This is a genomic window from Amycolatopsis sp. WAC 01375 (assembly GCF_003947325.1).
Taxonomy (GTDB): Bacteria; Actinomycetota; Actinomycetes; order Mycobacteriales; family Pseudonocardiaceae; genus Amycolatopsis.
In genome coordinates this window covers 57672-173014 of the sequence record NZ_QHHW01000022.1, presented here as the reverse complement: position 1 = coordinate 173014, position 115343 = coordinate 57672, and the positions used below count along the sequence as shown (strand labels likewise).

The 115343-nt window shown below is 69.0% G+C and carries 96 protein-coding genes, 1 pseudogene and 1 riboswitch (2 of these 98 cut by a window edge); of the genes and pseudogenes, 40 read left to right on the top strand and 57 right to left on the bottom strand.

Annotated elements, in window-relative coordinates:
• The 8 genes from DL991_RS11655 to DL991_RS11620 all read right to left on the bottom strand — a co-directional run.
• Nucleotides 1-230, bottom strand: partial view of an NAD(P)-dependent oxidoreductase gene (locus DL991_RS11655; RefSeq protein ID WP_125783842.1) — the 5' end (the start) only. Its footprint begins 610 nt before the window's first position; the window shows 230 of its 840 coding nt (coding positions 1-230); it begins with the start codon at nt 228-230; its stop codon lies beyond the left edge, outside the window.
• Between the two features lie 12 nt (nt 231-242).
• Complete coding sequence (locus DL991_RS11650; protein ID WP_125783840.1) at nt 243-1409, bottom strand: acyl-CoA dehydrogenase family protein; 1167 nt, start codon at nt 1407-1409, stop codon at nt 243-245.
• Entirely contained in the window at nt 1406-3358 is a 1953-nt protein-coding gene (locus tag DL991_RS11645) for a biotin carboxylase N-terminal domain-containing protein (protein ID WP_125783838.1), read from the bottom strand. The genes DL991_RS11650 and DL991_RS11645 overlap by 4 nt, the downstream gene beginning before the upstream one ends.
• A gap of 5 nt (nt 3359-3363) precedes the next feature.
• A complete protein-coding gene (locus DL991_RS11640; RefSeq protein WP_199753921.1) occupies nt 3364-4962 on the bottom strand; it encodes an acyl-CoA carboxylase subunit beta in 1599 nt (532 codons plus the stop codon).
• Entirely contained in the window at nt 4959-6107 is a 1149-nt protein-coding gene (locus DL991_RS11635) for an acyl-CoA dehydrogenase family protein (protein WP_125783836.1), read from the bottom strand. Before DL991_RS11635 ends, DL991_RS11640 begins: the two co-directional genes overlap by 4 nt.
• A complete protein-coding gene (locus DL991_RS11630) occupies nt 6104-7795 on the bottom strand; it encodes an acyclic terpene utilization AtuA family protein (protein WP_125783834.1) in 1692 nt (563 codons plus the stop codon). Before DL991_RS11630 ends, DL991_RS11635 begins: the two co-directional genes overlap by 4 nt.
• On the bottom strand, nt 7792-8586 hold the full coding sequence (locus tag DL991_RS11625) for a TIGR03084 family metal-binding protein (protein ID WP_125783833.1): 795 nt from the start codon (nt 8584-8586) through the stop codon (nt 7792-7794). The genes DL991_RS11630 and DL991_RS11625 overlap by 4 nt, the downstream gene beginning before the upstream one ends.
• A 1135-nt stretch (nt 8587-9721) precedes the next feature.
• A complete protein-coding gene (locus DL991_RS11620) occupies nt 9722-10582 on the bottom strand; it encodes an NAD(P)-dependent oxidoreductase (protein ID WP_125783831.1) in 861 nt (286 codons plus the stop codon).
• A 50-nt stretch (nt 10583-10632) separates the two neighbouring features.
• On the opposite strand from DL991_RS11620, the gene DL991_RS11615 reads away from it, so the two are divergent.
• The 6 genes from DL991_RS11615 (at nt 10633) to DL991_RS11590 (ending at nt 17367) form a co-directional block, all read left to right on the top strand.
• Nucleotides 10633-11025, top strand: coding sequence for a MerR family transcriptional regulator (locus tag DL991_RS11615; protein ID WP_125783829.1), 393 nt, complete (start codon nt 10633-10635; stop codon nt 11023-11025).
• The gene (locus tag DL991_RS11610) at nt 11022-11501 is read left to right on the top strand and encodes a tetratricopeptide repeat protein (RefSeq protein ID WP_233598794.1); all 480 of its coding nucleotides are present in this window, start codon (nt 11022-11024) and stop codon (nt 11499-11501) included. Before DL991_RS11615 ends, DL991_RS11610 begins: the two co-directional genes overlap by 4 nt.
• Nucleotides 11502-11542: 41 nt before the next feature.
• Nucleotides 11543-12382 (top strand): enoyl-CoA hydratase-related protein, encoded by an 840-nt coding sequence (locus DL991_RS11605; protein WP_125783827.1) that lies wholly within the window; start codon nt 11543-11545, stop codon nt 12380-12382.
• Nucleotides 12379-12987, top strand: a complete 609-nt coding sequence (locus DL991_RS11600; RefSeq protein ID WP_125783825.1) for an acetoacetate decarboxylase family protein — start codon at nt 12379-12381, stop codon at nt 12985-12987. The genes DL991_RS11605 and DL991_RS11600 overlap by 4 nt, the downstream gene beginning before the upstream one ends.
• A gap of 222 nt (nt 12988-13209) precedes the next feature.
• Nucleotides 13210-16212, top strand: coding sequence for a ribonucleoside-diphosphate reductase subunit alpha (locus tag DL991_RS11595; RefSeq protein ID WP_125783823.1), 3003 nt, complete (start codon nt 13210-13212; stop codon nt 16210-16212).
• A gap of 78 nt (nt 16213-16290) precedes the next feature.
• On the top strand, nt 16291-17367 hold the full coding sequence (locus tag DL991_RS11590; protein ID WP_125783821.1) for a ribonucleotide-diphosphate reductase subunit beta: 1077 nt from the start codon (nt 16291-16293) through the stop codon (nt 17365-17367).
• A 60-nt stretch (nt 17368-17427) separates the two neighbouring features.
• Here DL991_RS11590 and DL991_RS11585 read toward each other — a convergent pair whose 3' ends face one another.
• Nucleotides 17428-18378 (bottom strand): ketopantoate reductase family protein, encoded by a 951-nt coding sequence (locus DL991_RS11585; protein WP_125783819.1) that lies wholly within the window; start codon nt 18376-18378, stop codon nt 17428-17430.
• A gap of 90 nt (nt 18379-18468) precedes the next feature.
• Here DL991_RS11585 and DL991_RS11580 point away from each other — a divergent pair, with 90 nt between their 5' ends.
• From DL991_RS11580 to DL991_RS11560, 5 genes are all read left to right on the top strand, one after another.
• The gene (locus DL991_RS11580) at nt 18469-19041 is read left to right on the top strand and encodes a TetR/AcrR family transcriptional regulator (protein ID WP_125783817.1); all 573 of its coding nucleotides are present in this window, start codon (nt 18469-18471) and stop codon (nt 19039-19041) included.
• Between the two features lie 11 nt (nt 19042-19052).
• Nucleotides 19053-19276: riboswitch (cobalamin riboswitch) on the top strand.
• A gap of 98 nt (nt 19277-19374) precedes the next feature.
• On the top strand, nt 19375-21648 hold the full coding sequence (gene metE, locus DL991_RS11575; protein WP_125783815.1) for a 5-methyltetrahydropteroyltriglutamate--homocysteine S-methyltransferase: 2274 nt from the start codon (nt 19375-19377) through the stop codon (nt 21646-21648).
• A 261-nt stretch (nt 21649-21909) separates the two neighbouring features.
• Nucleotides 21910-23355 carry a cytochrome P450 gene (locus tag DL991_RS11570; protein WP_199746310.1) on the top strand — a complete coding sequence of 482 codons (1446 nt, stop codon included), beginning with the start codon at nt 21910-21912 and terminating at the stop codon, nt 23353-23355.
• A gap of 209 nt (nt 23356-23564) precedes the next feature.
• Nucleotides 23565-25439: a bifunctional diguanylate cyclase/phosphodiesterase gene (locus tag DL991_RS11565; protein WP_233598793.1), complete on the top strand. Its 1875-nt coding sequence runs from the start codon at nt 23565-23567 to the stop codon at nt 25437-25439.
• Entirely contained in the window at nt 25426-25890 is a 465-nt protein-coding gene (locus DL991_RS11560) for a peroxiredoxin (protein ID WP_125783811.1), read from the top strand. Before DL991_RS11565 ends, DL991_RS11560 begins: the two co-directional genes overlap by 14 nt.
• On the opposite strand, the gene DL991_RS11555 is transcribed toward DL991_RS11560, so the two are convergent.
• The 4 genes from DL991_RS11555 to DL991_RS11540 all read right to left on the bottom strand — a co-directional run bounded on the left by DL991_RS11555 (nt 25877) and on the right by DL991_RS11540 (nt 29836).
• Nucleotides 25877-26407, bottom strand: coding sequence for a GNAT family N-acetyltransferase (locus DL991_RS11555; protein ID WP_125783809.1), 531 nt, complete (start codon nt 26405-26407; stop codon nt 25877-25879). The two genes, DL991_RS11560 and DL991_RS11555, sit on opposite strands and share 14 nt — an antisense overlap.
• 155 nt (nt 26408-26562) lie before the next feature.
• The gene (locus tag DL991_RS11550; RefSeq protein ID WP_125783803.1) at nt 26563-27762 is read right to left on the bottom strand and encodes an LCP family protein; all 1200 of its coding nucleotides are present in this window, start codon (nt 27760-27762) and stop codon (nt 26563-26565) included.
• Nucleotides 27763-27856: 94 nt separating this feature from the next.
• Nucleotides 27857-29119 (bottom strand): cyclopropane-fatty-acyl-phospholipid synthase family protein, encoded by a 1263-nt coding sequence (locus DL991_RS11545; protein WP_125783801.1) that lies wholly within the window; start codon nt 29117-29119, stop codon nt 27857-27859.
• 21 nt (nt 29120-29140) lie between these two features.
• On the bottom strand, nt 29141-29836 hold the full coding sequence (locus DL991_RS11540) for an alpha/beta hydrolase (RefSeq protein WP_125783799.1): 696 nt from the start codon (nt 29834-29836) through the stop codon (nt 29141-29143).
• A gap of 131 nt (nt 29837-29967) precedes the next feature.
• On the opposite strand from DL991_RS11540, the gene DL991_RS11535 reads away from it, so the two are divergent.
• Both DL991_RS11535 and DL991_RS11530 read left to right on the top strand, forming a co-directional pair.
• Complete coding sequence (locus DL991_RS11535; RefSeq protein WP_125783797.1) at nt 29968-30696, top strand: SIS domain-containing protein; 729 nt, start codon at nt 29968-29970, stop codon at nt 30694-30696.
• A gap of 94 nt (nt 30697-30790) precedes the next feature.
• Nucleotides 30791-31939 (top strand): serine hydrolase domain-containing protein, encoded by a 1149-nt coding sequence (locus DL991_RS11530; protein ID WP_125783796.1) that lies wholly within the window; start codon nt 30791-30793, stop codon nt 31937-31939.
• A gap of 80 nt (nt 31940-32019) precedes the next feature.
• Here DL991_RS11530 and DL991_RS11525 read toward each other — a convergent pair whose 3' ends face one another.
• Nucleotides 32020-33888 carry an ABC transporter ATP-binding protein gene (locus DL991_RS11525; RefSeq protein ID WP_125783794.1) on the bottom strand — a complete coding sequence of 623 codons (1869 nt, stop codon included), beginning with the start codon at nt 33886-33888 and terminating at the stop codon, nt 32020-32022.
• Nucleotides 33889-34033: 145 nt separating this feature from the next.
• On the opposite strand from DL991_RS11525, the gene DL991_RS11520 reads away from it, so the two are divergent.
• Nucleotides 34034-35335, top strand: coding sequence for a glycosyltransferase 87 family protein (locus DL991_RS11520; protein WP_125783792.1), 1302 nt, complete (start codon nt 34034-34036; stop codon nt 35333-35335).
• On the opposite strand, the gene DL991_RS11515 is transcribed toward DL991_RS11520, so the two are convergent.
• The 5 genes from DL991_RS11515 to DL991_RS11495 form a co-directional block, all read right to left on the bottom strand.
• Nucleotides 35336-35545, bottom strand: a complete 210-nt coding sequence (locus DL991_RS11515; protein WP_003071237.1) for a helix-turn-helix domain-containing protein — start codon at nt 35543-35545, stop codon at nt 35336-35338.
• Nucleotides 35546-35723: 178 nt separating this feature from the next.
• Nucleotides 35724-37352, bottom strand: a complete 1629-nt coding sequence (locus DL991_RS11510; protein ID WP_125783790.1) for an ABC-F family ATP-binding cassette domain-containing protein — start codon at nt 37350-37352, stop codon at nt 35724-35726.
• A 144-nt stretch (nt 37353-37496) separates the two neighbouring features.
• Nucleotides 37497-38165, bottom strand: a complete 669-nt coding sequence (locus DL991_RS11505; RefSeq protein ID WP_199746309.1) for an acVLRF1 family peptidyl-tRNA hydrolase — start codon at nt 38163-38165, stop codon at nt 37497-37499.
• Nucleotides 38166-38370: 205 nt separating this feature from the next.
• Entirely contained in the window at nt 38371-41241 is a 2871-nt protein-coding gene (locus DL991_RS11500) for a S8 family serine peptidase (RefSeq protein WP_125784026.1), read from the bottom strand.
• A gap of 213 nt (nt 41242-41454) precedes the next feature.
• Nucleotides 41455-43017, bottom strand: coding sequence for a deoxyguanosinetriphosphate triphosphohydrolase family protein (locus DL991_RS11495; protein WP_125783788.1), 1563 nt, complete (start codon nt 43015-43017; stop codon nt 41455-41457).
• A 41-nt stretch (nt 43018-43058) separates the two neighbouring features.
• Between DL991_RS11495 and DL991_RS11490 the strand changes: the two genes are divergently transcribed.
• Both DL991_RS11490 and DL991_RS11485 read left to right on the top strand, forming a co-directional pair.
• Nucleotides 43059-44186, top strand: a complete 1128-nt coding sequence (locus DL991_RS11490; RefSeq protein ID WP_125783785.1) for a lycopene cyclase family protein — start codon at nt 43059-43061, stop codon at nt 44184-44186.
• A 72-nt stretch (nt 44187-44258) separates the two neighbouring features.
• The gene (locus tag DL991_RS11485) at nt 44259-45941 is read left to right on the top strand and encodes a GGDEF domain-containing protein (RefSeq protein ID WP_125783783.1); all 1683 of its coding nucleotides are present in this window, start codon (nt 44259-44261) and stop codon (nt 45939-45941) included.
• A 252-nt stretch (nt 45942-46193) separates the two neighbouring features.
• Here the strand turns inward: DL991_RS11485 and DL991_RS11480 are convergent, their stop codons facing one another.
• From DL991_RS11480 to DL991_RS11470, 3 genes are read right to left on the bottom strand one after another with little or no spacing between them, the layout of a single operon-like run.
• Nucleotides 46194-47354, bottom strand: coding sequence for a sulfotransferase (locus tag DL991_RS11480; protein WP_125783781.1), 1161 nt, complete (start codon nt 47352-47354; stop codon nt 46194-46196).
• 10 nt (nt 47355-47364) lie between these two features.
• Nucleotides 47365-48147 carry an SDR family oxidoreductase gene (locus DL991_RS11475; RefSeq protein WP_125783779.1) on the bottom strand — a complete coding sequence of 261 codons (783 nt, stop codon included), beginning with the start codon at nt 48145-48147 and terminating at the stop codon, nt 47365-47367.
• The gene (locus tag DL991_RS11470) at nt 48144-49313 is read right to left on the bottom strand and encodes a DUF1214 domain-containing protein (RefSeq protein ID WP_199753919.1); all 1170 of its coding nucleotides are present in this window, start codon (nt 49311-49313) and stop codon (nt 48144-48146) included. Before DL991_RS11470 ends, DL991_RS11475 begins: the two co-directional genes overlap by 4 nt.
• 87 nt (nt 49314-49400) lie before the next feature.
• On the opposite strand from DL991_RS11470, the gene DL991_RS11465 reads away from it, so the two are divergent.
• Complete coding sequence (locus DL991_RS11465; RefSeq protein ID WP_125783775.1) at nt 49401-50276, top strand: helix-turn-helix domain-containing protein; 876 nt, start codon at nt 49401-49403, stop codon at nt 50274-50276.
• 38 nt (nt 50277-50314) lie between these two features.
• On the opposite strand, the gene DL991_RS11460 is transcribed toward DL991_RS11465, so the two are convergent.
• Nucleotides 50315-50791, bottom strand: coding sequence for a nuclear transport factor 2 family protein (locus DL991_RS11460; RefSeq protein ID WP_125783773.1), 477 nt, complete (start codon nt 50789-50791; stop codon nt 50315-50317).
• 77 nt (nt 50792-50868) lie between these two features.
• Between DL991_RS11460 and cysD the strand changes: the two genes are divergently transcribed.
• Nucleotides 50869-51777, top strand: a complete 909-nt coding sequence (gene cysD / locus DL991_RS11455; RefSeq protein WP_125783771.1) for a sulfate adenylyltransferase subunit CysD — start codon at nt 50869-50871, stop codon at nt 51775-51777.
• Entirely contained in the window at nt 51777-53603 is a 1827-nt protein-coding gene (gene cysC / locus DL991_RS11450; RefSeq protein WP_125783769.1) for an adenylyl-sulfate kinase, read from the top strand. Before cysD ends, cysC begins: the two co-directional genes overlap by 1 nt.
• A gap of 71 nt (nt 53604-53674) precedes the next feature.
• On the opposite strand, the gene DL991_RS11445 is transcribed toward cysC, so the two are convergent.
• Nucleotides 53675-54652 carry an SDR family NAD(P)-dependent oxidoreductase gene (locus DL991_RS11445; RefSeq protein ID WP_199746307.1) on the bottom strand — a complete coding sequence of 326 codons (978 nt, stop codon included), beginning with the start codon at nt 54650-54652 and terminating at the stop codon, nt 53675-53677.
• A gap of 82 nt (nt 54653-54734) precedes the next feature.
• Here DL991_RS11445 and DL991_RS11440 point away from each other — a divergent pair, with 82 nt between their 5' ends.
• On the top strand, nt 54735-55406 hold the full coding sequence (locus DL991_RS11440) for a TetR/AcrR family transcriptional regulator (RefSeq protein ID WP_125783765.1): 672 nt from the start codon (nt 54735-54737) through the stop codon (nt 55404-55406).
• Between the two features lie 144 nt (nt 55407-55550).
• Here DL991_RS11440 and DL991_RS11435 read toward each other — a convergent pair whose 3' ends face one another.
• Complete coding sequence (locus tag DL991_RS11435) at nt 55551-56798, bottom strand: WD40 repeat domain-containing protein (RefSeq protein ID WP_125783763.1); 1248 nt, start codon at nt 56796-56798, stop codon at nt 55551-55553.
• Nucleotides 56799-57898: 1100 nt separating this feature from the next.
• On the opposite strand from DL991_RS11435, the gene DL991_RS11430 reads away from it, so the two are divergent.
• Nucleotides 57899-58636 carry a hypothetical protein gene (locus DL991_RS11430; protein WP_125783761.1) on the top strand — a complete coding sequence of 246 codons (738 nt, stop codon included), beginning with the start codon at nt 57899-57901 and terminating at the stop codon, nt 58634-58636.
• Nucleotides 58637-58683: 47 nt separating this feature from the next.
• On the opposite strand, the gene DL991_RS11425 is transcribed toward DL991_RS11430, so the two are convergent.
• The 5 genes from DL991_RS11425 to DL991_RS11405 form a co-directional block, all read right to left on the bottom strand.
• Complete coding sequence (locus DL991_RS11425; protein ID WP_148106361.1) at nt 58684-59160, bottom strand: hypothetical protein; 477 nt, start codon at nt 59158-59160, stop codon at nt 58684-58686.
• Between the two features lie 101 nt (nt 59161-59261).
• Nucleotides 59262-60299 (bottom strand): serine hydrolase, encoded by a 1038-nt coding sequence (locus tag DL991_RS11420; RefSeq protein ID WP_125783757.1) that lies wholly within the window; start codon nt 60297-60299, stop codon nt 59262-59264.
• An 18-nt stretch (nt 60300-60317) separates the two neighbouring features.
• Nucleotides 60318-60971: a response regulator transcription factor gene (locus tag DL991_RS11415; protein WP_125784024.1), complete on the bottom strand. Its 654-nt coding sequence runs from the start codon at nt 60969-60971 to the stop codon at nt 60318-60320.
• The gene (locus tag DL991_RS11410) at nt 60968-62197 is read right to left on the bottom strand and encodes a sensor histidine kinase (RefSeq protein WP_125783755.1); all 1230 of its coding nucleotides are present in this window, start codon (nt 62195-62197) and stop codon (nt 60968-60970) included. Before DL991_RS11410 ends, DL991_RS11415 begins: the two co-directional genes overlap by 4 nt.
• 9 nt (nt 62198-62206) lie before the next feature.
• Nucleotides 62207-62776, bottom strand: a complete 570-nt coding sequence (locus DL991_RS11405) for a TetR/AcrR family transcriptional regulator (RefSeq protein ID WP_125783753.1) — start codon at nt 62774-62776, stop codon at nt 62207-62209.
• An 89-nt stretch (nt 62777-62865) separates the two neighbouring features.
• Between DL991_RS11405 and DL991_RS11400 the strand changes: the two genes are divergently transcribed.
• Together DL991_RS11400 and DL991_RS11395 are read left to right on the top strand one after the other, a co-directional pair.
• Nucleotides 62866-64131 carry an MFS transporter gene (locus DL991_RS11400; RefSeq protein WP_233598791.1) on the top strand — a complete coding sequence of 422 codons (1266 nt, stop codon included), beginning with the start codon at nt 62866-62868 and terminating at the stop codon, nt 64129-64131.
• Between the two features lie 136 nt (nt 64132-64267).
• Entirely contained in the window at nt 64268-66232 is a 1965-nt protein-coding gene (locus tag DL991_RS11395) for an AarF/ABC1/UbiB kinase family protein (protein ID WP_125783752.1), read from the top strand.
• Here the strand turns inward: DL991_RS11395 and lepB are convergent.
• The 9 genes and pseudogenes from lepB to DL991_RS11350 all read right to left on the bottom strand — a co-directional run bounded on the left by lepB (nt 66156) and on the right by DL991_RS11350 (nt 73987).
• Nucleotides 66156-66878: pseudogene (gene lepB / locus DL991_RS43295) on the bottom strand (signal peptidase I). The gene DL991_RS11395 and the pseudogene lepB sit on opposite strands and share 77 nt — an antisense overlap.
• A gap of 106 nt (nt 66879-66984) precedes the next feature.
• On the bottom strand, nt 66985-67314 hold the full coding sequence (locus tag DL991_RS11385; protein WP_125783748.1) for a YnfA family protein: 330 nt from the start codon (nt 67312-67314) through the stop codon (nt 66985-66987).
• Nucleotides 67315-67518: 204 nt separating this feature from the next.
• Nucleotides 67519-67926, bottom strand: coding sequence for a metal-sulfur cluster assembly factor (locus tag DL991_RS11380; protein ID WP_125783747.1), 408 nt, complete (start codon nt 67924-67926; stop codon nt 67519-67521).
• Nucleotides 67923-68372, bottom strand: coding sequence for a Fe-S cluster assembly sulfur transfer protein SufU (gene sufU / locus DL991_RS11375; protein ID WP_125783745.1), 450 nt, complete (start codon nt 68370-68372; stop codon nt 67923-67925). Before sufU ends, DL991_RS11380 begins: the two co-directional genes overlap by 4 nt.
• 1 nt (nt 68373) lies before the next feature.
• The gene (locus DL991_RS11370) at nt 68374-69663 is read right to left on the bottom strand and encodes a cysteine desulfurase (protein WP_125783743.1); all 1290 of its coding nucleotides are present in this window, start codon (nt 69661-69663) and stop codon (nt 68374-68376) included.
• Nucleotides 69664-69702: 39 nt separating this feature from the next.
• Nucleotides 69703-70473, bottom strand: a complete 771-nt coding sequence (gene sufC, locus DL991_RS11365; protein WP_125783741.1) for a Fe-S cluster assembly ATPase SufC — start codon at nt 70471-70473, stop codon at nt 69703-69705.
• A gap of 132 nt (nt 70474-70605) precedes the next feature.
• Nucleotides 70606-71778 carry a Fe-S cluster assembly protein SufD gene (sufD, locus tag DL991_RS11360; RefSeq protein WP_125783739.1) on the bottom strand — a complete coding sequence of 391 codons (1173 nt, stop codon included), beginning with the start codon at nt 71776-71778 and terminating at the stop codon, nt 70606-70608.
• 2 nt (nt 71779-71780) lie between these two features.
• On the bottom strand, nt 71781-73229 hold the full coding sequence (gene sufB, locus DL991_RS11355) for a Fe-S cluster assembly protein SufB (RefSeq protein ID WP_125783736.1): 1449 nt from the start codon (nt 73227-73229) through the stop codon (nt 71781-71783).
• Nucleotides 73226-73987 (bottom strand): metalloregulator ArsR/SmtB family transcription factor, encoded by a 762-nt coding sequence (locus DL991_RS11350; RefSeq protein ID WP_199746356.1) that lies wholly within the window; start codon nt 73985-73987, stop codon nt 73226-73228. The genes sufB and DL991_RS11350 overlap by 4 nt, the downstream gene beginning before the upstream one ends.
• A gap of 286 nt (nt 73988-74273) precedes the next feature.
• Between DL991_RS11350 and mptB the strand changes: the two genes are divergently transcribed.
• The 5 genes from mptB to DL991_RS11325 all read left to right on the top strand — a co-directional run bounded on the left by mptB (nt 74274) and on the right by DL991_RS11325 (nt 79700).
• Nucleotides 74274-75860, top strand: a complete 1587-nt coding sequence (gene mptB / locus DL991_RS11345) for a polyprenol phosphomannose-dependent alpha 1,6 mannosyltransferase MptB (RefSeq protein ID WP_125784020.1) — start codon at nt 74274-74276, stop codon at nt 75858-75860.
• A gap of 19 nt (nt 75861-75879) precedes the next feature.
• Nucleotides 75880-76806 carry an ABC transporter ATP-binding protein gene (locus DL991_RS11340; RefSeq protein WP_125783734.1) on the top strand — a complete coding sequence of 309 codons (927 nt, stop codon included), beginning with the start codon at nt 75880-75882 and terminating at the stop codon, nt 76804-76806.
• A complete protein-coding gene (locus DL991_RS11335) occupies nt 76803-77603 on the top strand; it encodes an ABC transporter permease (protein WP_125783732.1) in 801 nt (266 codons plus the stop codon). Before DL991_RS11340 ends, DL991_RS11335 begins: the two co-directional genes overlap by 4 nt.
• A gap of 64 nt (nt 77604-77667) precedes the next feature.
• Nucleotides 77668-78636, top strand: a complete 969-nt coding sequence (locus DL991_RS11330; protein ID WP_125783730.1) for a heme A synthase — start codon at nt 77668-77670, stop codon at nt 78634-78636.
• Nucleotides 78637-78752: 116 nt separating this feature from the next.
• Entirely contained in the window at nt 78753-79700 is a 948-nt protein-coding gene (locus DL991_RS11325) for an acyl-CoA desaturase (RefSeq protein WP_125783728.1), read from the top strand.
• 121 nt (nt 79701-79821) lie between these two features.
• On the opposite strand, the gene DL991_RS11320 is transcribed toward DL991_RS11325, so the two are convergent.
• Together DL991_RS11320 and DL991_RS11315 are read right to left on the bottom strand one after the other, a co-directional pair.
• Complete coding sequence (locus tag DL991_RS11320; RefSeq protein WP_125783726.1) at nt 79822-80688, bottom strand: RimK family alpha-L-glutamate ligase; 867 nt, start codon at nt 80686-80688, stop codon at nt 79822-79824.
• On the bottom strand, nt 80685-80993 hold the full coding sequence (locus tag DL991_RS11315; RefSeq protein ID WP_125783724.1) for a hypothetical protein: 309 nt from the start codon (nt 80991-80993) through the stop codon (nt 80685-80687). Before DL991_RS11315 ends, DL991_RS11320 begins: the two co-directional genes overlap by 4 nt.
• A gap of 95 nt (nt 80994-81088) precedes the next feature.
• Between DL991_RS11315 and DL991_RS11310 the strand changes: the two genes are divergently transcribed.
• Together DL991_RS11310 and DL991_RS11305 are read left to right on the top strand one after the other, a co-directional pair.
• On the top strand, nt 81089-82060 hold the full coding sequence (locus DL991_RS11310; protein ID WP_125783722.1) for a quinone oxidoreductase: 972 nt from the start codon (nt 81089-81091) through the stop codon (nt 82058-82060).
• Nucleotides 82057-82593: a GNAT family N-acetyltransferase gene (locus tag DL991_RS11305; protein WP_125783720.1), complete on the top strand. Its 537-nt coding sequence runs from the start codon at nt 82057-82059 to the stop codon at nt 82591-82593. The genes DL991_RS11310 and DL991_RS11305 overlap by 4 nt, the downstream gene beginning before the upstream one ends.
• 111 nt (nt 82594-82704) lie before the next feature.
• Here DL991_RS11305 and DL991_RS11300 read toward each other — a convergent pair whose 3' ends face one another.
• The 4 genes from DL991_RS11300 to DL991_RS11285 form a co-directional block, all read right to left on the bottom strand.
• The gene (locus DL991_RS11300) at nt 82705-83283 is read right to left on the bottom strand and encodes an FKBP-type peptidyl-prolyl cis-trans isomerase (RefSeq protein WP_125783718.1); all 579 of its coding nucleotides are present in this window, start codon (nt 83281-83283) and stop codon (nt 82705-82707) included.
• Nucleotides 83284-83293: 10 nt separating this feature from the next.
• A complete protein-coding gene (locus tag DL991_RS11295; protein ID WP_125784018.1) occupies nt 83294-85549 on the bottom strand; it encodes a UvrD-helicase domain-containing protein in 2256 nt (751 codons plus the stop codon).
• 69 nt (nt 85550-85618) lie between these two features.
• Nucleotides 85619-86800: an MFS transporter gene (locus DL991_RS11290; RefSeq protein ID WP_233598789.1), complete on the bottom strand. Its 1182-nt coding sequence runs from the start codon at nt 86798-86800 to the stop codon at nt 85619-85621.
• Between the two features lie 274 nt (nt 86801-87074).
• Entirely contained in the window at nt 87075-88055 is a 981-nt protein-coding gene (locus DL991_RS11285; RefSeq protein WP_125783717.1) for a heme o synthase, read from the bottom strand.
• 298 nt (nt 88056-88353) lie between these two features.
• On the opposite strand from DL991_RS11285, the gene tkt reads away from it, so the two are divergent.
• The 7 genes from tkt to DL991_RS11250 all read left to right on the top strand — a co-directional run bounded on the left by tkt (nt 88354) and on the right by DL991_RS11250 (nt 98170).
• On the top strand, nt 88354-90456 hold the full coding sequence (gene tkt, locus DL991_RS11280) for a transketolase (protein ID WP_125783715.1): 2103 nt from the start codon (nt 88354-88356) through the stop codon (nt 90454-90456).
• 18 nt (nt 90457-90474) lie between these two features.
• A complete protein-coding gene (gene tal, locus DL991_RS11275; protein WP_125783713.1) occupies nt 90475-91587 on the top strand; it encodes a transaldolase in 1113 nt (370 codons plus the stop codon).
• 8 nt (nt 91588-91595) lie between these two features.
• Complete coding sequence (locus tag DL991_RS11270) at nt 91596-93215, top strand: glucose-6-phosphate isomerase (RefSeq protein WP_125783711.1); 1620 nt, start codon at nt 91596-91598, stop codon at nt 93213-93215.
• Complete coding sequence (zwf, locus tag DL991_RS11265; protein ID WP_125674953.1) at nt 93212-94741, top strand: glucose-6-phosphate dehydrogenase; 1530 nt, start codon at nt 93212-93214, stop codon at nt 94739-94741. Before DL991_RS11270 ends, zwf begins: the two co-directional genes overlap by 4 nt.
• The gene (opcA, locus tag DL991_RS11260) at nt 94738-95739 is read left to right on the top strand and encodes a glucose-6-phosphate dehydrogenase assembly protein OpcA (RefSeq protein WP_125783709.1); all 1002 of its coding nucleotides are present in this window, start codon (nt 94738-94740) and stop codon (nt 95737-95739) included. Before zwf ends, opcA begins: the two co-directional genes overlap by 4 nt.
• Nucleotides 95736-96491 carry a 6-phosphogluconolactonase gene (pgl, locus tag DL991_RS11255; protein ID WP_125783707.1) on the top strand — a complete coding sequence of 252 codons (756 nt, stop codon included), beginning with the start codon at nt 95736-95738 and terminating at the stop codon, nt 96489-96491. Before opcA ends, pgl begins: the two co-directional genes overlap by 4 nt.
• Before the next feature lie 476 nt (nt 96492-96967).
• A complete protein-coding gene (locus tag DL991_RS11250; protein WP_199746306.1) occupies nt 96968-98170 on the top strand; it encodes a sensor histidine kinase in 1203 nt (400 codons plus the stop codon).
• 13 nt (nt 98171-98183) lie between these two features.
• Here the strand turns inward: DL991_RS11250 and DL991_RS11245 are convergent, their stop codons facing one another.
• From DL991_RS11245 to DL991_RS11215, 7 genes are all read right to left on the bottom strand, one after another.
• Entirely contained in the window at nt 98184-98525 is a 342-nt protein-coding gene (locus DL991_RS11245; protein WP_034311760.1) for an RNA polymerase-binding protein RbpA, read from the bottom strand.
• Nucleotides 98526-98590: 65 nt separating this feature from the next.
• Nucleotides 98591-98821 carry a preprotein translocase subunit SecG gene (gene secG, locus DL991_RS11240; RefSeq protein ID WP_125783705.1) on the bottom strand — a complete coding sequence of 77 codons (231 nt, stop codon included), beginning with the start codon at nt 98819-98821 and terminating at the stop codon, nt 98591-98593.
• A 140-nt stretch (nt 98822-98961) separates the two neighbouring features.
• Nucleotides 98962-99747 (bottom strand): triose-phosphate isomerase, encoded by a 786-nt coding sequence (gene tpiA, locus DL991_RS11235; RefSeq protein ID WP_125783703.1) that lies wholly within the window; start codon nt 99745-99747, stop codon nt 98962-98964.
• Complete coding sequence (gene pgk, locus DL991_RS11230; RefSeq protein WP_305015713.1) at nt 99747-100955, bottom strand: phosphoglycerate kinase; 1209 nt, start codon at nt 100953-100955, stop codon at nt 99747-99749. The genes tpiA and pgk overlap by 1 nt, the downstream gene beginning before the upstream one ends.
• 9 nt (nt 100956-100964) lie before the next feature.
• Complete coding sequence (gene gap, locus DL991_RS11225; RefSeq protein ID WP_093934256.1) at nt 100965-101969, bottom strand: type I glyceraldehyde-3-phosphate dehydrogenase; 1005 nt, start codon at nt 101967-101969, stop codon at nt 100965-100967.
• Nucleotides 101970-102147: 178 nt separating this feature from the next.
• Nucleotides 102148-103335 (bottom strand): winged helix DNA-binding domain-containing protein, encoded by a 1188-nt coding sequence (locus tag DL991_RS11220; RefSeq protein WP_125783699.1) that lies wholly within the window; start codon nt 103333-103335, stop codon nt 102148-102150.
• A gap of 494 nt (nt 103336-103829) precedes the next feature.
• Nucleotides 103830-104258: a nitroreductase family deazaflavin-dependent oxidoreductase gene (locus DL991_RS11215; RefSeq protein WP_125783697.1), complete on the bottom strand. Its 429-nt coding sequence runs from the start codon at nt 104256-104258 to the stop codon at nt 103830-103832.
• Between the two features lie 87 nt (nt 104259-104345).
• Here DL991_RS11215 and DL991_RS11210 point away from each other — a divergent pair, with 87 nt between their 5' ends.
• Nucleotides 104346-105284 (top strand): AraC family transcriptional regulator, encoded by a 939-nt coding sequence (locus DL991_RS11210; protein WP_125783695.1) that lies wholly within the window; start codon nt 104346-104348, stop codon nt 105282-105284.
• A gap of 133 nt (nt 105285-105417) precedes the next feature.
• Here DL991_RS11210 and DL991_RS11205 read toward each other — a convergent pair whose 3' ends face one another.
• Genes DL991_RS11205 through DL991_RS11185 form a run of 5 tightly spaced genes read right to left on the bottom strand, consistent with a single transcriptional unit; the run spans nt 105418 to nt 112862 of the window.
• Complete coding sequence (locus tag DL991_RS11205; protein ID WP_125783693.1) at nt 105418-105834, bottom strand: type II toxin-antitoxin system VapC family toxin; 417 nt, start codon at nt 105832-105834, stop codon at nt 105418-105420.
• Nucleotides 105824-106090 carry a type II toxin-antitoxin system Phd/YefM family antitoxin gene (locus DL991_RS11200; RefSeq protein ID WP_125783691.1) on the bottom strand — a complete coding sequence of 89 codons (267 nt, stop codon included), beginning with the start codon at nt 106088-106090 and terminating at the stop codon, nt 105824-105826. Before DL991_RS11200 ends, DL991_RS11205 begins: the two co-directional genes overlap by 11 nt.
• A 47-nt stretch (nt 106091-106137) precedes the next feature.
• Complete coding sequence (locus DL991_RS11195) at nt 106138-110607, bottom strand: hypothetical protein (RefSeq protein WP_125783689.1); 4470 nt, start codon at nt 110605-110607, stop codon at nt 106138-106140.
• 15 nt (nt 110608-110622) lie between these two features.
• On the bottom strand, nt 110623-111363 hold the full coding sequence (locus DL991_RS11190; RefSeq protein ID WP_125784010.1) for a hypothetical protein: 741 nt from the start codon (nt 111361-111363) through the stop codon (nt 110623-110625).
• A 47-nt stretch (nt 111364-111410) separates the two neighbouring features.
• On the bottom strand, nt 111411-112862 hold the full coding sequence (locus DL991_RS11185) for a hypothetical protein (RefSeq protein WP_125784012.1): 1452 nt from the start codon (nt 112860-112862) through the stop codon (nt 111411-111413).
• Nucleotides 112863-113152: 290 nt separating this feature from the next.
• Here DL991_RS11185 and DL991_RS11180 point away from each other — a divergent pair, with 290 nt between their 5' ends.
• Together DL991_RS11180 and DL991_RS11175 are read left to right on the top strand one after the other, a co-directional pair.
• Nucleotides 113153-113590 (top strand): PPOX class F420-dependent oxidoreductase, encoded by a 438-nt coding sequence (locus DL991_RS11180; protein ID WP_125783687.1) that lies wholly within the window; start codon nt 113153-113155, stop codon nt 113588-113590.
• 395 nt (nt 113591-113985) lie between these two features.
• A protein-coding gene (locus DL991_RS11175) for a PQQ-dependent sugar dehydrogenase (RefSeq protein WP_125784008.1) crosses the window boundary here: on the top strand, nt 113986-115343 show its 5' portion. Its footprint extends 1156 nt past the window's final position; 1358 of the gene's 2514 nt are visible here — the first part of the coding sequence; the start codon lies at nt 113986-113988; the stop codon falls past the right edge of the window.

The following is a 115343-nucleotide window of genomic DNA, read 5'->3' as shown; positions in this document are numbered from 1 at the left end:
ACCGACGTGTCGTCCCGGACGTCGCCGACGACCGGCAGCGCCTGCCCGCCGGCGTCCTCGATCGCCTTGGCGGCGGTGTAGAGCGTTCCCGGCAGTTTCGGATGGGGCTCGGCGGTTTTGGCCAGCAAGGCGATGTTCGCCCCGTCGCGAGCGGCGCGGACCGCGATGGCCTCGCCGATCCCGCGGCTGCCACCGGAGATGATGATCGTCTTGCCGTGGAGGGTGGGCATGGGGCTGGCCTCTCAGTAGGACCGGGGCAGGCCGAGGCTGTGCTGGCCGACGAAGTTGAGCACCATCTCGCGGCTCACCGGCGCGATCCGGCCCAGCCGGACGGCTGTGACCAGCGTGCCCAGCCCGTATTCGCTGGCGAGGCCGTTGCCGCCATGGGTCTGCACGGCCTGGTCGACCGCGCGGATGGCGACCTCGGCGGCGGCGTACTTGGCCATGTTCGCCGATTCGCCCGCGCCGAAGTCGTCACCGGAGTCGTAGAGCGACGCTGCCTTCTGCGTCATGAGCTTCGCCAGTTCCAGTTCGATCTTGATCTCGGCCAGCGGATGCGCGAGACCCTGGTGGGTGCCGATCGGCGCGCCCCACACCTTGCGCTCGTTGGCGTAGGAGACGGCCTTGCCCAGCGCGTAGCGGGCGATGCCGAGCGAGAACGACGCGCCCATGATGCGTTCGGGGTTGAGCCCGGCGAACAGTTGCGCGATCGCCGCGTCCTCCTCGCCGACCAGCGCGTCGGCCGGCAGATGGACGTCGTCGAGGAACAGGCCGAACTGCTTCTCCGGCGAGATGATGTCCATCTCGATCTGCTTGTACTCGAAGCCGGGCGCGTCGGTCGGGACGGTGAACAGCGCGGGCTTGAGCTTGCCGGTCTTCGCGTCCTCGGTGCGGCCGACGACCAGGACGGCGTCCGCCTCGTCGACACCGGAGATGAAAACCTTCCGTCCACTGAGGACCCAGCCGTCGCCGTCGCGTTTCGCGGTGGTGGTGATCTTGTGCGAGTTCGACCCGGCGTCCGGTTCGGTGATCGCGAAGACCATCCGCCCGCTGCCGTCGGCGATCCCGGGCAGCCAGCGCTTCTTCTGCTCCTCGGTGCCGAACCGCGAGATGACCGTGCCGCAGATCGCCGGCGAGACGACCATGAGCAGCAGCGGGCAGCCCGCCGCGGCGAGTTCTTCGAGAACCGCGGCGAGATCCGCGATGCCCGCTCCCCCGCCGCCGTACTCCTCGGGCAGGTTCACGCCGAGGTAGCCGAGCCGTCCGGCCTCGGCCCACAGCTCGTCGGTCTTGAGCCCGGCACGGGCCTGTTTCGCGTAGTACTCGTGCCCGTACTTCTTGCCGAGTTCGGCGACGGCGGCCCGCAGCGCGACGCGCTCCTCGGGCTCGGTGAAGTTCATCGTGTTCATTCGTTGTCTCCTACCACCGCGAGGATCGTGCCCACTTCGACCTGTTGTCCGACCACCACCGGGAGTTCCGTCACGACGCCGTCGGCGGGCGCCGCGATCCGGTGTTCCATCTTCATCGCTTCGAGCCACAGCAAGGGATCGCCGGTCTTGACGGGGTCGCCCGCTTCGACCGCGAGCCGGACGACCGTACCCGGCATCGGCGCCACCAGCGATCCGGCGGCGAGCGCCGCGTCGGGATCGGTGTACCTCGGCACCACACCCAGCTCGACCGCGCCTTCCGGCGAATCGACGTACACCGTGCCGCCGTACCGGGCGACGGCGAACTTCCGCCGCACCCCGGAGACTTCCAGGACCACGCCGTCGCTCTCGGCGGAAACCAGGTCGACGCCTTCGAAACCGTCGGCGCGCAGACCGTCACGGCCGAGGGTGTAGGCGACCTCGATCTCGTCGTCGCCTTGACGGAAACGTTTGCGCTGCCCTTGGGAGTGGACGTTGCGCCAGCCGCTCGGCAGCCGCCCCTGCACCCGCGCGTCCGAGCGGTTCGCCGCCGCCCCCGCCAAAGCCGCGGCCAGCGCCGAAATCCGTACTGTGTCCACAGTGGCCAGTGGACGGGCCAGGGTTTCGAGTCCGTGCCGGTCGAAGAACGCCGTGTCGGTCTCGCCGGCGAGGAAGGCCTCGTGGCGCAGGACGTTCACCAGCAGGTCGCGGTTGGTCACCACGCCGTGGATCTCCGCTCCGGCCAAGGCGCCGGCCAGTGCCCGCGCCGCGCTCCGGCGATCCGGGGCGTAGGCGATGACCTTGGCGAGCATCGGGTCGTAGTGCACGCCGACGGTCTGCCCGCTGACGAAACCGGAATCCAGCCGGACACCCGGACCGACTTCGAATTCCCGTTGCGCGGCGGGCAGTGCGAAGCGGTGCAACGTGCCGCTCTGCGGCTGCCAGCCCGCAGCCGGATCTTCGGCGTAAAGCCGGACCTCGATCGCGTGGCCCCGCGTCTCCGGCTCCTCGATCGGGAGGTGCTCGCCCTCGGCGATCCGCAGTTGCAGCGAAACGAGGTCGAGTCCGGTCGTGGCCTCGGTGACCGGATGCTCCACCTGGAGCCGGGTGTTCATCTCCAGGAAGTAGAACCGCCCGTCCGGTCCGGCGAGGAACTCGACCGTCCCGGCGCCGACGTAGTCGATGGCCTGAGCAGCCTTGCGGGCGGCGTCGAACAGCGCCTCTCGCATGGTTTCGTCGACGAACGGCGACGGCGCCTCTTCGACGACCTTCTGGTGGCGGCGCTGGATCGAGCACTCCCGCTCCCCCACCGCCCACACCGTGCCGTGCGTGTCGGCGAGCACCTGCACCTCGATGTGACGACCGGTCTCCAGATACCGCTCACAGAACACGGTCGGGTCACCGAACGCCGAGGCTGCCTCCGCACTCGCGCCTTCGACGGCCTCGGCGAGTTCGCCGAGCGAGCGCACGACGCGCATCCCGCGTCCGCCACCCCCGGCGGAAGCCTTGACCAGCAACGGAAGGTCGGCCTCGGTGACCTCGGCCGGGTCCAATTCGGACAGGATCGGGACACCGGCGTCGGCCATCATCCGCTTGGACTCGACCTTGGAGCCCATGCTCTCGATGGCTTCCGGTGGCGGCCCCACCCAGGTGAGCCCCGCGTCGATCACGGCGCGGGCGAACGCGGCGTTCTCGGACAGGAAGCCGTAGCCGGGGTGGATCGCGTCGGCGCCGGTCTCGACGGCCGCCTTGATCAGGAGTTCGGCCCGCAGGTAGGTGTCGGAGGGCGCGTTGCCCGGCAGCCGGACGGCGACGTCCGCCTCAGCGGTGTGCGGCGCGTCCGCGTCCGCGTCGGAGAACACCGCGACCGTGCCGATTCCGGCGTCGCGACAGGTGCGGAACACGCGGCGGGCGATCTCGCCGCGGTTGGCGACCAGAAGTTTCTCGATCATGCCGCTCACATCCTGAAGACGCCGAAGCCTTCGGCGCCCTTCACTGGTCCATTGTGGATCACGGACAGGCTGAGCCCGAGCACCGTGCGGGTGTCGCGGGGATCGATGATCCCGTCGTCGTAGAGCATCCCGGAGAGGAACATCGGCATCGACTCCGCTTCGATCTGCCCCTCCACCATGGCGCGCATGGCGGCGTCGTGTTCCTCGTTGTAGTCCTGGCCTCGCGACGCGGCGGCGGCGCGGGCAACGATGGACAGCACCCCCGCCAGCTGCTGCGGCCCCATGACCGCGGATTTCGCACTGGGCCAGGCGAAAAGGAACCGGGGATCGTAGGCCCGGCCGCACATGCCGTAATGCCCGGCGCCGTACGAGGCGCCCATGAGCACCGACAGATGCGGCACCTTGGAGTTCGACACGGCGTTGATCATCATCGCGCCGTGTTTGATGATGCCGCTCTGCTCGTATTCCTTGCCGACCATGTAGCCGGTGGTGTTGTGCAGGAACACCAGCGGCGTGTCGATCTGGTTGGCCAGCTGGATGAACTGCGCGGCCTTCTGCGACTCTTCGCCGAAGAGCACGCCTTGGGCGTTGGCGAGGACACCGACCGGGTAGCCGTGGATGCTCGCCCAGCCGGTGGCGAGGCTGCTGCCGTACAAGGGTTTGAACTCGTCGAAGTCCGAACCGTCGGCGACCCTGGCGATCACCTCGCGCGGGTCGAACGGCACCTTGAGGTCGGTGGGCACGATGCCGAGCAGGTCTTCCGCGGAGTACAACGGCTCGGCGTAGTCCGGTTTCGGTGTCGGCCCCTGTTTGGTCCAGTTGAGCCGTTTGACGATACTGCGGCCGAGCCGGATCGCGTCCTCTTCGTCCGCCGCGAGGTAGTCGGCCAGACCGGAGGTGCGGGCGTGCATCTCGGCGCCGCCGAGCGATTCGTCGTCGGACTCCTCACCGGTGGCCATCTTGACCAGCGGCGGCCCGCCGAGGAACACCTTCGCCCGTTCCTTGACCATCACGACGTAGTCCGACATGCCGGGCAGGTACGCGCCACCGGCGGTCGAGTTGCCGAACACCAGGGCGATCGTGGGCACCTTCGCCGCAGACGAACGCGTGATGTCGCGGAAGATCCGGCCGCCGGGGATGAAGATCTCTTTCTGCGTCGGCAGATCCGCGCCGCCGGACTCGACGAGGTTGATCACCGGCAGACGGTTCTGCGCGGCGATGTCCGCGGCACGGTAGCTCTTCTTGGCCGTCCACGGGTTGCTCGCCCCGCCTTTGACCGTCGGGTCGCTCGCCGAGATCATGCACTCGACGCCTTCGACGACGCCGATCCCGGTGATCACGCTGGCGCCGACCTGGTAGTCCGAACCCCAGGCCGCCAGCGGCGACAGCTCGAGGAACGGTGAGTCCTCGTCCAGGAGGAGTTCGATCCGTTCGCGGGCCAGCAGTTTGCCGCGTTTGCGGTGGCGGGCGACGTACTTCTCGCCGCCGCCCGCGATCGCCTTGGCCCGCTCGCCGTCGATCTCGGCCAGTTTGCCGAGCATGGACTCGCGGTTGGTGGCGAACTCCTCGCCTCGTGTGTCCACACTGGACCTGATCGTGCTCATGCGGTGTATCCCAATCGCTTCGCGGCCAAGCCGGTGAGGATCTCGTTGGTCCCGCCGCCGATACCGAGGATGCGCACGTCACGGTAGTGACGCTCCACTTCGGACTCCCGCATGTAGCCGAGTCCGCCGTGCAGCTGCACGGCCTCGTTGACCACCCATTCGGCGGTTTCGACGGCGGTGTTCTTCGCGAAACAGGCTTCGGCGATGACCTCTTCGCCCGCGACGTGCCGCTGGGCGACCTGCCGGGTGTAGGTCCGGGCGACGTCGATCTTGCGCGCCATCTCGGTGAGCTTGTGCTGCACCAGCTGACGGGAGATCAGCGGACGGCCGAAGGTCTCGCGCAGGCGGCACCAGTCCAGCGTCAGGTCGAGCGCTCGCTGCGCGTGCGCGTAACCCTGCACCGCCAGCGAGACCCGTTCGGTGACGAACTGGGTGGCGACCTGCGCGAACCCGCTGTTCTCGGCGCCGATCAGGTTCTCCGCGGGCACCCGGACGTCCACATAGGACAACTCGGCGGTGTCCGAACAGAGCCAGCCCATCTTCTCCAGCTTGCGGGAGACGGTGAACCCCGGCGTGCCGCGCTCGACCACGATGAGCGAGATCCCGTGGGCGCCTGCCTCGCCGGTGCGGACCACGGTGGTCACGAAGTCGGCGCGGCAGCCCGAGGTGATGAAGGTCTTGGCCCCGTTGATGACGTACTCGTCGCCCTCGCGTACCGCGGTGGTGCGGATCCCGGCGACGTCGGAGCCGCCGTCGGGTTCGGTGACCGCGAGCGAGCCGATCTTGTTGCCTTCCAGTGCCGGCCGGACCCAGCGTTCGATCTGCACCGGATCCCCGGCCGCCGCGATATGCGGGACGGCGATGCCACAGGTGAACAGGGAGGCGAACAGGCCGCCGGAACCGCCCGCGTAGTGCAGTTCCTCGGCGATGACCACCGCGTCGAGGTAGTCACCGCCACCACCGCCGACCTCTTCGGGGAAGCCGACGCCGAGCAGCCCGAGTTCCCCGGCCTTGTGGTGCAGGTCGCGGGGCAGCTCGCCCTCGCGCTCCCAGCCTTCGAGGTGGGGCAGGATCTCGGTTTCGGCGAACCGCCGCACGGTCTTGCGCAGTTCGGCGCGTTCCGGCGTGGAGAAGGGGTCGGTCACAGGAGGGCCTCCGGGATGTCGATCTCGCGGGAGCGCAGCCATTCCCCGAGCGCCTTCGCCTGCGGGTCGAACCGCGCCTGCGACGCGACGCCCTCGCCGAGGATGCCTTCGACGACGAAGTTGATCGCCCGCAGGTTCGGGAACAGATGCCGCCGGACCTCGAGGTCCGTGGTCTCCGGGAGCAGCAGTTTGAACTCGGTGACGGTGAGCCGGTGCGCGAGCCAGCGCCACGCCTCGTCGGAGCGCGCCCAGACACCGACGTTCGCGTTGCCGCCCTTGTCGCCGCTGCGGGCGCCGACCACCCTGCCCAGCGGTGCCCGGCGGACCTGGGCCTGGGTGAACGGTGCGGGCAGCCGGTCATCGTCCACTTCGGACAGAGGCAGGGTTTCGGCGGCGGGCGCGATGTCGCGGCGCGTTCCGTCCGGCAGGACGGCGACGTGCGGCACCTCGTGCGCGTCGACGAACGCGGGCCGGTACACGCCGTAGGGCGAGGCGGCCGCGGGCGGTGCGGTGACGTGGAAGCCGGGGTAGCTCGCCAGCGCGAGTTCGATCGCCGCACCGCTGAACGCGCGCCCGGCGACCTCCGGATCGGCGTCCTTCACCGCGACGTGCAGCAGAGCGCTCGCCTGCTGCTCGGTTTCGGCGTCGGGGCGATCGGTGCGAGCGAGGGTCCACTGGACGTCCGCCGGCGGCCTGGCCTTGAGCGCGCCTTCGAGTTGTTCTTTGGCCAGCGCGGCTTTCGCCTCGATGTCGAGTCCGGTGAGGACGAACGTCGTCTCGTTGCGGAAGCCGCCGAGCCCGTTCAGGCAGACCTTCAGGGTCGGAGGCGGCGGCTCCCCGGTGACGCCGCTGATCCGGACGCGGTCCGGGCCGTCCTCGGCGAGCGTCAGCGTGTCGAACCGCGCCGTGACGTCCGGCCCGGCGTAGCGGGCGCCGGTGATCTCGTAGAGCAGTTGCGCGGTAACGGTTCCGGCGTTCACCACGCCGCCGGTGCCGGGATGTTTGGTGATCACGCTGGAGCCGTCGGCGGAGATCTCGGCGATCGGGAAACCCGGGACGCCGATCTCGTGCTCGGTGAAGAAGGCGTAGTTGCCGCCGGTGGCCTGCGTACCGCATTCGATCACATGCCCGGCCGCGACCGCGCCCGCCAGCGCGTCGTAGTCGCCGCGCGCCCAGCCGAAGTGCGCGGCTGCCGGGCCGACGATCACCGACGCGTCGGTGACCCGGCCGGTCACCACGATGTCGGCGCCCGCGTTCAGGCATTCCGCGATCCCCCAGGCGCCGAGGTACGCGTTGGCGGTCAGGGTCTTGCCGAAGCCGAGTTCTTCCGCCCGCTGGACGAGGTCGTCGCCCTCGACGTGCGCGATGGCGACGTCGACGCCGAGTTTCGCGGCCAGTTCGCGAAGCGCGTCCGCGAGGCCGGCGGGGTTGAGCCCACCGGCGTTCGCCACGATCTTGACGCCCTTTTCCTTGGCCAGCGCGAGATTCTGTTCCATCTGGCGCAGGAAGGTCTTGGCGTATCCGCGGTTCGGGTCCTTCATCCGGTCCCGGCCGAGGATGAGCATGGTCAACTCGGCCAGGTAGTCGCCGGTCAGCACGTCGAGCGGGCCGCCGGTGAGCATCTCGTGGACGGCGGAGAACCTGTCGCCGTAGAATCCGGACGCGTTGCCGATCCTGATCGGGGTCATGCGAACTGCCCCGGTTTCCGTCCGGCGCCGGGAGGCCCGGCAAAGGCCTGCGCGATCCCGAGCCATTCCTCGACGTCCTTGCCCGCGGCGACCAGGCCGGTGTCGGCGGGATGACGCCGCTGGGGGATGACGAGGCAGAAGTCGACCGCGCTTCCGGTGAGCCGCTGCTCGGCGTCCTCGGGCCCGAACGCCCAGGTGGTGCCGTCGGGCGCGGTCAGCTCGACGCGGAATTCCACGGCGGGCGGGGAGAGCGAGTTGAGTTTGTAGGCGAAGTCGCGGGTGCGGGTCCCGAACCGGGCGATATGCCAGATCCTGGCCGTGTTCTCGCGCTCCAGGCCGAGCGCGTCGAAGATGTCCTGGCCGTGCGCCCAGGTCTCCATGAGCCGCGCGGTCACCATGGACGCGGCACTCATCGGCGGGCCGTACCAGGGGATCTTCTGCCCGTCGGGCACCGCGGCGAGCGCTTCGGCGAGTTCCGCGCGGCCGGCGCGCCACTCGGCCAGCAGCTCACGAGGCGGCGTCTTCGCGCCCTCGGCGGCACCGTCGTCGACGTAGGACTCGCCCGTCGCGAGCAGCCCTTCGATCTCGGCCTGCCACTCGGCCTCGGAGCCGCGCGCCGCGATCAGCGCCTTCTTGTCCGTCCAGGCCAGATGAGCGATCTGATGGGCGATCGTCCAGCCTTCGGCCGGGGTCCGCCTCGCCCAGTCCGACGCGGGCAGATCCGCCACCACGTCGTCGATGGCCTGCGATTCCGCCGCGAGATCCCCAAGGATCACGCCCAGGTCAGCCATGCCCGCCTCCTCGCGTCTTCTTCAGGCTGGCACCCGCCGCCGGAAAAATCAAGCACGCCTGATTGTTTTGTCGGCGCTCGAAGCACATGAGGACCCTTCCTTGCACCTAGGTACAGGGCCCGGCAAAGTCGCATAACCACTGGTCAAATGGGTGGCGGGCTTGTCGCGGCAGCCTGGCACCTCCTCGACTGTCCGCAGCGGACAGTTCCGGGGCGGCGGTGCCCGATTCGAGCGTTTTGCGGTGGGGTCGTGAGTGGCGATTCGGGTTCTGACCAAGGGTGGTTCAGGTACCCACTGCGTGACCTGTGGCGCTTCGTGCGCGTGATGCCTGGTTGTGAAGTGCATGTCGCTGTAGCGCCGAGGCTCACGATGGCGTTCCTGCCCGTCCGCGGCAGCAGGTCTGCCTCACGCAGGGCTTGAGCTCAGCTCGACATGTAGTGAAGGGCTCCTTCCCTACCCTGAGGGTAAGGAAGGAGGCCTTCACGGACCTGCGATCCCGGCCCGCCGCCCGCCGTAGCTGCTTCAGCGCTCCCCGACGGCCCGGCGTCGAACTCGCATGTCGTGAAGGGTCCCTTTGAGACCTTCAACGTCTCAAAGGGACCCTTCACGACATCCCCACGGACCGGGGCCTGGCATCAACCGCAGCCGGATCCCACGTAGGTACCTTTCTTGTCCCGCTTGAGGTACATGAAGGACCCCTTCCTTGCGCCTGGCGCAGTGAAGGGGTCCTTCATGTACTGGGGAAGGAGGCCTTCACGGACTCGGGTCTGGCATCAACCGCAGCCGGAACCACGTAGGTACCTAAGACACCCTCGGCTCTGACCCGAATCGCCACTCACGACCCCTCCGCAAAACCGTACATATAAGCATCAAGGGGACATCGACCAACGGCTAAGCGCCTTTGCCGGGACTCTGCTCCAGGCGCAAGGACGGGGGCCTTCATGTATTTCGGCGGCCGTTGTGAAGGCGGTGCTACTGGGGCGAACGTGGTGCTTGCCAGGTCGAGCGCCGGCGTCACAGTTGTCCCAACATCACCAGGGACCTCATCGGTGGGTTGTGAAGGGCCCCTTCCCTACCTTCAAGGTAGGGAAGGAGGCCCTCACGGACCGGTGAGCGACCCCTTGCCGAGTCCGCCTTACTTACCCGCCCGCTCGAATTCCCGGATCAGCACCGGGTACTGCTCTCCCCCGTGCCCGGCGGCGATCGCACGGTCGGCCATCGCCTTGAGCAGGTTCGGCAGTTCGGCGTTCACCCCCAGCGCTTCGCATTCCTCGACCAGGTGCGCCATTGCCCGCGCGTCGGTCTCCAAGGCGGAGACCTCGGCCGGGAAGGCCCCCTTGTCGACCTGTTCGGCGTATCCGGGCAGCCAATCGGCCACCCCGGCGGCGATCTGCCGCGCGAACGGCGCGTACGTCGCGGCGTCGACACCGGCGGTCTTGAGCATCGCCGTGCCCTGAAGCCACGCGTTCAGGACGCTCCACATCATGGTCAACCCGGCGACGTCGTACAGGGACGCCAGCCCGGGATCCTCGCCGAGATGGCTGACCGTGCCGAGCGCGCCGAGGTCGAAGTCCGGCCGCGGTCCGCTGAGCAGGATCACCGCCTCGGCGGTCCCGATCGCCGAAGGGATCGCCATGATCGCGCCGTCGGTGTAGCAGGCGCCTCGTTTTTCGGCCCAGGCGGCGGTTTCCCGTGCTTGGGCGGAACTGCCCGAGGACAGGTTGACCAGGGTCGTGCCCTCCAGTCCGGCGTCGCCGAGCAGGTCACGCACAGCGGAGTAGTCGGTAAGGCACAGGATCGTCACGCCGCCCGAGGCGAGCGCTTCGCCGATCGAAGGCGCGAGCCGCGCCCCTTCGGCGACCAGGGAATCGGCTTTGGCGGCCGTCCGGTTCCACACGGTCGTGGGATGCCCGGACTTCAGGAACGCGCGGGCGAGCGCGGTGCCCATCAGGCCGAGGCCGACGACCGATACCGGGGTGTTCGCGTTGTCAGTCATGGCACCATCGTCGACATTGATACCGGTATGAAGGTCAAGTGGGGAAAGCGATGAGAATCGGTGAACTGAGTCACCGGACGGGCGTCAACACGCATCAGTTGCGCTACTACGAAGCCCAAGGCCTCCTGGAGGCGAGCCGCGGCACGAACGGCTACCGCGAGTACGACGAGACGGCCTTGCTGCGGGTGAAGCAGATCCGGCATCTGCTCGCCGCCGGACTGTCGTCCGAGGACATCGCGTATCTGCTGCCCTGCGCGATCGGCGAGGAGCCCGAGCTGATCGGCTGCCCCGAACTGCTGGCCGCGATGCGCGAGCGGCTCGGGCGCCTGGACGAGCAGCTGGCCAAGCTGGCACGTTCGCGTGACGCGCTCGCCGAGTACATCGTCGTGGCCGAGCGCGTCGGCGGCGAGACCTATCCGCCCTTCGACGGCGCCGCCGCGTGAACGAGACACAGGAAGCGGTCCGGCTGCGGGAGCAGGGCACCGACGAGGCCCGCCTGCGGCTGATCGAGCTGGCCGCGCGGAATCCTCGGGACGCCGTGATCGCCTACCAAACCGCGTGGGCACACGATTCGGCAGGACTGGAGGCGGCAGCGGCCCCGTTCTACGAGCGGGCGCTCGCGGGCGAAGGTCTGTCCACAGAGGACAGGCACGGCGTGTTCGTCGGGCTCGGCAGCACGTATCGCGTCCTCGGCCGGTACGACGAGTCGCTCAAGACGTTGCGCCGCGGCCTCGGCGAGTTCCCGGACGACGCGGCGCTGAGGACCTTCCTCGCGATGGCGCTCTACAACGTCGGCGAAGCACGCGAAGCGGCGGGAACGCTGCTGAAGGTGCTCGCGGCGACGAGCGCGGACGACGGCGTGCAGCGGTACCGGCGCGCGGTCGAGTACTACTCGGACCATCTGGACGACGTCGAATGAGCCTTATTGACACCTTGTCAACATAGCCTTACTTTCACGTCATGAGCGCGTACGCCGAAATCACCTACGAGGTCGCCGACCGCATCGCGACGGTCACGCTCAACCGGCCCGAGGCCCGCAACGGCTACACCATCCGCATGGCCGACGAACTCGGCGACGCGATGGACCGGGCCGACCGCGACGAAGACGTCCGGGTGGTGATCCTGACCGGCAACGGCAAGGACTTCTCGGTGGGCGCCGATCTCTCCCAGGGCGGCTTCGACTTCGACCCGGAGACCGGCCCGGACGCGGCATGGCAGGAGCCGGCGGGACGTTGCTCGAAGCGGATCTTCACGATGAACAAGCCGGTGATCGCGGCCCTGCGGGGCGCGGCCGTCGGCGGCGGCATCACGATCACGCTGTCGTGCGATTACCGGCTGGCGTCCACGGACTCCCGGTTCGGTTTCGTGTTCGTCCGCCGCGGGATCTACCCCGAAGGCGCGTCCGCGTGGTTCCTCCCGCGGCTCGTCGGGATGGGCACGGCACTCGACTGGATGATCAGCGGCCGCGTGTTCGACGCCGAGGAAGCGAAAACCGCCGGGCTGGTCCACAGTGTTCACGAGCCCGAGGAAGTGCTCGGCAAGGCACGCGAACTGGCCCTTGAGATCGCCAGGACCACCTCACCCGTCTCGGTCGCGGTGACCCGGCAGCTGTTGTACCGGATGGCCAGCGCGGAGTCGCCGTTCCCCGTGCACGAACTGGACTCCCGGCTGATCGGCGGCCTTGGCTCCAGCCCGGACGCCGTCGAAGGCGTCGTGTCCTTCCTGCAGAAACGAGCACCGGAGTTCTCCATGCGCGTCGACACCGACCAGCCCGCCTACCTGCCGTGGCGGAACGCGTGACCGCCTATCCCCCGGAGCCCTGGAATCTGGCGGGTCAGGCGTACCTGTCGGTCTGGCGCGTCCCGGTGAGCGAACTGCCCGCGCTGCCCAACGGCGCCGAACCCGTCGTACTGGGCGGCCGCGCGCAGGTGTTCACCGCCTGGATCGACTACCAGGAGCCCGGACAGCTTCAGTATCACGAGCTGCTGGCGACCGTCGCGGTCCGCGGCAAGCGGCTCTCCAGCTCGATCACCGACATCTGGGTCGACAGCGAAGTCTCCCTCGCCGGTGGACGCGCGTTGTGGGGTATTCCCAAGGACCTCGCCGCGCTCGACTTCGCCCACGGGCGGACCTTCACCGCCTCGGCGGCCACCCACGAGGACTGGATCGCGACGGCGGCCTTCACCGCCCGCCCGAGTCTCCCGGTGCGGATGCCCGCGGCCTTCGACGTCGTCCAAATGCTGGACGGTCGTCTCAAAAGAAGCCCCGTCCGGGCGACGGCGAACCCGCGCCCCGCGACCGCGGATTGGCGGATCAACGAGTCCGGCCCGTTCGGCTTCCTCGCCGGTCAGCGGCCCGTGCTGAGCGCCTGCCTGCGCGACTTCAAGATCGTTTTCGGCGGCTGACCGGCCGCTCAGCGTGATCGTCTAACCCGCCAGGGTGAGACGACGACACGCCACCCATTGGGGCACGTGCAGCCTCCGACCCCTACATGTAGTCTCTGGGAACCGGCACCGCCCAGCGACGGGGAGACCGCTCGGGAGCGGTGGTCGGACAGCTTTGTGAACGTGCAGCGCACGGCCTTGTGAGGCCTTGTGGTGCTTCAACGCGCCCTTTTGGAGTGACGCATGTCAGTCGATACCGGTCAGCGGCCGCCCTCGTCCTCGGACACGACGCCCGCGACCGTGCGAGTCATCCGGCGGGACGGCAGCGTGTCCCCCTTCGACGCGAACAAGATCTCGGTCGCCGTGACCAAGGCCTTCCTCGCCGTCGAGGGCGGTGACGCGGCCGCCTCGTCGCGGATCCACCACCTGGTCAACGAACTGACCGAACAGATCGAAGCCACCCTGCTCCGCCACGCCGGTCCCGAGACCGCTCTGCACATCGAGCAGATCCAGGACATCGTCGAGCTCGCGCTGATGCGCGGCGAGCACCACAAGGTCGCCCGCGCGTACGTCCTGTACCGCGATGAGCGCGCGAAGGCCCGTGATGCCGAGAAGCCCGCTTCGTCCGATGTCGCCATCAGCGTCAAGACGGCCGACGGCTCGCTCCGTCCGCTCGACTGGGCCCGCGTCTCGCACGTCGTCGGCGAGGCCGTCGCCGGCCTGGACGACGTCTCGGCCGAGCCGGTGCTCGCCGAGGCCAAGCGCAACCTCTACGACGGCATCAGCGCCGACGAACTCGCCCTCGCCCAGATCATGGCCGCGCGCGTGCTCGTCGAGCAGGAGCCGAACTACTCCTACGTCAGCGCCCGGCTGCTGGCGGACAAGCTCCGCGGCGAGGCGCTCAGCTACCTCGCGGGCGTGCCGCAGCAGGCCAGCCAGAACGAGATGACCGCCCGGTACCCGCAGTACTTCCGGGACTACCTCAAGCGCGCCATCGAACTGGAGCTGGTCAACCCCGAGCTCCAGACCTTCGACCTGGACAAGATCACCGCGGCCATCCACGCCGAGCGCGACCTCGACTTCGGCTTCCTCGGCCTGCAGACCCTGTACGACCGATACTTCCAGCACCACAACGGCATCCGCTTCGAACTGCCGCAGGCGTTCTTCATGCGGGTCGCGATGGGCCTGGCGATCCGCGAGGACAACCGGGAAGCCCGCGCGATCGAGTTTTACGAGCTGCTCTCGACGTTCCACTTCATGGCGTCCACCCCGACGCTGTTCAACTCGGGCACCACTCGCCCGCAGCTGTCGTCCTGCTTCCTGACCACTGTGGACGATGACCTGGACTCGATCTTCCAGGCGTACAAGAACAACGCGCTGCTGGCGAAGTACTCGGGCGGTCTCGGCAACGACTGGACCCCGGTCCGCGGCCTCGGCGCGCACATCAAGGGCACCAACGGCCAGTCGCAGGGTGTCGTGCCGTTCCTCAAGATCGCCAACGACACCGCGGTCGCGGTGAACCAGGGCGGCAAGCGCAAGGGCGCGGCCTGCGCATACCTCGAGACCTGGCACGTGGACATCGAGGAATTCCTCGACCTGCGCAAGAACACCGGTGACGACCGTCGTCGTACGCACGACATGAACACCGCGAACTGGGTGCCCGACGAGTTCCTGCGCCGCGTCGAGGCCGACGCGCAGTGGACGCTGTTCTCGCCGAACGAGACCCCGGACCTGCACGACCTCTACGGCACCGCGTTCGCCGAGCGCTACCGCGAGTACGAGGCCGCCGCCGAACGCGGTGAGCTGAAGGTGTTCCGCAAGATCCGCGCGGTCGACCTGTGGCGCCGCATGCTGACCATGCTGTTCGAGACCGGCCACCCGTGGATCACCTTCAAGGACCCGTGCAACCTGCGTTCGCCGCAGCAGCACGTGGGTGTCGTGCACTCGTCCAACCTGTGCACCGAGATCACCCTGAACACCACCACCGACGAGGTCGCGGTCTGCAACCTCGGCTCGGTGAACCTGCTCAAGCACGTCACGCCCGAGGGCTTGGACACCGCGCGGCTCGAGAAGACCGTGCGCACCGCGGTCCGCATGCTCGACAACGTGATCGACATCAACTTCTACACGATCCCGGAGGCGCGCCGCTCCAACCTGCGCCACCGCCCGATCGGCCTCGGCCTGATGGGCTTCCAGGACGCGCTGTTCGAGATCGGTGTGCCGCTGTCCTCGGACGAGGCCGTGCAGTTCGCGGACACCAGCATGGAGCACATCAGCTACTACGCGATCTCGGCGTCGACCGACCTCGCCGAGGAGCGCGGCCAGTACCAGACGTTCGAGGGTTCCTTGTGGAGCAAGGGAATCCTGCCGATCGACTCGATGCAGCTGCTGATCGACGCGCGGCAGGGCGACGCGCTCGACGTCGACACCTCGTCCACTTTGGACTGGGCGCCGCTGCGCGAGCGGGTCAAGACCGTCGGTATGCGCAACTCCAACGTGATGGCGATCGCGCCGACCGCGACGATCTCCAACATCTGCGGGGTCGGCCAGTCGATCGAACCGCTGTTCCAGAACCTGTTCGTCAAGTCGAACATGTCCGGTGACTTCACCGTGGTGAACCCGCACCTGGTCCGCTCGCTCAAGGAGCGCGGGCTGTGGGACGAGGTCATGGTCTCGGACCTGAAGTACTTCGACGGCAGCCTCGGCCAGATCGACCGCGTGCCGGACGACCTGAAGGCGTTGTACGCCACCGCGTTCGAGATCGAGTCCAAGTGGCTGGTGGACGCCGGTTCGCGTCGTCAGAAGTGGATCGACCAGGCGCAGTCGCTGAACCTGTACATCGCGGCGCCCAGCGGCCGCAAGCTCGACGAGCTGTACCGCTACGCCTGGCACAAGGGCCTCAAGACCACGTACTACCTGCGGGCGCGGTCCGCGACGCACGTGGAGAAGAGCACCCTGCGCGGCACCGACGGCAAGCTGAACGCGGTCTCGGCCACCCCGGCCCCGGCCACACCATCGGCACCCAAGCCCGCTGCCCCGGCTCCCGCCGCTTCGTCCGCCCCGTCGGCTTCCGCCGCGGTCTCGCCGTCGCCCGCCGCCGCGGTCCCGGCCGTCCCGGTGACCGCCCCTGCCCCGGCCGCCAAGCCGGAGCCGAAGGAGCTGCCGCAGGTCTCGGACGTCGACTTCGTCGCCACCGACGGTGCCGCCTGCCGGATCGACGACCCCGACTGCGAAGCCTGCCAGTGACCGCCCGGTCGTGAGTGGCGATTCGTGTTCTGACCCGAATCGCCACTCACGACCCCCCAACTCTCAAAGTGAGCCTCCATGACCACCTTTGACCCCGCCACCGACGCCACCGGGCTCGGTGAGATCGAAGTCGGCGCCGCCCGGATCAACGTCGACGACAAGCGGATGATCAACGCCCGCGCCGACGTCAACCAGCTGCTGCCGATGAAGTACACCTGGGCGTGGGAGAAGTACCTCGCCGGCTGCAACAACCACTGGATGCCGACCGAGGTCGCCATGCAGGCCGACATCGCGCTGTGGAAGTCGCCCGACGGCCTCACCGAGGACGAGCGCACCATGCTCAAGCGCAACCTCGGCTTCTTCGCCACCGCGGAATCGCTGGTGGCCAACAACATCGTGCTCGCGGTGTACCGGCAGATCACCAACCCCGAATGCCGCCAGTACCTGCTGCGCCAGGCGTTCGAGGAGGCCGTGCACACGCACACCTTCCAGTACATCTGCGAGAGCCTCGGCCTGGTCGAGGGCGAGCTGTTCAACATGTACCGCGAGGTCCCGTCCATCTCGGAGAAGGACGCGTGGGCGCTGAAGTACACGCAGAACCTCGAGAACCCGGACTTCGAGACCGGCACCCCCGAGGCCGACCAGAACTTCCTTCGTGACCTGGTCGCGTTCTACGTGATCTTCGAGGGCATGTGGTTCTACACCGGCTTCGCGCAGATCCTCTCGCTCGGCCGCCGGAACAAGATGATCGGCATCGCCGAGCAGTACCAGTACATCCTGCGCGACGAGTCGATCCACCTGAACTTCGGCATCGACTGCATCAACCAGATCAAGATCGAGAACCCGCACCTGTGGACCGAGGAGTTCCAGGCCGAGATCCGCGGCATGCTGACCGAGGCGTGCGAACTCGAGGTCGCCTACGCCCGCGACACCATGCCGCGCGGCATGCTCGGGCTCTCGGCGGAACTGATCGAGCAGTACATGCACTTCATCACCGACCGTCGCGCGCAGCAGATCGGCCTCGCGCCCATCTTCGGCGAGACGGAGAACCCGTTCCCGTGGATGTCGGAGGCGATGGATCTCAAGAAGGAGAAGAACTTCTTCGAGACCCGCGTCATCGAGTACCAGTCCGGTGGCGCCCTCGACTGGGACTGATCGCCTGAACTGACGAAAAGGCCTGCTCGGCGCACTCGCGCCGGGTGGGCCTTTCGTCGTTCAAGCGCGGGCGAAGTACGGTTCCACCGCTTCCAAGCGCGGCACCGGGACGCCCAGCCGCCGCGCTTCGGCCAGGGTGTCCCGGCAGACCTCACGCGGCTCCTCGGCGTCGAGGTCGGAGTGCGCCGTGACGCTCACTCGCGCCGGTGCGAAATGAGCGGTCAGCCAGGCGAGAACGGGGGCCGTCAGCCAGGTGGGCGCCCGGAACAGCAGCACACCGACCCGGTGACGACGCAGGTCGAGGCCGCGCGCCTCGAGAAGCGGCAGCAGTTCGCGGCCGGTCAGCAGCCCCTCGCGCAGGGCGCCCGTCGACCCGGCCAGCTCGGACAGCGACCCCAGCCGCAGGCCCTGCGAGAGCAGCCCGGCGTCGGACACGAAATGGACCCACAGCCAGCCGCGGAAGTCGGGCCGCTCCTTGATCCGTAGCCCGGCCTCGCTAAACGCCTGGCGCACGGCCCGCTCACGCTCGGTCGGGGGCCGGCCGAGAGTGCCGAAGACAACCGACGGCAGCAGCATCCCGCGAAGCACGCCGTTCGCGTCGAACCCGCCACCGGCCTGGGGGAAGCCCCAGGCGATCCGGTCGAGGGGAAGTGGGCCGATCGCGGCCGTCGGCTCGGTCCAGATGTTGCCGAAGACCAGCACCGTGGCCTGGCCGACGCGCGGGGCCAGGAAGGCCGTCGCCTCCGGGAGGCGGTGGTGCGCCACGCTGAGCACGATCAGGTCGAAGTCGTGGTCCGGCTCCAGCGTCTCGCGGAGGCGCACCGGCCACTTCTCGACGACGCGCTGCCCCCACACCCGGCGCCGCGTATCGAGCAGGTCGAGGTCCACCGTCTCCCCGTACGTCGCCGCGCGGCCCGGCCGGACGTAGAACTCGACTTCGTGTCCCGCCTTCTGCAGGACCCGGCCGTAGACGGTGGCGATCACACCTCGGCCGAACATCAGGATCTTCAAGCGGCACCTCGGGGGGTAAGATCGAAGTGGAGGTTATCTCCACTTTCAAAAATATGGAGATGATCTCCACTTGTCAACGCGAGGGAGCGCATGACCGCCGACAAGCCGCTGCGGGCCGACGCCCGGCGCAAGCGCGAGGCCCTGCTCGCCAAGGCCCGGGAGGTCTTCGACGCCGGAGAGTTCTTCGACCTGCGCTTCGATGACTTCGCCAGCCTGGCCGGCGTCGGCACCGGCACGCTTTACCGCCACTTCCCCACCAGGGAGGCGCTGGCCGAGGCGGTCTACCACGGGGAAGTCGCCGCGCTGTGCGACCGTGCCCGACGGCTACAGGCCACGCTGCCCGCGGCTGAGGCGTTGGCGACCTTCCTCCGCGACATGGTCGGCCACATCGGTGCCCATGCGGGCCTGGCACGGACGCTGGCCACCCTCATGGCCGATCGTTCGGGTGCCCTCGCCGAAGGCGGCCAAGCGCTGGAGCAGGCCGTCACCGCACTGGTCGCCGCCGCCGTGCGGGACGGCGCCGTTCGCGACGACGTGGGCGCCGGCGCCGTGATGATGGCACTGCACGGCATCGGCGCGGCCCATGACCGCCCCGAGTGGCGGGCCGAGGCCGACGATGTCATCACCCTCGTGCTGGACGGGCTGCGCCGCCCACAGCCATAGCGCGCCTGGGTACTCTCCAAGGTGCTACTGGTTCGCCCGGCTTCCCAGGCCGGTCGAGGTAACAGGGAACCCGGTGTGAATCCGGGACTGCCCCGCAGCGGTATGTGGGAGCGAAAGCCGTCACCGTGCGAGACACGGTAAAGCACTGGGACATGGCGCCCCGGGAAGCGACGGCCGGTAGGAGCGAGCGAGTCGCCCACGAGTCCGAAGACCTGCCCGTGGTACGCGCGCCGACGGCGTGCGTGAGTCCGGGCCTCGTGGGATGGGCACGACCGAACGGCGGTCACTCCTGCGCGCTCCGGGCTCTCACGACAAGCTCGCGAGGAGAGAGCTGTGACCGAAATCGGCACGACTGTGCTGGGCTACCCCCGGATCGGACCGGACAGGGAGCTCAAGCGTTCACTCGAACGCTATTGGGCGGGCAAGATCGACGAGGCCGAACTGCTGGGCACCGGCCGCGCACTGCGCACCCGGGCCTGGCGGGAGCTCAAGGACGCGGGGCTGGATTCCGTCCCCTCCAACACGTTCTCCCACTACGACCAGGTGCTCGACACCGCCGAGCTGTTCGGAGCGCTGCCGGAGCGCTTCACGACGCTCGGTCTTTCGCCGCTCGATACCTACTTCGCCGCCGCGCGCGGGGTGCAGGACGCGCCGGCGCTGGAGATGACGAAGTGGTTCGACACGAACTACCACTACATCGTCCCCGAACTCGGCCCGGAGACGTCGTTCTCGCTCTCCGGCACCAAACCGCTCGACGAGTACCGCGAGGCACGCGCGATCGGTGTCGAGACGCGGCCGGTGCTGGTGGGCCCGGTGACGTTCCTGCTGCTCGCGAAGGCGAGCGAGACCGCCCCGGAGGGCTTCCGTCCGCTGGATCTGCTCGACGACCTCCTCGACGGCTACGTCGAGCTGTTAAGGCGCCTGCATGACGAAGGCGTCGAGTGGGTCCAGTTCGACGAGCCCGCCTTCGCCGCGGACCGCGACGAGCGGGAGCTCAACGCGCTCATCCGCGCCTACCACCGGCTGGCGAAGGTGACCGCGCGGCCGAAGATCCTGGTCGCCGGGTACTTCGGCGGTCTCGGCCGCGGCCTCGGCGTGCTCGCACGCTCCCCGATCGACGCGATCGCCGTCGACCTCGTCACCGATGAGTCCTTTGTGGACGCGGTCGCGGCCGAACCCGCCTTGCGGGACAAGGAGGTTCTGGCCGGTGTCGTCGACGGGCGCAACGTCTGGCGCACCGACCCCGCCCGCGCGCTCGGCCGGGCGGCGACGTTGCTCGGCACCGCCAGGTCGGTCAGCGTGTCGACGTCCTGCTCGCTGCTGCACGTGCCCTACGACGTCGAGCGTGAGGACGGGCTCCATCCGCGGCTGAAGGGCTGGCTGGCGTTCGCGAAGCAGAAGGTCGACGAGGTCGTCCTGCTCGGGCGAGCGTTGAAGGAAGACGGCGTCGACCTCTCCGCCGCTCGTACCGCGGCCGCGGATCGCGCGACGGCGGCCGACCTGGCCGACGCCGGGGTGCGTGCCCGGCTGGAGGCGCTGCGGCCGGAAGACACCGTCCGCTCCCCCTACGCCCGGCGCGCGGCGGCGCAGCAGGCCGCGCTGGAGCTGCCGCCCTTGCCGAGCACCACGATCGGCTCGTTCCCGCAGACCACCGACGTCCGCAAGGCGCGGGCCGCGCACAAGGCGGGCTCTCTGGACGACGCGGGCTACGAGGTCGCGATGAAGGCCGAGATCGAGCGTGTCATCCGGCTGCAGGAGGAGATCGGGCTGGACGTGCTGGTGCACGGCGAACCCGAGCGCAACGACATGGTGCAGTACTTCGCCGAGCGGCTGGCCGGGTTCGCGGCCACCGACTTCGGCTGGGTGCAGTCCTACGGTTCACGATGTGTCCGGCCGCCGATCCTGTACGGCGACGTCTCACGTCCGGAGCCGATGACCGTCGAGTGGGCACGCTACGCGCAGAGCCTGACCGGCAAGCCCGTCAAGGGGATGCTGACCGGTCCGGTGACGATCCTGGCGTGGTCGTTCGTCCGGGACGATCAACCGCTGGGCGAGACCGCCCGTCAGGTGGCGCTGGCCATCCGCGACGAGGTGCACGACCTGCGGAAGGCGGGCATCCGCGTCATCCAGGTGGATGAGCCGGCGCTGCGCGAACTGCTCCCGCTGCGCGCGGCGGCGCATGAGGCGTACTTCGCGTGGGCGGTTTCGTCGTTCCGGCTCGCGACGTCCGGGATCGACGACGCGACACAGATCCACACGCATATGTGCTACTCGGAGTTCGGCGACGTGGTGAAGGCGATCGACGCGCTCGACGCCGACGTCACCAGCATCGAGGCCGCGCGGTCCAAGATGGAGGTCGTCACCGACCTCGGCGCGGCGGGCTTCGGCCGCGGCGTCGGGCCGGGCGTATACGACATCCACTCGCCGCGCGTCCCCGGTGTCGACGAGGTCAGCGGGCTGTTGCGGACCGCCGTCGGTGCCGTGCCCGCCGAGCGGATCTGGGTCAATCCGGACTGCGGCCTGAAGACGCGCGGGTACGCCGAGGTCGAGCCCGCCCTGCGGAACCTGGTCGCGGCCGCCCGAGCGGTCCGCGCCGAGCTTTCCTGACGTTCCGTGAAGGCCTCCTTGAGGGACTCTGGGTCCCTCAAGGAGGCCTTCACGGACTCGGCAATCGCCTGGCCTGGCGCGTGGTCGAGGGCCGGGGGTCAAGCATGATCGATGAGCTCACCAAGCGTGGAGGATTCGGGACGGTGAACGTCCCAAATCCTCCACACTCACCCCACACGGCCTTCCGCCGAGGTATTGTCAGGACGTCAATAAGGGTGCGATGGTGGGGCGGCAGCCGATCTCAGCGGGGAGATGGTCACCATGGCGAACGCCGTCGAAAAGGTCACCGGGGCACTGCGCGAGCGGGTCCCGCCGCTCACGTCGATCCCCTTGCCGCGTTCGGTCGACCAGCGCTGGCTCGGCGCGACCTGGCCGGTCCGCGAACTCGCGCCCGCCCCGCCGGGCCTCAAACCCGTCCTCGGCGACGAAGGTCCGCCGGTCATCGGGCACGCGCTGGACTTCATGCGCTTCGGCATCGAGTTCGGCCTCAAACGCTACGAGACCTACGGCCCGGTGTCGTGGATGGGCGCGTTCGGCCGCCGCATCGTCGCGCTCTCCGGCCCGGAGGCCACGCAGATCGCGTTGGTGAACAAGGACAAGGCCTTCTCCCAGGAGGGCTGGAAGTTCTTCATCGAGCAGTTCTTCGACCGCGGCCTGATGCTGCTCGACTTCGGGGAGCATCACCTCCACCGCCGCATCATGCAGGCGGCGTTCACCCGGCAACGGCTCACCGGCTACGTCGACCAGATGGGCCCGGCCCTGCGCGAGGGCATCGCCGCGTGGGCGGACCGGCCGAACCCGCGGATCTACTGGTCCCTCAAGCAACTCACGCTCGACGTCGCGACGCGGGTGTTCATGGGGATGCGGTCCGGCGACGACGCGGCCGCGATCAACCGCGCGTTCGTGAATTCCGTGCGCGCGGGCACGGCCATCGTGCGCTTTCCCGTTCCCGGCGGCCGCTGGGCGGCGGGCTTGCACGGCCGCAAGGTCCTCGAACGCTACTTCTCGGCGAATCTGCCCGCGAAACGGGCGAGCGACGGCGATGACCTCTTCACCGCCTTGTGCCACGCCACCACCGAAGACGGTGACCGTTTCACCGACTCCGACGTCGTCAACCACATGATCTTCCTGATGATGGCCGCGCACGACACGTCGACCATCACCAGCGCGGCGGCCGTCTACCACCTCGCGAAGAACCCCGAATGGCAGGAACGCGCGCGCCAGGAGTCCCTCGCGCTCGGCGACGACGTGCCGGACATCGAGGCACTGGAGACCCTGACGACGCTGGACCTGGTGATCAAGGAAGCCCTGCGGCTGGTGGCGCCGGTTCCTTCGCTGGCAAGGAAGACCGTGAAGGACACCGAGGTTCTCGGCCACTTCATTCCCGAAGGGACACTCGTCGGGGTTTCCCCCACCGTCAATCATTTCGCCCCGGAGTACTGGACCGACCCGATGCGGTTCGACCCGGAACGCTTTGGCGAGGAACGCCGCGAGGACAAGTCGCACCGCTACGCGTGGATGCCGTTCGGCGGCGGCGCGCACAAGTGCATCGGCCTGCATTTCGGGACGTTCGAAGTGAAGGCGCTGCTGCACGAGATGCTGCGGGCGTATCGGTGGTCGGTTCCGGAGCACTACACGGCGCGCTGGGACTACGTCTCGCTGCCGGTCCCCGCGGACGGCCTGCCGATCCGGCTGGCAGCGCGCTGAACTCCGACCAAACGGACATTCACGATCGAGTACTCTTGGTGACATCCGGTCACCACTCGTGTAGTAGCGATCACCCTTTCAGCCGGTAGACACCCCGGATCGCGCATGATGCCGTGGCACTACACCCGGTCGGCTCATACCTAGTGTGGGCCCATGAGTTCGGACACCCGGTCTGAGCTGGCCATAAACCGCGCATGAAGAGGTGAAGTGTGCCCGAGCCTGGTTCCGCGCCAGGGTTGGTGGACGTAGCTCGGAGATGGGCCGAGACGCTCGCTGACACTAAAGGAGTATCGCTTCCCAAGGAGCAACTCGAACAGCTGCTGCTCGGCGTCGTCAAGGACGCCGTCCGGACCGAGCCCGATCACCAGCCCGCTGTGCGGCGCTTCTCCAAGCTCTATTCCGCCTCTCCCATCGGCATCGCGCTCGCCGATCCCAACGGCACGATCGTCGAGGCGAACATCGCCCTCGGCAAACTCCTCGGCTGCCGTCCCGCCGCCCTGCGCGGACGGGGGATCCCCGATCTCGGCTCCGCCGACCACGACGTCGCCCGGCTGCGGAACGCGCTCTCGCAACTCATGACCGCAGGCAGGCCGACCCAGCAGGAACGCCTGCTGCTGACCCACAGCGAGGAAGGCCCGCTCTGGGTCGACGTGACCCTGACCGATCTGCCCGGTGACCGGCCCGGTTCGACCTATCCGGTGCTGATGGTCGCCGACGCCAACGAGATCCACCTGCTGCAGGAACAACTGCTGCACCAGAACGTGCACGACCCGCTGACCGGCCTGCCGAACGCCACCGCCTTCGGCAACGCACTCGAAGCCGCACTGGCCGGGTCCGGCGACGAACAGATCGCGCTCGTCTACCTCGACGTCGACGGCTTCAAGGTGATCAACGACGGTCTGGGCGCCGGCGTCGGCGATCAGGTGCTGCGCGGGGTCGCGAAGAAGCTCACGTCCGTCTTCACCGGCAGGCACGACGGTTCGGTCGCCCGGCTGTCCGGCGACGGGTTCGCCGTCCTGCTGCGCGGCGACTTCACCCCGCCCGAGGTGATCGCGCTGGTCGAGCAGGCCTTGGAGGAACTGGTCGAGCCGATCTACCTCGGCGGGCACGGTATCGGGGTCAGCGCGAGCGCGGGCATCGTCGTCCGCGCGGTCGCCGACGGCGGACCCGAAGACCTGCTTCGCGCCGCGGAAATCGCCCTGCACCGCGCCAAGGAGGCAGGCAAGGCGCAATGGATGCTGTTCGATCCGGAACTCGACGCGCGCGACCGGGGCCGCTACCAGCTGGGCGCGGTCATCGCGGGCGCGCTGGAGAACGGCGAGTTCTCGCTGATCTACCAGCCGACGGTGAAACTCGCGAACCCCGACCAGCTGGCCGCGGTCAACGCCGGATTGCGCTGGAGCCACCCGGAGAAGGGCGAACTGGACTCGGACGAGTTCTACCCGCTCGCGCAGGTCACCGGGATGACCATCCCGCTCGGCCGGTGGCTGCTGGCCGAATCGCTCGCCGCCACCGCGAGGTGGCGGAACAGGTTCGGCGAAGCCGCGCCCGACGTCTGCGTGCGGCTGCCGAACCGGCTGGCCATCGAGCCCGATCTGGTGCTGCTGGTCAAGGAACAGCTCGACCGGCACAGCCTGCCCGCCCAGGCGTTGAGGCTGTGCACGGACCGCGAATCCGTGCTCGACCCGAACGGCGAGGTGCTCGACTCCTTCGCGGTACTGGCCGATCTGGGCGCCCAGCTCGTGCTGACGATCTCCGGCTCCGACGATCTCGAGCTGATCCCGCGGCACCGGCTGCCCGTCCGTCACGTGATCCTGTCCGGCGCCGTGGTCGACGCGCTGGCCGACGGCGAGGACGAAGCCGACGTCCGCCACCTGTGCCAGCTGGTCGCCAGGGCCAAGGAACTGAAACTCCGCATCGGCGCGGAAGGCGTCCACAATCACGAACAGGCCGAGCGGCTCCGGCGATACGGTGTGCTCGCGGCGCGCGGTTCGTTCGTCGCGGATTCCGCGACCGGGGACGAGGTCGACGAGCTCATCGAACGCCACACCGACATGACAGGATCCGTCCATGGACCAAGGTGACATCGCCCCGGACTTCACCCTTCCCGACGACAAGGGCGAGCAGCGCACGCTGTCGGACTTCCTCTCGTCCGGCCCCGTCGTGCTCTTCTTCTACCCCGCCGCGATGACCAGCGGCTGCACCGCGGAAAGCTGTCACTTCCGCGATCTGGCCGCCGAATTCGCCGAGGTGGGCGCGCATCGCGTCGGGATCAGCCCGGACGCCGTCGCCAAACAGCAGGAGTTCTCGGCCAAACACGGCTTCGACTATCCCCTGCTGTCCGATGTGGACGGTGTGGTGGCGAAACAGTTCGGCGTGTGGCGCAAGTTCAGCCCGCTGCACGCCAAGCGGCACACCTTCGTCATCGACACCGACCGCAAGGTGCTCGAAGTGATCAAGAGCGAACTGAAGTTCACCGTGCACGCCGACAAGGCACTCGCCGCCTTGCGCGAGCGCAAGACTAAGGACGCTTGAGCCGCCAGATCCTGGTGACGCCCGCGCAGGCGGGGGCGAGCGGCGGTTCGGTGGCCTCGTCACCGATCATCGTGAACCCCAGCCGTGCGGGCACGGCGCCGCTCGCGACGTTGTTCTCGTCGTGCCGGATCTCGACCTCCGGCGCGCCGAGCCGGAAGGCCTCGTCGACCAGGAGCTTCGCGGCCCTGGACACGAAGCCGCGACCGGTGTGGTGTCGGCTGAGCCAGTAGCCGATCTCGATCCGGTCCGGATGGATGATCATGCCCGTGCCGCCGACGATTTCGTCCCCGGCGAGGATCGCGAAATCGTAGGTCTTGCCTTCGGCCCAGTTCCTTGCGGTGTGCTCCAGGAAGCCGGCGGCTTCGCGACGGCCGTAACCGTTGGTGGCCCAGATCATCCACGCGCCGAGATGCGCGGCGGAATCCCCCGCGACGGTGGCGAGGGTTTCGAGTTGCCGCGGCTGCCAGCGGCGCAGCGTGACGACTTCGTCGGCGAGGGTCTCGGCGGGCGCTTCCATCCGCCCATGGTGACTCGCCTTCGCTCCGGGCGCCTCCGGTTTTCGGGCCGCGAGCAGCGTCCGAGGCACGCGAGGCCCCGCAGACGCTAGGAACGGTCCTTTCCTGGCGAATTTCGCAAGGAAAGGACCGTTCATGGCGCCGAAAGGACCGATGATCAGGTCAGGATCGCGCTGTCCGGGATCTCCGTGTCGTTCTTCAACGCGTCGAAAAGCAGCTTCGACTTCGTCTTGTCCCAGTTCTCCGCCGAGCCGTTGGTCACCGGCACCGTCGTGGTGACGACGCCGCCCGAGGAGATCCCGCGCATCGCCAGTGCCAGCCCCACCAGGTTGTGCACGTGGTCGCCGGTGTCCATCGTCAGCGCGTCGGGTCCCGTCGACAGCAGCGGGAACAGCGAGAACGGGTTCAGCAGGGTGCCGGGGCTGCCGATCTCGCTGACCAGCGCGCCGATGAACTTGCGCTGGTTGGCGACGCGGTCGAGGTCCGAACGCGGCGTCGCGTCGCTGTGCCGCATGCGGACGAACCCGAGCGCCTGCGGACCCTGGAGGTCCTGGCAGCCCGCGGGGATCTTGATCTTGGTGAGGGTGTCCTCCATCGGCTTCTCGACGCACATGTGGACCCCGCCGATCGCGTCGACGATCTTGGCGAACCCGCCGAAGCCGATCTCGGCGTAGTGGTCGATGCGCAGGCCGGTGGCGCCTTCGACGGTCTGCGCGAGCAGTGCCGGGCCGCCGATCGAGAACGCGGCGTTGATCTTGTTCTTGCCGTGCCCAGGGATGGTCACCTGCGAGTCGCGCGGGAGGCTCAGCAGCGTCGGCTTGGTGCTGTTGGACGGGACGTGCGCGATCATGATGGTGTCGGTCCGCTTGCCGCCGCCGGCGGCCTTGGAGTCGCCGGTGACCAGCTTCTCCTGTTCCTCGGCCGTCAGCCCGTCCCGGCTGTCGGAGCCCACGATCAGCCAGTTGGTGCCCTCGGCCGCGACGGGGCGGCCGGAGTACTCGGCCAGCGCGTCGACGCGGTTGATGGAGAACTCCAGGTACACCCACACGCCGGCGAGGAACACCACGAACACGGTCAGCAGGGTGACCAGCACCTTGCCGAAACCCCAGCGCTTGCGTCGCGCCGGCGGCCTCGCGCCGTCGGCCGGACGGCCGGGCGGGGGCCCTGGACGGCGCGGTGGCGGACCGGCGGGGCGTTCCTGGCCCCCGTGCCCCATGGGCGCGGTCCGCTCGTCGTACGGGCTGCTCCCCCGGCCGGGCAGCGGCATCATCTGCGCCGGCTGGTGCCGCCGAGGGCGGCCGGACGGCGGCCGCTGTGGCGGCATCCGTCGCCCTCGGTCGTCGCCTCCATACGTCATGCCGAATCACCCGTCCCGATTTCGCGTGTAGGGCCCAGTCAACCGCAGACCCTAGGTGAAGGACGTCCGGCACCCCGCATCGGTTGGGTGGCGTTCACCGTCCGTTTTCGGCGAATCCGAACTGGTGGACCTTGAGATACCCCGAGCGGAACCCCGCTTCGGAGTACGCCAGGTAGAACTCCCACATCCGCTTGAAGACGTCGTCGAAGCCCAGTTCGGTGATGTCGTCCCACCGGTGGGTGAACCTCTCCCGCCACAGCCGCAACGTGTGCGCGTAGTCCTGGCCGAATTCGCGCACCCCTTGCAGTTTCAGCCGAGTGTTGGCCAGCATGCCCTGTTCGATCGAGGTGGTCGACGGGATCAGCCCGCCGGGGAAGATGTACTTGTGCATCCAGGTGTACGAACGGGCCGCGGCGAGCATGCGTTCGTGGTCCATGGTGATGGCCTGGAGGCCGAACCTGCCGCCCGGCTTCAGCCGCTTCCCGATGGTCTCGAAGAACGCAGGCCAGTACGGCTCGCCGACGGCCTCGATCATCTCGACGCTGACCACGGCGTCGTACTCGCCGGTCGAGTCGCGGTAGTCGCACAGCCGGACGTCGACGCGGTCGGCGAAGCCCGCCGCCGCGATGCGCTCGGTCGCCAGCTTCGCCTGCTCCTCGGAAATGGTCAATGACGTGACCTTGGCCCCGCGTGCGGCGGCCCGGATCGAGAGTTCACCCCAGCCGGTGCCGATCTCGAGCACCGTGCTGCCTTCCCGGACGCCCGCGTAGTCCAGGACGCTGTCGATCTTGCGGTGCTGCGCGGCGGTGAGGTCGTCGTCCGGGCCGAACAACGCCGACGAGTACATCATCGACGGGTCCAGGAATGTGCCGAACAGCTCGTTGGACAGGTCGTAATGGCGATGGATGTTCGCCCGCGCCCCCTCCACGGTGTTCTCCTCGGTCGCGGGGTGGCCGCGGTCGACGAACCGGCGGAACCGTTGCAGCAGCGGCGGGACGAGCGTCGCCATCCGTTCCGCGAACGGGGTCAGCACCTCGGCGAGCGCGTCGCTCGTCCAATCGCCGACCAGGTAGGCCTCGCCGAAGCCGATCTTCGCGTCCACGCCGAGGCGGTGGAAGAAGGCGGCGGGGCGGTTGAGCCGCATCTCGGGCGCGTCCGGGCCGCCCGCGCCCAGCTGCGAGCCGTCGGGCATGCGCACGCGGACGTTCAACGGGCGCACCGCGTGCCGGAACAACTGCTCGGCGATCCGCGCCCGGAACGGGGAATGCGGCGGGGTGGCCAGCCCCGGCCACCGTGTTTCGTTTGGGACGGGCAGGCCGGCCGAACCGGCCGCCCGATCGACGCTGAACGTGGACATGAGTACTCCCTCCCACCCGGTTCAGACCGGGATCCGCAGCCGTTCCGAGCTCGGCCGTCCCCAGGCCCCGCTCAGTGTTTCGTCGATTCCCCCGGCTTCGATCAGCTCGAGGGTGAAAGCCCGTACGAGGCGGTTCCAGACGCGAGATCTGCGTAACATCGCATGCCCTTCGCCACCGATCTCGAACCGCGCGGACCGCGACGTCACCTTTTCGGCACGTTCGGCGAAAGCGTGTGAGGCCACCGGATCGGTCATCCGGTCCTTGGTGCCGTGCGCGATGAGCACGGCGCGACCACCGACGGCGTCGATGGATTCACCCGGTGGTGTCCACGGCGCCAGCGCGCAGACGCCGGCCACGGCCGGATCGTCGGCGACGCGCAGGGCGACCCGCCCACCCATCGAATGGCCGACGAGGATCACCGGCACATCCGGATGCTCCTCGTGAACGCGGTCCAAGGCCCAGCGCGCGTCGGCGAGCGCGTCGGTACCGTGGTCGTTCCAGCCGTAGATCCGGTTGCGCAGCAGCCGCACCTCGACCCCGTGCTCCCGGCACGCCCGGTGGACGTCCTTCGCCAGCGGAACCATCCGCTGGTACGCCAGCCGCCACGGCGCCACGCGGGCATGACTGTGCTCCGCGCCGCCGTGCAGTACCAGCACCACGGCTTTCGCCTGGCCGCGTGCTCGCCAAGTCCGCACCGCGGGATCAGCCTCGTTCACCCTGGACCCTCCAGTCTCCGAAACCCCGGCCGCAGTGATCGGGTCAACCTCGATCATGACCCGATGTATTCCACTTCGGCCATTGGTCCACGCGATACATTCGTCGCTGACCTCCAGACGGAAAGGCGGATGTGGTGAGCACCACCGAACGTTATGCAGACGTCGCCGAACGGCTCGCGGAAGCCGAACGGGGTAACGCGGCGCAGATCCGGAAATCGGCCGAGCTGATCCTGGACGTCATCCGGGCGGACGCCCTGGTGTTCACCGCCGGGGCCGGGCATTCGCTGGCCGCGGTCGCCGAGACCTTCTACCGTGCGGGCGGCCTCGCCTGCGTGTACCCGGTCTACCACCCCGAACTGCTGCCGTTGCACGGCGCGCAGCACAGCACCAAGACCGAGCGCCGCTCCGGGCTCGCCGAAGAGGTGCTGGCCGAGCGCGCGCCGGGTCCGGACGACCTGCTGGTGGTGTTCTCGACCTCGGGCGTCAACCCGTACCCGGTCGAACTGGCCGCCGGGGCGCGGAAGCGCGGGGCGTCGGTCATCGCGGTGAGTTCGGCCGCGTCCGTGGCCGCGGCACCCAAACGCGCGGCGACGACACTGATCGAAGAAGCGAGCATCGTGCTCGACTCCCACGTCCGCCCCGGCGACTCGAGCTACCCGCCGGACGCGCCGCGGACCGCGCCACTGTCCACTGTGATCAACGCGTTCCTGTGGAACCTCGTCCTCGCCGAGGTCGTGGACCTCGGTGCGGCGCAAGGCGTCGACATCCCGCTGTGGCGCAGTTCCAACGTGGACGGTGGCGACGAGGCCAACGCCGCGTTGCTGGCCAAGTACGGCGAGCGGGTCCCCGCTCTCCGCTAGCTCCGCGTCCGCGCGGACGAGTTCCTTGACTCGTCCGCGCGACCCTTCTACGGTCACATACCGACCGGTCGGTGTCCGCAGGAGGTCCGTGCCCATGCCCGAGATCCACGGTGATTGCGCGGCGGGGTTCGAACCCGTCCTTGCCGCCTTCGAGGAGAACTTCGCCGGACGCGGCGAGATCGGCGCCGCCTTCTCGGTGACCCGGCACGGCGAGACCGTGGTCGACCTCTGGGCGGGCTGGGCCGATCCGGACCGGACGATCCCGTGGCGGGCGGACACGCTCACCAACGTCTGGTCGACCACCAAGGGCATGACCGCGCTCTGCGCGCACCACCTCGCCGACGCCGGCCTCCTCGACCTCGACGCGCCGGTCGCGAAGTACTGGCCGGAGTTCGCGGCGGCGGGCAAACGGGACATCCCGGTGCGCTGGCTGCTCTCGCACCGCTCCGGCGTGACCGGCATCGGCCTCGACCGGCCGGTGACGGTCGAGGAACTGTACGACTGGGAGCACATCACCGGACTGCTCGCCGCGCAGGCGCCGCTCTTCGAACCCGGCACGGTCAGCGGCTACCACGCGCTGTCGTTCGGTTTCCTCGTCGGCGAGGTGATCCGCCGGGTGAGCGGACAGGACGTCCGCGCGTACTTCGCCGGGCACATCGCCGGCCCGCTGGCCGCGGACTTCCGGATCGGCCTGGACTCCGACGACGATCTGACGCGCTGCTCCACCCTCGTCGAACCCGTGCTCGGCGACGAGATGAAAAGCGCACTGGCGCAGGCGTTCGCCAACGCCGGACCGCCCGCCCTCGCGGCGCTGGCGAACCCACGCGTCCAAGGCCGTGACGCCAACGATCCGGCCTGGCGGCGCGCGATCCTGCCCGCCCTGAACGGACACGGAACCGCCAGGGCCATCGCGACCATCTACGGCGCGCTCGCCTCCGGCCGTCTGCTCTCGGCCGGAGCGCTCGCGACCGCCCGCGAAGGGCAGGGCCGCGAGGCCGACATCGTCGGCGGACTGGGTAACGAATGGGCGCTGGGGTTCTACCTCGGCAGCGAGGAACGCGGCTTCGGCCCGAACCCGCGCGCGTTCGGGCACGACGGGCTCGGCGGCTCGTCCGGCGGCGCGGATCCCGAGAGCGGGATCGCCTTCGGCTACACGATGAACCGGATGGGGCCGCTGATGCGGGACGATCCGCGGAAGATGGCGCTGGTGAACGCGACCTTCGCCTCCCCCGCCCTCACCTGATTGCCCCTCCCGCGCGCGCTATGAAGGACGCTTTCATTGCAAATTTTGCAATGAAAGCGTCCTTCATAGCGCTCTTGAGGTCACGCGACAGCAGCAGGCTCCTCCGAGAACTGCGTCAGGTACAGCGCCGAATAGCGCCCTTCCCGCGCGAGGAGCTCTTCGTGCGTTCCCCGCTCGACGATCTCCCCGTGCTCGATCACCAGGATCTGGTCCGCCGCCCGCACGGTCGACAACCGGTGCGCGATGACCAGCGCGGTCCGTCCGTCGAGCGCGTCGGTCAGCGCCTCGCCCACGGCTGCCTCGGACTGCGAGTCCAGATGCGCGGTCGCCTCGTCGAGGACGACGACCCTCGGCTGCGCCAGCAGGAGCCGGGCGATGGTCAGCCGCTGCCGTTCCCCGCCGGAGAGCCGGTAGCCCCGCTCCCCCACCAGGGTCTCCAGCCCGTCCGGCAGGTCCCGGATCAGCTCGGCCAGCCGCGCCTTCTCCAGCGCCGACCAGATCTCGGCATCGGTGACGCCGGGCCGCGCGTATTCGAGGTTCGCCCGGATCGTGTCGTGGAAGAGGTGCCCGTCCTGGGTCACCACGCCGACGGTTTCCCGCAGCGCGGCGAAGCTCAGGTCGCGAACGTCCACATCGGACAAGCGGACCGATCCGGCGTCGACGTCGTAGAGGCGCGGCAGCAGCGAGGCGATCGTCGACTTGCCCGCCCCGGACGAACCGACCAACGCCACCATCTGCCCGGGTTCGGCGCGGAAGCTGATGCCGTGCAATACCTCTTCGCCACCTCGGTGATCCAAAGTGGACACATCCTCCAGTGACGCCAGCGAGTACCGGTCCGCGGCGGGGTAGCCGAACCGGACGTCCGAGAACTCCACCGAAACCGGGCCTTCGGGAACGCGGCGCGGCTCCGACTTCTCTTCGATCATCGGCTTGAGGTCGAGCACCTCGAAGACCCGCTCGAACGACACCAGCGCGGTCATCACGTCCACCCGGACGTTCGCCAGCGCGGTGAGCGGCGAGTACAGCCTGGTCAGCAGCAACGCCAACGCCACGACGGTGCCCGGCGCGAGCGCCCCGGTCAGCGCGAGGTAGCCGCCCAGCCCGTAGACCAGGGCCTGCGCGAGCGCGGAGACCGTGGTCAGGCTGGTCAGGAACCAGCGCGTCAGCATCGCCGTCCGCACCCCGATGTCGCGCACCCGACCGGCCCGCGAGCCGAAGTCGCCCACCTCACGCGCCGGGTCGCCGAACAGCTTCACCAGTGTCGCGCCCGGCGCGGAGAACCGTTCGGTCATCTGCGTGGTCATCGACGCGTTGAGCCCGCCGGCCTCCCGCTGCAGCTCGGCCATCCGCCGTCCGAGGCGCCGCGTCGGCAGGATGAACACCGGCAGCAGCACCAGCGCCAGCAGCGTGACCTGCCAGGACAGCGTCATCATCACCACCAGCGACAGCACGAGCTGGATCACGTTGGTGACCAATCCGGACAGTGTCGCGGTGAACGTGCGCTGCGCGCCGATGACGTCGTTGTTGAGCCTGCTCACCAGCGCGCCGGTGCGAGTGCGGGTGAAGAACGCGACCGGCATCCGCTGCACGTGCCGGTACACCGCGAGCCGCAGGTCGAGGATGATCCCCTCGCCGATCCTCGACGACTGCGCCCGTTCCGCCAGCCCGAGTCCGGCGTCGATCAGCGCCAGTACCGCGATCACCACGGCCAGCCACACCACCAGCGCGACGTCGTGCCCGCCGATGATCGCGTCGACCACCTTCCCGGCCAGCACCGGCGTGCTCACCGCCAGCACCGCCGACACGACAGTGAGCACCAGGAATATCAGCAGCCTCCGCCAATGCGGCCTGGCGAACCGCGCGACGCGGCGGAGCGTGCCCTTGTGCAGACCCTTCGGAACGTCGGCGGACTTCATCGCCGAATTCATCAGCGACCAAGTGTTGTCCATGAGAACCCTCTCTTACCCCCAGAACCTCGATATTAGTCGAGGGTTTTCCCGGATATACGCATCACCAACACCGGAGCGCACCGGATGCTTCCCGGTTTCCACGTCCTCTTTCCGGCGGACGCGGCCACGTCGGTAGCCTGAGCCGGTGACCATGGACCCCGACCGGCGACGACTGACCACAGACCTGGTCTTCTACACGGGCTGTCTCGTCTTCGCCGTCGTGAACACGGCCGTCGCGGAATTCTACGGTTATCGCGTGTGGGCGAACTTCGCTGTAGCGGGTTACGGCCTCGCCGTGGCCCACTCCGGCTGGCTGCTGGTCGCCGCCCGGCGCGGCGAACGCCCGTCCGCCCTGCTCGGTTCGCGGTGGATCGGTATCGGGGCGATCGGCCTGTTCGCGATGATCCTTCCGTTGGGAATGCTCGTCATTCGCCGTCTGACGGGAGTGGACTGGCTCGTCACGCCGAACTCGTGGGCCGCCCAGCCCGAGGTCTGGGTGATCGAACGGTCGGCGAAACTCCTTCTGGAGAACGGAACCCCGTACGTCGACGTCACCGCGCTCGGTCGCGCGGTGGAAGTAAACGATTACACGCCATACGGTCCGGTGATGACCGTGTTCGGTCTGCCACGTGCCTTGTCGGGTGGCGGACCGGTTGCGAACGCCCTCACCGACGCGCGCTGGATGTTCGCGCTGGCGGCCGTCGCGTGTGTGCTGCTGACGCTGCGGCTGCTGAAGTGGCCGAAGATCCCGGTCAGCGCGGCGCAACTCGCACTCGCCTGCCCGTTGACCGCGCTGACCTGGGCGGTCGCCGGCCCGGATCTGGCCATCGCCGGCCTGCTGGTGTTGTCCTTCGCGCTGGCCACGACCGGCCGCGCGATGCTGTCCGGTCTGGTGCTGGCGCTGGTGGTCAGCGCGAAACTCATCGTCGCGCCCGCGATCGTGGTGCTGGGTGTCCTGTTGATCACGCGGCGTGGTCCTCGCGCACTGGGCGGATTCGCCGCGGCACTCGTGGTGACGACCCTCGTCCTGCACGTACCCGTCTACCTGGTCGACCCCAAGGCTTTCGTCGAACACGTCTTCCGGTTCCCACTGGGAATCGGCGTGATCAAGTCACCGGCGGCGAGCCCGTTGCCCGGCCACCTCATCGCCTCGCTCGGCCCGGTGGGCACGGCGATTTCCTTCACCCTGCTCGGGATCGCGGCCGTCGCGATCCTGGTCTGGCTGCTGCGCCGTCCTCCCGCGACCGGTTCGGACGCGCTGCTGCGCATGGCCGTCGGGCTCGTCGCGCTGATCATGCTCACTCCGGCGACCAGGTACGGGTACCTGGTGTATCCGCTGGTCCTCCTCGGTGCCAGGCTGGCCTTCCTGGCCGCGGAAACCCGTGAAACAGCGGTCCCTGGAAAGGGAACTGCGCCCCCCGCGCAGCAGTCCGCTACTTCCTCGTGACTACTTCTTCTTGACCCTGGTGGCACCGCCACGGCCGCGCAGCTGGACTCCGGACTCCGAGAGGACCCGGTGCACGAACCCGTACGAGCGACCCGTGGACTCCGCGAGGGCGCGGATGCTCGAGCCCTTCTCGTATTTCTTCTTCAGGTCAGCGGCCAGCTTGTCACGCGTGTTGCCGGTGATCCGCGCGCCTTTCTTGAGATCAGCCACGTCGATCGCCTTCCCGCCGAGAGTGTTCTGGGCCACATAACGGCCCCTGTCGCCGCAATGATCGAACACTGAGCGCCGGAATGCCAGACGACGAGCGCAAAACTGCCGAAACCGCGATCACATTGGGCCATTTCAGTGGCCGGATGGCATCGATCAAGCACCCGAACGGACGCAGGCGTCACGCAAGCTGGACAAGTTCCAGATAATCCGCCGACCAATGGTCCTCGGTTCCGTCCGGCAGCAGGATCACGCGTTCCGGCTCCAGCGCCTCGACGGCGCCCGGGTCGTGCGTCACCAGGACGACGGCTCCGGCGAAGCTGCGCAAAGCGTCCAGCACCTGGGCACGGCTGGCCGGGTCCAGGTTGTTCGTCGGCTCGTCGAGCAGCAAAACGTTGGCAGCGCTGGACACCAGACCGGCGAGCGCGAGCCTCGTCTTCTCACCACCGGAGAGCGTGCCGGCGGGCTGATCGAGTTGCTCGCCGGTGAAGAGGAACGACCCGAGAAGGTTCCGCAACTCTTGCGCTCCCGTGTCCGGAGCGAGGTGACGGATATTTTCCCACACGGACGCATCGTGGTCGAGCGTTTCATGTTCCTGTGCGTAATAGCCCAAACGCAATCCGTGACCCGGAATGACCCCGCCGGTATCCGGAGTTTCCATTCCGCCGAGCAAGCGGAGCAAAGTCGTCTTTCCGGCACCGTTCAATCCGAGTACGACGACCTTCGAACCGCGATCGATCGCGAGGTCCACTCCGGTGAAGATCTCGAGCGAACCGTAGGACTTCGAGAGCCCCTCCGCGGTCATCGGCGTCCGGCCGCAGGGCGCGGGCTCGGGGAACTTGATCCGGGCGACCTTGTCGGCCTGACGGGTCTCGTCGAGCGCGGACAGCATCTGCTCGGCGCGGCGGGCCATGTTCTTGGCGGCCACCGCCTTCGTCGCCTTGGCACCGAGTTTCGCGGCCTGCTGCTGCAGCGTGGCCGCCTTCTTCTCGGCGTTCGCCCGCTCGCGGCGGCGGCGCTTCTCGTCGGTGGCGCGCGCGTCGAGGTAGCGCTGCCAGCCCATGTTGTACAGGTCCAGCTCGCTTCGGGTCGCGTCGAGGAACCACACCTTGTTGACCACGTCCGCGAGCAGGTCGACGTCGTGGCTGATCACGACGAGACCGCCGTCATGCTGCTTGAGGAATCCGCGCAGCCAGGTGACGGAGTCGGCGTCGAGGTGGTTGGTGGGCTCGTCGAGCAGCAGGATCGTCTCGGATTTGCCGCCCGCGCCCGCTTCGGCGGCGGCGAACAGGATCCGGGCCAGCTCCACGCGACGGCGCTGACCACCCGAGAGCGTTTGCAGGGTCTGGTCGAGCACGCGATCGGCGAGGCCGAGGTTGGAACAGATCCGCGCCGCTTCGCTCTCGGCGGCATACCCACCGAGGGAGGCGAAGCGCTCTTCGAGACGGCTGTAGCGGCTGATCGCCTTGTCGCGTTCCTTGTCGTCCACCAGCTCCGACATCGCGGTCTGCGCCTTTTCCATGTTGCGCATCAACGAGTCGAGGCCGCGGGCGGAGAGCACGCGGTCTTTCGCGGTGACGGACAGGTCGCCCTCACGCGGATCCTGCGGCAGGTAGCCGAGCTCGCTGCTGCGGCGGACCTCGCCGGCATGCGGCTCACCCTCCCCCGCCAGCACCTTGAGCGAGGTGGTCTTGCCGGCGCCGTTGCGGCCGACCAGGCCGATGCGGTCGCCCTGCTGGATGCGGACGTTGGTTTCGTCGAGCAGAATGCGCGAACCGGCACGCAGCTGCAGGCCAGAGGCCGTGATCACGGGAACTCCCGGTAAAAGGGGGTGGATGAGCGGACAGCTTCGACTCGCCTGCCGTCGAGCAGGCGAGGAGCTCACTCCAAGAGGATGTCCACACGATCAGTGTACGGGCAGCTGTCGAACGATTTTATCGGACCGTGCCCGACGTCACGGCCCGGAGAGGGTGATCTCGACCGCGACCGCCCGTTCGGCCGCGTCCTCGAGCACCGTGCGGCGCGGTTCGGCGATGTCGAGCACACGACGTTCGGCACGCTTGAACAATGGCGCCAGCCGCCTGTCCTCACGCAGTGTTTCCAGCGCCCGGCGGTCGCCGCCGAGCACGACAGCGTCCACTTCGGACAGTTGCGGGACAAGTACCTCGAACGCGTCGTCCGCGGCGGACCGAAGCGCTGTGCGTGCTTGCCCTTCCCTGCGCCGCGCGAACCGCTGCTGCGACCAGCCACCCGCCGCGGACCTGCCTTGGACCAGATGCCGGTCCGTCCTGGACTGGACGACCACTCCCCCGCGTGCGATCCCGACACTGTGCCCGCCGCGACGCACCAGCAGGAGCGCGATCCTTCGCGAGATCAGCGCGTGTTCGATGAGCGGGCCGACGGCGAGACCCGGCAAGGTTCCTTCGGCGTTCAGCGGTCCGAAAGGGACGGTCGCGACGGCGACGACGCCGTTGTCCGCGGTGACCGTGACGGTGTCCGCCGCGAGTTCCGTCGAGCGGACACCGTCGTTGCGGACGGCGAAGCGGGCGTACCAGCCTTCGAGGCGATCCGGGGCGACCTCGACAGCCCGTCCCCCGCCCGCCACCTGCCGCTCCTTCGCCATGGGTCCAACGTACGGGGCCCGGCGCGGATCGGCAGGCGATGCCCAACTCCGCACTCGCGTGATCAGAGACGTAACTCGCGTGATTGGAGACGCAACTCGCGAGTGTCGTCTCCAATCACGCGAGTGCGGTCTCTGATCACGCGTGAAGGCCCCCTTCCCTCGGCTGAGCCGAGGGAAGGGGGCCTTCACGCGCACACCGAAAGGACTAGACCGGCTTCACCGGCCCGCGCCCGACCGACTTCCCGACGCCCGCGGGCCGCTCAGCCACGGCGGGCTGTACGAAACCGTTGACGTGCAAGGAGACCGAGCGGATCGACCCGGTGTCGCCACCGACGACGTCCGCCGCGGTGAACGTCCAGGTGCCGTCGGCGGTACCGGCGGCCAGGCCGCCGAGCGCCTGCACCGGCTTGTAGGTGCCGGTGAACGGCGCGTTCGCCGAGCTCACCGAACTGAACGCGGTGGCCGCGTTGTCGGCGAAGACGACCTGGCACAGGTTGTTGCCCGAGCTGCCGCTGCGCTGGAACACGGTCGCCTTCGCACCGGAGGGCGAGGTCAGCGTGCCGACCAGGTCACCGACGTACGAGTGGTTGATGCCCACCGTCGTCGAGGTCTGGTCGGCGTTGCAGGTCGCCCCGTCCACCGAGAACGTCAGCTTCGACGCGCGCCCGACCCCGCTCACCGTGATCGGCACGGTCACGCCGGTGGGGTCGCTGTCCGGGATCGCCACCGCGGCCCCGGCGTAGGCGAAGTCCTGCGTCACCGGCGACGGGGTGCCGACCGGCAGCGAGAACGTGGACGTGGTCGGCGAGAACGAACCCGCGAAGGTCACGCGCGCGTTCAGCACCACCGGCACACCGAGTTCCTGCGTGGCGGGAACGGTGATGGTGAAGTCGTTCACGCCGGTCTGCCCGGGGCTGATCGTGCCGTACGACTTCGACCGCGGCGCCACCGTGACACCTGGGGTCGAGCTGGAGAGCACGACGCTGGTGGACGTCGCGGTGCCGTCGCCGCGGTTGGTCACCGGAACGGTCACCTTGGCGGTGTCGCCCGGGTCGAGCGCGGAGCCGCCGTCGGCCGGAGTGACCGTCGGCTGTCCCGCGGACGCGAGCGGCTGCGGGCTGGCTCCGGTGTAGGCGAGCACCTTGTCGGCGAGGATGACGCCCGCGCCGCTGGAGTTGTCGCGACCCGGGGCCAGGATGTCGACCGCGGTGTTGATCAGTGCTTCGCGCACGTCGGCCGGGGGCAGGCCCGGGTTACCCGAAAGCACGAGGCCCGCGATCGCGGCGGCGTGCGGCGCGGCGGCCGACGTGCCGTAGAACGTGGTGAAGCCGGTGACGCTGGTGGAGACGCCGTCGGCCGCGGTGATGTCCGGCTTGGCGCGGACCTCACCGCCGGTCGCGGATACGTTGCCCGGGGTGATCGGCGTGCCGTCGGCCTGGAAGAAGACCCGCCGCGGACCGTCCGAAGTGAACCGTTCGACCTTCGTGGTCACGCCGAAGGCACCGGGGAACGGGCCCGCCGGGTTGGCCGGGTCGCCCGGTTCGAGGGCACGCGGGAACGCCTTGGCCGCCGGGGCCGCCGCGACGCTGAACGCGTCCCGCGCGGCCGAGTGGCCCACGGTCACACCGGGGCTGGTGTAGGCCTTGAGACCGTCGGCCGAGTCGGAGAAACGGCCGCGCAGCGCGGAAAGCGACAGATAGCGGCCTTCACCGGAGAACTTGACGATGGCCAGGCGCAGTCCGGCGACGCCCGTGGTGTCCACCCGTTCGTAGGCGTCCTGAGTGCCGCTCTGGACGTCCTGGCTGAAGTCGACGACGTTGCCGGCCGCGTTCAGCAGGTACAGGTCGTAGTCGTTGTTCGAGCGGCCCAGCGGGTCGGACCAGAACAACGTGACCGGCACCCGGCCCGACGCGTCCGAGAGCGGCTCGAAGATCTGGTTGCCCGCCGCGCCGGCGAAGTTGTGCGCGGTACCGGCGAACTTGCCGACGCCCTTGCCGGAGTCGACGAAGTCGCCTTCCCAGTGGCCCGAGGTGCCGTCGGTGACGTTGCCCTCGTTACCGGCCGAGGAGAAGTACAGCGCGCCGTCGGCGGTCACGTCGTTCACGGCCTGGGCGATGATCCAGTCCTGGAACGGCGATTCCTTGAAGTACAGGACATCGTCGACGATGACGTCGCAGCCCGCGTCGAACCGCAGTTTGCGGATGTTGTCGGCGAAACTGGCGTCGGAGTTGAACGCGCTGGCGAAACCGAGCGACGCGTTCGGCGCGAGATCGTGGATGATCTCGAGCATCGCGGTGCCCTCGTCACCGTCGCCTTCCTGACCGGGGATCACGTCGACGCCCGCCGGGAGTTCGCCGCGCGCCTGCGAGGTCGCGAGCGAGTCGATGCCGTCGGACAGCGCGCAGATCTTGGTGCCAACGCCGGTGACGCCGAACTGCTGACGCGCGGTGTCGGCGTTGTGCGCGCGGTCGCCTTCGCTGTTGACCGGTCCCGCCGCGATGCCGGGCTGTCCCTTGGCGTCGACGGCTTTCTTCAGCTCGACGGCGATCCGGGCGGCCTTCTCTTCCTTGCTCTCCCGCTTGCCCGCGATGGCGGGCTCGGCGAGCTGGCGGGCGGTGAACGCCTCGTTGGCGGTCTCGACCTTCTTGACGTCGGCGCGGCCCGCGATCACCGGAACCGCGTTCAGCGGAACCTCGGCGCGCACACTGCCGTAACGCTGCGACACCGCGCGAATCCCCGCACCGGATTCCCGCAGTCCCTTGAGGAGTTCTTCCGAGACCTGGCCTCGGATGTCCACGAGTACGGTGCCGGCCGCGGAGACATTCGCCCCAGACCCCAGTGCGGGAACCGCGGAAGCCGACATCCGCCGATCGCGGAGTTTCTGTTCTACGAGCAGTCGGCTGTCCACTTTGGACTCACCGGCGTTCTGGCTCTTCTTGATCGACTGAAGGGCTTCGATCTGCCGGACGGTGTTCTCCGAGAACACGTCCGGGGACGATCCGCTTTCCGCCGCCGCGACGGGCGGGCTCACCAGGCCCAGCGCGGTGACGAGGGCAGCGGTGCCCGCGGTCAGGATCGTTCTTCTTCTCCTACTGGAACGGGTTGGACGCACGTGCGCCTCCGATACCTAGGCGCGTGCCCCGACTCACGCTGACCGACGCCGGCGATCACCGGCACGATCAAGCTAAGTACCGAGCGTGCACCGGCGGCAGGAGCCGTTCGGGTGACGTCGGATGGGGATTTTCCGGATTCGGCCGCAGGCCGTGGGCCGTTCAGGGTAATCGAGTCGTTACAGGACGAAGGAATCCGACCAAGGCTGGGAAGCGCGGCCCGACAAGCCGTCCAAAAGGGTCACCGCCTGCTTGTCCGTCAGCGACGCCACGAAGTCGACCACCGCCCGTCCTCGTGCCAGACCGCGCACGGCGTCGGCACCGGTGACCGGTTCCCCGGTCGCTCCGACGAGCAGTTCCGGCGACGTCCGCGCCAGCGCGGAGAACTCGGACCGCGCCAGCTCCACCAAGTCGTGCAACCGTCGCGGAAGCCGATAGAACTCGTCACGGTCGAGCAGCCACGCGTCGAGGGCGTCGACCAATGTGGTCACCAGGCTCGCCTGCCCGCGCTGGTGCAGCGCCAGTTCCGGGCGCAGCAACACGAATCGCCGGTGCACGAACTTCAGCACCTGCACCTCGTGCCACTGCGCGGGCCGCAGGGTGAGATGCCCTGTCCGGGTCGAAGGCGACGCCACCACCTGCACACCGTCCACAAGCCGCGCGGTCCACTTCGAGGAGAAGGCCGCGGTGGCCTGCTCTGCCTCGATGGAACCGTCGAACCCGGTGGCGAGCAGGCCGTCGACGAGTTCGGCGCGGACGCGGGCGACCGCGCTGGTGAAGGCGTCGTCGTCGACGATCCAGCCGTCCTTGGCGTGCATCCGGCGGCGCAGCCGTTCCAGTGAACGGCCGGGCAGCCGCCGTTCGGCGGTCAAGGTCGCGTCGTCCAGCCCGGCCAGTTCCAGTGCGTGGTCGACCCAGCCGGTGAACTCGGCCGCGACCGGTGCGTGCTGCAGCACGCCGATCCGGTGGAAGTCCTGGAGGTCGTGGATGGCGTAGGCGATGTCGTCCGCGGTGTCCATCACGGACGCTTCGACGGTCTGCTGCCAGGGTTCGATCCGGCCGTCGAACGGGGCCCGCGCCTGGGTGAAGTCGTCGAGTTCGGTGCTGTAGGCGGAGAACTTGCTCGCGCCGGTGCCGGGGGCGTCGGCCGGTTCCGCCGCGCCGCGCGGCTGGACGGCCATCGAGGTCGGATGCGGATCGGGCACGTGCAACCGCGCCCACGGGTACTTCAGCACCGCGGCACGCACCGCCGTGGTGAGGTCGAGCCCGGAGGCCGACGGGCCGCGCACGTCGGTGGTGGTGATGATCCGGAACGACTGCGCGTTGCCTTCGAAACCGTCGGCGAGGCCGAACCGGTGCCGCGCGATCCGGTCCAGGGTCTGCTCGCCGAGGTGCCCGAACGGCGGATGCCCCAGATCGTGCGCGAGCGAGGCGGCCTCGGCGACGTCCGGATCGCAGCCGCCCAGTTTCGCGGCGAGTTCGGCGGAATCGCTGCTCGCGTTGATCCGCTCGGCGATGGCGCGCGCGACCTGCGCGACCTTGAGACTGTGCGTGAGCCGGTTGTGCAGCAACCCGGCGCCCCCGGCGCTGACGACCTGTGTCACGCCGCCGAGCCGGGCGAAGAACGGCGAAGCGGCGATCCGGTCCCGGTCGATCCGGAACGGGCTCGTGGCGAGATCGCTGAACCCGGCGTTCGCGCTCTCCGGATCGCGCCGCCATGCCCTCGGGTCCGTCTGTTCCATGCGTCACACCGTATCCGTCGCGGCTTTGGGACACTGCCCAGGTGGCGGACGTGGTGATCGCGGGCGGCGGCCCGGCCGGGCGGGCGCTCGCGCGTGCCTGTGCCCGGCGTGGCCTGGAGACGACCCTGATCGACCCGGCGCCGGGCAGGCGCTGGCGGGCGACCTACGGGCTGTGGGCCGACGAGCTGCCCGCCCTGCCCGAGAGCGCCGTCGCCTGCGCGCCTTCGACCACACTGGCCTTCGGAACCGGGCCGCACGTGCTCGATCGGCAGTACCTGGTGCTGGACAACGCCGGCCTGCGCACGTGGCTGGACGGCGGCTACGACGTCGTCACCGGGACGGTGTCCGGCGTCGACCACGGCGGGCAGGGTTCGTCGGTGCGTCTTGAGGACGGACGCGCCCTCGCGACGGGTCTCTATGTCGACGCCTCCGGTGCCCGGCCGCGGGGGAACCGGTACGAACAGACTGCGTTCGGCGCCGTCCTCCCCGCCGAGGACGCGCTGCGGCTGGTCGACGGCCCGGACACCGCAGTGTTCATGGACTGGCGGAAAACCGAGTCCGGGTTCCTGTATGTGCTGCCGCTCGGCGACGGCACCGTCCTGGTCGAGGAGACCTCGCTGGCCCGCAAACCCGGTCTGCCGCTGGAAGTCCTGGCGGCGCGGCTGCGCGCGCGGCTCAGGGCCGTCGGGCTGACGTCACGCGGGCGCGAGGAACGCGTGCGGATCGTGCTCGACGTGCCGGTGCCCCGGCGTGGCCGGACGGTGCCGTTCGGCGCCGTCGCCGGGCTGGTGCATCCGGCGACCGGGTACAGCGTCGCGACGTCGATCCGGCTCGCGGAACCGGTGGCCGACGCCGTCGCCCTGGCCTGGGACCGAGGGCCGGCCGCGGCCGCGTCGGCCGCTCACCGGGCGCTGTGGCCGTCCTCGGCGCGCACCGTGCACGGGCTTCGGCGACACGGGCTGCGCGCGCTGTGCGGGATGCCGCCCGGAACGGTCCCGGTGTTCTTCGATCTGTTCTTCACGCTGCCCACCCCGCTCCAACGGGCTTTCACCAGCGGCCGCGAAGACGTTCCGGGTACCGTCGAAGCGATGTCGGCGCTTTTCCGATTGTCACCATGGCAAGTAAGAAAACACCTGATCGGGTGGCGTGCGTTACGCCGTTCTAGGTAACCCAGGTGCCTTCACGATGAACATCAGTTGACACGTATTCAGTTTCCTGCCGCCACCCGCGAATATGCGTTTGTGACGTTGCAGATCGCTGTCCGCTTCGCTTACCAGCCGTTGTACAGCCTGCACACCGGTGGCGTCGTCGCGTTCGAGGCCTTGGCACGGCCGGGCCGCGGCACCGCCCGCGAACTGCTCGCCGACGCCCGGCGCAGCGGCAGGCTGGCCGAGGTCGACGTCGGGCTGGCCGCCGAGGCCGTCCGGCAGCTGCGCGAGCCGCAGGCCGCCCTCCCCCTGCACCTGAACCTGTCCGCACGCACGGTGGCGGCACCACCCGCCCACTTCGACCCGCTGGCCGAGGCGCTCGGCCTGGCGGGGCGCCGGACCAGGGACGTCGTGCTGGAGATCGGGCCGCCGTTCACGCAGATCCCCGCCGACCTGCTGCTCACCGGTATGCGACGGCTCACCGACCTCGGGTTCCGGCTCGCGCTCGACGGCCTCGGCCGCGGCGACCTCCCGCTCACGCTGCTCGCTTCGGCGCCCGTCGACCTGGTGAAACTGGACCGCAGTGTGCTGCGCGGCCTGCCGCACGACCCGGCCGCCGTCGCGGTGGTCGAAGCGGTGCTGCATTTCGCGTCACGCACCGACAACCGCCTGGTCGCGACCGGGCTCGAGACCACCGAGCAGCTGGAGTCCGCCCGGCGGCTCGGCGTGCGCATCGCGCAGGGCAACCTGCTCGCCCCGCCGGACGGCGACCACGCACCGCTGCCCGCGCCGGACGCGCCCGGCCCGTTCGTCCCCGGCACCGCCCGCGCCCGCCGCGTCGGCGACTTCCTCCGGCCCGCGACCACGCTGCCGGAAAACGCGACCTGCGACGACGTGCGCGAGGTACTGGCCGCCGCCGACGGGCCGAGCGGCATCGTCGGCATCGACGACCGGCACCGTCCACAGTGGTCGATCGACCGGACGCGATTCCTGGTCGCGGTCACCGGGTTGTACGGCCACGCCCTGCACGCCAAACGGCCGGCGTCGCGGCTCGCCGACCGGCCGCACACGATCCACGCCGACGCGAGCGCGCTCGAGTTCCTCGAACTGGTCACCGACGCGGACTGGGGCCGGACCGGCGACGACGTCGTGGTGGTCGACGACCGCGGCCGGTGTGTCGGCGTGGTGCTGGTGAACGAGGTCGTCCGCGGGGTCGCGGAGGCGAAGGTCGAGGAGGCGGTCTCGTTGAGCCCGCTGACCCGGCTGCCCGGCAGCGACGCCGTCGCCAGGGACGTCGACCGCCGGATCAACGCGCGGGAGCCGTTCGTCGCGGCTTGGCTGGACGTCGACTCGTTCAAGACGGTCAACGACACGGCCGGGTTCGCCGCGGGCGACGACCTGATCCGCACACTCGGCCGGACACTCACAGACCTCGAGGCCCGGCTGCGCCGGATGCGCGTCAGCCACGTCGGCGGGGACGATTTCCTGATCGCCTGCGACGTCGACGAGATCGGCACGGTGGCCGCGGCGCTGCTGGACACGCCGTGGTCGGCCGACGGGCTGCCGGTGACGGTTTCCCTGGCGACCCTGGTGTGCGGGAACGGCGCGATCGGGTCCTACAAGGACGCTTCCCGGCTACTGGCGCCGCTGAAGAAGCAGGCCAAGGAGGTCCCCGGGTCGAGCTGGGTGCTCGGGCGGCCGGGTTCGGACCGCGTCGAGGTGCTGCGCGGGATCACGACACGCGGCCTCCCCGCTCAACGCGCCGCCGGCTTCTGACCCCGGCGCAATTCGTCATCTACTTGCGATGGTCCCCGCGCGGGGACTAGCGCAAGTAGATGACGAATTGCGGGAGTTTCGGGCGGTGCGGCGCCTGACGAGCTTAGGCCTCGGAGCCGTGAGCGTAACTTTCGGTTGCCCGGCGAGACGGCCGATGTCCCCAATGTGGCATTGGGGACACTGAGCGTCTCCAATGCCACATTGGGGGCCTCAGACGACACGCGACTCACCCCGCACGCCATTGCGCCGGGGTCAGAGGTCGTAAGCGGCGCGGTAGGCCGAGAAGCGTTCGTCGACCTCGCCGGCGGTGAGCCCGAAGTCCGCGAGGTCATACCGGTGCACGGGTTTCCTTTCCCCGGAACGGCTTTCGGCGTGCACCACGGTCATCGCGTCCCGGGCGGCCTCGCTCAGCGGGAGCCCGAAATGCCGGTAGACGCCCTCGACCGTACCGATCGGGTCGGCGACGAAATCCTCGTACCGGACATCGCAGAACTGCGCCGGATCGTGCCGTTTCCTTGCCTCCAGTGACTTCTCCGCACCGCGCGCCCACAGATCCAGCTGGCTGCGGCCGATCACGTCACCGCGGAAGACGTCGGACCAGCCCGCCGACGCCTGCTCGTTCAAACTGCACACCGACGCGACGATCGTGCTCGGCGCGCGATGGGTCTGCACGATCAGCGCGTCCGGGTACACCTCCAGCAGCGCGTCGAGCGCGAAGAGGTGGCTCGGGTTCTTGAGCACCCAGCGGCGCCCGGCGTCCGGCAGACCGATCAGCTGCAGGTTGCGCCGATGCCTGAGATAGGCGTCGGTCCAGCTCTGCCCGTCCAGCCACCGCGAGTACGACGGCACGTGCGCGAGACATTCGTAGGACACCGATTTCAGGGACTGCCGCAGGAGCTGCCAGCATTCCTCGACCTGACCGGCGGACATGTGGTGCAGGCCCATGAACTCGGGATGTTCGACGTGGTGTTTCTCGTATCCCGCCTGGATCCCTTGGTAGACCGGGTTCTCCGCCCACGTCTCGCGCGGCGGCCGCGGTTGCGGCACCTCGGTCAGCCAGACCTCCAGCCCTTGGTGCGCGGGATCCTCGGTGAGCAGCCGGTGCAGCGCCGTGGTCCCGGTCCGCGGCAGACCGGTGACGAAGATGGGCCGCTCGACGGGAACGTCGGCGTACTCCTGATTCTGCTTCCAGGAAGCCTCGCTCAACGACCTCGCCACCAGGGCCCCGCGCAGGAACGCGCGATGGACCTTGTTGCCGTACGGGGTCAGACCTGCCTCGCCCGCGTACGAATCCAGCAGCACGCGGAGACCTTCGAGGTGGTCTTCGCCGCCGAAGTCGCAGAGCCCGGTGAGTTTCGCCGCCGACGCGTGCAGATCGTCCACGGTGCCGACGTTTTTCCGCCCTGGCAGCATGTTCTCCCCTTCAGTGATGGTATTCGCCGGCGTTGACGTCGAGGCACTGACCGGTGACGCACCGGGCGAGCGACGAGGCAAGGAACACGACGGTGTCGGCGATCTCGTCCGGCTCCGGGAGGCGGCGCAGGTCGATCGTCTCCGCCGTTTCGGCGTACACCTGCTCCGGCGGAACCCCGCGTTCCTTGGCCAGGTAGGCGAAATACCACTTCAGTGAATCCGCCCAGATGTATCCGGGTGCCACGGAATTGACCCGGATCCCGCGCGGCCCGAGTTCCGCGGCGAGGCTCTGCGCGAGCGCGAGGAGGCTCGCTTTCGCCATCTTGTACGCGCCGAACGTCCGCCGGGAATGCCGCAGCACGGCCGAATTGATCATCACCACCGAACCGCCGCTCTCCGCGAGCGACGGCGTGAACAGCCGTGTGAGCCGAAGCGCGGCGAGCACGTTGGTCTCGAAGCCCGCCCGTACGTCGGCGAGGTCGACGTCGGCGAGATCCATGATCGGCGGGATGGCGAAAGCGTTGTTCACCAAGGCGTCCACTCGGCCGAACGCCTTCAGCGCGGCCTCGCAGAGGTTCGTCGCCGAAGCGTCGTCGGTGATGTCGGTGGGCACGGTGACCGCGCGGCGGCCGAGCGCGTCGACCTCCTTGGCGACCTCGGCAAGTCGGGATTCGGTGCGGGCGGCGAGGACGACGTCGGCGCCCGCCGCGGCACAGCGCACGGCGATCGACCTGCCGAGCCCCGGGCCGACCCCGGAGACCACGATCACCTTGTCCTGCAAGAGATCTGTCATCCCAGCATCCTCGCCGCGACAGCCTTCTGACGGGCCGAGATCCGATCCGCCCATTCCCGCGGCGTCACGCGCGCCTCGTCGTGGAACGGCAGCCGGTCGGCGAGTTCGCCGAACTTCACGACCTCGACCTCGGGACCGTCGGCTTTGTCCAGCGCGCGGGACAGGCGCTGCCAGCGGATCTGGACGTATCCGCGGTCGTGCCCGGTGCGTTCGAGCCAGTTCGCCAGGCCGGGATCGCGTTCGCTGATCACGAAGCGGATCTTGCCGTCCGGATCGACCCGCGCCTGGTCGGCGGTGAGGCTCGTCTGATGGTTTATGTAGTCCAGCGAGAGATACCAGACGCTGCCGAGCTGGATGCCCTGATAAGGCGCGTCGGACCGCGGCACCGTGACGATCATGACCTCTTCGTCGCCGAGTTCGTAGTGCCCGGCCGAGGAGTACTGGGTGGTCAGGCCGCCCGGCGTGGGCCGCGGCTCGGTCATCGTGTTCACCGGGAGGTTCAGGTAGAACCACTTCGGGAAGGCGAGGAAGGTGCGCAGCCTGCTCAGCAGGATCTTGCCGGTGACGCCGTAGCGTTTGGCCAGCCCGTCGCGGGTGAGCGGCGAGGGTGCGCCGCCCGCGGTGTCCGCGCACTGGATCTGGATCGTGCCGCGGCGTTCGGTGGCCCAGTCGCTGTAGACCTCGCGCACCACGAGCATCGACGAACCAGGGCCGAGGACGAAGTAGTTCGGTCCCGGGTCGGGTTTCGCCGGTCCGAAGCGGAGTTCGAACGAGCCGTCCTCGGCGATCTCGATCTCTCGGTCGTCGAAGGCGGCGAGGCTGTCGGGCACCTCGACGGGCGAGTAGTCGCCGTTGAGGACCTGGAAACTGACGTCGGCCGTGCTCCCCCGCGTCCCGGTGACGACGTACTCGCGGTCCTCGCGGATGTTCGCGTTGAAGTACAGCGTGTCCGGATTGTCGAGGCCCATCTTCGTGTACGGCCCGGTGGACTGGGTGAAGAACGGATAGTCCCGTTCGTAGGCCCACGCCATCTGCAAGGACGCTCGGATGCTGCCGGCGAGGTAGTCGTACCCCTCGACCAGATCCTGTTCGGTCCGGATGTGCGGCGCCTCCGCGATGACCTTCTCGGCTTCGACGATCGCGTCCGCGAACGGTTGAGTGAGCACCGGCGACTCCTCATACTGGTACAAATACGTACCGACTTGGTACGTTCTTCGCGACATCAGACTAGAACGCGTTCTAAGGATGGGTCAATGACCCGACGCTCACCGCCCACCGAGCGGGTCGTTCGGCTGCTCGACTTCTTCGCCGCGCACCCCGGCCGCCGCTTCGGCCTTTCGGAACTCGCGCGCGAGCTGGACCTCGCCAAACCGACCTGCCTCGGCATCGTGACCGAGCTGACGGCGGGCGGCTACCTGGTCCGGGACCCCCAGCCGGTCACGTACCGGCTGGGGCCCGCCATGGTCGCCGCGGGCCGCGTCGCGAGCGAGGGCTTCGGCGCGAGCGAGGTCGCGCGCCGTCATCTCGAGGAGCTGAGCAGGCGATACGGCGCCACGTGCACGGCGTCGGCCGTGGTCGGCGACCGGATCCTCATGCTGCAGAGCGCCGGGCCCGGCCGGGTGAAACTGGGCGAGACCTATCCGTTCGCGCCGCCGGTCGGCCTGATGTACGTGCTGTGGGACTCCGACGCGGCGTTCGACGCGTGGCTCGCCAAACCCCCGGCGGTGCCGGTGCGGCTGGACGAAGCACATCTTCGCCGCGTCGTCGCCGAATGCCGCGAGCACGGTTACCTGGTGGAGAGCCTGACCACCGCGGGCCGTCGGCTCTACGCGCTGATGGCCGGCGTCGGCGCCGAGGAGCTGCCGCCGGAAGTGCGGGGCCTGGTGGGAGAACTAGTGTCGAGCCTCGGCGAGCGCGTCTACCTCGGCGCCGATCTGGAGCCACGCCGCAAACACGCGGTGAGCCTGCTCGCCGCGCCGACGTTCGACGCTTCGGGACGGCAGGAGCTGGTGCTCACGATGTCGGTCGGCAAGCCGATCACCGGCGCCGAGATCGCGCGCCGTGGCGCGGCGCTGGTCGCCGCCGCCGATGCCGTCACCACCGAATCGGGCGGCCTGCCACGCAACTAGTCACCTACTTGCGGGGGTCGACGCCCGCAAGTAGGTGACTAATCGCGGGGGTCGGACCAGCGGTTCGCGGTCAGTTTGAGACTTGGCACGTCGTCCATCGACATCATCGTCTCGTACAGCCGGTCGTACTGGGTCGAAGCGGTCAGCCACGCGCCGTCCACCCGCCGGTAGGTGTCCTCGTAGTACGCCGCGCCCTCGATCACCACCCGGTGCTCGGGCACGATCACCTTGTCCCGCATCAGCCAGGTGCCCGTCGCGGTGTCCCCGTCGACGTCGATCTCCGGCTGCCCGGCGAAGTGCACCGTGGTGATACCGGGCCCGACGGCGTTCCGGAAGAACTCGATGACCGCGTCGCGTCCTTCGAAGGTCAGCGGTTTGCCGTAGGACGGCGTGCCGTACCGCGCGTGCGCGTCGACGGTCAGGGTCTCGGCCATCTCGTCCCACAGCTTGAGGTCGAGGCACCGGAGGTAACGGGCTTTGAGGCGTCGGATCTCTTCGAGTGCGACCAGGTCCATGCCGACAGCGTCCTCCTCCCCTTGACCAAGCACAAGAACTTGTTCTACTTTCCTGATCTCGAACCACGGAGGTCACGATGGGGTCCCCGGCATACGAGCTCACCCATCTCGAAGCATTGGAAGCCGAAGCCGTGCACATCTTCCGCGAGGTCGCGGCGACCTTCGAACGGCCGGTGCTGCTGTTCTCCGGCGGCAAGGACTCGATGGTGATGCTCCACGTGGCGGCCAAGGCGTTCTGGCCGTCACCACCGCCGTTCCCGGTGATGCACGTCGACACCGGGCACAACTTCGACGAGGTCATCGCATTCCGGGACCGCACGGTCGACACCTACGGGCTCCGGCTCGTCGTCACCAGTGTCCAGGACGACATCGACGCGGGCAGGGTCGTCGAAGATCCGAAGGCGGGCCGCAACCGCCTCCAGACCGCGGCCTTGCTGCGGGGAATCCGCGAGCGTTCCTTCGACGCCGTGTTCGGCGGAGCGCGGCGTGACGAAGAGAAAGCCCGCGCGAAGGAACGGGTGTTCAGCTTCCGCGACGAGTTCGGCCAATGGGATCCGCGCAATCAGCGGCCGGAACTCTGGAATCTCTACAACGGCAGGCACCGCAAGGGCGAGCACATCCGCGTCTTCCCGCTGTCGAATTGGACCGAACTCGACATCTGGCAGTACATCGAGGCCGAGGGCGTCGACCTGCCGTCGATCTACTATTCGCACCGGCGCCTGGTCGTCCAGCGGGACGGCATGCTGCTCGCACACACCCGCTTCCTCACCTTGGGCGAAGGCGAAACCCCTTACGAGGCAACGGTTCGCTTCCGGACAGTCGGAGACGCGACCTGCACCGGCTGCGTCGAGTCGACGGCGACGTCACCGGGCGAAGTGGTCGCCGAGGTCGCCATCAGCAGGCTCACCGAACGCGGCGCCACCCGCGCCGACGACCGGATCTCCGAGGCGGGCATGGAAGACCGGAAGAAGGAAGGCTACTTCTGATGGGTGCTTCATTGGTCCGCCTCGCGACCGCGGGCAGCGTCGACGACGGGAAGTCGACGCTCATCGGCCGCCTGCTGTTCGATTCGAAGACGGTGTTCACCGACCAGCTCGAAGCCATCGAACGCACCAGCCGCGACCGCGGCGAGGCGTATCCGAATCTCGCTCTGCTGACCGACGGCCTGCGCGCCGAACGCGAACAAGGCATCACCATCGACGTCGCCCACCGGTATTTCGCCACCCCCAAACGGAAGTTCATCATCGCCGACACGCCGGGGCACGTGCAGTACACCCGGAACATGGTCACCGGGGCATCCACGGCTGATCTCGCGCTGGTCCTGATCGACGCCCGCAAAGGTGTGCTCGAACAGTCGCGGCGGCACGCCTTCCTGGCGACTCTGCTGGGCATCCCACATCTGGTGGTGTGCGTCAACAAGATGGACTTGGTCGACTGGTCACAGGAGCGCTTCGAGGAGATCCGTGAGGACTTCCGCCGCTTCGCCATGAAACTCCAGGTTCCCGACCTGACCTTCGTGCCGATGTCGGCGCTGCACGGCGACAACGTCGTGCACCGCGGCGCCGGGATGCCTTGGTACGAAGGGACTTCCCTGCTGCACCACCTCGAACAGGTGCATGTGGCCTCGGATCGCAATCTCATCGACGCGCGATTCCCGGTGCAGTACGTGATCCGGGAGCACAGCCGTGACTTCCGCGGCTACGCGGGCACCGTCGCGGGCGGGGTGTTCAAACCCGGTGACGAGGTCGCCGTGCTGCCGTCCGGCTTCACCACGACGGTGCGCGCGATCTGGGGGCCGGGCGGCACCACGGTCACCGAAGCCTTCGCCTCGCAGGCCGTCACGATCGAACTCGCCGACGACCTGGACCTCGGTCGCGGCGACCTGATCTGCCGCCCCGGCAACCGTCCGCACACCGGCCGGGACGTCGACGCGATGGTGTGCTGGTTCTCCGAACAAGGCTCGCTGACGCCCGGCTCGAACTACCTCGTGCGGCACACCACGCGGGAGACCAAGGCCGAGATCCGCGACCTCGACTACCGGCTCGACGTGACCACCCTGCACCGTGACGAGACCGCGAACTCGTTGTCCCTCAACGAGATCGGCCGGATCCGGCTCCGCACGCGGCAACCGCTGCTGTTCGATTCCTACCGCCGCAACCGCTCCACCGGAGGTTTCCTCCTCGTCGACGAGCATTCCGGGGCGACGGTCGCCGCGGGCATGATCACCGGGCCGAGCGTGACGGCGTCGAACGTCGTCTGGCACACCGCCGCGGTCACCAGGGCGGAACGCGCGACGCGCGGGCTCACCGTCTGGCTCACCGGGCTTTCCGCGTCCGGGAAGTCGAGTGTGGCCGTGGAACTGGAGCGGCGGCTGGTCGCGTCCGGGAAGCCCGCGTACCTGCTGGACGGCGACAATCTCCGGCACGGGCTGAACGGGAACCTCGGCTTCAGCCCCGCCGATCGCGCCGAGAACGTCCGCCGCGTCGCCGAGGTCGCGAAGCTGTTCGCCGACGCCGGTGTGGTGTCGGTGGTCTCCCTGATCAGCCCGTACCGGACCGACCGCGAACTCGCCCGCGCCGCGCACGAGGCGGCCGGGCTGCCGTTCCTGGAAGTCTTCGTCGACACCCCGCTCGAGGTCTGCGAAGACCGCGATCCCAAGGGGATGTACGCGAAGGCGAGGGCCGGCGAGATCAGCGGGTTCACCGGGGTGGACGCTCCCTACGAGCGGCCGGAGAACGCGGATCTGGTGCTGCGCCCGGAGAACGGGGATCCCACCGCGATGGCCGCGCTGATCCTCGCCGCCCTGGAGTAGTCCTAAGCCCTTTCCGCATCACCTGGCGCTGCCGAAGCGGGAGGCTGCTCTTCTGTCGCGGGCCGCACCGTTCAGCTCTTGTCGAGTTCCGCGTTGACCATCGCCTCGAATTCGTCGCGGCCGTCGATGCCCAGGGCGCCACCGAGCGCGATCGCCAACCGGTCGAACGGGTCCTCAAGCGGCAGCGCGGTCAGGTTTTCCGCGAGTTCGGGCACTGTCCAGAGTTCGCTGTCCTTGTTGATCTGCTCGCCGCGCGTCCAGCCGTGGTTGACCGCGATCGAGCCGCCGCGCACCGACAGGACCTGGCCGGTCAGTGGACAGCCCTCGCTGACCAGGTAGGCGACGAGCGGGGCCACCACGGCAGGGTCCTTCGGGTCCAGTTCCCCCTCAGGCGGTGTCTGGTCCATGCCGGGCACCGGGTTCGTCAGCCGAGTGCGCACCATCGACGGGCTGACGCAGTTCACCCTGACCCCCAACCGCCGCAGTTCCACCGCGTGCACCGTGGTCATGGCCGCGACTCCGGCGTTCGCCGCCGCGTAGTTCGTCTGCGTGGGCAGTGGATTGAGCAGTCCGGAGCCCGAAGCGGTGTTGACGATGGCACGGTCGATGCGCACTCCGTCGTCCACGCGGCCACGCCAGTACGCCGTGGCCCAGCGACTCACCGCGAAGGTCCCCTTCAGTTTGACCGCCACAACGTCGTCGAACTCCGCTTCGGTCAATCGTTCGAGCCCCTTGTTGACCTCAATGGTGGCGTTGTTGACCACCGCATGCAGGTCGCCGAACTCCGCGACGGCCAAATCGACCATGCGCCGGGCGTCCACCCAATCGGTGACGCTGCCGGTGTCGGCCACCGCCCGCCCGCCCCGCGCGCGGATCTCGTTGACCACCGCAGCGGCTACCCCCTCATCGCCCCCATGCCCATCGATCTCCACGCCGGGGTCGTTCACGACCACGTTCGCGCCGCGGGCCGCCAGGTACAGCGCCTCCGCCCGGCCGATACCCCGCCCGGCACCGGTCACCAGCACCGTCCGTCCAGTCAACTCGCCCATCACGACACCTCTCCACTATTGATGCACTCAGTATACTCATACACTAGGTGTATTGAGTTATGTGGTGCACTATGCTCGTGCTGTGCCAGACGAAGTTGGACGTCGTGAACGCAAGAAGCTGCTCACCCGGCAGGCGCTGGTGAACGCGGCCGTCCGCCTGTTCGCCGAACAGGGCTACGACCAGACGAGCGTGGCCGACATCGCGGAAGCCGCCGACGTCAGCAAGCGCACGTTCTTCCTGCACTTCCCCACCAAGGAGGACGTGCTACTGGCTGACGGCGGTTCGAGGACCGACCTGGCTGTGCGGGCCATCGAGGGACGGCGGCCCGGCGCGCCGATGCGCGAGGTACTGACAGAGGCAACGAAGAACATGATCGCCCACACCGCCGCCGGTGACCTGCCGAACGGGCTGGCAGCGCTCCGTGCCCGGCTGGTGGTCACCACGCCCGCCGTTCAGGCCCGCGTGCTGCACACGATGTTCACCGCACAGACCCGAATCGCCGCAGCGCTGCACAAGGCGTACCCGGACAAGCTCACCGAGATCACCGCAGCCGGCGTCGTCGGCGCGCTGATGGGTGCCATCAGCGCCGCCGCCGTCACCAGCCTCCAACGCGGCGAGCCCCCGGAACGGACCCGCGCCGCGATGCAACACGCAGCGGAGATCGCCCTGCACCACGCGGGAACGCTCGACTCCACCGGGAACGCCGCTCCACAGGCTTCCCACGGCGCAAAGGCAACCCGCGCCCACCGATGACCGACATCGGATACCGCTACCGACTTTCCTGACGGACGCAATGAGGCGCATGCGTGCAGCGCAGCGGACGGCTGCCTACCGCACTGGCCGGGCTGTAGTCCGTGCCGAGAGCGCAGCCCCCGACAGCAAAGCAGGGGTGATCCACTAGCCCAGGCCGCTCATGTCCCAGAGGCGCACGGTGTGGTCCATCATGACGGTGGCCAACGTCTGTTCAGCCGGGCTGTACAGCACGTACATCGCGGCGGCGGCGGTGCCAATGGGGTCACCGCGTGATTCGCGGCTGGCGACGTCCCACAGTTGCACCCCCTGGCCCGCGCTCGCGGTGACGAGGCGCTGGCTGTCCGGGCTGAACGAGACGCTCACGGCGCTGTTGTTGACCGGCTGACCGAGCCGACGGCGGCCGGCCACATCCCAGAACTCGGTTGTCAGGCCGGACACCGCGATGGCAAGGGTACGTCCGTCCGGGCTCAGGGCCAGGCTCAGCACCGGGCCAGTGGCGTCGATGGGAAGCCGGCCGAGCGGCTGCCGGCTGTCGACATCCCACAGCCGCACCGTGTTGTCCACCGCCGCGGTGACCAGCAAGTGGCCGTCCGCGCTGAACGCCATGGCGAGGACGCCGGAGGTGTGGCCGAGGAGGGGTTCGCCCACCTGCTTGTGGCTGGCCACGTCCCAGAACCGGACCTTGCCGCTGAGCTCCCCGGTGGCCAGCAGCCGATCGTCCGGGCTGAACTTCACCACCATGCTGAAGATCGGCAGCCCGCGCATGCCCTCGGTCTCGCTGAGCGGTTGACCGACCTGCTGACGGCTGGCCGTGTCCCAGAACTGCACACCCCGGCCCGAGGGCGCGACGGCCACCGTGCGCCCGTCCCGGCTCATCGCCACGCCGTGGGCCGAGCCGGTGTCGAAGGAGCCGAGCTCCTTGTGGTTCGGCACATCCCACAGCCGCACGGTCTTGTCCGCACTCGCCGTGGCGAGGACCTTGCCGTCCCCGCTGAACCCCATCCCGGTGATGTTGGCGGTGTGTCCGGACAGGGTGCCGAGCTCGCGTGCCGTGACGGGCGGCGCCAGCGGGTTGATGTCGACCCCAGTCCGTTGGCCGTCCGTGGCCAGCCAGAACACCAGGACGAGGGTAACCACCAGCGCGATGCCGCCCGCGCCCGCGCCCGCCATCAGCGCGCGCCGCCGGGTACCGAGATACTGGTGGACACCCCCAGAAATGGTGTTCGCCTGCACCACCATGTTCGTCTTCGCCGACACGGTCAACTCGTTGTGTGTCTCGGGGGCAGGTGAGCCGCTGCCGGCCACGGGTGGGAGGTCGTTCACCGACGTCGCCTCGTATCCATGACGCCGAATTCTAGTGGCGCGGCGTCCGCGAATTGTGTCCTTCAGCATGGGGCGGTCCCGGTTCGCTCGAAAGCACCAAGGCCGGCAGAGGAAAGTCCACACTTCGGCAGGACGGCACCGCACGGCCTGCCGGCCACACGCAGAATCCGGTGCCCGTGCTTCCTCACCGACGTCACTGGTATCCGCGGCACAGACTTCGAAAGTCCTTGAAACTGATTGGCTGATTCCCGCGCGGCGGTCGGCAACGCCTCAAACTGGAGATGCGACAAGCCGAGCGTCGGCGATTCGCCAGGGCGCACAGTTCAATCCGTGCTCGCCCCTCGGCCAGCGGCACGAGTTCGCGCTCCTGACACCAGGCGAAGAATTCGCAGATCTGACTCCGAATGTGCCCGAGAGACACCGGTGCAGGGACCGAGGTGAGCAAGGGCCGCTATTCGGAACACCGTGCCATTGAGTTCTGAAAGCTCCATGACCACTCAGGCCGAGCACGGACGCGCCGAACACCGAACCAGTCGGGAGATGGTGTTGTGCGTGTCCCCGCCGACCCTCCAGGCTTGCCGGCATGACAGAAGCGGACCGGCTACACGAGATGATCGACGAACTCAGGCGACTGCGGGAGCACTGCGAGCCCAAGTCAAGCCAGAACCCGAGGTACCGGCGGTACTCGAACGCAGAAGCGCCTTGCGATGGATCATCGACGACCTAGGCCGTGTCCTGTAAGTCATGTTCGCGGTCTTCGCGCCCAGGTGGTCCCTGACGGCACGGGCGGACGCGGCCGAGTACGACCCGGTACGAGGCCGATCCGCCCGCACCGCCAGGAACCACCTGGATCACGAAGCCCATCGAACAGACTCACAGGACACGGCCTAGCCACAGAGAACCGAGCCTGACCTCATCCGGTATGCCCGGCTAAGTCACATCGGGACATGAGCGCGTGTTGCCGCATCGCTATGGGCTGGTGTTCGACCCGTGTGAGTGCGGTGACGCGGTCAGTGATTTCCGTATACGCCCCGGACGCCATTGCATACGCCCAGGTTCCAGCGAAGATCTGGCCGAGCAGCGTGATGCGGCGGACGTGGGTGATCGATGGGCTCTGGCCGCGCGGGTGAGAGACTGGGCGACGCCTTGACGACGCGAAGGAGCTCGCTGTGGCCTCTGATGCCCTTGAACGACCGATGCCGGCGTCGAGCGGGCCGGGACAGCGGGTTCTCGAGCTGCTGGACAAGGCCATCGGCTTGCAGACACCGCTGGTGCGCAAAAACATCGCGCGGGCCCGTCAGCGCAACCCGGATGCGACACCGGCGGAGGTCGTACGCACCCTGGAGCGGATGTACGTCAGTGCCCTGGCGGGCACAGGGGCCGCGGTCGGGGCCACCGCGGCCGCGCCCGCCGTCGGCACCGGGGTCGCACTGGCATTGTCTGCGGGTGAGGCCTTCTCTTCGCTCGAACTGAGCACCCTGTTCGTGCTCTCGGTCGCCGAGGTCCACGGCGTTCAGCTGGACGAGATCGAACGTCGGCGGACGCTGGTCATGGGGATCCTGCTCGGCCAGTCAGGTTCCACGACCATTGTCGGCAAGGTCGCCGAGCGCACCGGTCAGCACTGGGCCCGCCAGCTCGTCAGCAAGGTACCCACCGCGACGCTGCGCCAGATCAACAGCGTCCTGGGCAAGAACTTCATCACCAAGTACGGCACCAAGCAGGGCATCATCGTGCTCGGCCGGGTGGCTCCGTTCGGCATCGGCGCGGTGATCGGCGGTGGCGCCAACGCCACCGTCGCCGCCCTGGCAGTCCGAGCCGCCCGACGCGCGTTCGGCCCCGCGCCACAGTCATGGCCCGAGACAGAGCTGGACCCCGTGCCTCCCGGCTCCGGGCTATCGGATCCTTGAGCGCGTTCGTCAGCAGTCCGCACTGCGGCAGAAGTGGACGTTGACTGTCACCTTGTCCCAGCCCGCACCGTACGCAGGAGGACGTATGCGTCTCTCCACTCGGCTGCGGATTGTGGTGGCGCGAGTTCGACTCCGGCTATCCCGCCGGTCGCAGCGAACTCCGCCATGAGGGCGGCCATCAGATCAGCTGCCTCCCGCGTCGTCTCGGACACGTTCAAGGGACCATCGAGACTGAGGCCGAGTACGAAGGCCCCTTCCTCCGTAACGGTGACGATGGCACCGTAATACCCGATTGCTCGTAGGTACAGAGAGAAGGCACGTTCGGCTGCGTCATCCCGACGTAGCTCCGCCAGCGCGTCAGCGTCACCATGAGCGGGGTCATACGAGACAAAAGTCCGAACGAACGCCGGGAATCTCGGGTCACCCGGCTGCTCGACGTCGACGTAGCGATCGATGAAGCGCGACAACGAGCCGTCCCGGTCGCCGGGCTCCACCCACACATAGACATCGAATACCGGGGACACACCAGATGCTACCGCGCCGCCTGGCCGGAGCACGCTCATCGGCGTGACAGAACGTTTCCCGAAAGTGGCTTTCGCGACATGAGCACCGGGCCCAGCAATCCTCAGCCGCCGTTGGATGCCCGATACGGCGCGGCCACGTAGGTGCGCGCGGTGGTGGCCGTCAGCTTCTCGACCGACCGGAACATCGTCTTCCCGAGCTTCGCCCGCGCCTTCAACGCCGGATGCGTCGCGGCGTAGTCGTCCTTGGTGACCGCAGGATCGCCCGCGAACTCACCGGAGGCGAACAGCGAATAGGTCAGGATCGGCTTGCCGTCGGCGCTGAACATCACGCCGGCCTCGTTGCGGCCGTCGTTGAACCAGCCCGCCTTCGTGGCGACCCGCAGCCGCTCGGCCGAGGTCAGGCCGAGTCGTACGCCGTCGGTGAACGCGCTCAGCGAACGCAGGATGTTCAGCAGGTAGTCGGTGGACTTCGCCGAAAGCAGGGTCCCGCCGACCAGTTTCCGCAGCAGCTCATGCGTCTCGGCCGGGGTGGTCTTGCCGAGGAAGAACCGGTTCGGATTCGCCACGGGAACGACCTGGGTGTGCACGAATCCCTTGCCGCGCAGGATCTCGTTGAGTTCCGCGGCGGGGCAGACCAGCCCGCACAGGCGGACGGCGGTGTTGTCGGACAGCGTCAGCAGCGCGGCCATCGCGTGCCCGAGGGTCACCGAACTCGGGTACGCCCCGTCGAGGGCGAAGATGCCGTCGGTGTCCTTGATGACGATGTCGGCCGTGACGTCGACGCGCTGGTCCAAGGTGAGCAGTCCGCGGTCGATCTTGTCGAGCACCGCGGTGGCGACGGCGATCTTGTTGACGCTGTACGCCTCGACCACCTCGTCCGCCCGCTCGGCGACGGCGGGAACCAGGTTCCCGGCGGAATCCGCGACGCTGATGTAGGACGACCACGTGCCGCCCGCCTTCGCGGTTTCCCTGGCGTAGACCTGGGAAATCCGGCGTGCGGCGGCCGAAGCGTCGGCGGCGGCGGTGTCCGATTCGGACTCTTCGGCGGCGTGAGCGATCTGCGCCGTGCCGAGCACCGCACCCGCGGCGGCGACCGTGCCCAGCCCCAGCAGGCGACGACGATTGACGTTGGTATCCACTCGCGAACCCTACCGCGTTCAGCCGGCGGGCGTGACGAATCCGGTGTCGTAGGCCTTGATCACGGCCTGCGTCCGATCCCTCGCGCCGAGTTTCGCGAGCACGTTCCCGACGTGTGTCTTCACCGTCTGCACGCCGAGGTAAAGCTCGCCCGCGATCTCCACATTGGACAGTCCGCCCGCCATCAGCCGCAACACCTCGCGTTCGCGTTCGGTGAGCCCGGCGCCGTCGAGGCCGTCCTGCGGCGCCCGGTTCGCCCGCTGCGCGGCCAGCCGCCGGATCGCAGCCGGGAACAGCAGCGACTCCCCCGCCGCCACCGTCCTGATCGCCCCGACGATCTCCTCGGGCCGGGCCCGCTTGAGCAGGAACCCGCTCGCACCGGCGAGCAGGGCGTCGTAGACGTAGTCGTCGTTCTCGAAGGTGGTCACCACGATCACCTTCGGCGGGTTGTCCATTGTGGACATCAGATGCGTGGTCGCGCGGATTCCGTCGACCGACGGCATCCGGACGTCCATCAGCACGACGTCCGGCCGGAACCGCGAGACCAGCCCCGGCACTTCGGCTCCGTCGGCCGCTTCGCCCACGACCTCCAGGTCCGGCTCCGAGGCGATGATCGCCCGCAGCCCCGCCCGGATCAACTGTTCGTCGTCGACCAGCAGCACCCCGATGCTCATCGCCGCTTCCCCCATGGCACCGCCACCTCGACCTTCCAGCATCCGTCCGCGCGGCCCGCGGTGATCGTGCCGCCGAGCACTTCCACCCGTTCCGTCATTCCCCGCAGCCCCCGGCCGCCCCCGTCCCGCGACGGTGCCGCGGTGCCGAGCGGGTTGGACACCCGCAACCGCAACAGCTCCGTTCCGGCGTCGACGAGGACCGTCACCGGAACCTTACCGGCGTGCCGCAGCGCGTTCGTCAGGCATTCCTGCAAGATCCGGTACGCCTCGCGGGAGACGACCGGCGGCACCGAGGACGGTTCGCCCCGCACCTCCGCCGTCACCTCGGCGCCCGCCAGCCGCGTGGCCTCCACCAGCGCGGGCAGCTCCGCCAGCCCTGATTGCGGTGCTCGTGAGGACGCCTCGTCGCGCAGCAGTCCGAGCACGTGGTCGAGATCGTCCAGCGCGGCCCGCGCCGACTCCTCGATCGCGGTGAGCGCCTGCTCGGTGAAGCCGGGATCGGTCCTCAGTGTCCGGCGCGCCGCCCCGGCCTGGATGGTCACGACGCTCAGCGCGTGTCCGACCGAGTCGTGCAGTTCCCGCGCCAGCCGGTTGCGTTCGGCGAGCTGTTCGGTGCGCTTCTCCAGCTGGGCGATCCGTTCCGCGGCCGAGATCCCCAGCAGGCTCTTGGCGCAGCGGGTCAGCACCGCGCCCGCTCCCCACACGACGTAGGCCAGCGCCACGACGCCGAGCAGGAACACCACTGGGATCCACGCGCTCGCCCAGCCATGCGGCACCACGATCGGATCCTCTGTGGACAAGGCGATCCGGCCGGTGAACGGGGCCGCGACGGTGAACCCGAAGCCGACCGGGACGAGCAGGCTCGCCAGGCTGAGGACGCAACCGGTGCCCACGTGCAGCAGGTACATCGCCGTCGACCGCAGCCGGACGGGCCAGCCGCCCGCGGGCCCGAACGTCACACCCGGCACGGGATCGTCCAGCAGTTCCCGGACGGCCGCGCCCTCCAGCACCCGGACGGCGGGGATGAACGACGACGCGATGATCACCAGGACGAGGGTGATCGCCGCGATGAGGAGCCCGCGCTCCACCGTCGCGACGAGGGGCAGCAGCGACGGCACCACGATGGCGGCGAAGAGCACATACGGCACGCTCAGTGCGCCACCGAGGATGAAGTAGACCCACCTGCGGTAGGTCGCCCGGTCCACGAGCGGGCCGAAAAGTCGCATGCGCTCTTTCTAGCGTGTGCCCGCCATACGCGGATCCCGCATCAGTATCTCCGCGATCTCCCTCGCGAGGGTGACCCGATGCGCGTCCCCGTCGATACCGGTGTGCGCGACAGCGCCCTCGACCAGGAGGAAGAGCTGTTCCGCGAGCTTCTCCGGATCGTCCGCGTCCGGGGCGTCCTCACGGATGAGCTCGGCGAACTTCGCCCGCACGGCCGCCTTGTGCCGCCGGATCACGTCGAGCCCGGGATGGCCGGCAGGCAGTTCTGCCGCCGCGTTGAGGAACGCGCAACCTCTGTCGCTGCCGAGCTTCGGGTGATCGACGTAGGCGTCGAAAACCGTCAGCGCCCGAGGCCGGTCGGCGGCGGCCAGCCGCTCTTCGAGGTACGCCCACCAGACGTCGTGACGACGCCGCAGGTACGCGACCGTGAGCTCCGTCTTCGACCCGAAGCACGCGTACAGCGTCTTCTTCGTGACGCCGGCGGCCTCGGCCACGGCCGCGACACCCACCGCGTTCAGGCCCTCCCGGTAGAAGAGCTCGGTCGCGGCGCTCAGGACGCGTTCACCTGCTGGAGTCAGCACGCCTCGACTATACCGATCGGTTGACCTGAGCGCGAAATGCAGGAACACTCCTGATGTATACCGACCGGTATACATCAGGAGGAGATCTGATGGTGTCTTCGTACAAACGCGAGCTGACCCTGACCGCGGCCGGGTTGTCGCTGATCGCGGTCTCCTACGGACTCGCGAGGTACGCGTACGGCCTCTTCGCGCCGACCCTCCGGACGGAATTCGGCCTCGACGGCGGCACACTCGGCGCCATCGCGGCGGGGAGCTATGTCGCGTACTGCCTCGCCGTCGTCGCCTCGACCGCGGTCACCACCCGTTGGGGTGCGCGGGCGGGCGCGCTCGCCGCCGGGACGACCGCCACCGCGGGGACCGCCTTGATCGCGTCCGCGCCGAACGCCGCCGTCCTCGCGCTCGGCGTCGTCCTCGCCGGGGCCAGCACCGGCCTGGCCTCCCCTTCGCTCGCCGACGCGGTCTCACGCGTCGTCCGGGTGACCCGCCGCGACCGCGCCCAGTCCGTGGTGAACGCCGGGACCGGACTCGGCGTGCTGATCTCCGGCCCGGTCTCCTTGCTGGCCATCGGCGACTGGCGAATGGCCTGGTGGGCCTTCGCCGCGGCCTCGGCGCTGGTGACCTTGTGGATCGCTCGGGTGGTGCCGCCGGTCAAGGACGACCGCGCACGCGGGCTGCCGTCGCCGCTGTTCCCGCCCGCCACCGGACGGCTGCTGCCCGCGGCCGCCACGCTCGGCCTGGCCAGCGCGGCGATCTGGACCTTCGGCCGCGACATCGCCGTCAGCGTCGGCGGGCTCGACGAGACCGCCTCGACGGTGGTGTGGATCGTCCTCGGCGCGGTCGGCCTGGCAGGCGCGTTCACCGCCGAGCTGACGTCGCGGGCGGGACTGCGGCGCGCCTGGTCTGTGGGAATGGTCCTGTTCGCCGTCGCCACGGCGCTCTTCGCGCTCGCCACCCGGTCCCTCCCGGCGCTCATCATCGCCGCGGCACTGTTCGGGGCCGTCTACATCGGACTGACCGGTGTCCTGATCCTGTGGGGTACGAGGGCTTATCCGACGGCGCCCGCGTTCGGTGTCGGCGTGGCCTTCCTGATGCTGGCGCTCGGCCAGGCGGCCGGAGCACCGCTCATCGGCCTCCTCGGCGATCTCATCGACCTCCGTGCCGGCTTCCTCGCGGCCGCGGCGATCGCCGTTCTCGGCGTCCTGTTCGCGCCCCGGGAGGCGACCACGACGTACAACTTCGGGGTCCGCTCCCTCTCAGTGTCCATCTGCGAACCCGCATCCGCGATCGACGTCGGCAGGACGCAACCTGATCATCCAACTCACGATTCCGGCCGAGGCGCCCTACCGCCGCGATAGCGGGGCCCCGGCCGAGGCGGGTTCCGCATTCAGTCGCTCTTGATCTCCAACCTCAGGCTCCGCTCCCTCTCAAGGGTGAGTACCGTCCCGCCGGAGCGGGAATCCAGCGCGGACTGCGCGTGATGTGCTCTTCGGCATGAACCTGCTGCTCGGCCTGCTCACCCTGCCCGTCTACGCGCTGATGCTGTGGCCGCTCGTGGTCGCCGCCCGCCGCGTACTGGGTGTGCGGATCGGCGTGGTCCGCGCGTTCTGCGCCGCAGGCTTCGGCTGGCTCGTCGCGGGCGGCATCCTCAGCGCGTTCCCCACGCCGATGTACGCGGGCGGGGCCTTCGCCGGGCTCGTCATCCCGGTGGCGGGCGGCGCGTTCCTGGCGACGCTGATCTTCCTGTTCGTCGCGGAGTTCGTCCTGCCATCGGGTTCGGGGCTCGGGCTGATCGGCCGGATCCGGTCGATGCGCCGCCGCGCGGCCCGGACGCGGCGCTATTCGCAGATCACCCGGATCGCGATCAAACACGGCCTCGGCCGCTACCTCACCGGCCGCCGTGAACCCGGCCTCGCCCAGGTCCGGCACGCCAAACTGGCGCGATCGCTGCGGCGGGCGCTGGAAGAGGGCGGCGTGACGTTCGTGAAACTCGGCCAGCTGCTCTCGACGCGCTCCGATCTGCTTCCGCCGGTGTTCATCGACGAACTCAGCAAGCTCCAGGACCAGGTCGCCTTCGCGGACGCCGACGAGGTCGCGATGGTGCTACGGGAGGAACTGGGCGGCGACCCGGACGAGATCTTCGCCGAATTCGACCCGGAACCGATCGCGGCCGCGTCGATCGCGCAGGTCTACCGCGCGAAACTGCGCGGCGGGCAGGACGTGGTGGTCAAGGTGCAGCGGCCCGGCGTGCAGGCACTGGTCGACCGGGACCTCGACATCGTCCGCCGGGTGGCGGCCGCGCTGGACCTGCGCGCGGACTGGGCGCGTTCGCTCGGCGTCGTCGACCTCGCCGAAGGGTTCGCCGACGCGCTGCTCGAAGAACTCGATTTCCGCACGGAGGCAAGGAACATCGAAGCGGTCGCCGCGGCCTACCCCGGCGCCGAAGTCGCTATCCCGACCGTCCACAAAGAACTGTCCACCGAACGTGTCCTGGTGATGCGGCGCCTCGACGGCAAACCGCTCGCCGCCGCCAGGGAACAGGTCCCGATCGCGGAGCGGGCGAAACTCGCGCGGTCGATGCTGCGCTGCGTGCTCGGCCAGGTGATGGGCAGCGGCGTCTTCCACGCCGACCCGCATCCCGGCAACGTCCTGCTGCTCACCGACGGCAGGCTGGGCCTGCTCGACTTCGGTTCCGTCGGACGGCTCGACTCGGGACTGCGCGCCGGATTGCAGAACCTCATCCTCGCGCTCGACCGAGGCGACCCCGCCGCGTTGCGCGACGGTCTGCTGGAGATCGTCGACCGGCCGGACGAGATCGAGGAGCGACGACTGGAGCGGGCACTGGGAGCGTTGGTGGCCAAGCATTTCAACCACGGACAGGCCCCGGATCTGGACATGTTCACCGACCTGTTCCGAGTGATCGCCGACTTCCGGCTCAGCGTGCCCCCGCCGATCGCGGCGGTGTTCCGCGCACTGGCCACTTTGGAGGGAACGCTGGCCGCGCTGGCGCCGGGATTCAACATCGTCGTCGAATCCCGCGCCTACGCCGCCGAGCAGGTCGGCGCCGGACTGCGGCCCGAGTCGTTGCGCTCCACGGCCACCAACGAACTGATGGCGCTCTTGCCGGTGCTGCGACGGCTGCCCCGCCGCGTCGACCGGATCGGCAACGCACTGGAACAGGGCAGGCTTTCGGTCAACGTCCGGCTGTTCTCCGACGAACGTGACCGGGACGTGGTCACCGGACTGGTGCACGAAGTCCTGCTGGCGTTCGTCGGCGCGGCCACCGGGCTGATGGCCGTACTGTTGCTGGGCAGCGCGACCGGCCCGCAGATGCTGCCAGGGGTCACACTGCACCAGATGTTCGGCTACAACCTGCTGGTGGTCAGCGCGCTGGTGGGATTGCGGCTGCTCTTCGTCGTTTTCCGGCGGACCGGGCAACGCTCACGATCGTCCCGATGACACCGAGGACGACGAGCCCGGCACCGGCGAACACGAGGTTCCGCGAGGTACGGAACCCGGTGTCGGACAAGGGATCTCCGGGAAGGCCCGCATCGACGAACGCGGTGGTCTGCGGAAACGGCTCCGCACCGAGAAGACTCCCCATTCCGACGACGACGCCGCGCACCTTGGACAGAGGGACGGCACCGTCGCCGGGCATACCCGCGAAGAGCCGCGAGTCCACGGAGTTGTTCCGCACATCGCCGGCGAGGTACACCGATCCCGGCGGCACCTGGACGCTGAACGGCCGGTACTACTTGCGCCCGTAACCGTTGTCGTCATCGGTGTACGGCTCCTTGACCGGCTTTCCGTTCACGGAGATCAGGTTGTCGTTCGTGCAGCAGACGACCCGATCCCCGCCGGCACCGATCACCCGCTGAACGGCCAAACCCTCTTTGACCGACGTGCCCGGATAGGCGCTCAGGTCCATCAGGACCACCGCGCCACGCGGGATCTCCGGCACGTCGGCCCAGCGATAGAGCACGGCCGAACCGCGCGGGATCGTCGGAGCCATCACGCCACTGGAGAGGCTCGTCATCCGGTACGCCATCAGGGTCCAGAAGCCATATCCCCCGGTGCCCACGCCGGCGATCGCCACCAGGATCATCACGAGCAGGAGCGGGGAGAATCTTCGCTTCGGCCCGGGTCCGTCCGCGGGCGGAGCGGGGAAGTCCGTTTCGGTCACAGCGCAGACTAGCGCCGGCGGTTTCCGCTCAGCCCCGGGGCGCGTACATGATGACGCCGACCCCGGCCAGGCAGAGCAAGGCACCGATGACGTCGTAGCGATCCGGCCGGTAGCCGTCGGCGACCATCCCCCACGCCAGCGAACCCGCGACGAACACTCCGCCGTACGCGGCGAGGATGCGGCCGAAGTTCGCGACGGGCTGCAAGGTCGCGACGAAACCGTAGAGGCCGAGCGCGACGACGCCCGCACCGATCCAGAGGTAGCCGCGGTGCTCCCGCACCCCTTGCCAGATCAGCCAGGCGCCGCCGATCTCCAGCAGGGCGGCGAGCGCGAAAAGCGCGATGGACCGGACGATCATCCCGGCACCCTATTGCGGCGCGCGGCTCGGCTGAGCCCGGGATGCGCCCAATGTGGCATTGGGGACACCCAACGTCCCCAATGCCACATTGGGCGCACCGGACGCATCGCTGCTCGCGTGAGGGCCCCCTCCCCCAATGCTATGAAAGGTCCTTTCCTTGCAAAATTTGCAAGGAAAGGACCTTTCATAGCGCGCGAAAGAGGATCAGACGGTGAAGCCCAGGGCACGCAGCTGTTCGCGGCCGTCGTCGGTGATCTTCTCCGGGCCCCACGGCGGCATCCAGACCCAGTTGATCCGGAAGTCCTTGACCAGCCCGGTTCCGCCGCCGACGAGGGCGGCTCCGGTCTGGTCCTCGATGACGTCGGTCAGCGGGCAGGCCGCCGAGGTCAGGGTCATGTCGATGGTGGCGGTGTTGTCCGCCTCGACATGGATGCCGTAGACCAGCCCGAGGTCGACGACGTTGATGCCGAGTTCGGGGTCGACGACGTCGCGCATCGCCTCTTCGACGTCCTCGACCTTCGCCACGTCGGCACTGTCCGGGGCGGCGGTGGTCTCGGCGTCGAGGTCGGCGGCCGTGCGCCCCTCGCGGGTTTCGGTCTGCTGTTCGGTCATGCCGTCTCAACTCCGTTGGTCGTGCGGGTGACGGCGTCCTTGAACGCCATCCACCCGAGCAGGGCGCATTTCACGCGGGCCGGGTACTTGGCGACGCCGGCGAAGGCGATGCCGTCCTCCAGCACTTCCTCGTCCGGTTCGATCTGCCCTTTGCCCTGCATCAGCTCGACGAAGGCGTCCATGGTGGTGAACGCCTCCTCCACGGTGTGCCCGACGACGAGATCCGTCAAGACCGAAGTGGAAGCCTGGCTGATCGAACAGCCCTGTCCCTCGTAGGAGACGTCGGCGACCTTCCCGTCGTCGACCTTCACCCGCAGCGTCACCTCGTCGCCACAGGTCGGGTTGACCTGGAACGATTCGGCGTCGAACGGCTCGCGCAGACCGCGGCCGTGCGGGTTCTTGTAGTGGTCCAGGATGATCTCCTGGTACATGCTCTCGAGGTTCATGTCACGCCACCCCGAAGAACTTCTGCGCCTCACGCACACCGTTCACCAGCGCGTCTACTTCGGACAGTGTGTTGTAGACGTAGAACGACGCGCGCACGGTCGCGGGCACCGAGCAGGCCCGGTGCAGCGGCCACGCGCAGTGGTGCCCGACGCGGACGGCGATGCCGAGGCTGTCCAGCACCTGGCCCGAGTCGTGCGGGTGGACGCCGTCGATGACGAACGACACCAGTCCGCCGCGGTCGGTCATGTCGGTGGGGCCGATGATCCGCACGCCCGGGATCTCGCCGAGCCCGGCCAGCGCCGCCTCGGTGAGGAGATGTTCGTGCGCGGCGACCCGCTCCATGCCGATCGCCGACAGGTAGTCCGCGGCCGCGCCGAGGCCGACGGCCTGCGACGTCATCGGGGTGCCCGCCTCGAACCGCTGCGGCGGCGCGGCGAAGGTGGTCTGCTCCATGCGGACCAGCTCGATCATCGAGCCGCCGGTCAGGAACGGCGGCATCGCTTCGAGCAGTTCACGGCGTCCATAAAGGACACCGATGCCGTACGGGCCGACCATCTTGTGCCCGGCGAAGGCGGCGAAGTCGACGTCCAGCGCGTGGAAGTCCACGGGAAAGTGGGGAACCGACTGGCAAGCGTCCAGCACGACCAGCGCGCCGACCTTGCGGGCCTTCTTCACCAGGAACTCGACGGGGTTGATCGTGCCGAGCACGTTGGACTGGTGCGTGAACGCCAGCACCTTGGTCCGCTCGGTGATCAGCTCGTCCACATTGGACAGATCGAGGCGGCCGTCGGCGGTGACGGAGAACCACTTCAACGTCGCGCCGGTGCGCTGGCAGAGCTGCTGCCACGGCACCAGGTTCGCGTGGTGCTCCATCTCGGTGATGACGATCTCGTCGCCGGGACCGATCTTGAACCGCTCGGCCCCGGGACCGGCCGTGGCGGCGTTGCTCATCGCGTAGGCGACGAGGTTGATGCCCTCGGTGGCGTTCTTGGTGAACACCAGCTCGTGCGGGGAGGCGCCGACGAACTCCGCGATCCGCACGCGGGCGGACTCGTAGGCGTCGGTCGCTTCCTCGGCGAGCTGGTGCGCGCCGCGGTGCACCGCGGCGTTCGAGGTCTCCAGGAACCGGCGCTCGGCTTCCAGCACCTGCGCCGGTTTCTGGGACGTCGCACCGGAATCCAGATACACCAAGGGTTTCCCGTCCCGCACCGTGCGGGTCAGGATGGGGAAGTCGGCCCTGATGGCCGCTACGTCCAGCGGTACAGCAGAGTTAGCCGTGGTGGTGGTCATCGGGCCAACTCCTCTCGGTGTAGTCGTGAAGTTCAGTGATCAGACGGCGGCCGGCTCGGTGGAGCCGGCGTACTTGACGTAGCCGTTCTCCTCCAGCTCGTCCGCGAGCTCACGGCCGCCGGACGCCACGATCTTGCCGCCCGCGAAGACGTGCACGAAGTCGGGCGTGATGTGCCGCAGGATCCGCGTGTAGTGCGTGATCAGCATGACGCCGGCGTCGTTGTTGGCCTTGAACTCGTTGACGCCCTCGGACACGACGCGCAGCGCGTCGACGTCGAGGCCGGAGTCGGTCTCGTCGAGGATGGCGATCTTCGGCTTGAGCAGCGCCAGCTGCAGGATCTCGTGGCGCTTCTTCTCGCCGCCGGAGAAGCCCTCGTTCACCGAACGCTCGGCGAACTCGGACGAGATCTCCAGCTTGCCCATCTCCTCCTTGACCTCCTTGACCCAGTGGCGCAGCTTGGGGGCCTCGCCACGGACCGCGGTGGCCGCGGTGCGGAGGAAGTTGGACATGGACACGCCCGGCACCTCGACCGGGTACTGCATGGCGAGGAACAGGCCCGCGCGGGCGCGCTCGTCGACGCTCATCTCCAGCACGTCCTCACCGTCGAGCAGGACCTGCCCGGAGGTGACTTCGTACTTGGGGTGACCGGCGATGGCGTAGGACAGCGTGGACTTGCCCGAACCGTTGGGGCCCATGATCGCGTGGGTCTCGCCCGACTTGATGGTCAGGTTGACGCCCTTGAGGATCTCCTTGGGGCCCTCCTCGGTCGTGACCGAGGCGTGCAGATCCTTGATTTCCAGCGTAGGCATTTCTTTCCTAAAAGTCTGATGTGGACGGACGAGGGCTTAGTGGTCATGTCCGGAAGTTCGTTGGGGGTATTCGGCGGATCCAGGTTTTCGCTGGGCCGTCGAGACCCCCGACAGACTTCCGGACGTGGCCACTTAAACGCCCACGGCTTCGAGCTCGGCTTCGATCGCGGCCTCGAGGCGCTCGCGCACCTCGGGAACGCCGATCTTGACCAGGATCTCGTGGAAGAACCCGCGTACGACCAGGCGGCGCGCGGCGTCTTCGCCGATTCCGCGCGACTGGAGGTAGAACAACTGCTCGTCGTCGAACCTTCCCGTGGCGCTCGCGTGGCCGGCGCCTTCGATCTCGCCGGTCTCGATCTCCAGGTTCGGGATCGAGTCCGCCCGCGCGCCCGGCGTCAGCACCAGGTTGCGGTTGAGCTCGTAGGTGTCGGTGGCCTCGGCGGCCGCCCGGATCAGCACGTCGCCGACCCACACGGTGTGCGCGCCGTCGCCCTGCAGCGCACCCTTGTACATCACGCGCGACTTGCAGTTCGGCACCGCGTGGTCGACGAAGAGACGGTGCTCCTGGTGCTGTCCTTCGTCCGCGAAGTACAGGCCGAGCATCTCGACGTCGCCGCCCTTGTCGGCGAAGGTCGCCGTCGGCGAGACGCGGACGAGGTCACCGCCCAGGGTGATGACGATGTGCTTCAGCGTGGCGTCGCGGCCGAGCTTGAGGTGCTGCTCGGAGACGTGCACCGCGTCGTCGGCCCAGTCCTGGACGCTGACCACGGTCACGTTCGCCGAATCGCCGATGACGAACTCGACGTTGTCCGCGTACGTGCCGGAGCCGACGTGGTCGAGGACGATGACGGCCTCGGAGAACTGTTCGGCGCGCACCTGCACGTGCCCGTAGGCGACCTTGCCCTCGCCGGGGCCGGTGATCTTCACCGTCGACGGCTTCGACGTCTTCGTCTCCTTGGGCACCGTGATGACGGTGGCCTCGGTGAACGAGGAGTACGCCTGCGCGGCGATCCGGTCGCTCGGGACACCCGCGGCGCCGAGGCGCTCGTCGTCCCGGCCGACCTGCTCGATCTTCAGTTCGGGCGCGGCGTCGGCGTCCACAGTGGCCGAACCCGAAGCGGCGGCGGACCCGTCGTGCAGGCCGCGCAGCCGCTTCATCGGAGTGAAACGCCAGTTCTCCTCACGGCCGCCGGGAACCTCGAAGGCCTCGACGTCGTAGGAGGTGAAGCGCTCCGCGCGAGAGGTCGCCGGAATGACGACCCCTTCGCGCATCGCTTCGGAAACGTTGTTCTCGGTAACCGACATGACTAGCCGACGGACCCTTCCATCTGAAGCTCGATCAGGCGGTTCAGCTCGAGCGCGTACTCCATCGGCAGCTCACGCGCGATGGGCTCGACGAACCCGCGCACGATCATCGCCATGGCCTCGGCCTCGTCGAGACCGCGCGACATGAGGTAGAACATCTGGTCTTCGCTGACCTTCGAGACGGTCGCCTCGTGGCCCATGGAGACCTCGTCGTTGCGGATGTCGACGTACGGATACGTGTCCGACCGCGAGATCGTGTCGACGAGCAGCGCGTCACAGACCACGCTGGACCGCGAGTGGTGCGCCCGCTTCGCGACCTTGACCAGGCCGCGGTACGAGGTGCGGCCACCGCCGCGCGCCACCGACTTCGACACGATGGTCGAGGAGGTGTGCGGCGCCAGGTGCTCCATCTTCGCGCCGGCGTCCTGGTGCTGGCCTTCGCCCGCGAACGCGACCGAGAGGACCTCGCCCTTGGCGTGCTCGCCCATGAGGAACACGGACGGGTACTTCATCGTGACCTTGGAACCGATGTTGCCGTCGATCCACTCCATGGTCGCGCCCTCTTCGCACTTGGCGCGCTTGGTGACCAGGTTGTAGACGTTGTTCGACCAGTTCTGGATGGTCGTGTACCGGCAGCGAGCGCCCTTCTTCACGATGATCTCCACGACCGCCGAGTGCAGCGAGTCGGACTGGTAGATCGGCGCGGTGCAACCCTCGACGTAGTGCACGTAGGCGTCTTCGTCGACGATGATCAGGGTCCGCTCGAACTGACCCATGTTCTCGGTGTTGATCCGGAAGTAGGCCTGCAGCGGGATGTCCACCTTGACGCCCTTGGGCACGTAGATGAACGAGCCGCCCGACCACACCGCGGTGTTCAGCGCGGAGAACTTGTTGTCCCCGGCCGGGATCACGGAGCCGAAGTACTCCTTGAAGATCTCCGGGTGCTCCTTGAGCGCGGTGTCGGTGTCCAGGAACAGGACGCCCTGCGCCTCCAGATCCTCACGGATCGAGTGGTAGACGACCTCGGACTCGTACTGCGCGGCGACACCGGCGACGAGGCGCTGCTTCTCCGCCTCGGGGATGCCGAGCCGGTCGTACGTGTTCTTGATGTCCTCGGGCAGGTCTTCCCAGGAGGTGGCCTGCTTCTCACTGGACCGCACGAAGTACTTGATGTTGTCGAAGTCGATCCCGGAGAGGTCCGCTCCCCAGTTGGGCATCGGCTTCAAGTCGAAGAGCTTGAGCGCCTTCAGTCGCGCTTCGCGCATCCACTCCGGCTCGGACTTCTTCGAGGAGATGTCGGTGACGACGTCCTCGTTCAGTCCTCGACGGGCCGTTGAGCCCGCCTCGTCGGAGTCCGCCCAGCCGAACGCGTACTTGCCAAGGGACTCGATGGTCTCTTCCTGGCTCATGGGCGCGGTGGTGGGAGTGCGCTGCTCGGCAGCGGCAGTCATGCGGGTTTCCCTCCATTCGGGATCCGTGCTGTGCGCCCAGAGGAGGGCGCCGTGCTTCCCGGCCCAGGTGTGGCCGGGTGACCCGCCGAAGCGGCGGGTACGTGTGTGGTGCACGCGTTGTCACCGCGTGCGATGGTCGCCAGTCGCTGGACGTGGGTGCCCAGAAGTTCCGCGAAGGCCTCTGTCTCGGCTTCGCACAACTGAGGGAACTCGGCGGCGACGTGGGCGACCGGGCAATGGTGCTGGCAGAGCTGTTCACCGACACCGACCTGACGAGTCGACGCAGCGTAACCCTCCCTGGTCAACGCCGCAGCGAGGGCCTCGGCGCGAGCGGCGGGGTCCGCGTGCTTGGTGATCGCGTCCTGATGCGGGCCGACCAGCGAGGCGACTCGAGCCTCCGCGAAGGCCTTCACGGCGTCTTCCCCGGCGTGATCGGCGAGGAAGCGGATGGCCGAGGAAGCGAGGTCGTCGTAGGCGTGCCCGAACCGGGCCCGGCCGGCTTCCGTCAGCAGGAAGTTCTTGGCGGGACGGCCGCGTCCGCGGGGGCCACGGCGGGGTGCGTCCCGGGTTTCGGCCTCGCCGTCGGCGAGCAGCGCGTCGAGGTGACGGCGGACGGCGGCGGCGCTGATGCCCAGCTGCTCGGCCACCACGACGGCGGTCATCGGACCCTGTTCCAGCAGCAAGCGGGCCACTTCGTGCCTGGTCCGACCCTCGGGGCCGATCTGCGCGGGGACAGGCTGAACCTCGGCGCGGAGCATGTCGCCACCGGCCTCGTTCCGTGTCCCCATCTTTTTCACAACACAAGTGTGACGTATTTCCGGGGAGACGGCAAAGAGGGGTGCCTCACGGAGTGGCGTGGGTCACTTCACGCCTGCTCTGACGCGAGTAGGTGCCGGGTTGCGCTCCTTGCACGCGCAACCACCGCAACCAGGTGCCGAGTCGCGTTGTTCCCGGCATCGCTACCCTTCCTGCGTGGTAGTGGGCGATCACCCGGCGCAGCGGGACACGGACGGGGCAGAGCCGGAAGACCCGGCGACGGGTTCGGTGGCGACGCTCACCCCCGGGCACCCGCACGAACCGGAGCCGCTGGACGACAAGGAACTGCGCGGCCTGAACGTGGTCCGCCGGTTCGGCGCGGTCGGTTCCCTGTTCCTCGCGCTCGGCTCGCTCGGCGCGGGCGCCGCGCCGGTGATCAACCCGGTACAGGAGATCCCGGTCCTGCGGCTGTTCACCCGCATCCCGATGGTCTCGCTCGCGATGGGCCTGGCGGGGATGGCGATCATCGTGCTCAGCTGGCTGCTGCTCGGCCGGTTCGCGCAACCCGCGCGCCGCCGCCTCGCCACCCAGGGCCAGCTCGCCCGCACCATCGCGCTCTGGTGCGCGCCGCTGCTGGTCATCCCGCCGCTGTTCTCCCGCGACGTCTACAGCTATCTCGCGCAGAGCGAGATCGTCGCCCGCGGGATGGACCCGTACTCACTCGGCCCGGCCGAAGCGCTCGGCGTGTCCGACCCGCTGACCTCGGGCGTCTCCAACATGTGGCGCGAGACCCCGGCGCCCTACGGTCCGCTCCTGCTGCGCCTCGGCGGCTGGCTCGCCCCGCTGAGCAGCGGCAACATCGTCACCGGGGTGCTGTTGCAGCGCGGGCTCGCGCTCATCGGCGTCATCCTGATCATCTGGGCGCTGCCCCGGCTGGCCAGGCGGTTCGGCGTGCAGCCCGCGACCGCGCTGTGGCTCGGCGCGGCGAACCCGCTGCTGATCTTCCACTTCGTCGCGGGCGCCCACAACGACGCACTGGCGATCGGGCTCATGGTGGCCGGGCTGGAGGTCGGTCTCCAGCGGATGCCGGTGCGGTTCAAGCACGACGCGCCTCCCCCGCTGGCCAAGGGTGAACTGCTCTACATCGGGCTCGGGGTGGCGCTCATCACCCTCGGCGTCGCGGTGAAGATCAACGCGATCCTGGCGCTGCCGTTCTTCACCGTGATGGTGGCCAGACGCTGGCACGGCCGGATCAAGGACCTGGTCACCGCCGCGGTGCCGATGGCGCTGCTGTTCGGGGTGGTCCTGGTGGCGGTCTGCTACGGCACCGGCCTCGGTTTCGGCTGGGTCGGCGCGCTCGGGACGCCGGGGCTGGTCCGCTCGTGGATCTCGCCGACGTCGGAGCTCGCCGCGCTCGGCGGCGTCCTTGGCATTGCCCTCGGCCTCGGCAACCACACCAACGCGATGGTGCCGATCCTCGGCGCGCTCGGCTATCTCGTCGCGGGCGCGGTCACGGTCAAGTTCCTTTGGGACAGCTTCAAATGGCGCTACCGGCCGATCATCGGCCTCGGTGTCTCGCTGGGCGCGGTGATGGTGCTGCACGTCGCGCTCCAGCCCTGGTACCTGCTGTGGGCCATCATCCCGCTCGCCGCGGCGGCCGGGACCTCGCGGTTCCGCATCGCGGCGACGATCGTCACCGCCGTCCTGCCGTTCCTGCTGCCGACGACGGGAAGCACCTTCGAAGGCCGCGGCTTCGTCCTGCCGTTCGCGTGGGCCGCCGCCGGGGTCGTCACGTTGCTGGGGCTGTTCATCGTCCACCGCCTCTCACCACTGCTGCTGTCCAGACCGTCCCCGGAGCATTCGGTCCCGGCGTGAGGCCGTATCGTGACCTGTCGTGAACACCCCCGCCGTCGAGATCACCGGGCTGGTGAAACGCTACGGATCCACCACCGCCGTCGATGGACTCGACCTGCGGATGGAACGTGGCACGCTGCTCGCGTTGCTCGGCCCGAACGGGGCCGGCAAGACCACCACCGTCGAGATCTGCGAAGGTTTCCTGCGGCCTGACGAAGGCGAAGTCCGCGTGCTGGGATTCAATCCTTCGCACGACGGATCCGCGCTGCGGCCGCGGATCGGCGTGATGCCCCAGGGCGGCGGCGCGTATCCCGGCGTCCGCGCCGACGAGATGCTCGGACTGGTCGCCGCGTGTGCGGCGAACCCGCTCGAACCCGCCTGGCTGCTGGATGTCCTCGGTCTTTCGGGAGCGAGGAAGACGCCGTTCAAACGGCTCTCCGGCGGGCAGCAGCAACGGCTCTCGCTCGCCTGCGCGCTCGTCGGCCGCCCGGAACTGCTCTTCCTCGACGAGCCGACGGCGGGCATGGACCCGCAGGCCCGCCGCCTGGTCTGGGATCTGCTCGGCGCACTGCGCGCCGACGGCGTCAGCGTGCTGCTCACCACGCATCTGATGGAGGAGGCCGAAACGCTGGCCGACACCGTGGTGATCGTGGACCACGGCAAGGTCGTCGTCGAAGGCACTCCGCAGTCGCTGACCGTCGAGGCCGGCGAGACGGCGCAGTTGCGTTTCAAGGCACGAACGCGGCTCGACACCGCGCTGCTGACCGCGGCGCTGCCCGAGGGGCATCTCGTGCACGAGTCCGCGCCGGGGACGTACCTCGTCGAAGGCGCGATCGACCCGCAGGTGGTGTCGACGGTGACGGCGTGGTGCGCCCAGCAGGGCGTCATGCCGGAGGAACTGCAGGTCGGCAGGCGCACGCTGGAAGAGGTCTTCCTGGAGCTGACCGGACGGGAACTGCGCGCATGACCACCACACCGACGCCGCGGTTCGCCGCGGGCACGTTCACCCCGGCCCCCGGCCGCGGTTCGCTCGGCAAGATGCTGCGCACGCACGCGAAGGTCGAGGCGAGCCTGACCCTGCGCCACGGCGAGCAGATCCTGCTGACCCTGCTCATCCCGCTCGCGCTGCTGATCGGCCTGTCGCTGCTGGACATCCTGCCGTCGGCCCAGCTTGGTTCGGCGTCCAAAGTGGACTGGATCACGCCGAGGATCCTGGCGCTCGCGGTGATGTCGTCCGCGTTCACCGGACAGGCCATCGCACTGGGCTTCGACCGCCGCTACGGCGTCCTCAAACGGCTTTCCGCCACGGCGTTGCCTCGCTGGCTGCTCATCGCCGGTCGGGTGGCCGCCGCGCTGGTCGTGGTCGCGCTGCAGGCGGTGATCCTCGGTGCCGTGGCCGCACTGCTGGGCTGGTCGCCGTCGCTGGGCGGTCTCCTCGGCGCGATCCCGTTCCTGCTCGTCGGCACCCTCGCGTTCGGCGCGCTGGGCCTGCTGCTCGGCGGGGCGCTGCGCGCGGAGGCCGTGCTGGCGCTGGCGAACATCGTCTGGTTCGTGCTGCTGCTCGCGGGCGGCATCCTGCTGGCGCCGTCGACGATGCCGTCCGGCGTCGCGTGGATCGTCGAACTGCTGCCCTCGGGCGCGCTCGCCGAAGGCCTGCGGTCGGTGCTGCTGGACGGTTCGTTCGGGTGGGGCCCGTTCGCGGTGCTCGCCGGCTGGGGCGTCGTCGCGGGTGCGCTGGCGAGCAAGACCACGAAGCTGACCTGAGGTGGCCGACACACCGCGTGTGGCCGGTGGAACGCTCTCAGGAACGGCGTTCTAGCATCGGACGGTGCCGTTCCAGAGCCTTGTAGCGCGTCTGCCGTATCCCTCGTTCGCGGTCCAGCGGGCGGTCGCGATAGCGGCGGTGATCGCCCAGGCCGGAATCGGCGTCACCGGCTCGGTCGTCCGGGTGACGGGTTCGGGCCTCGGCTGCCCGACCTGGCCGCAGTGCGTCGAAGGCAGCATCGTGCCGGTCGCGCACCCCGAATTCGACGCGCTCACCCAGTGGATCGAGTTCAGCAACCGGATGCTCACCGGCGTCGTCATCGCCGTCGCCGCGCTGTGCGTGATCACCGCGTGGCGGGTGCAGATCGAGCACCCGAGCCGTCGTCGTCTGGTGAAGCTGGCCTGGACGATGCCCGCGGGCGTGATGCTGCAGGCCGTCGTCGGCGGGATCACCGTGCTCGCCAAACTCGAATGGTGGACCGTCGCGCTCCACTTCCTGGCCTCCACTCCCCTGGTCTGGCTCGCGGTGCTGCTGCTGCGGGCGTTCAAGGAGGGTGACGAGCCCGCCCGCTGGCTGATCCCGGACGCGGGCCGCAAGACGCTGATCGCGCTCGCCGCGTCGATGTGGGCCGTCCTGGTGGCGGGCACCACCGTGACCGGCGCGGGCCCGCACGGCGGCGACCCCGGCACCCACCGGCTCCAGGCCCCGATCGAGACGCTCACCCAGGTGCACGGCGGACTGCTGGTGGTCTACCTGATCGTGCTGGCCGTCTTCGGGCTCCAGCTGATGCGGGGCGAGACGCCGAAGCAGTTGTGGCGGCGCTACACCATCGTGTGGATCGTCGCGGTCCTCCAAGGCGTCGTGGGCTCGGTGCAGTACGCACTCGGCGTGCCGGAAGCGCTGGTGTCCTTCCACGTCCTCGGCTCCGCACTGGTGATCATCTCGACCGCGGCACTGTGGTGCGGCTCACGTGATCGTGGTCCGGCGCCGGTTTCCCACGCCTCTGAGCGGGAACTCGCCACTTCGAACTGACCCCCTGGCAAACCGGACGTAACCCCCGGGCGGCGTGCTCGCCAGACGCTGCCCTTACGCTGCGTTTCGGTGCCCCGCACGGGGGTTCACCACCGAGTCGAGGCACGAGGTGTCGTATGACCGCCAGCACCGAGCCGGACGCACCGGCCAGTCCGTCCAAACCCCTGATCTCCCACCGGCGAGGCTCCGGGGAGATGCTGATCCTCAAGACCTTCCTGCTGGTCCCGTTCGTCGCGTTGCTCGCCGCGGTGCCGATCGTGTGGGGCTGGGGCATGACCTGGGTCGATCTCGTGCTGGCGGCCGTGTTCTACACCGTCGGGACGCTCGGGGTGACCGTCGGATACCACCGCTACTTCACCCACGGCGCCTTCAAGGCCGGACGGCCGCTCCGGATCGCGCTCGCCATCGCCGGGAGTTTCGCGGTGCAGGGGTCGGTCATCTTCTGGGTGGCCAGCCACCGTCGCCACCACGCCTTCGCCGACCGCGAAGGCGACCCGCACTCCCCCTGGCTGTTCGGGACGTCGCCGTCGGCCCTGCTGCGCGGCTTCTGGCACGCTCACATGGGCTGGATGTTCAGCCGTGAGGTGACGAACTACGACCGCTTCGCGCCGGACCTGGTGGCCGACAAGGACCTTCGCGTGGTCAACCGCTACTTCTGGCTGTGGATCACGCTGAGCCTGCTGTTGCCCGCGGTGCTCGGCGGGCTGCTCAGCTGGTCGTGGTGGGGTGTGGTGACCGGGTTCTTCTGGGCCGGGCTGGTCCGGATCGCGTTCCTGCACCACGTCACCTGGTCGGTGAACTCGATCTGCCACATGGTCGGCGAGCGCCCGTTCGCCAGCCGCGACAAGGCGGCGAACTTCTGGCCGCTGGCGATCCTGTCCATGGGCGAGTCGTGGCACAACTCCCATCACGCCGACCCGACCTGCGCGCGGCACGGTGTCCTGCGCGGGCAGGTCGACGTGTCGGCGCGGGTGATCTGGCTGTTCGAGAAGTTCGGCTGGGCGCGCGATGTGCGGTGGCCGAAGCCGGAGCGCCTCGCGGCGAAACGCGTCAAACCGGCCTGACACCCTCTTCGCAGTTGGTCACCTGAATGCGGTAGTTGCCCTGGGCGACGGCTGCAATGAAGGGGCCTTTCATTGCAAATTTTGCAATGAAAGGCCCCTTCATCTCACGTGGTGAGGCGGGTCAGGCGAGTTGCTGCCGCACAGCCGACGCGAAGCGCCAAGCCGCGGCGGCCTCGGTCTGCCGGAACCCGAGCGAAGGCTCGACGAGCTCCAGTTCCAGCAGCAACGGCCTGCCGTCCGGCCCGGCGACAAGGTCGACGCGGGCATAGAGCAGTTCCGCGCGCAGGATGCCCAGCAGCGCCGCTGTCGCGTCCAAAGCGTCTTCGGCCAGCGCGCGGAAGCCTGGGGCAGGCTGCACGGGCGCGAGCTTTTCCGTCACGTACAGGCCGGACTCGTCGAGCTCCCGGCCCAGCATCGCGGCCTTCGAGAACGCGTGCGAATACACGCCACCGAAGTACACCAGCGCGATCTCACCGTCACTGTCCACACTGGACTGATATGGCTGGAGAAGCACGGTGTTCCCGTCGGCTTGCAGCCCGGCGAGATGAGCGGCGGCCGCGTCGCCCGCGGTGAACCGGCCGGCTCCTCGCGAGCCGGCACCGACGGCGGGCTTCAGCACGAACTCGCCCTTGGGCCAGCGCGGGGCCGGGTCGTCGGGCGCGATCAAGGTCGTCGGCACGACCGCGACCCCGGCGTCACCCAGTTCGGCCAGATAGGACTTGTCGGTGTTCCACCGCACGACTTCGGCCGCATTGGCCAGCGTGGGCACGGATTCGGTCCAGGACAGGAACTCGTCGCGGCGCTCGGCGTAATCCCAGGTGGCGCGCAGCACGACGATGTCCGCCGCGCCGAAGTCGACGGTCGTGTCGTCCCAGGCGGCCCAGCGGGTCTTGAAACCGAGGTCGGCCAGCGCCTCGGGAACAGCGTGCTCGTCGCCGTCGCCCTCCGGCAGGGCGGAGCAGGCGACGAAGATCGCGGATCCGCTCACTTCCCCGCCATCCGGCGGCGGTGCTCGGGGCCGATCTTGGTGGCCTTCACGGTCTCGCTGTCCCATTCGGCGGGTTCGAGGTCTTCGACGGCCTCGACCAGCGCCTCGCCTGCCTCCACGGAGGCGACGACGACGTCGCCGAGCGCGCCGTCGGCGCCGACGAGCACGACCCTGGCGCCGATCCGGCCGATGTTCTCCACCACCGCGCGCGACGGCTTCCCGTGCCGCTTCACGAAGTCACGGGCGGCCGCGACCTGGCGCGACGTGGGGGCGGCGGTCTCGGTCTTCTCTTCGGTCTCAGCCACGGCCAGAGCTTAACCGCGAAAGGCCCGCGACGCGGAATAACCGTGGCGTCGGCCATAGTTGTCCCGGTCGGAACGACCTTGAACGAGGAGGATGTATGCCCACGGCAGTGCAGATCCGGCGAACCGGCGGTCCCGAAGTCCTTGAGCTGGCGCAAGTCGAGGTCGGCGATCCCGGAGCCGGGGAACTGCTCGTGGACGTCGCGGCGGCGGGCGTCAACTACATCGACACCTATCACCGCGAGGGCATCTACCCGATCGACACGCCGTTCGTCCTTGGCATGGAGGGCGCGGGCACGGTAGCCGCGGTCGGCGCGGACGTCACCGGTTTCGCCGTCGGCGACCGGGTCGCCTGGCAGGGTTCGCTCGGCAGCTACGCGCAGCGCCGTCTGCTCCCCGCCACGATCGCGGTGAAGATCCCCGACGGCGTGACCGAGGAGACCGCCGCCGCCACGATGCTCCAGGGCATCACCGCGCACGCGCTGATCGCCTCGACCTACGAGGTCAAGGCCGGTGACGACGTGCTGATCCACGCCGCCGCGGGCGGGATGGGCCTGCTGCTCGTCCAGCTGGCCAAGGCGCGCGGCGCCCGCGTGATCGGCACCGTCTCCACCGACGAGAAGGCCGGACTCGCCAAGCAGGCGGGCGCCGACGACGTCATCCGCTACGACCAGGTCGACTTCGCGAAGGCCACCCGAGACCTCACCGGCGGCAAGGGCGTCGAGGTGGTCTACGACGGCGTCGGCAAGTCCACTGTGGACGGCAGCCTGGCGAGCCTGAAGATCCGCGGCCTGCTCGCCCTCTACGGCGCGGCCAGCGGCCCGGTGCCGCCGATCGACCCGCAACTGCTCAACCGCAGCGGCTCGGTGTACCTCACCCGCCCGACCTCCGCGCATTACGTGCTCACCCGCGAGGAACTGGAGTGGCGGGTGAACGAACTGTTCACCGCCGTTCAGGACGGCTCGCTGAACATCCGGATCGGCGGCCGGTACCCGTTGGGAGACGCCCGTCAGGCACACGAAGACCTCCAGGGGCGCCGTACCACCGGCAAGCTCCTGCTGATCCCGTGACGGTGCTCTGGCCGGAGGAGGTCCGGCTCGAAGGCGAGGGGCTCGTCCTGCGGGAGTGGACCGAAGACGACGTCGCGGGGATGCCCGAGCTGTTCGACGACCCCGCCGTCGCGCGGTTCACCCCCTTGGCCTCACCGTTCGACGAGGTGGCCGCGAAGGCCCACTACGCGAAGTGCGTCAACCGTCGTGCGGAAGGCAAAGGACTCCGGTTCGCCATCACGACCGACGGGAGCGAGCCGCTCGGCGAGGTGGTGCTGATGCTGCCGGGAGAGCCGTCGGACCCGGTCGAACTCGGCTACATGGTCGGGCGCGCCCACCGCGGCCAAGATCTCGCGGCACGGTCTCTCCGGGTGCTCACCGCGTACGCGCTGCAGCTCGGGCTCAGCCCGCTTCGGCTGCGGATCGACTCTCAGAACGCGGCGAGCGAGGCCGTCGCCCGCCGCGCGGGTTACGTCCCCGCCGACCTGCCGCCCAAGGTCGAGATCGAGAAGGGCGTCGAGGTCACCCTGCTCACCTGGGAGTACGCCGGCTGACGCCTCGGCTGGCGCGCCCAGTTCCGTGAAGGCCTCCTTGAGGGACCCAGAGTCCCTCAAGGAGGCCTTCACGGACCCGTCCACGGTAGACTCGGCCGTCCGAAGTGCCCATCAGCCCTTGGCTGTCGGGACACTCACCGCGTCGGTGACGAACACCAGGGTCTCGTTCGGCGCGATGCCGTTGCCGCCCTGGCCGTAGCCGAGGTCCGGCGGGATGATCAGCAGGCGCCGCGCTCCCTGCTTGATCCCATCGAGGCCCTGGTCCCAGCCCTTGATGACGTCGCCGGCGCCGAGCGTCAGGTCGAACGGCTCGCCCCGGTCGAACGAGCTGTCCAGCTTCTGCTTGTTGGACCAGGTGACCAGCGAATAGTTCATCTTCAGGTTCGCGCCCGCCTTGGCGCCCTCGCCGGTGCCGGGCTCGAGGTCCTTGGTGATGAGCTTCTTCGGCGGGTCGCAGTCGTCCGGGATGGTGATGGTCGGCGCCTCCCCGAACTTCCCGGTGGTCTTGACGTCGTCCGCCGTGCATTCCTTGCCCTTCGGGGCGGCCGCGGCCGAAGAGGACGACGACGCCGACGCGGGGGCCGCACCGGAGGACGACTGGGCGGAACCTGCGGTGTTCGATTTCTCGCCACAGGCCGCCAGGGCGAGGACGCCCGCGCCGATGACCACGATCTTGCCGAATGTGCGCATGCGGCCGACCTTAGCCAAGACCCTCCAGCGCCGGAACAAGGTCACCGGTCTGCACTACGCCCATCCGACGGGTCGCCCTGGTCAGGGCCACATAAAGATCGTTGAGGCCGCGCGGCGACTCGGCGACGACCTCGTCCGGCGCGATCAGCACCACGGAGTCGAACTCGAGGCCCTTCGCCCGGTCCACCGCCATCACCGACCCCCGGTCCCCCGCCTCGCCGAGCGTCTCGGAGACGGGAGCGACCCGGGAGGCCGGGCACAGCACGGCGACCGTCCCACCGTCCACAGCGGACAGTTCGGCGTCGACGATCCCCGGCAGGTCGGTGCCGAGCTCCGACGGCTCCACGGAACGCAGCCAAGGCTCGAATCCCGTCTCCCGCACCGAAACCGGCGCTTCGAGCTCCGGGTTGACGTCGGCGAGCACGCGGGACGCGACGACCATGATCTCGGCCGGGGTCCGGTAGTTCACCGTCAGCTCTTCGAGTCGCCAGCGGTCGGCGACGTAGGGCGAGAGCACCTCACCCCAGGATCGCGCGCCGCCGGAAGCGCCGGTCTGCGCGACGTCACCGACCAGCGTCATCGACCGGTTCGGCGAACGGCGCATCAGCAGCCGCCAGTCCATCGCGGTCAGTTCCTGCGCCTCGTCGACGATCACGTGCCCGAAGGTCCAGGTCCGGTCCTGCGCGGCCCGTTGCGCCGCGGTCATCTCGCTGCGGCGCTGCTGACGTTCGGCGAACAGTTCGGCGTCGAGCACGTCGCCCACCCGCAGCAGCTCCTCGTCGACGATCTCCTCGTCCTGTTCGAGGATGTCGAGCACGCCTTCCGCGTAGGCGCGGTCTTCCCGTTCGCGGCGGGCGCGCTCGGCGCGGGCATCGGTGTCGTCCTCACCGAGCAGCTCGGCGAGTTCGTCGAGCAGCGGGACGTCGGCCGGACTCCACGGCGTGTCCGTCGGGCTGTAGAGACGCTCCCGATCGGTTTCGGACAAGGCTTTCCCGGCCGCGACGCGCAGCCGTTCGCGGTCGGCGAACAGCTCGTCGAGCACGATCTCGGGGGTGAGCGTCGGCCACAGCCCGTCGATCGCGGCGGCCACGTTCTTGTCGGCGGCGACCTCGGCCCGGATGTCCTGGACGTCCCGCGCGTCGAGCAGGTCCTCCCCCAGTTTCCGGGCGGCCTGACGGGTCAGCGCGTCGAGGAGGTCCGAGACGAAGATCCGCCGGGCGAGGTTGTGCGGACGGCGCGAGCGGCGGGCCCGCGTCCGCGCCTCGGTGCAGGTCTTGCGGTCGAGCATCAGGATCTCGCGCTCGAACTCGATCTCCAGCACCGGTTGCGGCACCCGCTGACGGTCGCGGACGGCGTCGGCCAGCACGTCGGCCATCACCGCCCGGCCCTTGACCTCGGCGGCCTCACGCGTGACCGGGCCGGTGGCGTCCAGACCCGGGTACAGCTGCCCGATCGTCGCCAGCAGCACGCCGGTCTCGCCGAGCGACGGCAGGACCTGCCCGATGTAACGGAGGAACGTGCTGTTCGGCCCGACCACGAGCACGCCGCGCGTGGTGAGCTGCTGCCGGTGCGTGTAGAGCAGATACGCGGCGCGGTGCAGCGCGACCGCGGTCTTGCCGGTGCCGGGGCCGCCCTGGACCACGAGCACGCCGTTGGGCGTCGCGCGGATGATGCGGTCCTGCTCGGCCTGGATGGTGGCGACGATGTCGCTCATTTCACCGGTGCGACGGCGTTCGAGCGCGGCCAGCAGCGCCGCCTCTCCCGCGAGACCGAGGTCCTGCCCCTGGTCCGCGGCGGAGAGGTCGAGGATTTCGTCGTCGACGCCGACGACCTTCCGGCTCAGCGACCGGATGTGCCGCCTCCGGCGGACACCTTCGGGTGAAGCGGCGGTCGCCAGATAGAACGGCCGCGCGACCGGCGCGCGCCAGTCGACGAGCAGCGGGCGGTAGTCGTCGTCCTCGTCGAAGAGCCCGAGCCGCCCGATGTAGGTGGTCTCCTCCGCGTGCTCGGGGAGGAAGTCGAGGCGGCCGAAGCACAGGCCCTGCTCGACGGAGCCCAGCTGGGCCAGCCTGTCGGTGTACAGCGTCGTGGCGACGTCGCGTTCGGTGCGCGCCTGTGGGGTGCCGCCGGTCTGGCGCAGCGTCTGGTCGAGCCTGCGCTGTGCCTCGGCGCGTTCGACGTCGAGCTTGCGGTAAAGGGTGGTGACGTACTCCTGCTCGAGCGCGACGTCCTGCTCGATCGCGTCGAGTTCCCGGTCCGGGGACACGGACAAAGCAGCCTGCTTTCGAGAGGTGGGACAGGGGCCGAAAGGTTTACAACGGCGCCCGCCATCATCTCATTCCCTCGCGGTCACCCGGACCAGGAGGAAGGCACCGAGGGACAGACCTGTGGCGACGCTCGCCCACACGACGTTTTCGTGGAGCAGCGCGGCGAAGGTGGCCGCGAAGCCCGCGATGGACTGCGCGACGAACCCGCACAGCGCGACGGCGTAGGCGCCCTGTCCGGGTACCTCGCTCACCGCGACGGCCATGCTGCTCGGGAAGAGCGCGGCCTGGCCGAAGGTGATCCCGCAGTACAACGCGATGAACGTCACGAGTGCGGCCGTGAGCGGGATCGCGGGCACGAGCCACAAGGCGATCGTCAGCGCACCGGCGCCGGTCATGACCAGCGCGCCCGCCCGCATCACCCACGGCGAACCCTTGCGGCCCGCCAGCCGGTTGACCAGCAACGCGCCGCCGAAGTAGGCCAGGCCGAACAGGAGGCCGAGGCTGCCGTACTGGTCCACGCTCAGTCCGAAGCGCTGCTGGAAGACGAACGGCGCGACCTCCTGCAGGAGCACGATCGTCGCGAAGCCGAGCCCCGCCGCGATCGTCGGCCGCAGGAAGGCCGGGACGCTGAGGATCCGGAAGTAGATCCGGAGCATGCCCGTCTTCTCCTCGCGGCCCCGGCCGAGCGGAATCGTGAGCGTGCCGATGACGCAGAGCACACCCGCCGCCGCCAGCACGACGAACCCGCCACGCCACTCTCCGATCAGCCCGCCGACGAACTGCCCGCCGCCGAGCGCGGTGACGAACGCGATGGACAGCACCGAAAGCCGTTTGGCGAGCGCGTCGCCGTCGCCGAGGTCACGGACGGCGATACGGGCGATGATGGCCGCACCCCCTGCGCCGATCCCTTGCAGGGAACGGAGAACGAGTAGCCACGCCGGCGAGGTGTTCGCGATGAGGACCGCGCTGGAGACGACGAACAGGCCCAGCGCGCTGAGCAGCGCGGCACGCCTACCGAGCCGGTCGGCCGCGCGGCCCCAGAGCACCACCGGCGCCGCCGCGCCGACGACGAACAGTGAGACCGAGAGCGCCGCGAAGCCGCGCGACACCGCGAAGTCGCGCTCGATCATCGGGAGGGAGGGGAGGTAGATCGTCGTCGCCATCTGGGCGGTGAAGACGACCAGGCAGGCGACCGCCATGGTCCTGCGCTCGGCTCGGACCGCGGCCGGGCGCTCGGTTGTACTCGTCACTCCGCCGGACGGTACTGACGGGTAACCGGGCTGGGCAACGCGCGCCACCCCTTGAGAAGCCGGGTCCGATCATCCTCCGGTTGCCCCCAATGTGGCATTGGGGACGTTGAGCGTCCCCAATGCCACATTGGGGGCAACCTTCCTGTTGAGAGCGCTGGAGTGTGCGCGACCAAGCGGATCCGCGCGTTCCACTGTCGCGACCCGAGCGCGTTGCGCGTGAAGGCCCCCTTCCCTCGGCTGAGCCGAGGGAAGGGGGCCTTCACGCGCAACAAGATCAGAAAGGCAGGCCGATGACGGGCAGGCCGATGGCCGAGTCGACGGCCAGCGCGACGAACACGATCATCAGGTACGTGTTCGACCGGTGGAACAGCGACATCGGCTTGGTCTCCTCGCCACGCCGAACCGCCGCGTTCAGGCTGTGCGCGTAGAAGAGGAACCAGCCGCCCGCCAGGATCGCGAACGTGGTGTAGATCCAGCTCGTCACCGGGACCAGCAGCAGCGTCCAGGCGACCATCACCCACGAGTAGATGACGATCTGCCGTGCCACGTGCTGCGGGGTGGCGACCACCGGCAGCATCGGCACACCGGCACGCTCGTAGTCGTCCCGGTACTTCATGCCCAGCGCCCAGGTGTGCGGCGGGGTCCAGAAGAAGATGACGCCGAACATCACGAACGCGGGCCACTCGACGGTGCCGGTGACGGCTGCCCAGCCGATGATCACCGGCATGCAGCCCGCCGCACCGCCCCAGACCACGTTCTGTGACGTACGCCGCTTCAGCACGAGCGTGTAGACGAAGATGTAGAACAAGATCGTCGCGATCGCGAGAATCGCCGAGAGCAGGTTCACCGTGAAATAGAGCACCACGGCGGACAGGACACCGAGCACGAGACCGAAGATCAGCGCGCCGCGCCGGGGCACCGACTCCTTCACCAGCGGGCGGCGCTTCGTGCGGTTCATCACCTTGTCGATGTCCGCGTCGATGACGCAGTTCAAGGCGTTGGCGCTACCGGCGGCCATGGTGCCGCCCACGAGCGTCGCGAGTACCAGCCACGGCGACGGGATTTCCCGTCCCGCAAGGAACATCGCGGGAATCGTGGTGACGAGGAGGAGCTCGATCACCCTGGGCTTCGCGAGGGCGGCGTACGCGCCGACGACCTGGCGGATTGTTCGCCGGCCACCGTGCGGTCGTTCACCGGTCGGATGTACGGCGCTGGTGCTGTCACTGCGTCCGTGCGCAGCGTTCACCAACGACATTTCACTCCCTGCGTCAGTTTTCGGGCCGGGTCCACCAGGCTTCCGGGTGATGTGGCGGCCCCGGATCCCCGTGTTCTGAACCCTTCCCCGATGTTAGACGTGCTGTTTCCAGAGGGTGATCGCGGGTCCTCGACCGGCCGAACCATTAGGCTGGCCGCGGTAGCTCGCGGCGTGCCCCTGCGAACGGCCCGGACCAGGAATATCGTCCCTTCCGGATCGATTGAGATTAGTAGCGGTACACGTGGGTTACCCACGAGGGAAGAGAAGCCACAACCTGATGACGGGGAGTTCGAGTTCAGTGTCCGAAACCGCCTCTACCAGCGAGAAGAACCCACTCCTCCGGCGCAACGTGCCCGCCGACTGGACCGACCTCGACACGCGGGCCGTCGACACCGTTCGGGTGCTCGCCGCGGACGCGGTCGAGAACTGCGGCAGTGGTCACCCCGGCACGGCGATGAGCCTGGCGCCGCTCGCGTACACGCTTTTCCAGCGGACGCTGCGTCATGACCCGGCGGACCCCGAGTGGCCCGCGCGTGACCGCTTCGTCCTCTCCGCCGGTCACTCGAGCCTCACCCTCTACATCCAGCTGTACCTCGCCGGATTCGGCCTGGAGCTGGAAGACCTGAAGCAGCTGCGCAAGTGGGACTCGAAGACCCCGGGTCACCCGGAGTACCGCCACACCAAGGGCGTCGAGACCACCACCGGCCCGCTTGGCCAGGGTCTGGCCAACGCGGTCGGCATGGCGATGGCGGCGCGCCGCGAGCGTGGCCTGCTGGACCCGGACGCCCCGCAGGGCGAGAGCATCTTCGACCACTACGTCTACGTCGTCGCTTCCGACGGTGACATCGAAGAGGGCGTCACCGCCGAGGCCTCCTCGATCGCCGGCCGCCAGGAGCTGGGCAACCTCATCGTCTTCTGGGACGACAACGAGATCTCGATCGAGGACGACACCAAGATCGCGCTGTCCGAGGACGTCGTGAAGCGCTACGAGGCCTACGGGTGGCACACCCAGGTCGTCGAGGGTGGCGAGGACGTCGTCGCGATCGAAGAGGCCATCAAGGCCGCGAAGGCCGAGACCGAGCGCCCGTCGTTCATCGCGCTGAAGACCGTCATCGGGTACCCGGCGCCGAAGAAGATGGGCACCGGCAAGGCGCACGGCGCCGCGCTCGGCGCCGAAGAGGTCGCCGCGGTCAAGGAGATCCTGGGCTTCGACCCCGCGCAGAACTTCCAGGTCGACGACGAGGTGATCACGCACACCCGCCAGGCCGTCGACCGCGGCAAGACCGCCCGCGCCGAATGGCAGGAGAAGTTCGAGGCGTGGGGCGCCGCCAACCCGGAGCGCAAGAAGATCGCGGACCGGATGTCGACCCGCACGCTGCCCGAGGGCTTCGCGGACAACCTGCCGACGTGGGAGCCGGACGCCAAGGGCATCGCGACCCGCAAGGCCTCCGGTGAGGTGCTCAACGCGCTCGCCGAGCCGCTTCCCGAGCTGTGGGGCGGTTCCGCGGACCTCGCGGAGAGCAACAACACCACCATGAAGGGGGCCGACTCGTTCGGCCCGGAGAAGGCTTCCACCGAAATGTGGAAGACCAGCCCGTACGGCCGGACGCTGCACTTCGGCATCCGCGAGCACGCGATGGGCTCGATCCTCAACGGCATCGCGCTGCACGGCGGCACCCGCCCCTACGGCGCCACGTTCCTGATCTTCTCCGACTACATGCGCCCGCCCGTGCGGCTGGCCGCGCTGATGAAGGCGCCGGTCACCTACGTGTGGACGCACGACTCGATCGGCCTGGGCGAAGACGGCCCCACCCACCAGCCGATCGAGCAGCTCTCCGCCCTGCGCGCCATCCCCGGCCTCAACGTCGTCCGCCCGGCGGACGCCAACGAGACCGCGTACGCGTGGAAGGCCGTCCTCGAGGACGTCCACCACCCGTCGGGCCTCGCGCTGACCCGGCAGAACGTGCCGGTGCTGGAGGGCACCAGCGCCGAAGGCGTCAAGCGGGGCGGTTACGTCCTCGCCGAAGCGTCCAACGGCAGCCCCGAGGTCGTGCTGATCGCGACCGGCTCCGAGGTCCAGCTGGCCGTCGAGGCCCGCAAGACCCTCGAAGCCGACGGCATCCCGGCGAGCGTCGTCTCGATGCCGTGTGTCGAGTGGTTCGACGCGCAGGACCAGTCCTACAAGGACTCGGTCATCCCGCCGTCGGTCAAGGCACGCGTCTCCGTCGAAGCCGGTATCGCCCAGTCGTGGCACCGCTTCACCGGTGACGCCGGGGAGAACGTTTCGATCGAGCACTTCGGTGCGTCGGCCGACGCCGCCACGCTGTTCCGTGAGTTCGGTTTCACCGCGGAGGCAGTCGTCGAGGCCGCCCGTCGCTCGATCGCCAACACCAAGAACTGAACTGAAGGGGAACCTGCCATGAGCAACGACAAGCTCGCGCAGCTGTCCGAGGCCGGGGTGTCGATCTGGCTCGACGACCTGTCCCGTGAGCGCCTGAACACCGGCAACCTCGCCGACCTGATCCGCGACAAGCACGTCGTGGGCGTCACCACGAACCCGACGATCTTCGCCAACGCGATGTCGAAGGGCGAGGCGTACGACGAGCAGACCAAGGAGCTCGCCGCCCGCGGCGCCGACGTCGAGGCCACCATCCGCGAGCTGACCACCACCGACGTGCGCAACGCCGCGGATCTGTTCCGCGACGTCTACACCGCCACGAACGGGGTCGACGGCCGGGTGTCCATCGAGGTGGACCCGCGGCTGGCCAAGGAGACCGACAAGACGGTCGCCGAGGCGCAGGACCTGTGGAAGACCGTGGACCGGCCGAACGTGCTGATCAAGATCCCGGCCACCGAAGAGGGTCTCCCGGCGATCACCAAGACCCTGGCCGAGGGCATCAGCGTCAACGTCACGCTGATCTTCTCGGTCGAGCGGTACAAGGCGGTCATCGAGGCCTATTTCGCCGGGCTGGAGCAGGCGAAGGCCAACGGCCACGATCTCAAGGGCATCCACTCGGTCGCGTCGTTCTTCGTGTCCCGTGTGGACACCGAGATCGACAAGCGGCTCGACGCCATCGGCACCGAGGCCGCCGTCGCGCTGCGCGGCGAGGCCGCCATCGCCAACGCGCGCCTCGCGTACGCGGCGTTCGAAGAGCTCTTCGCCTCGGACCGCTGGAAGGCGCTCGCGGAGGCCGGCGCGAACGCGCAGCGTCCGCTGTGGGCCTCCACCGGTGTGAAGGACCCGCAGTACTCCGACACCCGCTACGTGGACCAGCTCGTCGTCAAGGACACGGTCAACACGATGCCGGAGAAGACCCTCGACTCGGCCGCGGACCACGCCGACGTCACCGGTGACACGGTGACCGGTAAGGGCCCCGACGCGCAGATCGTCTTCGACAAGCTGCGTGTGGTCGGCATCGACATCGACGACGTCTTCAAGGTCCTCGAGGACGAGGGCGTCGAGAAGTTCGAGAAGTCCTGGGTGGAGCTTCTCGAGACCGTCTCCGGGCAGCTGGAAAAGGCAAAGGACTGATCTGGACCATGGCAGGGGAAACGACAGGCGTCGACATCATCGACGCCGCCCTGGCCGGCGAAGCCGCTCCGTTCGCGGAGCGGCTCGTCGCCGACCAGGTCGCATCGAAACTGGCGTCCCAGGACGCCACACTGTGGGGTCCCGAAGCCGAGTCCGAAGCGTCGATCCGTCTCTCGTGGACGACGCTGCACAAGTCCTCGCGGCCGTTGATCGGCGAGATCGAGGCACTGCGGACCGACCTGCGTTCCGAGGGCGTCGACCGCGTCGTCCTCGCGGGCATGGGCGGTTCGTCGCTGGCCCCCGAGGTCATCACCGCGACGGACGGCGTCGCGCTGACCGTCCTCGACACCACCGACCCAGGCCAGGTCGCCGACGCTCTCGCCGGTGACCTGGAGCGCACGGTCATCGTCGTGTCGTCGAAGTCCGGCGGCACCGTCGAGACCGACAGCCACCGGCGGATCTTCGCCAAGGCCTTCGCCGACGCGGGCATCGACGCGGCCCGGCGGATCGTGGTCGTCACCGACCCCGGCTCGCCGTTCGCGGAACTGTCCGAAAAGGAGGGTTACCGCAAGGTCTTCCTCGCCGACCCGAACGTCGGCGGCCGCTACTCGGCGCTGACCGCGTTCGGGCTCGTCCCGGCCGGTCTCGCCGGCGCGGACGTCGCCCGCCTGCTCGACCAGGCCGCTTCGGTGGCCGAGGAGCTGGCCACGGACTCCGTGGACAACCCCGCGGTCACACTCGCGGCGGCTTGGGCTGCGGCGCACGAGAAGGGCGCCGAGAAGGTCGTCATCGGCGACACGGGTTCCGGTATCAAGGGCTTCGCCGACTGGGCGGAGCAGCTGATCGCCGAGTCCACCGGCAAGCAGGGCACCGGTCTCCTGCCGGTCGCCGTCGAGGGGCCGAGCGCCGCCGGATTCGCCGACGCCAAGGCCGATGCCACCCCGGTGGCGGTCGGACCGGCGGAAGGCGCCGCGAAGATCTCCGTGACCGGCTCGCTCGGCGCGCAGTTCCTGCTGTGGGAGTTCGCCACCGCGCTCGCCGGGCGGCTGCTCGGGATCAACCCGTTCGACCAGCCCGACGTCGAGGCCGCGAAGAAGGCCGCCCGTTCCCTGCTCGACAACCCGGACGCGCTCAAGGGCGGCGAGAAGCCGTCCACTGTGGACGGCGCGGTCGAGGTGTTCGGCTCGGAAGGTGTTGCCACGGAAGGGAAGCTCGCGGACATCCTGCGGGCTTTCTTCGATTCCGCCCCGGAAACCGGCTACATCGCGGTGCAGGCGTACCTCGACCGGCTCGATGACGCGTCGACGGCGGTCCTGCGCGGTGAGGTCGCCAAGCGCACCGGCCGCCAGACCACCTTCGGGTGGGGCCCGCGATTCCTGCACTCGACCGGGCAGTACCACAAGGGCGGGCACCAGAACGGTGTCTTCCTGCAGATCACCGGCGCCGTCGAAGACGATCTCGACGTTCCGGACCGGCCGTACACGCTCGGCGTCCTGCAGCACGCGCAGGCGCTGGGTGACGGCCAGGTGCTCGCCGAGCACGGTCGTCCGGTGCTGCGCATGCACCTCACCGACCGGGCCGCCGGCCTGGCCGAACTGGTCCGCGCGGTACAGGAGGCCGGCGAGTGACACGTGCCTGGAACAATCCGCTGCGCGACCCGCGCGACAAGCGGCTGCCGCGGATCGCCGGGCCGTCCAGCCTGGTGATCTTCGGCGTCACCGGTGACCTCGCCCGCAAGAAGCTGATGCCGGCGATCTACGACCTCGCCCACCGCGGGCTGCTGCCCGCCGGGTTCTCGCTGGTCGGTTTCGCCCGCCGGGACTGGGAGCACCAGGACTTCGGCGAGCTCGTGCACGACTCGGTCAAGGAGCACGCGCGGACGCCGTTCAAGGAGTCGGTGTGGAACCGGCTCGCCGAAGGCATCCGGTTCGTCCAGGGCACCTTCGACGACGACGACGCCTTCGACCGGCTCGCGCAGACGGTCAAGGATCTCGACGCCGAACGTGGCACCGGTGGCAACACCGCGTTCTACCTGTCGATCCCGCCGAGCGCGTTCCCGGTGGTGACCAAGCAGCTCGCCCGTTCCGGCCTCGCCGAGGCGAGTGAGGACACCTGGCGCCGCGTCGTCATCGAAAAGCCCTTCGGCCGCGACCTCAAGAGCGCCAAGGAGCTCAACGGGATCGTGAACGACGTCTTCCCCGAGGAGTCGGTGTTCCGCATCGACCACTACCTCGGCAAGGAGACGGTGCAGAACCTGCTGGCGCTGCGCTTCGCGAACCAGCTGTTCGAGCCGATCTGGAACGCCAACTACGTCGACCACGTGCAGATCACCATGGCCGAGGACATCGGCCTCGGCGGCCGCGCCGGGTACTACGACGGTATCGGCGCCGCACGCGACGTCATCCAGAACCACCTGTTGCAGCTCCTCGCGCTGACCGCGATGGAGGAGCCGGTCTCGTTCGCTCCCCGCGCTCTCCGCGCGGAGAAGGTCAAGGTGCTCTCGGCGACCAAGCCGCTGGCACCGTTCGACGAGACCACCGCGCGCGGACAGTACGCGGGCGGCTGGCAGGGCGGCATGAAGGTGCCGGGCCTGCTGCAGGAAGGCGGTTTCGCGAAGGACTCGACCACCGAGACCTACGCCGCGGTGACGCTGGAGGTGCAGAACCGCCGCTGGGCGGGGGTGCCGTTCTACCTGCGCACCGGCAAGCGGCTTGGCCGCCGGGTCACCGAGATCGCCGTGGTGTTCAAGCGGGCACCGCATCTGCCGTTCGACTCCACCTCGACCGAGGAACTGGGCCAGAACGCGCTGGTGATCCGGGTGCAGCCCGACGAGGGCATCACGCTGCGGTTCGGGTCGAAGGTGCCGGGGACCACGATGGAGGTCCGCGACGTCACCATGGACTTCGGCTACGGGCACGCGTTCACCGAGTCGTCCCCGGAGGCCTACGAACGGCTCATCCTGGACGTACTGCTCGGCGAACCGTCGCTGTTCCCGGTGAACGAAGAGGTCGAACTGTCCTGGGAGATCCTGGACCCGATCCTCGACCACTGGGCCAAGAAGGGCGCGCCCGAGGCGTACCCGCCCGGCTCGTGGGGACCGCCGTCCGCGGACGAAATGCTGGAACGTACCGGCCGGAACTGGAGGCGTCCGTGATCATCGACCTGCCGTCGACCACGACGTCGCAGCTGAACAAGAAGCTCGTCGAGATCCGCGAACAGGGCGGGCAGGTGGCGCTCGGCCGCGTGCTGACGCTGGTCATCGTGGCGGATGACGACGACAAGCTCGAAGAGGCGATCGAAGCCGCCAACGAGGCCAGCCGGGAACACCCCTCGCGGGTGATCGTGGTGGCCAAGGGCGCGCGGACCGCCGCGCCGCGGATCGACGGCCAGATCCGGGTCGGCGGCGACGCCGGCGCGAGCGAGGTCATCGTCCTGCGGCTCTACGGTCCGCTGGCCTCGCAGGGCCAGAGCGCGGTCGTGCCGCTGCTGTTGCCGGACGCGCCGATCGTCACCTGGTGGCCGGGCACCGGTCCGAAGGCCCCGGCCAAGGATCCGCTCGGCGAGCTGGCGCAACGCCGGATCACCGACTCGGCGGCGGAGAAGGCGCCCATAAGGGCACTCACCACGCGGGCGAAGTCCTATGTGGAGGGTGACACCGACCTGGCGTGGACCCGGCTGACCAGCTGGCGCGCGCAGCTGGTGTCCGCTTTGGACCTTCCGCCGCATGAGAAGGTCACCGGCGCGACGGTGACCGGTGAGGCGGACTCGCCGTCGACCGAACTGCTCGCCGGCTGGCTGGCCGAGTACCTCAAGGTGCCGGTGAAGCGGGTCAAGAGCACCGGTGCCGCGGGCATCATCTCGGTGACGCTGGACCGGCGGTCCGGCCCCGTGGAACTGCGACGGCCGGACGGACGGGTCGGCATGCTGACCCAGCCCGGCCAGCCGACGCGCCGGATCGCCCTGCAGCGGCGGGACAACAAGGACTGCCTGATCGAGGAGTTGCGGCGGCTCGACCCGGACGAGGTCTACGAGGCTTCGCTCCACGGGCTCTCCAAGATCTCGTCGGGCACGGCGGCCAAGGCCGTTCCGGCGAAGAAGGCAGCTCCGGCGGCGAAGAAGGCCGCCGTTTCGTCGAAGAAGGGCACCTCATGAGCAAGACCGAGGTCGTCGTCTACGAGAACCCGGACCTCCTGGCCGCCGCCGCGGCGGCCAGGCTGGTCACCCGGATCGTCGACGTCCAGGCTGCCAAGGGCTCCGCTTCGGTGGTGCTCACCGGCGGCGGCACCGGGATCGCGATCCTGCGCGAACTGCGCGACTCCAGTGCCCGTGACGCCATCGACTGGTCGCGTCTGGACCTCTACTGGGGCGACGAGCGCTTCGTCCCGGCGGACTCGGACGACCGCAACGAGAAGCAGGCCCGCGAAGCGCTGCTCGACCACGTCCCGCTCGACCCGAAGCGGGTGCACGCCATGGCACCCTCGGACGGCGAGTTCGGCGATGACGTCGACGCGGCGGCCGCGGCCTATGCGGAGGTCCTGGCTGCCAACGACGCGGCGTTCGACATCATGCTGCTGGGCCTCGGCGGTGAGGGGCACACCGCCTCGATCTTCCCCGACAGCCCGGCGGTGCACGAGAAGGAGCGTTCGGTCGTCGCGGTGCGGGACTGCCCGAAGCCGCCGCCGACCCGGATCTCGCTGACCCTGCCCGCGATCCGTCGCGCGCAGGACATCTGGCTGGTCACCGGCGGCGACGCCAAGGCGGACGCCGTCGCGCAGGCGCTGGCCGGTGCGGGCGAGGTCCAGATCCCGGTGGCGGGAGCCCGCGGCAGCCGTCGCACGCTCTGGCTGCTGGACCGGGGTTCCGCCTCGAAACTCACGAAGGTCTATCAGCCACCTACGGGCTGACGCTTTGCGCGTGAAGGCCCCCTTCCCTCGGCTGAGCCGAGGGAAGGGGGCCTTCACGCGTATCCGGGACTCGTGACACCCCCATGGCGGAAGTCCGCGACGATCTCCTTCCCTACCCTGAAGGTAGTGAAGGAGGCGTTCACGGCATCACGCCTTCTGTAACCGTCTGGGGGCGGAAAGTGACAAAGATCAACTCCTGCCGGCTTTCGCATCAGAGACGGTCCGTTCGCGCGTCGGAACGATCAACGGACCACCGAGCCCGGGTGGTCCGGTCCGCGCCTTGACCGACCGAACGTTCATGCACTTGTCCGCAGAACGGACAGTGACCGGACAGTCGCTAGCCCGACTGGGGGAAACTTACCGCCCTTGCACATCCACCCGTTAGCATCCGCACATTTGTTCGTTCCTGCGCGTCCCGATCGGGCGAAGAACACGTCTCACCATTCAAGTCCACAAGACGAGTGAGGTCGCCAGCGATGAGCACAGAGGGTCTCTCGATGCCAGGTATCTCGGTGGGCGGCTCCGGAGCGGACGCCGCCGACCGGATGCGCCGTGCCGCCGGGGTCATGTCGTTCGCCAGGATCAAACGTCCGGCGCTGGTCGCGCTGGGCGTCGATACGCTCGCGATCTTCCTGGCCGCGCTCGATGTCTGGCTGGTGATCCCCGAGAAGGCCCAGCCGTACTCCATCTACCTCTCCGGGGCCGCGTGCCTCGGTCTCGCGTTCCGCCGCAAGCTGCCGTTCCTCGCGGTGATCGTCACCGTCCCCGGATTCCTGGCGGGCTGGTCCCAGCTGGCCGCGATGATCGCGCTCGGCTTCCTCGCCACCCGCAAGCAGATGCACTGGCAGACCTGGACCGGGTTCGCGCTCGTCTTCACCTGCCGGTTCGTCCAATGGCCGCTGGCCGACTTCGTCGAGCTCAGCTGGCGCGAGCACGTTCTGGACGGGATCTACGGCGTCATCGTCGCCGGGATGCCGGTGGCCATCGGCCTGCTCATCGGAGCGCGGACCGAGATCTCGCAGAAGCTCTCCGAACTCGCCGCCAGCCGTGACCGCGAGCGCCGCTTCCACGCCGACGCCGTCCGCGCGGAGGAACGCGCCCGGCTCGCACGGGAGATGCATGACGTCGTCTCGCACCAGATCACGCTGATCGCGATGCAGGCCGGCGCGCTCCAGGCGCAGACCACCGACGCCCGTTCGCTCGAGACCGCACAGGTCATCCGGAAACTGAGCACCAAAACGCTCGAGGAACTGCGCTCACTCGTGAGTGTGCTGCGCTCGGGCTCCGAAGACGACGGACCGCGGCCGGGGATCAACGAACTCGACCGGCTGATCCGCGGCTCGGACGTCCCGGTGCACCTCACCGTCGAGCGGATCCCCGACCTCCTGCCAAGCCAGGTTTCGGCGGCGGCCTACCGGACCGTGCAGGAATGCCTGACCAACGTGCACAAGCACGCGCCCGGCGCCACCGCGACCATCCGGATCCAGGGTGAGCACGGTTCCCTCAAGGTCGAAATACGCAATGAGCGCGCCCGGACAGCCGGTGCGGCCCTGCCCTCGGGAGGGCACGGGCTGACCGGACTGGCCGAACGCGCTCGACTGCTGGGTGGGAGCTTCGAAACCGCCGACACCGAGGACGGCGGGTTCCGGGTGCGTGCCCGGTACCCGCTCGACCGATAGGCCTCGGGGAGTCTCAGATCTCCCGGCGCTGGCGCAACCGCTCCAGCGCCTCGGCGAGAATGGCCTCGCCGTCGGCGTCGGAACGCCGTTCCTTCACGTACGCGAGGTGAGTCTTGTAAGGCTCGGTCCGCGGCGCGGCAGGAGGATTCTTCTCGTCCTGCCCACCGGGCAGCCCGCAGCGCGGGCAATCCCACTCGTCGGGAATCTCGGCGTCCATCGAGAACGAGGGCTGTGCCTCGTGCCCGTTGGCGCACCAGTAGGAAATGCGGCGCCGTGGCGCCGACTCACCCCGTTCCGATTCGCCCGAAGGTCCGGCACCCACACGGGTGCCCCGAATCGCGTTACCGCCAACCATGAATCCTCACACCTATAGGGATCGGCGGCGCGCCCCCCATAGGCACGCCGAAACACCTGGATCGATCAGACCTTGAGCAGGAGCCCAAGGCCGATGATGCTGATCAGCCATACCGAACCCAGCAGCACCGTGATCCGGTCGAGGTTCTTCTCGGCCACGCTGGAACCGGACAGGCTCGACTGCATACCGCCACCGAACAGCGAAGACAGACCGCCACCACGACCGCGGTGCAGCAACACGGCGACCACCAGGAAAAAGCTGGAGGCGATCAACAGGATTTGCAGGAACAGCTTCATGTCATCCTCTGCGCTCTTGGAGAATGCAGGAAAACGGTGTGCCACCGACGGCTATCGACCGCCAGAACACACCGTACTCCTGGACTCGTCCACTGCTGTGTGACGGACCGGATACCCAGGTTACCCGGTAGGTGCCCCGATCAGGGCAGGGGCCCGCCCGCGGCGAGTGCGCAGAGTTTGGTGAATTCGTCACCATCCAGGCTGGCACCACCAACGAGCGCACCATCGATGTTCTCGCAGGCGACGAGGTCACTGATGTTGTTGGCCTTGGCCGAGCCCCCGTAGAGCACGCGGACCGAGGACGCGACCTCGGCGCCGTACTTCTCGGCGAGGGTGGCGCGGATGGCTCCGCACACCTCTTCGGCGTCCTGCGGGGTCGCGACCTTGCCGGTCCCGATGGCCCAGACCGGCTCGTAGGCGACGACGACGTCCTTGACCTGTTCGGCCTTGAGCCCCTTGAGGCCCTCCACCAGCTGGGTCGTGGTGTGGGCGATGTGCTCGCCCGCCTCGCGGACCTCGAGCTTCTCCCCCACGCACAGGATCGGCTTGATGCCGTGCTTGAGCGCCGCCTTGACCTTCTTGTTCACCAGTTCGTCGGACTCGCCGTGGTACTCACGCCGCTCCGAGTGCCCGACGGTGACGAAGCTGCAACCCAGCTTCGCCAGCATCGGACCCGACACGTCGCCGGTGTAGGCACCGGAGTCGTGCGGCGACAGGTCCTGGGCGCCATAGGTGAGCGACAGCTTGTCGCCGTCGGTCAGCGTCTGGACGCTGCGGATGTCGGTGAACGGCGGCAGGACCGCGACGTCGACCTTCGCGTAGTACTTCTCCGGCAGGGCGAAGGCGATCTTCTGAACCAGCGCGATGGCTTCGAGGTGGTTCTGGTTCATCTTCCAGTTGCCGGCGATGAGCGGTTTGCGCGCCACTAGTCGTTCTCTCCCAGCACAGCGACTCCGGGCAGTTCCTTGCCCTCCAGGTACTCCAGCGACGCGCCGCCGCCGGTCGAGATGTGCGAGAAGCCGTCCTCGGGAAGGCCGAGCTGCCGCACGGCAGCGGCGGAGTCGCCACCGCCGACCACGGTGAAGGCGTCGCTCTTGACCAGCGCTTCGGCCACGGCACGGGTGCCGCCGGCGAAGGACTCGAACTCGAACACGCCCATCGGGCCGTTCCAGAACACGGTCGCCGCGTCGGCCAGCTTGCCCGCGAACAGCTCACGCGACTTCGGGCCGATGTCGAGACCCATGCGGTCGGCCGGGATGGCCTTCGCGTCGACGACGTCGAACTCCGCGTCGGCCGCGAAACCCGTCGCGGCGAGGACGTCCACCGGCAGGATCAGCTCGACGCCGCGTTTCTCCGCCTCGGCGAGGAAACCGCGGACCTGCTCCAGCTGGTCCTCCTGCAGCAGCGAGTTCCCGACCTCGTGGCCCTGGGCCTTGAGGAAGGTGTACGCCATGCCGCCGCCGATGAGCAGCCTGTCGACCTTGGTCAGCAGGTTGGCGATGACGCCCAGCTTGTCCGAAACCTTCGCGCCGCCGAGGACGACGACGTACGGCCGAGCCAAGTCCTCGGTGAGCTTCTTGAGGACGTCGACCTCGGCCAGCACCAGACCGCCCGCATAGGCCGGAAGCGCCCGCGCGATCTCGTAGACCGAGGCCTGCTTGCGGTGCACGACACCGAAACCGTCGGAGACGAACGCGCCGCCCGGGACGAGCGCGGCCAGCTCCGCGGCCAGCTCCTGCCGCTCGGCCTCGACCTTGCTGGTCTCGCGCGCGTCGAAACGCACGTTCTCCAGCAGGGCCACCTGGCCGTCGGTCAGGCCCGCGACGGTGGCCTTGGCGGACTCGCCGACCAGGTCACCCGCCAGCGGGACGTCCACGCCGAGCAGCTCGGTGAGCTTCGAGGCGACGGGAGCGAGCGAGAACTTCGGGTCCGGCTCACCCTTGGGACGGCCGAGGTGCGCCGTGACGACCACCTTCGCGCCCGCCTCGGCGAGCCGCTTGAGGGTCGGCAGGGCCGCGCGGACGCGGCCGTCGTCGGTGATCTTGTCCCCGTCGAGCGGGACGTTCAGGTCGGATCGTACGAGTACGAACCGGCCTGAGACGTCCTCGCCCAGCAGGTCTTCGAGGTTCTTCAGCGCCATGGCTCAGGAGAGCTTGTTGCCGACGAGCTTGACGAGGTCGGCGAGGCGGTTGGAGTAGCCCCACTCGTTGTCGTACCAGCCGATGACCTTGACCTGGTTGCCGATGACCTTGGTCAGCGGCGCGTCGTAGATGCAGGACGCCGGGTCGGTGACGATGTCGGCCGAAACGATCGGGTCGTCGCTGTAGCGCAGGATGCCGGCCAGGGGGCCCTCGGCGGCGGCCTTGTACGCGGCGTTGATCTCCTCGAGGGTCGCGCTCTTGGTCAGCGTGACGGTGAGGTCGGTGGCCGAACCGGTCGGGATCGGCACGCGCAGCGCGTAGCCGTCCAGCTTGCCCTGCAGCTCCGGCAGGACCAGGCCGATGGCCTTGGCGGCACCGGTCGAGGTCGGGACGATGTTCAGCGCGGCGGCGCGGGCGCGGCGCAGGTCCTTGTGCGGCGCGTCCTGCAGGTTCTGGTCCTGCGTGTACGCGTGGATGGTGGTCATCAGGCCCTGCTCGATGCCGAACGAGTCCTGCAGGACCTTGGCCAGCGGGCCGAGGCAGTTCGTGGTGCAGGAGGCGTTCGAGATGATGTTCTGCGAGCCGTCGTACTTGTCGTCGTTGACGCCCAGCACCACGGTCAGGTCCTCGCCCTTGGCGGGCGCGGAGATGATGACCTTCTTCGCGCCGCCGGCGAGGTGCGCCTTCGCGGCGTCGGCGTTGGTGAAGAAGCCGGTCGACTCGACGACGACGTCCACGCCGAGGTCGCCCCAGGGCAGGTTTGCCGGGTCGCGCTCGGCGAGGGCCTTGATCGTCTTGCCGTCGACGACGATGCCCTCGTCGCTGACGCTGACCTCGCCCGGGAAACGGCCGAGGATGGAGTCGTACTTCAGCAGGTGGGCCATGGTGGCGACGTCGCCGAGGTCGTTGAACGCGACCACCTCGATGTCGTGACCGGCGGCCTGCACGGCCCGGAAGAAGTTGCGGCCGATGCGGCCGAAGCCGTTGACACCTACGCGAACCGTCACTGCTGCCACTCCCTTGAGACTCGTCCGGGATCGCCCCGGAAAGACGTCCTTTACTCGGGCGCAACCCTAGCGTGCGTGCTCGGGCGGCCCTCTTTGCCCTGACGAGACTTCCACCACTCGGTGGGTCAGGTCAAGAATCGATCAAGTGCATCGCCACCAGGAGGTCTTGGGGAAACTCTCAGCTTCGCTGTGCTAGCCGTCGCTCCAGCGGCGTGCGCATCCGTGGCGTGACTCGCACCTCTCCGAACCACTCGGCCAGGTGGTTCGCCTCCGCTTCGACGGCCCGTTCGACGTCCGCGCCGACGTCCTCCAGGAAGTGGTGGACGACCTCGCCGTCCGGACGCTGCGCCCAGCCGCCGACGATCCGGCCGTCGGCCCAGACGGTGGGCCCGATGTTCCCGGTACCGTCGAACAGCGGCGCCTTGTGCGGGCCCAGATACCAGTCGCGCTCGAGCCATCCCATCGACGTCGGGTCGAGGGACGGGAGCAGCGCGACCCAGGGGCCGGGCTCCGCGACCGGCTCCACGTCGTCGGCGAGCACGACGCCGGGGACGCCGTCGAGATCCACCTCGACCGGCTGAATTTCCGCGAGCGCCTTCTTCGTCTGGCCTGCCGTCCAGCCCGTCCACCAGCGGAGGTCCGCGATCGGAGCGGGACCATAGGCGTAGAGCCACTTTCGGGCGAGCTCGACCCTGGCGGCGTCGGCGTCCCATGCGACGAGGCCCTGCGACAGCCAGTCCGCCATCGGGGCCCAGTAGTACTGGCTGCTGATCCAGCTGCCGCGCGGGCGGCCGCGCACGATGCGGCCGTCGACCGCGAGCTGGAACAGGACGCGGCTGGTGACGTTGGCGATCGCCTCGTACGGCTTTCCCTTCGCCATCAACAGCTGCTGCCTGAGCCGCGGCTCGTCCTCGCTCAGCTGTTGCGCGGTCGCGGAACCGCGGGCCTTCAGCGCACGCTCGGTCGCCTCCTCGACCTCGGCCAGCCAGCGTTCCGGATCGGGCAAGTTCTCCGGGTGTCCCTGCGTGGCGAGGTGCTGTTCGAGCAGGCGGCGCTGCTTCTTGGCGATGTCGACGGAACAGGCGGCCTGAATGAGCGCCGCGTTCTCGTGACCGACGACGAAGACGGTGCGGCGCATGCCGAGCATCCGGATCAGCGTGCGCTCCTCGTAAAGCGCGTTCTCCAGCTCCGCGACACCGTCGCCCTTCACCCGCGCCCACGCCGACAGGTGCACCGACGCCGGATCCGTGGCATGCAACGCGACGACCGCGTCCGCGGCGGCGTGCACCGAGCCGGCGGGCGTGGTCAGGTGATGACGTGTCGCGAGGCGGGCGCGGCGCTGCCGGATGCCGATCTTGAGGGTCACGGATCGGTTCTATCACCGGGGCCCGACAAAACCCCGCGGTGAGGTGTGGGGTCGTGAGCGGTAAGGACGGTTAGGGGCCAAGGGTGTCTTAGGTACCTACGGCGGGTGAGGCGGGATCGCGAGTCCGTGAAGGACTCCTTGAGGGACTCTGGGGCCCTCAAGGAGGCCTTCACGGACTCGATCATCGCCACGTTCGCCCCACAGGCACCAGCAGTCACAACGCCTGCGCGTGAAGGCCCCCTTCCCTCGGCTCAGCCGAGCAAACTCGACCTTCACACCTTGCCGAGGACGTGAAGCCCTCGTGAGTGGTGAGGGCGGTTGGAGCCAAGGGTGTCTTCGGTATCTACGGGGGGGGAGCCGGTATCGCGAGTCAGTGAAGGACTCCAGTCAGGCGCGGTCGTGGGGATGTCGTGAAGGGACCCGTTGAGACGATGAAGGTCTCAACGGGTCCCTTCACGACACAAGAGCTCGACGCCGGGGCCACTTACGAGGGACTAGACCCGCTCCAGTTCGAACACCGGGATGACCCGGCTGGTCTTGCGCTGGTACTCGGCGAACTGCGGCATGACGGCGGACTGCCTGGCGTAGACCTCGTCGCGCTCGGCGCCGGTGAGCAACCGGGCGCGGACCGCGAAGGTCTCGGTGCCGAGTTCGACCTTCGTGTCCGGGTTGGCCACCAGGTTGTGGAACCACGCCGGGTTCTCGTCGGAGCCGCCCTTGCTGCCGAAGATGTAGATCCGGTCGCCCTCGAGGAGCGGAACGAGCGGTGCGATCCGCTCGGTGCCGGACTTCGCGCCGGTGTGGTGGACGAGGACGAGCGGGAAGCCCTCGAACATGCCACCCGCCTTGCCGCCGGTCTCGCGGAATTCGGCGATCACGCCGCGGTTGATCTCGTCGAAGTCGAAGTCGATCGTGTCTGCCATGACCTCGATCATATGGCGCACCGTGTGACCGTATCGATGGCTGAAAACGCCACGAGCATATCCATTTGTCGCACTATGCTCGGCAGTATGGACCTCTTGGCCGAAACCCTCGCCGTGGGCGGCGTCCGCGGCACCGCCGGAGCCCGGATCGAGGCGTCCGGGCCGTGGGGGATCCTCTGGCACGGCATCGCCGGTGCGGCCTTCTACGCCGTCACCTGCGGGACGGCCTGGCTGGACGTGGCGGGCCATCCGCCGCGGCGGCTCATGCCCGGCGACGTCGTCCTGCTGCCGAACGGCCCGGAGCACACCCTGCGCAGCGCCCCGGACGTCGCGATCATTCCCAACCTGTGCACCGCGGCGGAGAAGGCGCGGGAGTGCGGCGGAGTACTGCGCCTCGGTTCAGGGGAGGTCGAGACCCATGTCCTCGGCGCGTCCTACGACTACGACCCGGCGGTGTCCACCCAGGTGATGGCCACCCTGCCGGAGCTGGTGCACATCCGCGCGAACCACGTCGGCGGCGGGCTGGACGACACCGTCCGGCTGTTGTCGCGGGAGCTGGCCTCTCCGCAGATCGCCACCGAGTTCGTCCTCAACCGGCTCGTCGACATCCTGCTGGTCCAGTTGCTCCGCGCGTGGCGGACCGAGAAACCGGCCGAGACGCGGGGAACCTGGCTCGGCGTCCTCGGCGATCCGCTGATCAGTGTGGCCTTGGCCAAGATCCACGAGGCGCCGGCGAAACCGTGGACCACCGACCTGCTCGCGGCGGAACTGGCGACCTCGCGCAGCACGTTGACCCGCCGCTTCCGCGAAACCACCGGCCGGACTCCCGGCGACTACCTGACCCAGTGGCGGATGGACCTGGCCGCGGTCCGGCTCCGCGACACCGACGACACGGTGGACACCATCGCCCGCTCTGTCGGCTACACGTCGGTGTACGCGTTCAGCCGGGCCTTCCGGCGGGCTCGCGGTCAGGCGCCGGGGCAGTACCGGACCTCGACCCGGGAAAGCCTCAAGCCGGCCGGGTGACCGGTACCGGGGCGATCGCCGGCCACCAGCTCGGTACCGGTGGTCGTGAGTGGCGATTCGGGTTAGAACCCGAATCGCCACTCACGACCAACCCGACCCACGTCTTACCGCTACTTCGCCACGCGAAAGCCGGTCAGGCTCCCGGCCGGGTGACCGGAACGACGTCGAGGAGTTCCTTCAGGCCTTCGAAATCCTGCGGGTTGGTGGTGTACAGGGGCATTCGGTTCGCGACGGCCACACTGGCGATCATCAGGTCGGCCACGCGGCGCCGGGGCGTCCTGCCCATCGCGAGCACGGAAGCCGACACCCTCCCGAAGATCCGGGCCGCCTCGGTGCCGAAGGGCAGCGGATCGAATTCGGACTCCACCCGTTGCAGCAGATCCGTGCGCCGGGCCCGCTCGGCCGGGTCCGTGGCGTAGTGCGGTCCTGCCGACAGTTCGGCGAGCGTGATCGTGCTGATCGACATCAGATCCGGCAGCTGGGCGTGATCGATCGTCCGGCGCAGGATGAGGATGTTCGTGTCGAGCAGGCCGTGGACCTCAGCGGCCATAGGGATCGCCCGCCTCCCCTTCGAGAGCGTCGTCGAGGTCCGCGCGGAACCTGTCCGGGTCGACGAGCGGAGCGTTCGCCGAACCGGTGGCGAACTGGTCACGGGAAACGGCGTGCCGTCGACACAGCGGGACCAGCTGGGCGATGGGCGAACCGCTACGGGTCACGGTGAAGGTTTCACCGTGCTCGACCGCGTCCATGATCTCGCCGGAACGGTTCCGGAGATCACGCTGAGAGATCTCGTGTTGAACGCTCATGAGCGCACTATAGCGCTCATGTGCCCCCTGGTGCCACCGTGTGCCACCTAGGCGGTCTCCTCCTCCGGCTGCGGCTCCTCCGCCGGCCGCGTGAACAGCCGCGTCGCCGAAAGGCGGGCGACTCCGTCCGGCTCCCCCAGTTCGTCGGTCGCGTTCCGGATCGTCGCGTCGACGGACAGGTACTTGCGTCCCGCCCGCAGGTCCGCGTCGTTGCGCAGCCGCACGATCAGCGGGAACTCGCTCAGCGCGCCGGCGTCGAACAGGCCGGTGGTGTAGATCAGCTGGACGCCCAGCGCCTCCGCCACCGCGCGCTGAAGTTCCAGCAGGTAACCCGCCGAAGCCCGGCCGATCGGGTTGTCGAGAAAGAGCACGCCGGAGTGCCGGTTACGCGCCTTGCCGCGGTTGTTCGCCCGCAGCGCCGCCAGGGTGCAGTACAGGATGATCGCCGCGGTCAGCTGCTGCCCGCCGGAGAACACGTCCCGGATCTCGGAGACACGCTGGCGTTCGGTCCGCAGTACGGAGTCCGGCTTCAGCATGTCGACCCGGAATCCCTTGGGGGCGGCGGCCTGCACGCCGCGCAGCACGAGGGAAAGCCCGTCTCGCTTGACATCCCGGCCGTCGGAGGTCTTCCCCACCGCGGCCTCGTCGACGACCTCGCCCAGCTTCTCGGCGAGCACGTTCTCTTCGAGTTCGGTGAAGCGGATCCGCAGGAACTCCTGGCCCGACCAGTCGCCGAGACCGTCCGGCAGCCGCGAAACCCGTTGTGCCGCGCGAAGAGTGCGCAGCGCGCCGTCGACCATGCCCTGCAGGCGGGTGATGATGCCGCCGCGGTGCCGGTCGATCTGCGCGAGATCGTCGGTGAGCGTACGCAACCGCGGACGCAGCGCCTCCGCCCATTCCGCGGCGTGGGCGGGCAACTGATCGCGGCGGACCGAGATCACCTGCTGCCGCACCGGCGTGCTGAGCTTCTCGAAGCGCTTGTCCGTCGCGTACTGCGCCAGCTGGTCGGCCGCGGCCCGCACCCGGCGGTCGCCAGCGTCGGCGGCGTCCTGCGCCTCCGTGAGCGCCGTGTTGAGCCGGGCGTGTTTGGCACGCGCGGATTCGACGTCGCCGTCGAAAGCGGCCACATCGTCCTCTTTGGACAACAGATGCGCCATGGATTCGGCCAGCAGGCCGAAGCCGGACGCGGACGCCTTCGCGGACTCCAGTGTCGCTTCGGCCGCGGCGCGGCGCTCCTGTAGTTCCTCCCATTTCCGCGCGGCGGCGGACACTTCGAGGCTCGCTTCGTCGATCAATTCCAGGCCGTGTTCGATGTCCTTCGGCCTGGCGTCGAGGGCGAGCTGGGGGCTCGCTAGCTCCGGGAGCTGGGCCAGTTCCGCCTTGCGGGTCGCGACGAGCCCGACGATCTCGGTGCGTTCCTCCTCCAGCACGGCGACCGCCCGGTTCGCCCGCGCCTGTGCCGCCGCCCGCGCGGAAGCGTCGGAACCGTCCGGCGTCTCCAGCAACGACGACGCCCGCTCGCGGACGGCGTCGTCCAATGCCTCGACGGCCGCCCGCGCGGACGTCTCGACACTTTCGGCCTGTTCGAGTTCGGCACGCAGATCGCTGCCGACCTCGACCTTCGCGTACGCCTCGGAAGCCGACGAGAAGGTACGCCGCAACGCGTCCACCGGCTCGGCGGGCACCGGATCGTCCTCGGTGACATCGCTCGACCCCGGAACTTCGGCCAGCTCGGACTTCGCGGTCGTCGCCGTGCGCCGGTGCCCGTCGGCGGTGCGCTGTTCCTCGCCTGCCTGCTCGCGCAGCCGGGAAGCCTTCACCGCCGCTTCGGACGCCGTCGACTCGGCCCGCTCGGCGGTCTCTGTCGCGCGTTCGACGTCGTCCGTCCACTCGGGAATCTTCGCGGCGCGCGTGGCGAGCGCCTCGAGGCCGCGGGCACGCTCCCCCGCCTCGGCCGAAGCCGCCCGCAGTTCGGGGACTCGCTCCCGCAGCCCGGTCGCCTTCTCGCCGAGGCGTTGGAACTCCTTTTCCGCCTGTTCCAACGCGGTCTGCGCGGTTTCGTGCGCGGTGCGCGCGTTCTGCAACTGCTCGGCCAGCGTCGCGATGCTGCCCGGCGGGTAATCCTCGCGCCACGTCTTGAGCTTCCACGACAGCGCGCTGTCGTCGGCCAGCGAAGTCGCCAGCGCCTCCAGACGGCGCTGACGTTCCGCGTGCCGGAGCGCGATGGCCTCGCGCTCGGCGTCGGCGGCCTCTTCGTCGTACATGGCCGGGTTGGGCGGCACGAGGAACTCGATACCCGCCTCTCCCGGCAGGCGGTCGGTCGTGGTGGCCTCGGTCGTGGCGACCGGGATGATCGTGGTGGGAAGCAGACGCCGCTCCGCCAGGACCTTCTCGGCGAGCCGGACCTGGTCCGGCTCGTTGAGCAGGATCCCCGAGACGAGCTGGGGCGCACGGGCCAGCACCGCCGCCCGCCGCTTCTTGTCCAAAGTAGACAGATAACGCCAGCCGGACCACGCGTTCATCCCGGCGGCTTCCAGCGCGTCCAACGCGGCCTGGACCTCTTCGGTGGCGGGCAGGAGACCACCAGAACCGAGTGCGTTCAGCGCGCGCTCGTCGACGGATTCCTCCATCCGCAACGCGGTCTGTTCCTTCTCCGCGGCCGAACCCGCCTCGCGGAGCCGCTCCAGCAGCACCGGGAGATCCGTCTCCAGCGCGACGTCGTCCGCGCCGAGGAGCTCGCTCAGCCGGGGTTCGACGGCGAGCGCGTCGGTGCGCCGATTGGCCCGATCGAGCTCGTCGGCCGCGCGCTCCAGCCTGTCCTTTGTGGACCCGGCGAGACGGTGCGCGTCGTTGACCGTGGCCTGCGCGGAGCGCAGATCCTCGGCGACGCGTTCGAGTTCCTGGTCACGGCGGACGAGTTCCGCGGCGGTCGTCTCGGCCTCGGCCCTTGCCTCGCGGGCCGCCTCGGCGACATCGGCTCCGGCCTTGAGCGCGCCGGACCGGACGGCTTCCGCGATCTCCTCACGGACCTCCGCGATCCGCGCTCCCAGCCCGCGGGCCTCCGCCCGGCGCGAAGCCGCGAGGTTCGCCGACTCGTCCCGTTCCGCCTGTGCCTTTTCCGCCTCGGCACGGAGAGCGCCGACCTGCGCCTCGGCCTTCGACGCCTGTTCGGTCGCGTTCTTGGCCAGCGCCAGCAGGCCACGCGCGAGCGCGGCCGCGGCGGTGTTGCGCGCCTGCAGCGCGGGCTGCGCCTTCTGCTCGCGATTTCCCACCAGTTCCCGGAAATCGCGGGCCTTGCGGGCGGCGTTGAGGTGGTTGAGCACGGTGGCGCATTCCCGCCATGCCTCGGCGGAGGTCTTGGCCTCGGCCAGTTCGCCGTCGATCCGCTTCTTGCTCTCCTGCGCCTCGTCGAGCCGCAGTTTCCCGACCAGGCGGCGGAGTTCGGTGACACCGGCGGTGAGACGACGGTGGTCGCCCTCGGCCAGTTTCTCCGCGGACTTCACCTCGTCGACGTGCTGTTCGAGCCCGCTCAGCCGCTCGTTCTCCAGCTTGTCCCGCGCGGCGACCTGGCCGGCCAGCGTCCGCATCTCGGCGCGGGCCGCGTCGGCGAGCTTCCGTGACGCGGCCGCGACGCCTTCCTCATCCGCCAGTGGCGTGAGCAGATCGAGGGCACCCGCGACGAAGTCCCGCTCCGACAGCAGATCCCCCCGCTGGGCGAGGTTGTGCGCGTAGGTCGCGACGACCTCGGCGAGGTCCTTCGGCTCCTCCTCCGAAAGGACCGCGCGCAACAGGAACTCGACGAACGCCTCGTCGGTACTGAACGCGAAGGCGTCCGCCGCCTCGCCCTCACCGGCGTTCATCGCGCGCTGGTACCGGAAAAGCTCGGTGTCGAGGCCGAGACCGTCGAGCCGGGACGTCCATTCGTGGTGACGCCGGGTCCAGAACAGCTCCAGTTCCGGTTCGCCGCCGTGCACCTTGTCGAGCTGGTCGTGGAAACCGGACATCGTCAGGAGCCTGCCGTCCGACGTCAGCGGCAGCGAGTCCAGATCGAGCGAGGGGGTGGGACGGAAGCAGTACCAGGAATCGACGAGGTTCTCCGAATCGGCCGACACCACGTGCCCGCGCCATTCCGACACCTTGCCGGTGATCACCCGGTGGCCGGTCTCGACCTGCAGCCACTCCAGCACGACGTGCGAGACGTCCTTGGCGGTGACGAACTTCTCCAGCACCTTGGTGTTCGTGGTGCCGACGACCTGGCGGCGGCCGGGCAGCATGACCGAGAAGATCAGCTTGATCAGGACGGACTTTCCACCACCGTTCTCCAGGAACAGCACGCTCGCCGGCGACGGGCGCCGCGGCGGCCCCTCCCCCGCCAGGTGGATACCGGCGCTGAACAGCGCGTCCTGTTTGGGCGCGGTGATGGCGGCGCCGACGCCGCTGAAGTCCAGCACGACGTCCTGGTACCGCGCGCCCGCCGGGCCCACCGAGTGCAGGCGAACCCGCGAAAGCTCGTACATCTCTTTCGTCCCCTTTTAGAGCGTGTCCGACGCGGCAGCGCGCAGTGTCCCGCCGCCGTTGGCGACCGAGACCACGTTCAGCTCGAGCAGATCGTCGAAGGTCGCGTCGGCGGCGAGTTCCCGCACCTGCACCTGATAGCGCGGCGTCGTCCGGTAGGTACCGCCCTGTTCCCCGCTGACCTGGACGAGAAAGCCTTGATCGGCGAGAAAGCGCAGGGCCCGCGCGACCATGCCGCGCGTGGTGTCCGAAGCCAGCCTGCCGTCCTTGGTCGCCGCCGCCGCGGGACGCCGGGCGTAGGCGCGCCAAGCCTGTTCGAGCTCGGGCGCGTCGGCAAGCGGGTCGTTGTTCGCCTCGGCCGCCGCCGCGCGCTCGTCGAGGATCCGGCAGGCCTCACGCACCATCGCGTCCACCTGCTCGACGCTGACGCGGCCGATGTAGGTGTCGTTGGCGAGGTCGTCCGGGCGCGGGTAACCGAGCGCCGCGGTGGCCAGGTGGACGAGCCCGTGCAGGACCTTCTCGGTCTCCCGGCGTTCGCGGATCTTGCTCTGCCGCGCGTAGCTGTCCATTTTGATCTCGAAGACGGACTCGTCGGTCGCCGCCAGCACAGCCCCGGCCTGGAGGTTGACCTCCAGCACCATCAGCCCGAGCCCGGCCGCGACCGCGTGCGTGAGCTGTTTGAACGCCCTGTCCTCGCCGTAGCGCCGGACGAGGTCGCCGTACACGACGTCTCGCGACGGCAACTGCTTCGGGCGCATGCCGAAGGAAACCAGCCTGGCCGCGGATTCGACGTCCCCGGTTGTCGTCACGCGACCTCCTCCTCTTCTTCTTGGCGATCGACCGTGGCCGACGAAAGCAGCAGATCCGCGCCGCCGAACTCGGGATCTTCGAGCAGCGTGCCGTCGTCGACGGCCAGCAGCACTTGACGCTGCCCCAGCCGCAGCGCCGCGCCGACCTCGGGACTGTAGGCGTGCACCGCCCGCAGGGCGACCAGGGCCGGCAGCCCGGGATCGATCCGGCGGGCCTCTTCGAGCAGTCCGGACAGCCGTCGCGGCACCTCCGGCAGGTCGAGCAGGTCGTCGGCGAGGCGCCACTGCTCGTCGCCGAACCTGTCGGTGACATCGGCGGGCATGAGCTCGGGCTCGGGGATCTCGCCGACGAGCTGGTCGCGTTCCGGTGCCGGCCGCAGCAGCAGCGACACCAGCGAAGACAGCGACGGCACGGTCGGCGGGGAGATGCCGGCACCGGCGTGGAAGAACGACTCGGCGGGCGCGACGGCCTCCGCGATCGGCAGGCCCAGCGTCGGCATCAGGAGCTGGCCGAACAGGTCGATCGTCGCACGCTGCGGCGGCCCGGAGAACTGCTGGCGGTCCTGTTCGGCGCGGAAGACCGCACCGGCGTCGGCCAGCCTCGATTGGAGCCGGGTGTGGCGACGGATGCAGTCGCTGACGATGTCGACGAGTTCGGCCGCGCGGCGTTTGCGGTCGAGATCCTCGGTCTCGTCCCGCGACGCGGTGATGTTCTTGAGGATCGCGTTCTCGGCACGGAACCGGGACTCGATATGGGACAGCGCCTGGTCCAGCAGGTCCGGGACCTCGCGCTCCCAGTCGACCGCGCGGACGTCGCGCCGGGTGGCGTCCAGCTTGGCGCGCAGTGTCTCGCCGTACTGGACGGTCCGGTAGCGGGCCTGCTCGGCGGCGAGCTTCGCGTCGGCGAGGCGGCCGCGGTTGATCAGGTTCTCCAGTTTGACCTCGGCCGCGATCTGGGCGGACTCGACGTCGGTGTCCAGCGCGCCGACGAGGACGTTGATCGCCTCGTCGGTGGCACGCAGGTAGACCTCGCCGTCGGGCGCGGCCAGCTCGACGAGCAGTTTGAAGTCGAACTGGCGGCGCTGGTAACCCCCGCCGGGGCCGATGGAACCGTAGACGCGGCGGAACCCGCGATCGGTGGTGCCGACGTTGATCAGGTTGTCGAGGACCCACCGGGCGACCTTGGCGTGCTCGTCCGGCGTCCGGCCGGGCGCCTGGAGCGCGACGAACGGCAGCAACCGCGCGATCACCTGTTCGTGATCGGCGCCGGTGTCGAAGTCCATCGACACGGTGACCTGGTCGATCGTGTGCAGCGCGATCTCGGCCATCTGGTAGATCGTGGCGTCCGCCCAGTCCAGCTTCGCCTTGCGGGCGTCGAGGTCGTGCAAGGGCGCTGTGCAGGCCAGCGCCTTGAGGCGGCGGGTCAGCCCCTCGTCGGCCAGCCCCATCCCGGTCAGCTCGTCGTCTCGCACAGCAGGCCAGGCTAGTCGCCACCCCCGGTGACCCGCACGGGTGACCGGGGTGAGCTCAGGTGTGGATGTAGGAATGGATCAGGATCGAGGGTTCGGTGCCCCCTCGATGCTGCAGGACCGCGTTCACGACGACGAGGTCGTGAAGATCACCCGGCTCGCCTGCCGGTGACCCGGGCGGGGTGCTGCCCGGTCGCCGGGGGTACGGGCAGCACCCCCACGAGTGACCAGGACTGCTCGCCATCGCGGGTCCCGGTAGCGTCTGGTCCATGCGTGAAATGAGCCGGGACGAATGGTGGAAGTTCGCGAGCGAGGGCACCCGGACGGGCATGCTCGGCCTGGTCCGCGCCAACGGGGCGGCGATCGTGACGCCGGTGTGGTTCCTGCTGAACGAGGGGCCGGACGGTGACGAGCTGATCTTCACCACCGGCACGGAGACTCTCAAGGGGAAGGCGCTGCGCCGCGACCCGCGGTTCTCGCTGGCCGTCGACGACCAGAAGCCGCCTTACTCGTATGTGCAGTTCACCGCCGAAGCCGTGTTGCACAACGACCTCGACGAGATGCTCGAATGGGCGACCAAACTCGGTGGCCGGTACATGGGCGCCGACCAGGCCGAGGCCTATGGCAAGCGGAACGCGGTGCCCGAGGAGTCGTTGGTGCGTGCACGGATCACGAAGGTGATCGCGCGGGCCGACATCGCCGGCTGACCCGCTCTCCGGTTCCGGCGCGATAGCGCGTGAAGGCCCCCTTCCCTCGGCTCAGCCGAGGGAAGGGGGCCTTCACGCGCTCCGGGCGCGTTCCTGGTGTCGGCACGGGGGTGCTGCCGGGTCCGACTGGGGCGACGTTGGAAGCCGTGTCCCACTGGTCGCGACACTCGGGCATGACCCTCCGTGTTGATGTTGGTCAAGTATTGACACGAAGCACCCGCTGGTGTGTGATCTGAACCATAGATAGGAAAGTTTCCTAACTAAAACTCCCTCCCCTGCCGGGCTCGCGCCCGGTCCGCCGTTGCACCTCCCGACCCCGAACTTCACGCATGGAGGCTCCAGTGGCACCCCGACCCCCGTGGCGCGCGTTGCTCACGTGTGCCGCCGCGACGGCGATGACCCTCGCCGTCCTGCCTGCTCTCCCCGCCGGCGCGGCACCGACCGACCATGAATCCGAAGCGGCGACGATCTCCCAAGGCGCCGTCGAAAAGAACCACGCGGGCTATTCCGGCACCGGGTTCGTGAACTTCGACAACGTCACCGGCAGCTACGTCGAGTACACGGTGAACGCCGCGCAGGCCGGAACCCAGACGCTGACTTTCCGCTACGCCAACGGAACCACGATCGACCGGCCGGTTTCCCTGAGTGTCAACGGGACCGCCACCGGCACGCTGTCCTTCCCCGGGACCGGCGCGTGGACCACCTGGAAGACCGTCACCAAGGACGTCGCCTTGGCCGCCGGGGCGAACAAGATCCGCACCACCGCGACGACCGCGAACGGCGGTCCCAACGCGGACAAACTCACCGTGAGCGGAGTGGCCGACGCGGAGGCGCCGACCCCGCCGAAGAACCTGGCCGCCAAGGACATCAAGGCCCGCAGCGCCACCTTCACCTGGGAAGCCTCGACGGACAACGTCGGCGTGGTCCGCTACGACGTCATGCGCGGCGGCAACGTCCTCAAGACCGTCGACGGGAACACGCTCACCGCGACCGTCGACAACCTGCAGCCGAACACGGCCTACGACATCTCGGTCGGCGCCTTCGACGCGGCCGGAAACCCTTCGCAGCAAAGCAATGTCGTCCAGTTCACCACGCCGCCCAGCGGGGACACCACACCGCCGACGGTGCCGGGGAACCTGCGCTCGACGTCGGTGACCGCGAACAGTGTCTCCCTGGCGTGGAACGCTTCCACGGACGACAGCGGCACCATCGCCGGCTACGACGTCTACCAGGGCACCACGAAGGTCGCGACGACACCGTCGCTCGAAGCCACGATCACCGGGCTGACGGCGAACACGTCGTACACCTTCACGGTGAAGGCGCGTGACCTCGACGGCAACGCCTCGGCCGCGAGCGCCGCGCTGACCGCGAAGACGAGCGGGAACGCGGGTGGCGGGATCCCCGAGTACGACAAGGAAATCACCAAGGTGGACCTCGCCTGGTCGGTCGACTTCCTGCCGGACGGCACGGCGCTGGCAACCGAACGGGACCGGTTCGAGATCCTGCGGATCACGCCGTCGGGCGAGAAGACCACGGTCGGCAAGGTGCCCGGCGCGGTCGGCACCAACGGCGAGGGCGGCCTGCTCGGCATCGCGATCTCGCCGAACTACGCCACGGATCACGCGATCTACCTGTACCACACGGCATCCGGGGACAACCGGATCGTGAAGATGACCTACGACAACGGAAAGCTGTCCTCGACGTCGACGCCGGTGCTCACCGGGATCGCCAAGAACCGCTACCACAACGGCGG

What these genes read in the sequence shown, in the direction of transcription:
- DL991_RS11650 (WP_125783840.1), bottom strand. Translation starts at nt 1,409, where the DNA reads ATGAACACGATGAACTTCACCGAGCCCGAGGAGCGCGTCGCGCTGCGG.
- DL991_RS11645 (WP_125783838.1), bottom strand. Translation starts at nt 3,358, where the DNA reads ATGATCGAGAAACTTCTGGTCGCCAACCGCGGCGAGATCGCCCGCCGC.
- DL991_RS11640 (WP_199753921.1), bottom strand. Translation starts at nt 4,962, where the DNA reads ATGAGCACGATCAGGTCCAGTGTGGACACACGAGGCGAGGAGTTCGCC.
- DL991_RS11630 (WP_125783834.1), bottom strand. Translation starts at nt 7,795, where the DNA reads ATGACCCCGATCAGGATCGGCAACGCGTCCGGATTCTACGGCGACAGG.
- DL991_RS11625 (WP_125783833.1), bottom strand. Translation starts at nt 8,586, where the DNA reads ATGGCTGACCTGGGCGTGATCCTTGGGGATCTCGCGGCGGAATCGCAG.
- DL991_RS11620 (WP_125783831.1), bottom strand. Translation starts at nt 10,582, where the DNA reads ATGACTGACAACGCGAACACCCCGGTATCGGTCGTCGGCCTCGGCCTG.
- DL991_RS11615 (WP_125783829.1), top strand. Translation starts at nt 10,633, where the DNA reads ATGAGAATCGGTGAACTGAGTCACCGGACGGGCGTCAACACGCATCAG.
- DL991_RS11605 (WP_125783827.1), top strand. Translation starts at nt 11,543, where the DNA reads ATGAGCGCGTACGCCGAAATCACCTACGAGGTCGCCGACCGCATCGCG.
- DL991_RS11595 (WP_125783823.1), top strand. Translation starts at nt 13,210, where the DNA reads ATGTCAGTCGATACCGGTCAGCGGCCGCCCTCGTCCTCGGACACGACG.
- DL991_RS11590 (WP_125783821.1), top strand. Translation starts at nt 16,291, where the DNA reads ATGACCACCTTTGACCCCGCCACCGACGCCACCGGGCTCGGTGAGATC.
- DL991_RS11580 (WP_125783817.1), top strand. Translation starts at nt 18,469, where the DNA reads ATGACCGCCGACAAGCCGCTGCGGGCCGACGCCCGGCGCAAGCGCGAG.
- DL991_RS11570 (WP_199746310.1), top strand. Translation starts at nt 21,910, where the DNA reads ATGGCGAACGCCGTCGAAAAGGTCACCGGGGCACTGCGCGAGCGGGTC.
- DL991_RS11560 (WP_125783811.1), top strand. Translation starts at nt 25,426, where the DNA reads ATGGACCAAGGTGACATCGCCCCGGACTTCACCCTTCCCGACGACAAG.
- DL991_RS11555 (WP_125783809.1), bottom strand. Translation starts at nt 26,407, where the DNA reads ATGGAAGCGCCCGCCGAGACCCTCGCCGACGAAGTCGTCACGCTGCGC.
- DL991_RS11550 (WP_125783803.1), bottom strand. Translation starts at nt 27,762, where the DNA reads ATGACGTATGGAGGCGACGACCGAGGGCGACGGATGCCGCCACAGCGG.
- DL991_RS11545 (WP_125783801.1), bottom strand. Translation starts at nt 29,119, where the DNA reads ATGTCCACGTTCAGCGTCGATCGGGCGGCCGGTTCGGCCGGCCTGCCC.
- DL991_RS11530 (WP_125783796.1), top strand. Translation starts at nt 30,791, where the DNA reads ATGCCCGAGATCCACGGTGATTGCGCGGCGGGGTTCGAACCCGTCCTT.
- DL991_RS11525 (WP_125783794.1), bottom strand. Translation starts at nt 33,888, where the DNA reads ATGGACAACACTTGGTCGCTGATGAATTCGGCGATGAAGTCCGCCGAC.
- DL991_RS11505 (WP_199746309.1), bottom strand. Translation starts at nt 38,165, where the DNA reads ATGGCGAAGGAGCGGCAGGTGGCGGGCGGGGGACGGGCTGTCGAGGTC.
- DL991_RS11495 (WP_125783788.1), bottom strand. Translation starts at nt 43,017, where the DNA reads ATGGAACAGACGGACCCGAGGGCATGGCGGCGCGATCCGGAGAGCGCG.
- DL991_RS11480 (WP_125783781.1), bottom strand. Translation starts at nt 47,354, where the DNA reads ATGCTGCCAGGGCGGAAAAACGTCGGCACCGTGGACGATCTGCACGCG.
- DL991_RS11475 (WP_125783779.1), bottom strand. Translation starts at nt 48,147, where the DNA reads ATGACAGATCTCTTGCAGGACAAGGTGATCGTGGTCTCCGGGGTCGGC.
- DL991_RS11465 (WP_125783775.1), top strand. Translation starts at nt 49,401, where the DNA reads ATGACCCGACGCTCACCGCCCACCGAGCGGGTCGTTCGGCTGCTCGAC.
- DL991_RS11460 (WP_125783773.1), bottom strand. Translation starts at nt 50,791, where the DNA reads ATGGACCTGGTCGCACTCGAAGAGATCCGACGCCTCAAAGCCCGTTAC.
- cysD (WP_125783771.1), top strand. Translation starts at nt 50,869, where the DNA reads ATGGGGTCCCCGGCATACGAGCTCACCCATCTCGAAGCATTGGAAGCC.
- cysC (WP_125783769.1), top strand. Translation starts at nt 51,777, where the DNA reads ATGGGTGCTTCATTGGTCCGCCTCGCGACCGCGGGCAGCGTCGACGAC.
- DL991_RS11445 (WP_199746307.1), bottom strand. Translation starts at nt 54,652, where the DNA reads ATGGGCGAGTTGACTGGACGGACGGTGCTGGTGACCGGTGCCGGGCGG.
- DL991_RS11435 (WP_125783763.1), bottom strand. Translation starts at nt 56,798, where the DNA reads ATGCTGAAGGACACAATTCGCGGACGCCGCGCCACTAGAATTCGGCGT.
- DL991_RS11415 (WP_125784024.1), bottom strand. Translation starts at nt 60,971, where the DNA reads ATGAGCATCGGGGTGCTGCTGGTCGACGACGAACAGTTGATCCGGGCG.
- DL991_RS11410 (WP_125783755.1), bottom strand. Translation starts at nt 62,197, where the DNA reads ATGCGACTTTTCGGCCCGCTCGTGGACCGGGCGACCTACCGCAGGTGG.
- DL991_RS11400 (WP_233598791.1), top strand. Translation starts at nt 62,866, where the DNA reads ATGGTGTCTTCGTACAAACGCGAGCTGACCCTGACCGCGGCCGGGTTG.
- DL991_RS11395 (WP_125783752.1), top strand. Translation starts at nt 64,268, where the DNA reads ATGAACCTGCTGCTCGGCCTGCTCACCCTGCCCGTCTACGCGCTGATG.
- DL991_RS11385 (WP_125783748.1), bottom strand. Translation starts at nt 67,314, where the DNA reads ATGATCGTCCGGTCCATCGCGCTTTTCGCGCTCGCCGCCCTGCTGGAG.
- DL991_RS11380 (WP_125783747.1), bottom strand. Translation starts at nt 67,926, where the DNA reads ATGACCGAACAGCAGACCGAAACCCGCGAGGGGCGCACGGCCGCCGAC.
- sufU (WP_125783745.1), bottom strand. Translation starts at nt 68,372, where the DNA reads ATGAACCTCGAGAGCATGTACCAGGAGATCATCCTGGACCACTACAAG.
- DL991_RS11370 (WP_125783743.1), bottom strand. Translation starts at nt 69,663, where the DNA reads ATGACCACCACCACGGCTAACTCTGCTGTACCGCTGGACGTAGCGGCC.
- sufC (WP_125783741.1), bottom strand. Translation starts at nt 70,473, where the DNA reads ATGCCTACGCTGGAAATCAAGGATCTGCACGCCTCGGTCACGACCGAG.
- sufD (WP_125783739.1), bottom strand. Translation starts at nt 71,778, where the DNA reads ATGTCGGTTACCGAGAACAACGTTTCCGAAGCGATGCGCGAAGGGGTC.
- sufB (WP_125783736.1), bottom strand. Translation starts at nt 73,229, where the DNA reads ATGACTGCCGCTGCCGAGCAGCGCACTCCCACCACCGCGCCCATGAGC.
- DL991_RS11350 (WP_199746356.1), bottom strand. Translation starts at nt 73,987, where the DNA reads ATGCTCCGCGCCGAGGTTCAGCCTGTCCCCGCGCAGATCGGCCCCGAG.
- DL991_RS11335 (WP_125783732.1), top strand. Translation starts at nt 76,803, where the DNA reads ATGACCACCACACCGACGCCGCGGTTCGCCGCGGGCACGTTCACCCCG.
- DL991_RS11325 (WP_125783728.1), top strand. Translation starts at nt 78,753, where the DNA reads ATGACCGCCAGCACCGAGCCGGACGCACCGGCCAGTCCGTCCAAACCC.
- DL991_RS11310 (WP_125783722.1), top strand. Translation starts at nt 81,089, where the DNA reads ATGCCCACGGCAGTGCAGATCCGGCGAACCGGCGGTCCCGAAGTCCTT.
- DL991_RS11300 (WP_125783718.1), bottom strand. Translation starts at nt 83,283, where the DNA reads ATGCGCACATTCGGCAAGATCGTGGTCATCGGCGCGGGCGTCCTCGCC.
- DL991_RS11285 (WP_125783717.1), bottom strand. Translation starts at nt 88,055, where the DNA reads ATGTCGTTGGTGAACGCTGCGCACGGACGCAGTGACAGCACCAGCGCC.
- tal (WP_125783713.1), top strand. Translation starts at nt 90,475, where the DNA reads ATGAGCAACGACAAGCTCGCGCAGCTGTCCGAGGCCGGGGTGTCGATC.
- DL991_RS11270 (WP_125783711.1), top strand. Translation starts at nt 91,596, where the DNA reads ATGGCAGGGGAAACGACAGGCGTCGACATCATCGACGCCGCCCTGGCC.
- pgl (WP_125783707.1), top strand. Translation starts at nt 95,736, where the DNA reads ATGAGCAAGACCGAGGTCGTCGTCTACGAGAACCCGGACCTCCTGGCC.
- DL991_RS11250 (WP_199746306.1), top strand. Translation starts at nt 96,968, where the DNA reads ATGAGCACAGAGGGTCTCTCGATGCCAGGTATCTCGGTGGGCGGCTCC.
- DL991_RS11245 (WP_034311760.1), bottom strand. Translation starts at nt 98,525, where the DNA reads ATGGTTGGCGGTAACGCGATTCGGGGCACCCGTGTGGGTGCCGGACCT.
- secG (WP_125783705.1), bottom strand. Translation starts at nt 98,821, where the DNA reads ATGAAGCTGTTCCTGCAAATCCTGTTGATCGCCTCCAGCTTTTTCCTG.
- DL991_RS11215 (WP_125783697.1), bottom strand. Translation starts at nt 104,258, where the DNA reads ATGGCAGACACGATCGACTTCGACTTCGACGAGATCAACCGCGGCGTG.
- DL991_RS11210 (WP_125783695.1), top strand. Translation starts at nt 104,346, where the DNA reads ATGGACCTCTTGGCCGAAACCCTCGCCGTGGGCGGCGTCCGCGGCACC.
- DL991_RS11205 (WP_125783693.1), bottom strand. Translation starts at nt 105,834, where the DNA reads ATGGCCGCTGAGGTCCACGGCCTGCTCGACACGAACATCCTCATCCTG.
- DL991_RS11200 (WP_125783691.1), bottom strand. Translation starts at nt 106,090, where the DNA reads ATGAGCGTTCAACACGAGATCTCTCAGCGTGATCTCCGGAACCGTTCC.
- DL991_RS11195 (WP_125783689.1), bottom strand. Translation starts at nt 110,607, where the DNA reads ATGTACGAGCTTTCGCGGGTTCGCCTGCACTCGGTGGGCCCGGCGGGC.
- DL991_RS11190 (WP_125784010.1), bottom strand. Translation starts at nt 111,363, where the DNA reads ATGCGCCCGAAGCAGTTGCCGTCGCGAGACGTCGTGTACGGCGACCTC.
- DL991_RS11185 (WP_125784012.1), bottom strand. Translation starts at nt 112,862, where the DNA reads ATGGGGCTGGCCGACGAGGGGCTGACCCGCCGCCTCAAGGCGCTGGCC.
- DL991_RS11180 (WP_125783687.1), top strand. Translation starts at nt 113,153, where the DNA reads ATGCGTGAAATGAGCCGGGACGAATGGTGGAAGTTCGCGAGCGAGGGC.